The sequence below is a fragment of the Kiritimatiellia bacterium genome, assembly GCA_025054615.1.
GTDB lineage: Bacteria > Verrucomicrobiota > Kiritimatiellia > CAIVKH01 > CAIVKH01 > JANWZO01.
In genome coordinates, this window is the sequence record JANWZO010000005.1 from 1 (window position 1) to 115,343 (window position 115,343).

The following is a 115,343-nucleotide window of genomic DNA, read 5'->3' on the forward strand; positions in this document are numbered from 1 at the left end:
TGCGCGCGCCTCTTTTGGCGCTATGGTCATCAATATCGGGAGGGCCGTCGCCAGCGTGACCAGCCCGATTTTGATCGCGCGACGACGAGTAACCACCCTCTCGCCCTGTTCGGGACGCTCATCTTGGGGAGACTCATCGAACCCTGAATCTTTTCTCAACATTTGCCCCACAAGGAAAAGTACTTCCCCAAAATTCAATTTTTGTCAACACTTTGACGTATTGGATCCCTGAAGGCGTCTTGCAGCCGGACGATTCGACGGGCTCATACCACCTCGTGATCACAATTTGAGCCGCACCATAATCATTCTAGAGGTTGGAGCCGGCGGACGGATTCGAACCGACGACCTGCTGATTACAAATCAGCTGCTCTGCCAGCTGAGCTACGCCGGCGATGCGACCGTATGTAGGGCATTCCCGCGCGAAAGGCAACTGAACTCTTCGGGGTGGGATTGCCGTGTTGCGCCGGATTTGCTGCGGGCGGAAATTCAATCAATCTGTGTTTGGCCGGGTCGCCGGCTCTGTGGGCACTTCGCGCGGGATGGGGATTTGCCACTTTGACCGGACGGAGCGGCGAGCTGGCTTCTCGCTACGGGATCCGTCTTTTTCCGGCGCAGGCTGGACCACCGATTCGGGCTTTGTTTCGGGCTCGCGTTCAGGACTGGCCGGTTGTTCGGGAATGGGCACCACAGTGAGCTCGGCAGCCGGTTCGGGAACCGATGGCATCTCCTGTGCCGGTGGTGAGGTGCCCGTCTTCGGCGTGTCGTCCTGTGCTTCGGCCGGGGGAGGCGAAACCGATGTCGCTGCAGAGGGAGGCTGTTGGGGCTGAGGATCCGGCTGGGTCGCAGGGGGAGATGGCTCCAGCGGCACATGGTTTTCCACAATGGCCGTCATGGCGACTAGGAGTTCGGCATACATTTCTTGTGGCGGGGTCTTGGCTTCGACCCCCAGTTCGGCCACCATGCGCCGCGCCGCAGCCATCAGCTTTTCGAAGCGCGGTGATTTCGGGTTGAAATAATCTTCCCTCGGCGCCTGTTCCGATGCGGCAAGGGCGGTGACCGCTTCCTGCAGCCGGATGATGAGATTGCGCAATTCCTGCAGCCGCGCGGCAAAGGGGTTGTCGCCTTGCAAGGCCCTTTCGAGAGCTTGTGCTATAGGAGTCAGGCTGGTGGCCTCCTGCATGGGGGCGGCGACCCCCTCAACAACGACACGATACTCAGTTCGCTTCCGGATCAGCCCTCGATTCTCGCTCAAAACCGTGGCCGTGAAAATGTATTCATTTCCGGGTTGAAAGTTGCGGAGCACCGGCGCGATGGATCGGTCTGCGTAACAATCGCCGATGATTCGCGTAGTGAATTTGTAGAGTGTTCGGCCGGCGAATTCGACTTCATCCGAAGAGGGAATGGCCAACAGTGTGTCTCGAAAGACCACGCCCCTCGCCCAGTACCGTTGCGGGTTGGCGACGATATCCCGTGGCGGCGTCAGTCTGAATTCCTGCGCCAGTCCTGGCGGGACCGCAACGCAGATGATCAACACGACAAGGCCGGCGATCGCGGCGCGGGACACTTTTCTCATGAAGTTAGGCTAGGCGATTCGCACATTCTGTCAACCGCGCAACATAGCGCTGCCGCACATGCGCGGGTGGAATAAGCTCACGAAGCGGACCGTTCTCGCGCACGTGATCGCGAGGACCGCCTCTGCCCAGATCCATTTTCGCGCCCGCGTCGTCCACTCATGGATTGAACATACGGACACAGGTCGGTAAGCGGGCATTCGTTGCATTTCGGCGCGCGAGCCGTGCAGACATATCGCCCGTGCAGCGTGATGGCGTGCGACCAGTCGGTCCAGTCGTTCTCGGGCAGCAATTTTTGCAGATCATATTCGATTTTTTCGGGGTCCCGATGGGAGGTCAGGCCAAGCCGCTGGTTCACGCGGATTTGATGGGTATCGATAATTAAACCCGGAAGCCCAAACGCGTTGGCCCTAAGCAGATGGGCGGTTTTTCGGCCGATGCCCGGAAGACGGAGCAGGGCGTCCATCTCGGATGGGACGTTTCCTCCGTGCCGCTCCACGAGTGCCGCCCCCAGAGCTTTGATGTTTTTGGCCTTGTTTCTAAAGAACCCCGTGCTGCGGATCAGTTCCTCCAGCTCCCGGAGATCGGCGTTGGCGTAGTCGGATGCGTTGCGATAGCGACGAAACAGCGACGGCGTCACCTGGTTGACACGTTTGTCCGTGCATTGCGCAGCAAGGATGGCGGCAACCGCTAGCTCCAGCGGGGTGTTGAAGTCCAGTTCACAACGGAGCTCAGGGATCGAGCGGCGAAGACGGTCCAAAATTTCCCTGGCGCGCCGCTTTTTTTGCTCAAGGGTCTCGCTCCGCGTCATGCCGTGACGATAGCCTGTCTGTCCGTGCCGCTCAAGGATGGGGCACATTCCGCTTGCGGGATATTAGCGTGAGTCGGAACATGGCCTCCATGAAGCGCGAGATGGAAGTGGCCGCCGTCCCGCTGAAATGGGTGGGGCCGATACGCATCAAAGGAAGTGAGGTGGAAGGCGACACCGAGGTTCCTCTTGCGACCTACGAAAGCCCGCTCTGGCCCTCTGTCGACCGTGGGGCACGGGTAACGCGGGAGATCGGCGGGATCACGGTTGTAGTGCTTGACCAGTGCATGACCCGTTCCGTGGTCGTCGAGGCGGCGGACGCAGCCAGCGCGGCTGGGATCGCGGAGGCGATCCGTTCGCGAATGTCGGAAATGGAGGCGGCTGCCGCCGCGACGAGCCGCTTTGCCCGACTGCGGGGCGTTCATTGTCAGGTGGTGGGGCGGCAGCTTTACGTTCGTTTCTCCTTCGATACGGGGGATGCCGCCGGCCACAACATGGCTACGAAAGCGGCCGAGTCCTTGTTAGACTGGATTCTACGCGAGTACCCCGCGCTCAAGTACGTGTCGATTTCAGGGAACCTCTGCACGGACAAAAAGCCCTCCGCGGTCAACGGGATTCTCGGCAGAGGGGTTTATGTGATCGCCGAAGGCCTCGTGCCCGCGAGGATTTGCGAGACCCGGCTTCGGGTCGCTCCGCAATCGATTGTTGACCTGAATATGAAAAAAAATTGGATGGGCACCGCGCTCGCGGGGGGGCTTCGGGCCGCAAACGCCCATTTTGCCAACATGCTCCTGGCCTTTTACCTCGCGACCGGGCAGGACGCGGCGAATATCGTCGAGGGTTCTCAGGGGTTTGTGACAGCCGAAGTTCAGGCCGATGGTTCCCTGTATTTCGCGTGCACGATTCCGCACATCATTGTCGGAACCGTGGGCAGCGGCAAGGACCTGCCCTTTGTGGAGAGGGCGCTGGAACGACTGGGGTGCCGGGCGAACCGTCCGGCGGGAGAAAACAGGAAACGGCTCGCCGCCATTTGCGGCGCGGTGGTGTGGTGTGGAGAATTGTCGCTACTTGCGGCTCAGGCCAATCCGGGCGAGCTGGTGCGTGCGCACATGGCGCTTGAACGCAAGGCAAGGGCGCACACCGGTTGACGGCAGGACGGCCTACTCCGGCCCGGGCGCATCCGCAGACCGAATGCGCTTATCCGCGGCGGAGGAACTTCAGAAAATCCCCGCAACACAGGCCGAGAGTGAGGCCTGCATGCGAGCCAAACGTCGAAGTGATGCGAATGACGACGTTTGTGTTTGTGCCGCCGCCCCCGCCTCCACCGCCGCCTCCGGGCTGGGTCCCCGGGATGGTCGCCGTGCCGCAGAAAGGGCTGAAACGGTCCGGTTCAATATATGTGCCCGTCATCGTGCCGCGGACGGAAGATACGGCGCCGGTTACTCCGGCATCGCTGCTGGAAAGAATCCCTGAAAAGACGCCTTCCACACCGGTGGACGTCCGACCCCGCAGCTCGAAAGAGGATCGGCCCCCCTGGGGTTCTCCAAGCGAACCTCGCCAGATGTTGCCGTTGTTGTCCACGGCTTCCAGCCGGTCCCCATTCTGGCGCAAGTCGAGCGTACGGATCCGATTGCCGCTGTTGTGCTGGACGATGGCCTTGCTGCCATCGCAGGGCCTGTAAAAGCCGGTATAATTGACGGAGACATCGCGGATAAACGTATCTGCGGAGTCTGTCTCGCAACCGGTGGACAGGGCGAGCGCGCTCGCCGCAAGAGCATAAAGGAGGGCAGACTGGATCGATTTCATACAGTTACCTAATCTAATCCAAAATGCCTGGAAGGGATACTGCGAAATGGAGCAAGGAGCCCAGGTGTGATCGGCGCCAGGGCGCTTATATGGCGGAGGGGGTGGGATTTGAACCCACGGACCACCTTTTGGGCGGTCTCTCGATTTCGAGTCGAGTGCCTTAAGCCGCTCAGCCACCCCTCCGTGAGAGGAGCACACGAAACTTTGTCATGTGGTTCGGCAACAATCAACCCTTATCCTGGATCGATCGGTTGCCGAAAGGCGACCCTCCTTGTAGGATGCAAGCATGCATAGGGCTGTTTGGATGATAGTCGCCGCGGCGATTTCGTCCTCTGCATGGTCGCAGGAGACAACTCGGCCGGTCCTGTTGAATGGCGCTCCGCTGCGCGGCGAGATCGTCCATGTGGGACCGGAGGGAATCGAGGTCCGGGTCGGGGATTCGAATCGTCTTGTGCCGTGGATGGCCTTCGCGCCCGGGACGCGGCTACGGTATGATCCACATTACCGCGCCAATTTGAAAGACGCGCAGAAAGGGGTTGCGCCGAACCGTTGGGCGAAACCTCCGGATGGCGTATACTCGGCGACTCCGGAGCCATTTGCGATCAGTAGCGCTCAGCAGCCCCTGGCCGCAGGGGCGCTTCAGCCGGTTCCGGCAGATTTTCGACCCTTGACATTCCAGCCGTTGCATCACATCGGCGTGCGGCGCCGAGGAGAGCTGGTTCCGCTCGAAGGCGCTTCGGATGTCCGCTCTGTCTCCTGGGCTCTACAATACGGCCCATCCGCATCCGATTGGGTGTTGTTTGTTTTGGAACCCGCCGCGCATGAGGCTCTGCCTGCGGCGATGCATTTGTGGAGCGCCTCGGGCCGAAATGTCGAGCGGTTTCCCGCATCTCGGCAGAAAGAGGGTGAAGACACGCGAGTCGTCTTTCGGGACGTTCGATTGCAGTCCACACGGGAGGGCGCGGCGGTGGACTACGTAATAACGATCTCCGCGGTAAGCCGGTTGCCCGGCACGTTGCTGTTGAGAGCGGAAGTGATACTGCGGCGAGACCCGATCTTGTCCAGCTTTCTCCTGCTCGGCGCACCATCGGGTGTTCTGACGGGCGATGGATCAATATCGCCTCGCGACATCCTTCAGCCGCCGACCCTCACCTTCAGCCTCGATAATGTTGGCGGTAAGTCGGTCTTCGCGGGGAATGTGCGCATGGGGCGGCTTCGCCTTGTTCCGAAGACGGGCATGAGCCGCGAGGTCGAGGTCACCATCTCGGAAGAACGCGGTCCCGCGATTATCGAGGGCACCTGGCCGGCGGGCGGTGAGCAGCCGACCGACAAGAACACGTTTGTCGTGCCTCTGGATAAACTGAAATCAGGCGGCAAATATGCGTTGAAGGCGAAGATAGACCTCGGTCCCTTCATCGGGCCTTTGGACTACACGGAACATTTTGTCATGCCCTGAGCGGGCGAGGGGCCAAATCGGCCATCCATGGCACCGATGCAGGTTCGGACCGCTTGCGAGGGCGCCACGGCAGGCGCGGGCAACGCCGTGATTTACAGCCGATTCGCGCGTGCGGGAATTAAGCCACGGGCACGCCGCTGGCGCACCGCCTCATACAAAAGGAGGGTCGTCGCCGCCGCGACATTGAGGGAATCGATCTGGCCAAACATCGGAATTCGCGCCCGCTCATCCGCCGCGGACATCCATTTCTCGCTCAGCCCGAATTTTTCCGTGCCGACGACGATCGCGATTCCGACCGTCATGTCGACTTCGGTGTATTCGCGCTCGGCGTGCGGTGTGGCGGCAACGATTCGAATTTCCCGCTCACGGAGCCAGCGGAGCGTTTCCTCCGATTCCGCCTCGGCGACTGGCAGGCTGAACAGCGTGCCGATGCTGGACCGGACGACGTTGGGGTTGTGAATATCCGTGCATCGGTCGCAGACGATCACGGCGTGAACGCCGGCGGCGTCGGCAGAGCGCAACAGAGAGCCGAGATTCCCCGGTTTTTCGATGGCCTCCGCAACCAACAGCAGCGGGCGTTCCGGGAGTGACAAGTCCGCAAGGCGCAGGCGAACCTGTCGGGTCAGAGCGATCAACCCTTCCGGCCGGTCGCGATACGCCACTTTCGCGAACGCCTCGCGCGAGCACTCAAAGAGTTCCGCGCCGGCCTCCGCGCAGCGGCGCACAATCTCCGGCTCGTTTGCCCCCTGATAAAATTCCGGTGCAAAAAAGAGGGCGAGCGGTGCGCGCCCGTTGTCGAGCATGCGTTTGACCTCGCGGTAGCCCTCGACCACCACCAGACCGCGTTCATCGCGATACGGTCGTTTCTGCAAGCGGATCAATTCCTTCAACCGAGGATTCTGGAGGCTTGTGATCGAGATCACGCGTCGCGGCGATGCGTTCGCGGACTTGGAATTGGGCCTCATGTGCGATATGGTTGAAACCGGTGACTCGATTTGTCCAGTGGTCTTGCAGATTCGCCTGTGGGCTCGCCGCCGCGCTGGCCTGCTCCGCGGCAGATCAGCCATATCCCTTTGACCGATATCGAGTGATCCTCGAGCGAAAGCCGTTTGGCGACCTGCCAGCGCCGGAAACAGCGGCTCCGCCGCCTAAGCCGCCGGCCGAGTCATTCGCGAAAAGCCTGCGGCTGTCGATGATCGTCGACGTCAATGACGGCGAAAGCATGAAAGTGGGCTTTATTGATACGCGTACCGGGAAAAGTTATCTACTGATGCCTGGCGAATCGCAGGATGGCATCGAGGTAGTTTCCGCGAGCTGGAAGGACGAGGAGGCCGTTTTGCGGCATGGTAGCGAAATGGCGCTAATCAAAATAGCCTCCGGAGAGGTTCGCGCAATCGAGCCGCAGCAGGCTCCGAATCCGCCGCCGCAATCATCGGCCGTCCGCCCCACATGGGAGGAGCGCCGCCGCGCACGTGCGGCCCAGCCCGAACCGCCTCCCGAAATTCCGCAGCCGCGCTTCACGGGCGCTGAACTGGAAAAGCACCTGCAGGAATATCAACTCGAAGTTATTCGGCAGGGCCTGCCGCCGCTTCCCATTCCGCTCACGCCGGAAATGGACGCCCGGTTGGTCGCCGAAGGCATTCTTCCGCCGCGCTGAACGACGCCTCCGACGATCATTCGTTCGGCCAGCCGCGCACCAATTCCTCTTTCGCTGCTCAAACCAGCAGGGCGGACGCGACTTTTTGGGCGAGGTCGGCTCCGCCCAACTGTTTGACGATCTCCAGCGCAAATGCCATGCTGGTCGCCGGACCTTGGCTAGTGATTAGGCGGCCATCGACCACGACGCGATCATCCACTCGCTGGGTTGTTTTGAGTTCCACGCCCGGGTAGCACGTTGCTCTACGGCCTGCCAGCACACCGGCCTTTTCGAGGACAAGCGGACCGGCGCAAATCGCGCAGACCCATCGGCCCGCGCTATGTAATTTGCGGATAGCCTGAAGTGCGCGTTCGTCGGCCATCAAATTTTGAACGCCGCCATAGCCGCCTGGGACGACGATCGCATCGAAGTCCAGCGGATTGACCGCGTCGATCACCGTGTCGGGCGCGAGTTTCACGCCGCGCGAGGCCCGAATCACATCCGGCTTGAGACCGGCGACGGTCACCGAAAATTCCGCCCGCCTCAAAACGTCGATCACAGTTACAGCCTCGATCTCTTCGCAACCTTCCGCCAACAACACCAGAACCTTGCTCATGGGGTACCTCCTGCCAAGTCGTCGATGCGTATTGACAACTTACGACGGCCGCTGTTCGAACCAGGGCCCGTCCTGACGGAAGCATATCTCCAAAGCCCGCCTCGAAACAAGCGGGCATGAACAAGCTCGGCGGCAGGCGCAAACCATTTTGCATCTCCGCTGCCAGGCGTACATGATGCGACGGGTATGAAGATCGTTGCGGACACGCACGTTCACGTTTACCCCTTCTTCAGCCTTGGCGATCAGCTCGATGCGGCCGCGCGGCAGTTGCCTCGTGCGGACGTACGCCTGCTGTGCCTCGCTGAGCGGGAGGGTCAGCACGAATTTGAGTCGCTGCGAAGCGGTTCGCGCGAAGACGGAGGGTGGTTGTTTGAGAACACGTTGGAAGAAGAAGCAGTACGTGCCCGCAAAGGAGCCGATGTGCTGCTGGTGCTGGCCGGGCGTCAGATAGTCACCCGGGAACGCATCGAAGTGCTGGCGCTTGGCGCCGATGTTTCCATCCACGGAGGATTGCCGATTCGGGAGACCATCCGACTCGTGCGAGAATCGGGCGCGATCTGTGTCTTGCCGTGGGGCCTGGGCAAGTGGTGGGGCGCGCGCGGCCGGCTGGTTCGATCGTGCCTCGAGGAGTTTTCACCTGGCGAACTTGCGTTCGCCGATACGGCGTTGCTGCCCCATTCTTTTCCCGAGCCTCCGCTGTTGCGGCACGCCCGCGCGAAAGGATTTGCGATCCTGCATGGCTCGGATCCCCTGCCGCGCCCGGGCGAAGAACGCATCACGGGGCGTTGGGCTACCCAGTGGAACGCGGCCGAGTGGGATGCCGAGCGCCCCGCGGCCGCCTGGCGGCGGCTGGTCCGCCAATGCGCCCCTTGCGCGCCGGCTGGCCGGCGTTGCACGCTGTTTGAAGCCGCTGCGCGAATGCGATAGACTCGCCGCCGTGCGTCCCGATCGGCCGGGCGGTTGAGAATGCTGCCCCGCCGCGGACCGGAGGATCCGATGAGCAAATCGCCGGAAACCGCAAATTTGGCCGTCTTTTGTGATTTTGAGAACATCGCCCTGGGCGTGGAGGAGGCGAAATACGAAAAGTTCGACATCGCCCTCGTGCTGGAAAAACTGCTGCTCAAGGGAAGCATCGTCGTCAAAAAAGCCTACTGCGACTGGGCGCGCTACCGCGACTTCAAGGCAGCCATGCACGAGGCGGCCTTCGAGTTGATTGAGATTCCGCATATTCGGCAGTCCGGAAAGAACTCCGCCGACATCCGCCTCGTCGTCGATGCGCTCGATCTCTGCTACACCAAGCCCCATGTCGATACCTTCGTGATCGTCAGCGGAGACTCGGATTTTTCCCCGCTGGTCAGCAAGTTGCGCGAGAACAACAAAACCGTGATCGGCGTGGGCGTGAAACAATCCACGTCGGACCTACTGATCGCGAACTGCGACGAATTTATTTACTACGACGATCTCGTCCGTGCGCAGCGTCCGGCGCGGCGCTCCCGCGCCCCCAAAAAATCGCCGGAGGCGCCGGGAGATTCCCGGGCCCATCTCCGCCCTTCGGAAAAAATGGGCGATGTGCAAGAGGCGATCGATCTCATCCTCGAGACGATCGAAGCCATCGCGGAGGAGCGCGGGTCGGACGAAAAGATTTGGGGGTCCATGGTCAAGCAGACGCTCAAGCGACGACGCCCAGGTTTCAACGAATCGTACTACGGCTACCGCTCGTTCAATCGCCTCCTCGAGGACATGGCCGCGCGCGGCCTGATCGAGCTGGAGCACGACGAAAAATCCGGCGGCGTGATCATTCGGCGCTTCCGTTGATCGCGCGCGCTTTCGGCGCTTCGCCGCGGCATTCGCGCTTGGCAACCGAAATCGATTTTGTAACGTCGAGCGGATTTAGGAGGCGATTTAGCTCATGAAAGTGGTGCTTGCGTATTCGGGCGGTCTGGACACGTCCGTGATCCTCAAGTGGATTCGCGAAACGTATAGCGCAGAAGTGATCTGCTTTGCAGCGGATATCGGACAGGAGGAGGAGCTCGAGGGGCTCGAGGCAAAAGCGAGGCAGACGGGCGCGTCGAAATGTTACATCGACGACCTTCGCGAAGAGTTTGCCCGTGATTTTGTGTTCCCAATGATTCGCGCGGGCGCCGTCTACGAGAGCGGCTATCTGCTCGGCACGTCCATTGCACGGCCGCTCATCGCGAAGCGCCTTGTCGAGATCGCCATCGCGGAGAACGCCGACGCAATCGCGCACGGCGCGACCGGCAAGGGGAACGACCAGGTGCGCTTTGAACTGACGGCCTACGCGCTGAAGCCGGACATTCGGGTCATCGCCCCGTGGCGCGAAGAGCGGTTTCGCCAGCAGTTCAGCGGGCGACAGGCGATGCTCGAATATTGCGCCCGCCATGGGATCCCCGTCGAAGCCACGTCGAAAAAGCCCTATTCCATGGACCGGAATCTCCTGCACATCAGCTACGAGGGCGGCATTCTCGAGGATCCATGGGCGGAACCGCCGGAAGACATGTTCAAGCTGACGGTCAGCCCGGAAGCCGCGCCGGACCGACCGGAATATGTCGAGGTCGATTTCGAAAACGGCAACGCCGTGGCAGTTAATGGCCAGCGGCTGTCGCCGCTAGGGGTCATGCAGGCGCTTAACCAACTGGGCGGCCGGCACGGGGTTGGACGCGTGGACCTGGTGGAAAACCGGTTTGTTGGCATGAAGAGCCGCGGCGTCTATGAAACGCCGGGCGGCACGATCCTGCACCGCGCCCGCGAGGCTGTCGAACAGATCACGATGGACCGCGAGGTGCTGCACCTTCGCAACAGTTTGATTCCTCGATATGCCGCGCTCGTTTACAACGGGTTCTGGTACTCGCCCGAGCGCGAGATGCTGCAGAAAGCAATGGACGAGGCCGCCGCGTCGGTCACAGGCACCGCGCGGATCAAGCTCTACAAGGGATCCGCCACGGTGGCCGGCCGAAAGGCCGCCCGGTCGTTGTACGACCCGCACATGGCGAGCTTCGAGGGCGCGGGTGGCTATGACCAGGGCGACGCGACCGGCTTCATCAAGCTAAACGCCCTCCGCCTGCGCGTGCGCGCACGCGTTCGCTCATAAGAATTTTTTCCATGCCATGGAATTTCCATGGCATGGAAAACCTCGCGCGCTGGTTTTCCATGCGATGGAAATTTCGCGTCTTTTTGTCTCGGGGATAAGCAGCAGTTGTGTTTTTCGGCAAGATGGATCCGCGCAGTCACAGTGCGGGGCATCTAGGCGAGCTCACCTACTGCACTCTCGGCGCGTGGCGCGGCCGTCAGTATAGCTCGATGGAGCCTGCGTGAACGCGCCGGTCTCGACCGTGGGGCGCATCCGGCTTCACTCGCTTGCCGGTGCGCGGATGATACAAGCCGATCCATGCCTCGTACCGGCCGGGCGGTAGGTCGAGCGGGCCGATCATCTGCGCGAGGAGCGCGCCATCATACCGGGACGGGATTCGTTCCAAGGGGATGTCTTGCGCGTAGACCTGGCGTTTTTCTGAATCGAGGAGATGGATGAAAAACGCCACCTCGTCAAGGTCCTCGAGTCCCTTGGGCGAGGCCTTGAGCCGGGGTTCTATAGCGAAGGACGCGCGAGCCGGCAGACGAGGTGGCAGATAAAGGTTTCCGAGCGTCCAACGACCTTTTGCGAAGGAGAACTGCGGCTGCCACGGGGGCGGGGCAGGCGCGACAGGTTCGAGCGCCTCCAGCGGTCGGATGTTCCAAGCGATTGTAATTGGCGCCGCATTGCTGCCGCAGTCGACTTCTATGCTGGAAAAAAGGGACTGAGGGGTGTTGGTCCACTCGGCGAGCCAGACGCCATTGGTCTGTTCGAACGGGACGCGGATTGCCCGATCCGGATGTTTGACGAGGAGGTTGTTGACGATCAGGGTGGGCGTATTCTCCGTTGGGGCATTCAACTCCACAGCATACCGCCCGGGCGTCAGTGCGGCGAAGCGAAGCAGCCCGAAAGCGCCGCTGCCCACGGTGTTGGTCCCGCTGAAAAAGCGGGCGCGAGCCAATTTTGCAGAAATAATCTGCGATTCCACCAGGGGTTCCGGGGGTGGCCCGAAGCGGACAAGAATCGGTGATCCGCGAACGTCAATCTGCACATCAAAGGCGCGGCCGGCATAAGGACCGCGTTGAAACGGTCGTGCTTTTTCACGGGGGAATGTCCAGGATCGCGATTCGTAGGCCGGCAGGAGGAACGATTGGCGCTCCCCGTCCACACGCAGGTCCACGAACGCTTCGCGGGGGCCAGCGCAAACCAGGACGGACAGATCGCCGGAGAGTTCGCTCTGAACGACCCCTCGCCGGAAGGGTTCGCGGGGCTTGATGACGGCCAGGCGGGTTTCGCGGGGAAACGCCGGCAGGTCGGCAAATATCCAGTGCCGGCTGATGGGCCAGGGCGTGGATGGCAGAAAAGCTTGCGGCGCGTTGGTCCATACGGAGCCGCCCGGCACGCGGACCACGCGAGGCCGGTTCCGGAAGACTGAAAGATTTTCCGACTCGACCGCCAAAAAACCGACGGCAGTGACTCTCTCGGAAGGATCCAGCGAGATTGCCAACTGATCCTCAGCCCGCTCGACGATACTAAGGGTGTCTTCGCGGCTCCAATGGAACCATTCCCATCGCTGGATGCGAGCGTATTCGACGGCGGCGAAGGCGAGTAGGATGGCGCTGCATGCCCGGAAGGGGAACCGAGATGAAGCCGCCGTCGCAGCCGAGGCAGCCATCAGCATCAGCGGCAAGAAACTAAAATGAAACGGTTGGACCTCGGGTTTTCCGATCAACGCAAGGACGATCGCCACCCACGGCGCGGCGATGGCCGACAGATTCCAGGCAGATTCAATCGATCGATTTTGAAGATATTTGCGCGCCGCTGCGATGGCGGCCAGGACGCTCAACGTGACCATCGAGTAGCCGATCGTATGAAGGACGATCGGGACATTGCTGCTGAGGCTTATCCGGAGCCGGGAGCCGAAGGGCAGGGCAAGGAAATCCGACGAGACCCCATAGTTCCTGATGTAATGAAAGTTGAGCCAGATCAGTTCTAGGGTTTTCTCCGTTTTCCAAAGGACATGCGGCGTGAGAAGCACGAAGCCGGCGATCGCGCCGCCGGCCAGCGCGGCGCCCCATGCAAAGCGGCGTTTCCAAGATAGCGGCGCCAAGAGGAGCCAGAAGCCTGGCGCCAGAATGGCCAGCAGGCCGTGATACTTGCACGCGAAGGCGAGGCCGCACATCGCGCCGCACGCAAAAAACAAAAGGGGAGATGGATCCGTATTACGAGCCCTGAGAAAAAGGGCGATCGCCGCGATGGCGAAAAGGTCGGTCCCCACATCGCCGGTGGCGGTATGTGTGACGACCGACAAAATCGGCGAGAGCGCGGCCGCGAGAAGCCAGAGCAGGCGCAACGCGGGAGAAAGGTCTAGTCTTTGGAGAATTCCCCAAAAGACGGCCAGGGCGATTATCCCATACAGAACGCGGAACAGAAGCGCGATGTGATGGATGTGAGACTGTGAAGGACGATTCGGCAGTTCGACCGCTGGCTGGAGAGTTGAAACGAGGTATCGAACGGTCGGCCACGTCGCTCGGATCAGCCACTCATCGACATGGTTGAGTCCGTAGGGGTAGCCGTCATAGGCGAGCGAGCCCACATACCAAACGTAAATACCGCGTAGGTAGTTTTGGACGGCGACCATCTGCTTTGCCACATCTGGATGGAAGCTGGCGCCGGTCTCAAGTCCGCGAAACAGCCCGACCGATCGCACAGCAACCGCAAGGGCGAAGATGGCTATGAAGAGCCAACGGTGGATTGCAGCAGGTCGCATAAAAAGGTTAGGGCTTATGCCGGCGATCAGTGCGGATCCACTTGAAATCCCAGGACGCGAAGCCTTTCCTCCAGCGACGGTGCCGGTGCGGCGAGGCGCACCTTAAACGACGGAAACTCGCGTCGATCCGGGTATTGCGCCCGGAGTCGCTGAAAGTGCGCGCGCCGCTCCTCGGGTTGCAGATCCATGCCGTTGCGCAGGGCAGTATCGTCTGCGCGAATGTTATAGGCTTGGGAAACCACATCGTGGAGGGCCTCCAAGTCGGACCGACCCCGCGGATCAACATAGAGGGTTCGAGTTGCCTCTGAAGTAAAAACGGGCGGCGACCAGCGGGGTTCCACCTCGAGGAATCGGCAGGCCTCCTCGTAACACATGATCGTTCCGCGAACGCGTCCCTCGTAGGAATAGCCTGCGATATGCGGTGTGGCCAGGAATGCGCTGCGGACGACCCGCGGATCGATGGCCGGCTCATTTTCATAAACGTCGAGAACAGTTTCTGCAAGCCATCCCTTTTCCAGGGCAAGCAGGAGGCAATCCTCATCGACAACCTCGCCGCGAGAGGCATTGATGAGTATGGATCCCGGCCGCATATCTTCGAGGAATCGGCAGTTGACCATCTCTCGCGTCGCGTACTCGCCCGTGTCCGTGAGGGGAACATGCAGTGTGATGATATCGGTCCGGGAAAGCAGCGAGCGCAGATCCAACCACTGAGGACCGGGCTCCAAGGCCGCGCGAGGTGGATCATTGAGCAGTGGCGCAAGGCCCAGCGCAGGGGCGAGCGCCGCGACGCGGGATCCGACATTCCCGACCCCGATAATGCCGATGGAGCTGCCTTCGAGCGGTACACCGCGATGCGCATGGAGTTCGAGGAGCGCGGCGACGACCCATTCGGCGACGCTGTGCGCGTTGCAACCGGGCGCGGCGGTCCATGCGATTCCACGGGTGGAAAGGTAGTCGGTGTCAATGTGGTCGAAGCCCGCGGTTGCGGTGGCCACGAACGAAACGCGGCTGCCCTCGAGCAAGGAGGGACCGACACGGACCTTTGAGCGGGTGATCAAGAGGTCAGCGTTCCGGACGATCTCCGGAGAAATCTCCTGTTCCGGCACACAGACCACCTCACCCAGGGTCGAAAACGCTTCGCGGCCCAGCGCCACGCTGGTCGCGCAAACGATTCGCGTCATGCCCAAGACCTTGCAAAAAAGGTCGATGCGGGATCAAGCGACAAAGAGTTCTGTGGCTGAGGCTTCGTTGATCCGAGGGTGAGCGTGATCGGCGAAGAGATTTCCTCTTCGCCGAACCCTGTTATTTGAGTTTTTCCCGGCGAATCCTTTCGGCTTCGTCGCGATTGCCCGCCGATTCGTAGGCGCGCGCTAGAGCGTCCCAGACATCCGGCGAGTCGGAGCCCTTGGTGATGGCCGTCAACAGATTGGAGACCGCCTCGGACGGCCGACTGGCATGGAGAGCGACGAGGCCGCGCGTGGCCCACGTGCGAGCGGCGTCTGGGTTAAACTGGAGGGCCTCATCCAATTTGGAAAGCGCTTCCTCATGTCGGCCGATTTGGTGGAGGGCCCAGCCCCAATCATTGAGCGTGGATACACTGGGCGCGCGCGATGCCGCCATTTCGAAGGCGCGCGCCGCATGCTCCCAGTCATTTTCCCATGCGGCGGACGTCCCCACGGCATACCATCCCAGTGGGTGATGGGGATGGAGTTGTAGCAGCGCCGCGCCATGCTCCTCCAACCCTTGGGCATCGCGTTGAGTGAAATCGAGATGGATGAGGGCTTCCAAAACTTCAGCATTCAAAGGCTCCAGCACCCTGCAGCTTTCGAGATATTGCCGTGCGCGCGACCAATCGCGGTTCGCGGCCGCGTTCTGGGCAAGATAACGAAGGGACGGTGGGTGGTTGCTGGAAAGCCGATCGAGATCCGGCAGAATCTTCCGCCATTCCTCGAGGCGTTCCAAACGGCCCAACGCGGTGGCTTGGCCCAGCGCAGCTTCCGGAAGCGATGGATATTTGAGCAACAGTGCGCGAAAATGCTCCGCGGCCTCCTCTAACCGCCCTTCCGCCAACAGCAGTTCCCCTTCCAACGCCTGAATCTGCCACACCGCGGCGCCTTGTTTTTGAAGGGCCCTGAGGTCCGCGCGGGCTGCATCAAATTTTCTATCGCGCAGATGCCATGCGATGCGCTCCCGAAGCGCCAGTGTATTGGCAGGATCAGCCTCGAGCAAGGCGTCCAGACGCGCCCGGGCTTCTTGATGGCGTCCCTCAGCCAGGAGCCGGGTGTACGCATCAAGGGGGTGATGTTCAGCCGAAGGTTCCAAAGACGAAGGGGGAAATACTGGCGTAATCTGACCCTCCGAAATGGCGACACGGCCGAAGGCAGCTTGAAAAGGCAGCCCGCCGCCATGTCCCGCGAACCGGCCAAGCACCGCTCTCGCCTGCTCCAAAAATTTATCTTCCGGGGGTTTGCCCATACGCTGCAGGAGCAGCAGACGATTGATATGCGCGACCGGGTTATCAGGATCGAACTCGAGGGCGCGGCTGAACGCCCGCAGGGCTTCATCGCTTCGGTGCAGGCGGTTCCATTCCACGCCGACCTCGTTGGCGAGCCGGCCCATATATCGGTTGAACCATCTCGCAAAATTTGCTGCTGCAGGACTTGCGCAGTCCGGCGGAATTTGAATGGGCGCTATTCGGTCAAGCCGGTCGGCTGTCTCCAGCAAAATCGAGACATCGAGATCCTGATCGGAGGGGGCAAGTCGATAGGCGAAGAGATCGGGACGGAACAACTGATGTGGGGGCGCCAGCATATCGAGCGGCGCGACGGCGAGACATGGTATGCCAGCGGCGGATGTCTTTTCGAGCCATTGCGACAGGACCGGTTCCAGTCCGGCGCGTTCCACCCAACCTGGATCAAATGTTGGGTCGATGGATGCCAGATGGCGAAGATAAGGGAGGCGGGTAGCCGCGCGAACGTTTACGAAGCGAATCGGCTTAGCCGCGTGGCTTGCGGCAATTATCAGATGGTCGTCGAGCTCGCCCGTTGTGGCCACGATGGCGTTTTCGGGTGCATGACTAACGATGGTTTCAGCAAGGGCCCGCGCGGCTGACGCGACTTCCGATGCCACGGTGGGCCGATTGGCCGACGCTGCGGCGGCGCAGAGCAGCAGTCCTGCTGCAAGCCAAGCGAGATATAAAGTTCGTTGCCGCTTGGTCAGACCGCTCGATTTACGGCGCAGAGTGAGTCGCATAGCCAGCCATGCGTAATTCTGACCCCAAAGTCGACCTGCCCATAGTGCCGCAACAAAGTAGACGAGCGGGAGCGCCGAATCCGTTTGGGCGATTCGAAGCGGGGCTCCGGAAAAGTTCAGCAGAATCACGCTTGCGATAACGGGCAGAGCGATGAACCGAAAGAGGGCGGGGCCAAAATTCAACGCGTCCGGCCGGGGCGGCGCCACCGGCAGACTCAAAAACGGCAGCGGCACGAAGGCCAGCGCAAAGATGGCCAGCCAGCCAACCTTTGGAATCGATTGCGGACCTCTGGCCATATATTCTTGCCAGAACAGGCGCACGGCCTCCATCCACGAGTCGGCTTCACGCCAGGCTGCCGCTGGTGTCGACAGGAAAATCCGGATAGCGGGCAGCACGACCATGGCGAAGGCGATCCCCGCGGCGAGCGCGAGGAGAGCGCCGTCGCGCCAGAGAGTTTCACGGCGCAACGACGCTCGCGTCGCAGCTGCAAGGATCGCTATCGGAAGAAGCAGTGCAGCGGCTGCATGGTCTGTTGCGCTCAAACCGAATGAGGCTCCGGAGGCCAGCAGGAGAGTACGTCCTCCGCAGAGGAGATAACGTTGGAAGACGAAGACGGCCGCCGCGAGCAGGGCCAAGGCGAGTGTCTCGGCTCTGGGATAGGAAAAGGTTAGAACGAATGAGGGGGATGCGATCCAAAATAACGTTCCAAATATTGACGCCGAGCGACGGGCATGTGCATCCACCGATTCAGAAGCTTTAGTGATTTGCCAATTCCATAGAATGGCATTCAGAAAGGCCGCGGTGGCGCCGGCAAGGATGGCCTGCAGAGTTACAGTGGCGACAAGCGCCGAGGGGAAGAAAAAGGAAAGTAGAGATATCGCTGATCCCCAGATGGGCGTACCCAGAGGGCGAAAGATTTGGTAACCGGCATAGCCCGTTAGCGCGGATGCATCGCGTCCGGGCAGCGGGGAGAAGGGGGATTGGGCAAGGACCCAGACCGCGGCAGCCGAGCCCAGCACAGTTGGATAGATAATCCCCGATGGGAAAGCTACCGCGATTCGTCGAGAATCGCGGTTATCCTTCACGCCATTCGCCATCATAAAGAGAAACCCCGCTGAGGACAGCGGGGTTTCCAAGAGTAGCGAAGTCAGTCAGACAATTATTTGCGAAGCCTCCGGTAAACGAGACCGGCAAGCCCGAGTGCGGCCAGCGCAATGGTGGACGGTTCCGGGACCACCTCAAAGTTGTTGAAGTACGGTTCCCGATAGCTCCCGAAATCCATGGAGCTTGCGTACAGGCGAAACGCATCGATGCCACCAGGGACCGTAATGCTTGTAGTAAATGTACCCGTACCGTCACGGTCATTGGCCTGCACGCTGAGCGTGGTCGGGTCAACCATTGTAAATTCCCAAAGCATGGCGATGGTGCCATAGCCGAATCCAGTATCGTTGCCATTGAAGGTGATCGTTGCCGAATTCCCGATGTTGACATTGACCACCTGTGTGCCACTGATCCCGCCGACGTAGAGGTTGAAGCCTTTGTTGCCTTCGGCGCTGTTCGAGTCCCAGTTGACGCCCCACAAGAAGCGGAATGTTTGCCCCACGCTGAGACCGCCCCCGGTGAGAGAACGGTCCGCGTTCACGAAGGGATTTCCTGCGTGTGGGTTGGCATACAACCCGAAGCTATTCGTAGGCATGCCGGAAATTCCTGCGTTAGATGCCGGGTTTCCGATGAAAACACCCGCAAAATATGAAGGAGGATTGTTATTTACGAAGATGGTCCAAGCGCTAAACCCAAAACCGCCATTATCGCCGCTTTGCCATCCGTCTGAGTAGGCCGATTGAAAGGCGTCGTCATAGGCCAGGTTGGCGGCGCTCGCAGTCAGAGTGGGTATGGCGATCGCGAAACATATGAGACGTGTGATCATATTTCTCATCATGGTCCCTTCATCAGGTTCTTGTATGAAGTGAACATTGCCATGACCTCGTCACTCGGTCAATAATTTTTTACCAGCTAAAAGCTTTTACCGAAGAGGTGATGTTTTCGATTTTCGTCCGTCGGCATACCGGTCTGGCGCGCCATGTACATCAAGAATACCAACTCCTGACTTCAAATCTCAATACGCGGTGGAGCGATGCGACCAATTTCAGCGAAATTTGATCAAGTAGGCGGCTGAGGGCGATTCGACTCGCAAGTGGCCACACATAAAAGCTAGCTCGATAACGCTTTGTGCCCAGGTTTGTATACCAGTAAATATGTCGTTGTCGTTCGGAGTTCCTGGCAATCCCGGTGGAGCTCACATTTGCAATTCGGCAATACCCAACAAACATGACACGCCCTATACGGAGATTCCATGCATGCGTCGCCAATTTAGGATCGGCACACATCAAATCATTTTCGGCAGGGTTGAGGGCTAGTCCTCAACAGCTGGTGAAATTTCGGCTCCAGACGCGTCCCGGCATGCAGATCCTCTTACCCTGACTAGGGTTGCTGATGAGCATCGCTGGCCGGCACATGGCTCATTCCACCGTACGCAGCTCGAAGATGGAGAGGTTGACGCCGAGGAAACCCAAAATTACTCTATCTTGCAGTTGCCGACGCTTTTAGAAAGAGGTTTTTCGGTATGCCCACGTACGAATACGAGTGCAAAAAATGCGGTGTTACGTTTGAAAAATTTCAAAGAATCAGCGAGAAACCGCTTCGACGATGTCCCGAGTGCCGCGGGAGCGTCAGCCGAAAGGTCGGAGCGGGGGCGGGTTTGCTGTTCAAGGGGAGTGGATTCTACATCACAGATTATCGCAGCGAGAATTACAAGAAATCTGCGAAAGCCGATTCCGGGGGATCCGCTGACAGCTCGAAATCGCCGTCATCCCCCGGTGGCAAATCAGACGCGGGGGCGTCCTCGTCCACATCCAAAAAGGTTGAATCCAAGGCGTGAGTGTCGGGATTCAGTGCTCGAGTTGCAGAACCATTAATCCGCGCGGCCGGCTTTTCTGCGTGCAGTGTGGTACGCAACTGGATCCGAAAGATTTGGTTTTCCGGGCGCAACGCTCAATTTCTCTGGCACGAGTTGTTCGGATTTGCGCAGCGGTCCTGCTCGCTGCAGGACTCGCCGCGATGCTGGCCCCCGCCCAGCTTGAGGGATCGCCGGGATCGCTGGCAGATGCCTATTCGCTAAGAGCGAAAATCAACGAGTTGTCACAGTATTCCCGAACCGGCTCTCCGCGAGAAGAAACGCTGACCGAATCGGAAATCAACTCTTATCTTGCGGCTCGCATGTTGTCGGCCGATCACGAGCGCGTCAACGAGGTTGAAATTCGCCGGCAACAGGAGAGCATGCGCGTGCGGCTCAAAGACGACGGGCGAATTTTGATCCAATGGTCTCGGAGGGTCGGGCCTCTCGATCTGGTTTATTCCGTGGACGGCCGTGTGGACGGCGGGGCCGAGCAACGGCGCTTTATCCCTGAAGGAGTTCGGATCGGCCGATTGCGGATTCCGGGTGTTGCGGGGATCCCGCTTGCGCGTCGCGCGTTGAGAAACATGGAGGGATTGGCCGGAGAAATCCGGTTGTTGGCCTCCGCCACGGCGATCGAAATAAAGGATGGCCGGGCGCGTATTGTGTTCGGACCGGCTTCGGTCGCCTCGGGGACGGAACCATGAAAGACAAACAGGAATTTTACGAATTGCTCGGCGAACTGGATGGACGGGATTTCAGCGAGTACAACCGGATTATCGGTGATTACGATTTTTCCAGGTATGTGCTGAAAGTCACCCGGGTTCCGACGGATGCGAGCGAGCCGGGAACGCTGTTTCTCCTCCGCGTTCCGTCTCACGTGGCCGGTTTCCCGGCGCATCTGCATCAAACACCGATTCGGCGGACGGCGCTGGAGGACCTTCTGGTCCGAAAGATGTCTGCGGCGATTGAAGCCAGTTCCGCATACGACGAGGACGGTGTCTCGCGAAAACGGCTGTTTCTGCCAAAACCCGGCCCCCAAATTTTGCCGCGATCCGCGTTGCTGATCACGGAGGATTACGTCGAAGCGCGGGTCCACGTAAATCTGCCGGTTCGGCGGGGTCGCATACATGGCGAAGAGGCGCGCCACATATTTTTCGAAACGCTGCCGGCCGTGGTGAATGCCTCGCTCATTTATTGCAATCTTGACGAGCAGGAGGCCGTGGCCTTTGTGCGCCTCATGGAGGATGCCGATGCGCTGCGGCAGATGCTGCCGACCCGCGGGTGGGTGGCGTTTGTTGGCGAGGGCGCTCTGCTCGCCCGCAGAGGCCCTGACGGCCGGGCTGCCCGAACGGGCGGTCGTCCGCTCGCCATTTCAGCCGAGTTGTGGACGGAAGTGGAATTGCCCAACCAAGGTCGGATTCGCGGATTGGGCATTCCCGCCGGTATCACCGTGGTAGTCGGCGATGAGTATTCCGGCCGCGTGGAATTCCTCAAGGCGATCGCGGCGGGCATTTACAATCATATTCCTGGGGACGGGCGTGAATACGTCATCAGCGCGCCGGATGCCGTCTATATCGCGGCAGACCCGGGACGCTGCATTCGGCGTGTCGACCTCGGAGCCTTTATCCGAGGCGACAATCCCGGTCGAGAAGGGTCGATCTATTCCACGGACGATGCGGACCCGTGCGCATCGCAGATGGCCGCGATGGCGGAGGCGCTGGAGGTTGGCTCTCGCGTGCTTTTGTTCGATGAATCAGACTCCGGCACGGCTTTCCTCGCTTCGGATTCGAGGCTCGATGAGATCGCCGGCGCCGGGAAAAGAGGGATTCTGCCTCTGTGTGCGGCGGCCCGAGAAATGGCCGACCATCGGGGCGTCTCCTTCGTGGTGGGGGGACGGTCCTCCATTGCGGAATGGATTCCAATCGCCGACACGGTGTTGCGAATTGAGAACTTCACCGTGTCGGATGTCACCAAAGAAGCCAAACGGCTCGAGATTCGAAGGACGGACGACAAACCCAACCCCGAAGCGGTGGCTCGACTGTTCGAATGTTCACGGCATGTGGTGCCCAGCAGCCTGGATCCCAGTTCGGGCCGTCACGATGCGATCGTGGGAGCCGAATCGATCTACCACTTGCGATTTGGAAAGTCCGTCGTTGATTTGCAGCGCGTGTGCCAACTCGCCGACATTTCGCAGACCGAAACGATCGGATTGATTCTGTATTACGCGAAATCCCGATATTTGCGCGAAGCGAGATCGATTCGAGAGATTATGGATCTGGTGGACCGCGATTTGAGCACTGAAGGGTTGGATTGCCTGACGCGGGACCTGCGCTGCGATCTGGCGCGGCCCCGGCGTTTTGAAATTGCAGCGGCCTTGAATCGACTCGCGTCGCTGCGAATCGCCAACATGGCGGAATAATCGTTGCGGCGGCCATGAAGCTGGTCTTGCAGCGCGTGAGCCGCGCACGGGTGATGGTCGAGGGGTCGGAGATCGCATCAATCGGGTACGGCTTGCTGATCCTTTGCGGGGTGGGTCGTGGCGATACTCCGGCGGACCGGGCCTGGTTGGCACGGAAGGTGGCGAATTTGAGAATCTTCGATGACAACCACGGGAAAATGAATCTCGGCCCACGAGACGTCGGAGCGGAGATGCTGCTCGTCAGCCAGTTCACCCTGTTTGCGGATTGTTCCCGCGGAAACCGGCCGAGCTATCTGGATGCGGCGCCGCCGGCGGAAGGGAAGACCGGCTTTGAAGCCTTCGCCGAACTGCTTCGGGCCGAGGGGTTCGATGTGCAAACCGGCGTATTCGGCGCGAATATGAAGGTCGAACTGGAAAACGATGGTCCGGTGACCATCGTGCTCGAAAGCTGCGGCCGGTCTTCGATATGAACATCGCAGCCATTCCGCGCCTGGCGGTACTTGGCGCGTGGGTGGTCTGCCTTGGTGTTCCATTGTCCAGTGCCGAGCCTCGCGATCGCGCGGAGACATCGAGGACCCTCCTCAGCGCCTCGCGGCGGTTCGTTGTATCCGGCCTGCCGGCCCCAAGGGCTTTCGAATTGGCCAGATGGGCGGAAGAGGTCGCGGAGCGAATTCAGCGGGTCACTGGCGTGATGACCTTCACCCGCGGTGAGTTTATCCTCATCGATGTCTCCGAGCCGGAAGGACCGCCATTCGTCACCGTCAGCCAGACCTGTGACGGGGGGGATATCTCGCAGAGCCTCCGGTTGGGTGGTCTTCCAGGAATTGATCGTGAAGAGGCGGAATCCGCGCTTGTGTCCCTGCTTCTTAGCCGCCAGATCCATACACTTCAGCCGCGGGCGGAGCGATGCCCGGACCCGGTTCTGATCTCCGACTGGATCTCTGTGGCTGTCGCCCATGCGACGGATCCGGACATTCGGCGCCGAGACCTCGATGCGGCGCTTGTCCGTCATCAGGGCGGCGAGCTCTCGGGATTTCGCGAGATTACGGGTTTCCACGTGATGCCGCGCGGTCGCCACCCCATCAAGGCGGACGCCACGGCGCTTTGGCTCTGGCTGTCCGACACGCCGGACGGCGGAAGCGCCCTATTGAAGGAACTCGTGCGAATTCACGCGGAGGGCCGGCGCCCGGACCCCGAATGGCTGGCTCGCTGGCGCACGGGAGAGTCTGACGTGGCCGCGGCTACTCGGGCTTGGCATGACTGGCTGGAGGCGCGGGCGGCTCGCCTCGTTTTTCCGGCGCGGCACCTATCGGATGAGTGGATGGATTCGCTTCGCGTGGCGCCGTTGACGGAACTGGTCGAAGCCGGAGGGCCGGCCGATTTGGCAGGTCGGCCTCTGATCGACCTTGTCCGTCTGCGCAAGGAACCGTGGTGCAAGAACTTCGCTGTTCGGCGCGCCATTCGGATGAGGCTCGAGGCCGTTGGACAGGAGGACGAGGCGCTTCAAGTGGTCGACGCCTACGCCCGGTTTTTGGAGGGCTTGGCGAAGGGGCTAGCTCGCCGGCGCCTGGACGCATCATGGAAGGAGGCGGAAACGCGGCTCCATCGTTACCAACGCATGCGCGAGGCGCGTCGCCGCTTTTTGGATGAGGTGGAAGAAAGGCTTGGACTGGCACGAAACCGGTCGGAAGATCCCGTAAACCGTTTTCTCCAGCAGGCAGACATGCGCACGGTTACGGGAAACTGACCGGTCGAACCGTTTGGTCGAGCTGCGCCATTCGGGTTCGACGCCATCTAAATCCCAGGGGTCTGCTGTGGGGCGTTACCCGCTATTTCATTTCAAATTGCGCGTTGAATTCGGTCGCGTGCAGCAAGCGCGAGGTCAACAAGGGTTTCGATTGGCCGATCCGGTTCGAATGACGATGCCCAGGCAATGGAATCTTCAGGGCCCACGCGCCCATGCGAGCCTCGGACTTTCGAGGTGTCGAGACTAATCGACAGGGGCGGCCATCCAAAGAACAGTTCACACGGGTCATAGCCGGGTTTGTTGTGAATGTCGATGTGGGTCGCGTAGTCCGGCGCTTCGTGCGGGTCCGTCCACCACGGGTAGGCGAACCAACTGCCGCGCCGTGCGATGAGGGTGAAATCGCCTGCGTTCGGGTGGTCGATGCCGAACTCCCTGCGCGTCGGCCCCTCAAGGAGCTGGTCAAGGTCCGGGAGGCTGGCGAGCGACGAACGCGCGGCTTCGCGGATCTTTTCATCGCGGCAAAACACGTGGGCGACTTCGTGATCGACAACGGCGAAGGCGGGACTGTTGAAGAAATCCGGATAGGCCATGCCCCTGACGCGTCGGGTCCAGAACAGTCCAGCTTCGCGCAGCACGCGGTTGGGAAACATCGCCGGGCGTGAGACGGCGCCGATCGAATAATCGCCGAACACGAGCCAGTCGTATCCGTTCGCCTCGGCCGCGGCGAGGATTTCCTTTATCAGGCGGCTCAACACCTCACGTGCGCGGGCGGCTTCGGGGCTTGTCGGGCCTCGCCGCTGGAGGTCGTAATCCAGATGGGGGAGATAGGCGAGCAGCAGATCGGGCGCGAACGACGGATCGGCCATCACCGCGCATACAGCCTCGGCAATCCATTCGCTGGATTTGCGCGAAGCGAGCGGTCCCCAGTAATGCATCAGGTTGAACGGTCGGCCCAGCATTTTGCATAGCCGCTCATAGAGGTCAGGCGGTTGCGAATAGCAGTCCTGGATCATGCCGCCGTTATGTTTGTGGATGGGCCGCGGCGAGAGCACGAGGTCGACGGATTCGCCTAAGCTTTGTTGCCAGAACATCATGCCCACGCGTTTGCCGCGCGCCCGGAAAGCCTCCCAGATCCGCGCGCCCTTCACCAGCGAGGCCGACTGCTCCCAGAACAGAACTTTCTTCAGATCAGGGAACCAGAGCCCGTTGCCCACCATGCCGTGGCGTGTTGGCAGGCTTGCTGTTCGAAACGTCGCCTGGGCCGTGCAGGTGACCGCTGGAAAAACCGGCCGAGCCTCCCGAAACCGAACCCCGGAAATCTGGATTTGGATGGCTTGTGTCCACCCGAGAGCTGCGCAGTCGAGAATAAGAAGTCTGGGCCGTGCGGCGGTCACGTGTTCTCCGGAAGTTTCCGGTACAGCGTGGCCAGGCTGATTTGGAGCGCTTTCGCGGTCTTTTCCTTATCACCGCCGTGCGTTTTGAGCGCATGCAACAGAAATTCCCGCTCTTTCGCACGGAGATACTGACGCAGCGACTGCCCTGAGATCCCGATCGATTCTTCAGCCGCGGGTCTCGCGGCGGCGGACTCGCGGATCCGGGACGGAAAGTCTTCCAATCGGATGCTTTCGCCGCTGGCGAAGGCCAGGGCATGGCGAACGGAATTCTGCAGCTCTCGCACGTTTCCGGGCCAATGGTACCGCTCGAGCGCGCGTTCTGCCTCCGGATCGATCACGGGCATTTTTTCACGATTGCGAAGTTCCATGCGGATGAAATGGCGTACGAGGGGCAGGATGTCCTCTCGCCTCTCGCGCAGCGGGGGCATTTCGATGGGGATCACGCTCAGCCGATAGTACAAATCCTCCCGAAACGCCTGTTTCTCGATCAGCCGCTCGAGTTTGTCATTGGTTGCGGCAATCACGCGGACGTCCACCGCCACCGATTCATTGCTGCCCACCTTTCGAACTTTTCGATCCTGCAGGACCCTAAGCAGCTTGGCTTGAATGGAGAGGGGCATCGCCCCGATTTCGTCGAGAAAAATGGTTCCCCCGTTCGCCGCCTCGAAAAGCCCCTCCTTGGTCGACGTGGCCCCGGTGAACGCGCCCTTGACGTGCCCGAACATCTCGGACTCCAGAAGTGGTTCGGGCAGAGCCGCGCAATTGATCGGGATAAATTTGTTGCCGCGGCGCGCGCTGTGGGCGTGGATCGCCGTGGCGACGAGCTCCTTGCCGGTCCCGCTTTCACCGGTGATCAACACGGTGGTGTCGGTGCGCGCCACCCGCCCGATGATTTCGCAGATGCGCCGCATCTGCGGGCTTTCCGCGATAATGTTCTCGAACTGATAGCGTGCGCCGAGCTGCTGCCGCAGTTCGTCATTTTCGGTGCGAATGCGCGCATACTCGAGGGCGCGTTGGACCGTCAGCATCAATTCGTCTACCTTGAAGGGTTTAGTCACGTAGTCAAAGGCGCCTTCCTTCATCGCCTGAACGGCCGTTTCAATTGAGCCGTAGGCCGTGAGCATGATCACGGCCATCTGCGGCCGTTCCCGCCGAACGATCCGCAACAATTCAAGGCCGTCGATGGGCGACATCCGAATATCCGTCACCATCAGGTCAAACGGTTCACACAGAAGAATCTCTCGGGCCTTTTCCCCGCCCCGCACCGCCACGGGATCGTGGCCAGCCGACTTCATGAGCGTACTCAAAACGCTCAAGATGCTCGGCTCATCGTCAACGAGCAAAATTCGTGCCATTATCGCCCACCCTCAGATGAGCAATTTAATGTGCGTATCTGTCAGCGTTTGTCAATTTCTCAATTATTCAAATTCGCATTGGACCTCGCGCAGGGCCGGGGTTAGGGCGTCATTTCTGCACGCTCGGGGCGTCAAGGCGGACTTTAGCATGGTTGTCACGCACATCCGCCTTGGTCAACAATTCGGATACCAAATTTTCCAGCCGGGCCGACTGTTCAACGATGGACCGGCACAATAAGGCGAACTCCCGTTCGAGCAGGCGACCGCTTATCAGATCACCATCTTGGACCCGCTCTTGGAGGAGGGAGAGCAACTGGGCCGACCCTGAGATGGCGGTCAACGGATTTCGAATGTCATGGGCCAACTGATTCGCGAGGCTGGAAATTATGCGGTTCTGCGTTTGTCGGAATTCCTCTTCCATTGCGGCAACCACGTCCGAGATATCGGTCAGCAGGACGAGTCGGAAAACCCGATCGCTCGCGTAAAGGGTTTGCAGCTCGAATATTACGCTGATAATCCGACCATCCGGACGGGCAATTTTTCTGAACAGTCGGCACGTCTCCTGATCGCCTTCGCCGTTGGAAGTCAGTAGATTAGATATCGAGGACTCCGGAGAGAGGTTCGCAGACGCATCGGAGAGCCCCAGTAAAGCACGAGCTTTCTCGTTGAGCACGACGACGCGGCCCTTGGCTTCGAGCAATATGGCCGCGCATGGCAGGAATCGGACCGTTTGCTCGAGTTTCAATTCGGCGCTGCGTTTTCGAACGCCCGCCAAAGATCCAATCGCAAGAGTTCCACCCGCCAAGCCGGCGTGGAGCAATGGATTATTCGAGGGGAGATCCATGCAGACCATGCATATGAGGGAGGAGAAAGCTGCGATACCGAAAATAACTGTGGCGAGTTGCGCGACGTTTCTGCGTCTTTTTCGGGACTTCACAGCGTCAGTTATCGCCAACACGGTCAGTCTTCCTAGGCGATCCATCGGGTTTCACTCCCTACGCCGTGGCAAGAGATCCACAAAAATTCGAATCGCCGATAAATTTTAAAGCAGGAATAATGCCAATTCTTTGGCGCCAAAAGGGTTCAGCGGAGCAGTCGCTCATAGCAGGTCGCGAGCCGCCGTTTCTCGCGGCGCGCAAACCGCATGCCGACCTCGATGCGAGCTGTCATAAGGCCGAAATTGAGGCCCGCCGGTGCGCCCTCGTGCGTTTTCTTGCGGATTGCCTCAACGGGATCGACGGCGGCCAGCTCGTGCAGATGCTCTTTGACGTGGTGATACGCGTCACGGAAGGGCATTCCGGACGCCACCAGCTCCAAGGCTCGATCCGTGGCAAAAACCTCAGGGGTAAATCCTCGTAATAACGCCTCGCGATTCGCTCGCAGACCTTCGACCAATCCGCGCAGGATACGCAGACAGTCGAGTGTCTCGGACAACCCTACCAAGAAGGGCTCTTTTGTCTCCTGCAGGTCCCGATTGTAGCCAGAGGGCAATCCGCGCAGGAGATCAAAAACGCTAGATGCATGGGCGCGAACGCGTGCTGCCTTGGCGCGGATCAGTTCGAGGACATCCGGATTCCGCTTTTGCGGCATGATGCTGCTGCCAGTTGTATAACCCTCGGGGAGAGAGAAATACGAAAACTCGGGCATCGTAAACAGAATCAAGTCCGAGGCGAGGCGGGAAAGCACAAGCATGATCTGGCTGGCGCCATCGAGCAGCAGCGATTCAATCCGCCCTCGCGACTGATTGGCATAGAGGACGTTGTGCGCCGGGGCTTCGAATCCGAGCAGGCGCGCGACCAGCGACCGATCGAGCTGCAACGGGACGCCGTATCCGGCTGCAGAACCCAAAGGCGATCGGTTGTTCAAGCGATACAGCGCGAGTAGCAGCTCCAGGCAATCGGAGAGCTCTTCCGACCAGGCCGTGGCCCAGACCGCAACTGACGACGGCATGCCCGGCTGCATGTGCGTACGGCCTACCATCGGCCAATCGACATGGCGCCGGCCGAAGCGAAGCAGAGCCCGGGCCAGTTCGCCGCAGGATTCAAGCAAGAGCAGGAGCTGGTCTCGCCCATAAATTCGCAGGTCAAGCGCCACTTGGTCATTGCGGCTTCGCGCCGTGTGGACCCGTTTGCCCAGATCGCCCAGTCTGCGGGTCAATTCACGTTCCACGGCGAGGTGAACGTCTTGGTCTTCCAGCGTGATCTGGAACGCGCCGTCTCGCGCCGCTTTGATGATTCGGGCCAGTTCGCGCCGCACCTGGGCCGCCTGCTCCGCCGTCAGGATGGGCGGCCGGACCGGCAGGCGGCTCAACATCGTCACATGGGCAGCGGTTCCGAGACAGTCCGCCTCCACAAGGCTTCGATCCAATTCAACATCCTTTCCCGCGGTAAACGCGAGGACTTCGGAGTTGATCGCTCCCACGGTCGTGGACTTCAAGGGCGGCTTATCGGCGCGCGAGGATTTCATGCGGCAAGTCTAGCGGGAGCGGGCAGCGCTGAAAAGGATGCTGCGGCTGTGGGGATCGCTATCAATCATTCTGCAGGCGCTCGATCAGCGGAAGCACTTCATCCGGTCGCTCCACAACGGCCTGGGCTCCGGACGCCCAGAGCTCGTCCGCCGTCCGAAATCCCCACGCGGCGCCAGCGGCGAACATGCCCGCCGCTCGTGCGGTTTGCATGTCCGTGGACGTGTCGCCGAGATAAAAGACTTCCTCGGGAGGGACACTCATCTGAGCGGCGGCTTGCAGCGCCCCTGCAGGATGGGGCTTCCTCGCGATGTCCTCGCGCTGTCCCAACACGCAGGCAAATGGCCAACGCGACAGATATCCCTCAACGCACTTCAGCGTCATCGCATGCGGTTTATTGGACAAAATGCCCAGGCGGAACCCGCGAGCGACCAGCGCATCCAACAGATCGGATACGCCGTCGTACAGGCGTGTGTGGACGTTCCAGTTTTTCTCGTAGATCGCGCGATATTCGTTCAACGCGGCGTGAATTGTATTTGGGTCACGCTGATGTTCGGGGAGAGCCCGCGTGATGAGCATCGCCGCCCCGTCCCCCACGAGGTAGCGGTAGGCTTCGATCGGATGGACGGGCAGTCCTCGCGCCTCCAACATCCGATTCACGGATTCGCCGAGGTCCCGAAGCGTGTCGAGCAAGGTGCCGTCCAAATCGAACAAAACGGCCCGGAACCGTCTCATCGAATCCCCCAGACAAGGACATGGCGGTCGCTCGGAGTTTCAACGTGAAGGCGGGCCAATCCGGCCGCGCGCAGATGTTCGCGGATTTCATTCGGCGTGAAAGCCGCGCAGAGCGAGTGGAAGAAGTCCTCTTTGAGCACGGCCGGCTCGCCTTGTGTGTAGAGGTCGGTCAGCCGTCGTGCCTCTTCTCCCGAATCAGGACGCCGCAGGTCGGCGATGAACACCACCGTACCGGGTTGCGCCCAGCGAGCGATGTAACCCCACAGCATTAGGGGGTCATGAAGGTGATGCAACAGGCTGTTGCTCAGAATGACCCGGTAGGGCGGGTAAGGCGGCCGCCAATCCGGCAGGCGGCCGAGGTGAAGCCGGACGCGTTCTCCGACCTTCGGGAACCGCTCGCGGCAGATTGATGACGCCGCAATCATTGCAGGCGAGCCGTCAACGCCGTCGATGGTCCAGCCGGGATACGCGTCGGCAAATCGAAGCGCTACATCGCCGGGTCCGCACCCAAGGTCGAGCACGCGCGCGAACTCTGGCGCATCCGGAAATCGCTCGCGGAAGAGTTCGACCAGTCGGCTGTGCGGCGCCTCGAAATAGGCTCGGGCATAGGCCTCAGCCTGGTCATGGCGCTCCATCAGTTCCGGTTCGAGGATTCGCTGCATGTGTCGCTCGCTGGCATGAATGGCGTTGCCATGTTATCGTTCGCAGCATTCATCGCAATGACGGACACGATCCTCCAGCGAATCAGCGTGCCGTTCGAATATCCGGTTGTCTTCACTCGATCGGTTTTTTCGCCGTCGAATCCGGTGCTGCAGAAGACGGTTTGCCAAAAGGAGCCCTCGCGTCGACACCGGATACTGGCCGTGGTGGATGCCGGCGTTGCGAGGGCGAGGCCAGGCCTCATAGAGGAAATTCAGGGCTATGCGAGCGCATATTCGGAGCGACTTGAGCTGGTCCATCCGCCTCGCGTCGTGACGGGCGGAGAGGCGGCGAAGAACGATGTCATGGGGTTGGCGGCGCTAATCAACGCGATGGTCGAGCGACGGCTCTGCCGCCAGTCCTTCGTCGTGGTGGTCGGAGGCGGGGCGGTCCTGGATGCTGTCGGTTTCGCCGCCGCGCTCGTGCACCGGGGGCTTCGATTGATTCGCATCCCTACGACCGTCCTTGCCCAGTGCGACAGTGGCGTTGGGGTCAAGAACGCCATCAATCTGAATGGCGTCAAAAACCTGGTGGGCACCTTCGCGCCGCCGTTTGCGGTGGTCAATGATTTCGATTTTTTGCGCACGCTGCCTGAGGGCGCCTGGACCGATGGCATCGCAGAGGCCTTCAAGGTCGCGATCATCAAGGACCGCGTATTTTTTGACTGGTTGACATCCCACGCCTCGGACCTGCGCGCTCGCGACGAGCAAGCAATGGAGTATCTGATTCGACGCTGCGCGGAGCTGCACTTGGAGCACATCCGCTCACACGGAGACCCCTTTGAATTTGGGTCCGCAAAGCCGCTGGATTTCGGTCACTGGTCGGCGCACCGCCTTGAGGCCATGTCGAATTATCGCATCAGCCACGGGCGGGCGGTGGCGATCGGACTCGCGCTGGACGCCGCGTATGCCGTCGCCAAAGGCTGGTTGTCACCCGCCGATTTTGACCGGCTTTACCTCGGCCTCGCGCAGGCCGGCTTTGAGCTCTGGCACGAGCTGCTGGAGAAAAAGAGGGACGGTGAACTCGACCTAATGCGGGGCTTGCAGGAGTTCCAGGAACATCTGGGCGGAGACCTGTCGTTGACCATGCCGGACGGCATCGGCGCCGCGCGCGAGGTCTTCGAAATGGATCCCGCCCTCATTGCCGCCTCCATCGCCGAGCTCAAACGGCGCGCGGGCCGATGAATCGGTACGCGATGCGGCTGACCTACTGCCTGAATGTGCACCCCGGCGAAACGTGGGCCGACCAGTTTGCCGCCGTAGAACGATATGCGCTTCGCGTGCGTGACCGCGTTGCGCCTTGCAGTCCATTCGGACTCGGAATGCGCCTCAGTGCTCGGTCTGCCGTCGAGCTTGCCGAGCCACAGCTCCTCGAGGCGTTCCGTCGCTTTTTGCGCGAGAATGAGCTCGTGGTCGAAACGATCAACGCATTTCCGTATGGCGCATTTCATGGCGTTCGCGTCAAAGAGCAGGTGTATCGGCCGGATTGGCGGACGGAGGAGCGCGCGGAATTTACCCGAAACGCTGCGCGAATACTCGCTTCGCTTTTGCCGCCAGGCGCGCGCGGAAGCATTAGCACCGTGCCCGTCGGTTACGCGCCCGACTTCGCGGGCGAGGAGGACCGCCGGCTGGCGGCCCGCCGGCTTGTTGAACTGGCGCGATTCCTGGCTGACCTCGAGGATCGCAGCAGTGTCCGCGTGGGATTGGCGCTGGAGCCCGAACCTGGCTGTGTGCTGGAGACGTGCGAAGAGGCTATCGAGTTTCACCAGTTCTGCCGCGAGTGTGCTGGCGCGAATGCGGATCTGGTGTCGCGATATCTAGGGGTCTGCCTCGACACCTGCCACGCGGCGCTTGCGTTTGAATCGCCAGCCGATGCCTGGCTCCACTATGTACGGGCTGGCGTGCCGGTCATGAAGGTGCAGGTTAGTGCGGCCCTCGAAGTGGCAGGACCGCCGCCGACGGAGCTGGCGCGGTTCATCGAGCCCGTCTATTTACACCAGGTCCGAATGCTCCTTCGCGACGGGCGCCGAGCAGGCTGGCCGGATTTGCCCGAGGCCCTCGGATCGTGGCCTGAAGACGCCGAAATCGCGCGGATCCATTTCCACGTGCCTCTTCACTGGGGTGGCAGTGGAGCGCTGCGCACCACTCGCGGCACAATGGACGCCCGCTTTTGGAATCGGATCCGAAACTCGCCGGAAATTCAGGTTGAGGTCGAGACCTACACCTTTGAGGTCCTGCCCCCGGAGTTGCGTGAGGGGGGTGTGGTCGATAGCATCGCGCGCGAGCTGGCTTGGGCGCAGCGGTATCTGTCCGAGCGCACGGCGGACCATGAGAATATCTCAATTTAATGCCCTTTCGACGGACGAAGCCGTCCGCGATTTGCTTAAATGTTGTGGTTCCCGAAGGTGGGCCATGCTGATGGCCGCGCGGCGACCGTATCCCTCGCTGGCTTCCGTTCTGGAGTCGGCTGCTGAAATTTTCGCGAGGTTGGATCCCGCGGATCGGCTCGAGGCGTTTCAAAGCCAGCCGGGGATCGTTCAACTCGCTGAGCTGCACCGTGAGGAGGACCTCTCAACCTTCGAGCCGACCGCGGGTCGGACATTGAGTCGAAGGGCGAAGGGGCGGTCGGGCGCGCTGGACGAGCTGGCCCGGGCTGATGAGCAGGCTCGACGTCGATTTGGCTTTCCCCTCGTGATATGCCCTGTGGGACGTAGCGTGGAGACATTGCTGGAGATCGCTCGCGCCCGTGTGAGAAACCGAAAGGAGGAAGAGATCCGAGCCGCCTCAGAAGAGCTGCTGTCCTGGATGAAGATCCGCCTCGGCGCCCTGTTTCGCGAAGAGACCCTCGCAAATCCTTCCTCGAACAACGATTAGGATTCGTCGCCATGGCTTGTCCCATCACCGTGCGCCTGATTGATTCAACAGATGGCCGACCGGCTGCTGGAATCCACGTTGTCCTCCAGTTTTGGGAAGCGAATCGCGATTGGCGCACCGTCACCGAAACGCTAACCGGTGCGGATGGCGGCTCCGGCGCGTGGTTGCCCGATGACGCCGCGTTACCTGCAGGGACCTACCGCTTGATGGTCGATACAAGGGCCTATTTCCAGCGAAGGCGCGCGGTGGTCACGTTTCCCTTGGTTCCGGTGGTGTTCGACCATCGACTTCGGGATCCGCAGACACGGCTGTGCATCTTGCTTTCGCCGCACGGCTACACGGCGTATCGCGAATAATCGTCTCTTGATTCTTCAATCAGCTACTCTATTATTTACGCTGTGCAAGGGGCGATTCAGATCATTCTTGTTGTCTTCCTCGCGCTGCCAACGTCACTGTTTGCTCGCGTCTGTTTGAGTCCCGATTGTGAGACGGCCTGCTGCGTGCAAGAGGCGTCTAGCGCGGATGCTCACAATCCTCATGCCTCTTGTTGCATCGAGGTCCCGATGACAACGGATCGGACGGCGGCGCCCGTGCGAACTCACATCGAGACGGAATGCCCTGCACTGCGGGGAAGTATCCAAGACACGCAAATCCGAGCGTTCGAGCGGCCCCTCCCGCGTCAGACCGAATTTAGATCTTCGGATTCACTCCGTCGCCTCGCGACGCTTCGAATATTCCTCATTTAGACGTCGCCGGATCCTTCTTTCAGCCGGCTATTCGGCCGGATGTTCCGGTTTTTGATGTTCAACTGAGCCTTTTTGGCTTTTTGGCGAAAGGGGTCTCTCAATGGATCACCAGGTGGATTCAAACAAATCCTTTGATCGTTTGCAGGGGTTGCCGGCGGCGGATCGCAAGCGACGCCGAGCCGCCGGCCCGGTTTTGGTGCCTACTTTGCTGGTTATCGGTTTTTGCGCGCTCACGATTGCGGTGTTTGGCGACCGGTTACGGCCGCGGGTACCGGTCGAGACTCACCCCGCACTGTTGATGGCGAATACGGGCGTTGAATCCTTTCCGGAAGGCGAATCAGCGGTGCGTTCCATCGCTCAGGCTTCAGGCTGGATCGAGCCGGATCCCTATCCTGTTCGCGTTCCGGCTTTGATCGATGGGTTTATCGCCAGTGTGGAGGTATTGGAGGGTCAGGCGGTCCGCGCTGGAGACCTGCTTGCTCGATTCGATGAGACCAATTTCCGGTTGGCTGTGACGCGGGCGGAGGCCGAGTGGAAGGCTGCCCGCGCGGAGGCCGAGGCTGCCGAAATCGAGCACGAGCAGATGAAAGCCGAGTGGCTGGCCGCGGAGGCGCGGCGCAAGGCCGCGCAGGATCGTGCCCGTCGTGCGCAGGCCTTGCAGGATTCCTATCTGGCCGAGGCGGAACGCGTCGCGGCGGTCCTCGAAGAAGAGGAAGCCTCCGCCGAGGTTGAGGCGGCAAGGCTCAAGCTCGAATCCCATCAGCGGCTGATCGACCGCCTGCGCGCTCTTGAAGAACGAACCCACGCGGAGCTTGAACAGGCGCGAATCGACCTGGAGCGCACGCGCATCGTCTCGCCCATCGACGGGATCGTGCTGCGGCGCCATGTCAGCCCCGGCATGAAACGGATGGTGGCCTCTGACGAACCGGATGGGTCCACCATTATGACGCTGTACGATCCGAAACGCCTGCAGGTTCGCGCCGATGTTCCCTTGGCGGAGGCGGGAAAGCTCCAGACGGGCATGGCGGCGCGAATCACTTCGGCCGCGTTTCCCGACCGGGTTTTCACGGGTGTGGTCACACGAATCGTTGGCGAGGCCGACCTCTCCCGTAACACGCTGCAGGTGAAGGTCGCACTGTTCGATCCGGATCCACGCATGCGCCCGGAGATGCTCTGCCGAGTCGAATTCGTGGCAACGGAACGGGGTGCCCGCGCGCAGGTGCCGTCCGCTTCCCTCTGGATTCCCAAGGTGGCGCGTCAGACCGATTCGCAGGGCGGCTCCTTTGTCTGGGTGGTCGACGCCTTACGGGGTATTGCTGAGCCGAGGACCATACGTCTCTCCGGCGAGGAGAGGGACGGCTGGGTCCGAGTGATCGAAGGTCTGCGCGCAGGGGAAAAGGTGGTGATCCGAGGCGTCGAGCGGCTTCGCCCGGGGGCTCGGGTGGCGGAGAAACGAGTCGATTCCAAAGGAGGCGTCACGTGAACAGCAAGGATGGTCTGCTCGTCATCTGCCGGGGCGTGACCCGGCGCTTTCGAAAAGGTCCGGTTTGGGTCACGCCGCTGGAGAATCTGGATTTGGAAATTCCTCGTGGCGATTTTCTCGCGCTGATGGGCCCATCTGGGTCGGGCAAGTCGACGCTGCTCAACCTGCTTGCGGGCATCGACCAGCCCACAGCGGGCGAGATCATCATCGACGGCGCAGCGATCCATGCAATGTCCCGCGGCGCGCTCGCCGCATGGCGCGCGCGGACGGTTGGTTACATATTCCAGCTTTATCACCTCGTTCCAACATTGACCGCATTCGAAAATGTGGAGCTGCCGCTGCTGCTCCATCCGATGAGCCGGCGGGAGCGCAGCGAACGCGTGGAAGCGGCCCTTTCACTCGTAGGTCTCTCAGACCGCATGCATCACTTTCCGCGTGAACTCTCGGGCGGCCAGGAGCAGCGGGTCGCCATCGCGAGAGCGATCGTGGCCGACCCTCCCCTCATCGTCGCGGACGAGCCTACGGGCGATTTGGATCGCGAATCGGCCGATGCAGTTCTTGGGCTACTCGGGCGACTGAACCGTGAACGGGGAAAAACGATCGTGATGGTCACCCACGACGCCCGCGCCGCGTCGGCCGCGTCGCGCGTGCTGCATCTGGAGAAAGGCAAATTGCTGGAGGCCTCAGCATGCAACTGAACGGAAAAACGCTCATCAATATGATCCCGCTGGCAGCCAAGCAGGTTGTCCGCAGCCGCATGCGCGCGCTACTGACCGCGGCAGGCATTGCGATGGGAATGTTTGTGTTTGCCGCCGTGGAGACGCTCCGATCCGCCGTCGCGCGCGCGACGACCCTGGGCGCCGAGGATACCACGCTCGTCGTGTACCGGGAGAATCGGTATTGCCCCGCAGCGAGCCGTTTGCCGCTGCATTATGAGGACGAGATTCGGCGTGTGCCCGGCGTTCGGGAGGTAATTCCGATCCAGATCGTCGTGAACAATTGCGGGGCGAGCCTCGATGTCATCACGTTCCGCGGCGTTCCGCCCCGCCAGCTTCTTCGGTACGCGCCGGAAATCCGGATCGTGCGCGGATCACTGGAAGATTGGATGCGCGCCGATGACGGCGCCCTAATTGGAGAACAGTTTGCAAAACGCCGCGGCCTGGCGCCCGGCGATGTCTTTCAAGCGGCGGGTGTCCGCGTTCGAATTTCGGGCATTTTGTCCTCGCCGAACCCGCAGGACAATTCGGTGGCCTATGTGCATCTGCCATTTTTGCAACAGGCGAGCGGCCGCGGGCTTGGCGAGGTGACCCAATTCAACGTGCGCGTGGAGGATCCCTCGGAGCTTCTTGCGGTGGCTGACGCGATCGACGCTCGCTTTCGGTCGGCCCCTGAGCCCACGAAAACTACGCCTGAAAAGGCGTTTTTCGCGCAGGCTGCGAGCGACCTCGTGGAACTGTCCGATTATTCGAAGTGGATCGGTTATGGCGCCGTGGTCGCGGTGCTGGGCCTTATCGGGAATGCCGTCCTGCTCGCGGTTCGCGGTCGGGTGCGAGAGGTGGCTATCGTACAGACGCTCGGCTACTCATCCGGCGCGGTGGCGTGGCTGGTCCTTCTGGAGGGCATTCTGCTAGGGCTGGCGGGCGGCGCGGCGGGCGCGGGCGCGGCCTGGATCTTTTTTGAGGCGGGCCGTTTCACCTTTGGAAACGAGGGACAGATTATCTCGCTCACGGCTGATCCCCGCCTGCTCGCAGACTGCCTGGGTATCGCGCTGGGGCTGGGCGCTGCAGCGGCGGCGGCGCCGGCGTGGATTGCCGCCCGCACACCCATTGTGGCGAGTCTCCGGAGCTGAGCCATGGCGCTTCTCCCCCTGCAGTATGCGGTGCGGAATCTGTATCGGTCCGTTTCGAGGCTAGTTCAACTGATCCTCGGCAGCGCGCTGGTCGTGTTCCTTGCGATGGGCGCGCATGCGCTGAATGAGGGCATGCGGCGGATGCTCGCCGCCAGCGGTAGCGAGAAAAATGTCCTGATCCTTGGCGCGGGTAGCGAGGAAAGCACACAGCGCAGCGAAATCCCCGCGCGCGCGGCGGGGATCGCGGAGGCGAGCATCGCGGGCGCCTATGCTCCGCTCGGCGTCCGGGCCTTTTCGCCGCAGATTGTGCACATGACCGAAGTCGGCGTCGCTGGCATTCGCGCCAAGGCATTTCTGCGCGGTGTGGACGAGCGGGCGTTGCTGGTCCATCCGGAAGTTGTACTGCTCGACGGGCGTTTTCCCGGACCGGGCGAGGCGATGGTCGGGCGCCATGCATGGCGGCGACTTGGTGTCGACGCGGACAGCCTGCGGCCCGGCAACACGCTGCAGGTCGACGACGCCGCTCTCCGGATCACGGGTGTGTTCGCCGCGCCGGGTTCGGTGTTTGAATCGGAGATTTGGATGAATCTCCACGAGTTGCTCGCGCTGGCCCGCCGCGAAACCTACAGCGCGATTGTGGTGCGATTGGATGACGGCGACCCGGTGGATGTGGAACTCTTCACCCGGCAACGGATCGACCTTGAGCTGAGCGCCATTCCCGAGAAGACCTATTATGCCAAGCTGTCCTGGTTTTATGCGCCGATTCGATGGATGACCTGGGCAACGGCGCTCCTGATTGCCACCGCAGCCTTCTTCGGTGGCCTGAACACGATCCATGCGGCTTTTGCAGCGCGAGTTCGCGAGGTCGCCACTCTCCAAGCCATCGGCTTTTCGCGCGCTGCGGTGTTTGTCTCGTTTCTTCAGGAGTCCATGCTGACGTCGGCGGCGGGAACGCTGCTAGGCGCGGCGGCGCTTCTCGCCGTGTTGTCGGGCCGCGTGGTTTATATTGGCGCGGGCGCCTTTGAACCGGACTGCGGCCCGGAGACGCTCGGCGTCGGTCTAGCGGCCGGCGTGCTGCTGGGTGTGCTCGGAACACTCCCACCCGCGTTTCGCTGCCTTAGGCCTCCGCTACCGCAGGCGCTTCGGGACTAACTTAGGAGGAACAGGTATGATCATGAAGAGAATCGCTCAAACACGAGTGGCGCTGATTGCCCTTGTCGCGCTCTCCACGGCCGGGTGTGGCAAAGGGCCGTCACGCGAAGAGTCGCCTTCCGCGGATGCGGGCGAGATCCCGCCTGCTGTGTTGGCGTTATTCCGAAAAATTTCCGGCGAAGGCGGAGCTTTGCCGATCCGGGAAGTTCGCGAGAAAGCCGGAGCCGGGGATCGAGTAGTCATCGAAGCCGCCATCATCGGCAGCGAAAACCCGTTTATCGAAAGACGGGCGGCCTTTGTGATTGGGGATCCTGAGCGGATCGAAACCTGCGACGAGCTACACGCCGATTCCTGTCCGACGCCATGGGATGCGTGTTGCGAGGAGCCCGACACGCTCCGGGAAAATACCGCAATCGTCCAAATCGTCGACTCCGACGGCCGAGTTCTGCCCGTGGGGCTCCGCGGAGTGGGCGGATTGCGCGAACAGGCGCGAGTTCGGGTTGAAGGGCGCGTGGCAAATCGTTCGGGTGAGGGCGCGCTGGTTATCAACGCGGACGCCATCCAAGTGTTCTAACGTCGGTTTATTCCCGCTCGTGAAAACTGCGGAAGGGTCTGCGGGGCTTTTCAGGACGCCCTACCACGACACAGCGTATTCCACGCCGACTACGACGCCCTCGGACTCCGGCTGGTAGACCTCGATTGGCGGGAAAAAGCGGGGTTCCGAGCGCCCGAAGGCGTAGGTTTCGAGGAAGAGGGCGAATTGGTAGTTTTTGTGACGCCAGCCGACCTCGCAGTCCCACGTCCATTGCCGGCCTGGCTTCAGTGAAAAGGTTCGGTCTTCCCGGATACGCAGGCTATAGTGCGCCGTGTTGTAGATTGGCGGTCGCAGGGCGGCCACGGCAAACAGGGCCGATTGCGGCGAGAGGCGCTGTTCCACATACGCGCCGAGCCGGCCGTAGACCATGAGCCAGAGCTCGTCGTAACCGCCGCGTTCGGGCTCGCCGCCGGCGAGTCGGCGCAGCCAGGATTGGACTCCCGCGCCAAGCAGCGGAACGGCGCGGAAGCCGCTTTCGTCGGGCGACAGGCGCCTTCGCGCGTCCGTCTCAACGCGGAGCCCATAGTACTCCGTCGTTTCCGTCAAGGGTTCTCCGCCGATAGTCCGGCCGTCGTAGTCCGCGCGCCCGGCCATCGCCTCGGCTCGCCACAGGACGTGCAGCGACGCCAGGCCGGCTCCGCCGCGGGTTCCGAGGGACAAACGATAGCCCTCTTCCTTCAAGATGCGCGATCCGCCTTCATATTCATCCCAATCGAATCGGGCCAGTCGGATACCGATCAACGGCGCAGTCTCTTCCGCGGCCGCAGTGGAGAGACATGCAACGGCAATGAGCGCCGCAAGGGCGGCTGATTTCCATCGTCTGTAAAAAAATTTTATGGAGCTTCCATGCTCTGGAAAAGCGGCCGGGGTCGCCTTCATGCGCCGGGTCCCGTCCCGGGTTCGGGCAACGTATCGAAATCCGTTTTCTTCCGGAGGGCGAGTTCCCAAAGTTTCGCGTATTTCATGAATACGCCGAAACTGCTGATGACTGCGATGATGAAGCCGTGCCAGCCGTCGAGAAAGCCATGTTTGAGGAAATAGCCCTTGAGGAATCGCAGAGGGGGGCGGAACAGGAGGTCGAGGGGATTGAAGCGAGGATTCTGAACGAACTTTTGCCGAGCGGAGATGGTTGAAAAGCGGTCGAGCGTGTCGAGATGGTCGCGCAGGTCGTCGTAGGTGTAATGCCAGAGAGGGTTTTTGAGGCGTTTGACAGGGCCGTTGACGACCACCTTGTCATGCGGCTCTTCGCCTTCGGACCGGCCGTAATCCTTGTGAAAAAGCCTGAGTTTGACGTCCGGGTACCACTCGCCGTGGCGGATCCACCGGCCGAGGTAGTACACCTGGCGCGGGAATTCGTAGCCGAGGTACCGGGGCCCGTTTTCGAATTCCTCGAGGATCTCCTCGCGGAGGCCGGGGGAGACCTCCTCGTCCGAGTCGATGTTCAGGATCCAGTTGTAGCGCGCGAGCGTTCGCACGAGGTTTCGCTGGCCGACGTAGCCGAGCCACACGTGCTGAAAGACGCGGTCAGTGTACTCGCGGCAGATTTCGACCGTGCGATCCGTGCTAAAGCTGTCGAGGACGACAATTTCGTCGCACCAGGTGACGCTTTCGATGCACCGCCTGATCTTCTTTTCCTCGTTGAAGACGATGATGCAGGCGGAAATGCGCTCTCGCCTGTTTGCGGGCGCGGTCACGGCGCGGCTTCGGCCCGGCGCGCGTCCGCGACGGGGGGCACGGGCGATCCCGCGAGCGAACGCGGCTGGGCGTATTCGTCGAGGAGCTCGCCTCCGCGGTAGAGCCGGACCTGGTAACCGTGGAACGAGCGGGGCGTGCCTTCGGCGGCCTGCTGTTCCCGGACGCCTTTGGGGATCACGCAGGTGGCCGTGACGACGAATTCGCCCGGAGCTCCGCTGTCCGAAGGGCCGATCGGCTCTACCGACACGCGGCCCGGGGAGGGTAGGATTTCTCCCGTCGCGCGGTCCCTTTCAAAGAAGTTCGCTTCAACGCGGAGATTCTCCAACTCCACGCGCTGGTCGGGCGGCGCAGACAGTGTGATGTTGAGGACGCGCATCTCGTCCATGTCCTCGCTGCCGGGGAACCGGGTTTGTACAACGGACTGGATCTTCACGGCCACTTCCTCAGGGGGTGGCGCCGGCTGGATGGCCTGGCTCAGGCGGATCCGTTCGGCGACCGCGCGTTGGTACAGGGGGGATTGCGCGCTGCGCCGCAGAATTTCCGACCACTGGGCGGCCGCCTCGGCAAGGCGGCCCTGTTTTTCGAGGACTCTCGCGCGCTCTTCGTAAGCGGGGAGAAAATCCGGCGCGATAAACTGGATGTGCGCGAGAAGACGGTCGGCCTCGACCAGATGGCCGGCGGCGATCGCTTCGCGGGCGGGGCCGATCAGTTCGGCGGCTTCTTCCAGCGGCGATTTGGGCGCGGCGGGAGGGTTGAGCGTGGGCAGGGCGGTGGGCGGGGGTGGTGTGGGGGCATTCAGGTTGCGGACGGTTTCCTGAATGGCTCGGAGGTCTTCCCTCAACAGACGCAGGTCTTCCGTCAGGGCGGGCGGCACGACGGGCGTGGTGCGCGCGACGATGGCGGGATTGGTCGGAGGCGGCTGGAGTCCTGACGTCTCGACCGGCGCGTTGGGCCCGCGGGGCACATAGCGGGCCGATAACGCGGCGGCTAGCCCGAGTAGAAGCAGCGCAGCGATGGCCCAAGCAGCCTGGCGGCGTCGGCGGCGCTCGCGTTGCCCGCTGACCTCGGCCTGGACAAGCGCCTGGACCAGAAAACGGGTCCGGCCGAGTTCAAACTCGTCCCCGTGTTTCAGGCGCGCTTCCGAGACTTCGCGCTTGTTCACGAGGATTTTGTTCATCGATCCGAGGTCGCGGATGAACAATTCATCGCCGCGCTGCACAAGTTCGGCATGGCGCAATGCCGCTTCGGCGTCGGGCACATGGATGGCGCAAGCCGGGTCGCGACCGATGCACATGGGCTGCTCGCTCACGGTGATGCGCTCGCCCGTGCGTGTTCCGTTGAGAAAGATGACGCGATAAATCATCCGGAACGAAGCATACCCAACTGGCCACCGCTCGCCAACGCGAAATCCTGGACCCTGGCGCGAAAAAACTGTCCTCCAGGGCCGGTTCGGCCCAGACTGGCTGACATGGCTAATGCCGATGAGGGTCGACGGCCCGGTGAACCCCGGTATGTGTTCGACAACGGCGTCCGATTCGAGTGCGTGCGGTGCGGCCGCTGTTGCACCGGGGCGCCGGGGATCATTTTCGTCAACCGCCAGGATGCGGAACGGATTGCCGGTCATCTCGGCCTGGCGCTTGATACCTTTCTGGCGACCCATACCCGGCCGTGGAAAGACGGCCACACACTGGTTGAAAAAGCGAACGGCGAATGCGTTTTTTATGAAGAGGGCCGCTGCCGGATTTATGAGGTGCGGCCGACCCGTTGCCGAACCTATCCGTTCTGGCCGGAAACCCTGCGTTCGGAGGAAGCGTGGCGCGAAACCTGCGCGGAGTGCCCCGGCATTGGGCGCGGGCGGATCCATTTGAGGGATGAAATTTTGCGATTGATCCACGCGTCGTGGGAGGCGGGCCCCCAATCAAAGGCCCATCAACCGCCGAGCGATTGAGCCGCCCGAAAGACCTCCTCGACTGAGATCGAGTCGAGCCGGCTGTCTGGTGCCCGTAACACGCGAACCCGCGCGCCACGGGGCGCCCACAGCGCCGGATCCGTCGGTCCGAACAGGGCGAGGGTTGGCGCCCCGACTGCCGCAGCCAGGTGGGTAATCCCGCTGTCATTCCCAATGTAGCCGGAAGCCACCGAGAGGATTTGGGCGACCTCGCGGATGGATAAACCCGCAAGCAAGGAGATGTCCGCGGCGTTTCGTTCGATTCCTTCCCGTGCGGCTGCATCCGCCTCGCCCACGAGGAACAACGGCTGCCGGCCCGTTTCTCGCAAGCGACGCGCGAGCTCGATAAATCGACCGGCCGGCCAGTTTTTGGAAGGACTGCCGCTTCCGGGGTGAAGGATCCAGGCCGGCTGGCGCGGCCCGAGCCGCGCGCGGCCGGCCGCTCGCTCGATCTCCGGTAGGTCGATCCGCGGGGATGCGCCCGCCGCATAGATCGCAAGGGATTCGAGGGGTTTGAGGAGATGGTCAACGGCATGGGTCTCGCGGACGATCGGTGAACCGCTGATCACCTGACGGGCGCCGGCTCTCATCAGATTTGTTTCCACGGTGCCGTCCGGATCGTGGAAATAGTTGAATACGAGATCGAAGGACTGGATGAACGCGCGCTGGTCTTCGGGGATTGTTGGATTCAATGCGAAAAATCGGGCGATTTGTGCCGCGTGCAGTGAGCCGATGGAGTCGACCAACCCGGCGACCCGGGCAATTTCTGCAATGTGGGGGTAGCCGATGAGTTCAATCTGGGCCGTCGGCCATCGTTCTCGCAGCGCAGCAAAAACGGGAAGCGTGACGATGAAATCGCCGATCGCCCCGCCGCGCAGCACGAGGAATCGGGGCCGCTTGTTCACCGTGAACAGTATAGTTCTAGGGGCTTTGCTGACTCCAGAAAAACTGAGGCGACGAAGAGGGGGTGTGGACGCGCAATCCCTGCCGAAATGGGTCGACAAATACAACCCAACTGGACAAAAACAGCCGAACGGGGAAAATTTTGCTTGAGAGAACCTTTCCGCGAATGGGATAAGAAGGGCTTCGCGCGGGGGCGTAGCTCAATTGGTTAGAGCGCTGCCCTGTCACGGCAGAGGTCGCGGGTTCGAGCCCCGTCGCCCCCGCCACTTTATCCTATGCACCTTTCAAGTCGCTGGCTGCTCGCCATGGCCGCTTTATTCGTCGGATCAACACACGCGGAACCGCCGGATGGGGGCGCCGTTTCCGCGCAGGAAGCTGCGGCTGCGGTTTCCACAGTGGTCGGCGATTTGAGAATCCATGACGGAATAGGCAGCGGGCGGATTGCGCCGCGACGCGTCTCCGTTTGGCTGCCGCCGGGTTACGAAGACAACGCCGATCGTCGCTATCCCGTCCTCTACATGCACGATGGCCAGAATTGCTTCGATGTTGCGCGTTCGGCATTCGGGATGGAATGGCGCATGGACGAAGAGGCGACGCGCCTGATTGCCGAGGGACGGATCGAACCCATTATCATCGTGGGCATTGACAACAACGGCGAGTTGCGACGCGACGAATATGGGGAGACAGAGCTAGGCGCGGAATACAGGAGATTTGTCGTCGAGACGGTAAAGCCGCTGGTGGACCGAACCTACCGCACGAAACCCGAAGCTTCACACACGGCCACGATGGGCGCATCGATGGGCGGAACCGTCTCCTTTTTGCTGGCGTGGGAAAGGCCCGATGTGTTTTTTGGCGCGGCCTGCCTTTCGCCGGCCTTCATGGATCCCATCCAAAATCGGGTTCGCCGGCATCGCGGCAAGCGACCCCCGATTCGGCTGTACATCGATAATGGGGAGCTTGGAATCGACCAGAAGCTGCAACCGGGCATCACGATGATGCTGGTGCGCCTTCAGCAAAAGGGGTTCGAGATCGACGAGGACCTGGTCTTTTTCCTCGACGAGAAGGCCGAACACAACGAAAAAGCCTGGTCCGCGCGCGTCTGGCGCCCTCTCGAGTTTTTGTTCGGCACGTCGCGCAACTAGGGGCGGTCGCATGCCTCGACAGAAAATCATCCTGCCGGAGACGTGGCTATACGAAACGGTCGTCCCGATACGGATCACGGACCTGAATTACGGCCGGCACGTGGGTAACGACACGATTCTCGGATTACTTCAAGAGGCGCGGGTGCGATGGTTGCGGTCGCTCGGCTATGACTCGGAACTGCTTGAGGGTTCGCTGGGGCTGATTCTCGTCGATCTCGCTGTGAGATTCCGGTCGGAACTCACCTACGGCGACGATCTTCTCGTCCGACTGACGGTTTCCGAATGGTCGCACACCGGCTTTGAGCTGGCATACCTTGGACTGAAGGCGTCCGATCGCTCGGAGGCGGTGCGAGCGCTGACTGGCCTGGTTTTCTTTGATTACGCCTCGAAGCGAATCGCGGCTGCGCCGCCGGATTTTCGCAGCCGGGTTGAACATTCGGGTCCGCCGCGCTAGACACTTGAATTATTTCGATTTCTGCCGTGTCAAAATATTGGGGCCGCAAGAAAACCCTTGCAATCACGCCCAAATGCGCGATGGTCCGTATCTAACGGATTTCTAACACATGAAAGTGGCGAGAGGATTTTGGTCGCATGTGCTCGTGGTGCTGGCGGTAGCCGTTGTGTTGTCGGCGATTGCCCGTCACGCCGGGTACTCTGTCGCTGCATGGGCATTGCTCGCGAGTGGCGGGTTGGCCATCGCGTTTTTGGCATATTTCTTCCGAGACCCCGATCGGCCGGTTGTCGAGGATTCCCGCGCCGTGGTGTCCGGCGCGGATGGATGGGTGCGATCGGTGGAGCGGTTTCGGGAGGACAAGTACCTCAAGACCGACTGCGTGCGGATCAGCACTTTCCTCACGCCGTTTGACGTCCATGTGAACCGAGCGCCGATTGCGGGTTCCATCGCGGCGCTGGATTACACGCCGGGCAAGCACCTGTTCACGATACAGGAGGCGGCCTCCGACGTGAACGAACACAGTTCGATTGTAATCGTCGGCCGCCGCACGCGATGTTTAGTCAAACAAATTGTGGGTCCGATCGTCCGCCGCGTTGTATATTGGCTTACGGTGGGCCAATCGGTCGAGGCGGGCGAGCGCATCGGCATGATGAAATTCGGGTCGAGATTAGATGTTTATCTCCCGGAGGAGGATGTGGAAGTGCTGGTGAAGCCTGGAGACCGCGTCCTCGCCGGAATTACCGCGATTGCTCGCATTCGAAAGGGGGATTCTACATGATGTGGCGAAAACTTTTGCCGAATTTGCTGACGCTCGCCGCTCTTGGCTGCGCGATGCTGAGCATTCTAAAGGCCGTCGAGGGCGAATTTGTTGCCGCCGCGCAATTCATCATGCTGTGCCTGGTTTTCGACGGGCTTGATGGCAACATCGCCCGTTGGTGCCGGGGCGCGACAAAGTTCGGCGCGGAACTCGATACCTTCGTGGACATTATCGGTTATGGCGTGGCGCCCGCACTACTTGCCCACCAGTTGGTAATGAAGGACCACGGCGTATGGGGTCTTCTTTACGTATGTTTTGCGCCAATGTCCGGGGCGTTGCGGCTGGCGCGATTCCGCGTGGTGGATCCGCACCGTGGGCAGAAGGGCTATCTGGGCTTGCCGATCACGGTCAACGCAGGATGGGTTGCGATGATGGTTTTTGCCACGCAGACGGGTTTGCTCAGGGAGGATCTCTTCACGCTGGCGGGCGGGCCCTTCGCCGCGATGGTCTGGACCGTGTCGACAGCCATGCTGTTTCTGCAGGTCTCGACCTTGCGTTACAGCAAGCCGACCAAGGCTCCTCTGTTTTTCTTCGCCGGCATCGCGATGGTTCTGATGCTTTTCCTCAAGGAAGAGATCGCTTTGGTCTCGGCGCTTTCCATGTGCGCGTATGGTGTGTTTTACGCCTTCATCAGCCCGTTTTTGCCGCGGCATGCCGAGTTGGTGGACCGGGCTGCGGAATCCGGCGAGTTGGAGTCGGCCGAAGATCCCGTCCGCTATCGTTCCTCATAAGCGCGTCGAATTCGGAACTCGGCTGCTATTTGTAATCCGACGATACACATTCGTCGGGCTTATCAAAGTTCCGCGCTGATGTTTTCGAGAATTCGGTCCGAAAGGAAGGCCTGGGCAGGTTGGCGATTGACCACTGTTACGGAACCGCGAATCACCACATTCTTCCCGAAACGGATGTCTCCCACTACCTTTAGCGATTCGCAGGCGACCAGCGAGGGAGCCCCGTCAGGAAAGCGAGCGGCGAAATCGCTCCAATTCTTGTAGTGCGCTGTGTCGAGCTTTATCGCGGGAGGGATTCCGTTCCGCGCAGGCACCAGTTCCAAGCGATGGTCGAGGCTCAGGGCGTAGGCATCGGACCACAGACCGAGGAGGTCATCCGTGGTTTTCACGGGGCTAAATCGGGACCGGGGCACCTCAATCGCGATGGCGCCAGGAAGGGCGCCAATGGCGGCGCCCATCGCTGTTTCCAACTGCAAAACGGCAGGGGTGGAAGGATCTTTGGGATCCACGGTCTTTCGATTCACCATGACAGGGAGGTCCGGCGGACCGCCGTGCCGTTCGATGAAATGGGAGAGGGCAAGCAGGTCGAGCCAGAGGTTGTTCGTATTGAAGAAACGGTGGCGCGTGATGTCCTGGAAGAAGTGTGCTTCCTCCGACGGGCATTGCGCCGATTCGCGGAGGATGTATCCGCCTCCCTTTTTTCGGGCCAGGTGGCCCCCCTTGCGGTCGGCGGCGGTTCGGGCGGTCACTTCCATCATGAACGGCGCACCGGAATCCGCGAAATAACCTAGCAGGCCGACGTCCAGGCCGGCGCCGAGATTGTCCGCGTTGGAGACGAAGGCGTAGCGGATTCCGGCTGCCAGTAATCGTGCCGCGATTCCGGACCCGAAAAGCGCCGCGTACAGGTCGCCATGGCCTGGCGGACACCATTCCTTAGAAGGGTCCGCGGGCCATTCCACCGGCAGGAGAGTATCCGCGAGAAGCCGGGGTATACGGTTTTGCCGGAAGGAGAGCGGCGCCGCCTGTTCCGAAAGCGCGGGGTATGCCGCCAGCGCACGGAGCGTGTCCGCTTCCGTGTTGTAGCTGTTCATCAGGAGGAGCGGAAGCGGCGCACCGCAGAACTGTCGGAGATGAAGAATTTGACGCGCGATGATGTCGAGGAACGTCAGACCGTCCTTGACGGGCAGAAGGGATTTCGCCCGGTCGAGGCCCATGCTTGTACCCAGCCCGCCATTGAGCTTGATGACGGCGGTCTGCGCGAGGGCCCGCTCGCCCGAAGCGGTGTGGTGCGCAGCATCGGCCGCGGTTGGCAGCGATCCGACCGGTTCGATCTCGGATTCGGCGATCAAGCCGGATTCCCCGGAGGCGACGCGCAGGAAGGCTCGTTCGAATCCGGCGAGAAGAGCCGATGTGGCGCCATCCGCCTGCAATTTTTTCAGTGCGGCTCCAAGCCCGGGGTGCATGGCAGATATTTATTCGTTCGCGTTGAGCGTTGCCACTCGAATATTGTCTGAAAGGTTTACCGGCTGTCTTCGATAAAAACGCTGTGCGTACGAAAGAGCAGATCGCCGACGAGCTGACCCGCCTCGAGGAAGCAAACTATTACAGCGAGGATTTCGAATGGCTGTCCTCGGTGCGGGCGTATCGCGATTCTCTTTGCCCGGAAGAACAGAACCTTCTCGCCGAAATTGTGGCCAGCCGTTTGTTGCGGGAAGGATCTATGACGGATGTTCTCATGTGCTCCATCATCCATGTGCCTTCAGCCGGGTCCGTCCTGGCTGCCAAACTGGACCGGGAGGTTGTGCCTTCACAGTTGACACGAGCTCTCATTACTGCGCTGCAGCACTACCGGGGCGACGATGTATTCCGGGCCGTGGCTCGTTTTGTGGATTCAGATCAGGAGAACGAGGCCTTGCGCGCGCTGGCCAAAATTGATTTTCACCGGGCGCTGCCGTATATAGCTCGCGCGGCGCGGGTGGAACACCAGCGCGACCTGGTCCTACATATCCTTCATGACCGATTCAAGGAGCGCGGGCGTCTGCAGGAACTAGCGTTGGAGCTTCGCGCCTTTGCAGCGGGATGGCAGGATCCCGACTTTCTCGGGTCGATTGTTCGGTTGCTCCGCTGCAAGCCCGAGCTGTACAACCCCTTTCGCGAAGAGGAGATTTGTTTTCTTGAGTCGGAACTTTTGTCATCTTAATTGTTCGGAATAAAAATTTCGGCGCCCTCTGCGCCGCAACTTCAATCAAAGGAGAAAGAGTCGATGAAAAAACTGAGTGCTGTTTTTGCATTAATCGCCATAGGCTTCTCCGGCGCCCTGCGCGCCGCGACGTATGAGGTCGATCCATCGCACTCCCACATCGGGTTCGCCGTCCGGCACATGGTGGTCGCAACGGTCCGAGGGACCTTTGACGAATATGTGGGATCGTTCAATTATGATCCGGAAAACCCGGCGAATTTTTCGGCATCGGCGACCATCAAGACGGCAAGTATCAACACCCGTAATGCGAAGCGGGACGATCATCTTCGCAGCCCTGATTTTTTTGATGCCGAGCAATTTCCCGAAATCAAATTCGAGACGACGGGCGCCGAACTGGCCGGCGATCAACTCGTGGTGCGCGGAAATCTGACCATGCGAGGAGTGACGAAGGAAATTATCCTGCCTCTCACCTTCAGTGGAATCGTCAAGGATCCCTGGGGCAACACGCGAGTAGGCTTTGAGGGATCGACGACAATCAATCGTCAGGATTGGGGCATTTCGTGGAGTAAAACGCTGGATACCGGTGGCCTGGTCGTTTCCGATGACGTGAAGATCGAGCTCAGCGTTGAGGGCATTCAAAAGTCGGAGTGACAGATCGATCGGCGATCGATAAAAGCCCCGCCCAACCTGGGCGGGGCTTTTTTTCTGGATCCCTGCGAGAATGGCGGGCCGGTCAGGGCAGGAACTGGCCCTTTTTGATTTTTTCGGGCAGGTAGTGTTCGAGGACGAAGTTGAGGCCGTGCTTGGCAAATGCCTGCTGTTCGATGCGGACGCCCATGTCGATCATTTGCTGGAGCGCCTGCTGCCACTCCTTGTAGTGTTTTACGAACGGATCGTTTTTCAACGCGTCTTTTGCGCGCTTGATGTCCGCCTCCTCAAGCGGATGCGTCGCGTCTTCCAGGTCGTAGTCAATGATGTCCTGCGGCGTCACGCCAAGGAATCGGCAGGTCGGGACGCAAAAATATCGGTTGATGTGGGCGGCCTGGCCGGAGCCGACCTTGAGGGTGCGATAGATGTTGCAGTAGCCGTACGGATCGCCGTCGGTGAAGGCGAGGACAGGAATTTTTTGCTCATCCGCAAGCCGGCGGATGAAGCGGCGGCACGCGCGCGTCGGTACGCCGCTCATAGAGACAAGGATGCAGTTGGCCTTCGCATAATAACGGTGGTGGACGAGCCGTTGAAACAGCGAGGCGGTTTCGACGGCGAGCACAAACTTCGCGCGGGTTTCGAATTTCAGGTGTTCGACGCGGGAGGGGATGCTCCACGCCCCCGTGCCGAGCTTGGTGCAGTCGATCCGGATGGGTTTGCCCGATTCGGGGTCCTGGTCGATCACGATCAGCGGTCCGCAAACCTCGCCGCCGCGTTCCTCCGGGATATACCCGAGCTGCTCCCGGTTCACTCCGAGCATCGCCTCGATGTCATCAAGCAGCGTGTCGGATTCCGGCTGCTCGTCGAATCGGCATTCGCCCCAGCTTTTGGAGTTGTAATAAATTTCCCGCTTGCCGGCGATATCGTTCTTGTCGAGCAAGTCATTCTTCGTCGTTGCGAGCAGCCGCATGGACTGCGCGAAGGTTTTGACGGTGTTGTAAGAGAGGGTCCGCGTCGCCATTCGGTTCAAAATCTCGAAATGGCCCGTTCGCGGGTCGTACTTGACATTGGCCAGCGAGCGGATCGGAAATCGGAGGGCGGGTTTTTTCCTCCGCTGGACGATGTCCTGATAAACGTTTTTGGCGACGTCGATGATTTTTTTCGACGCAGCCTGTTTGCTGATGGTTTCGGGAGTATCTTGGCTCATGGGGTCCGACGAATCTCCTAGGTCCAAACCAGCAAGCCGAGGATGAGCGCGCCGTACAGCGCAAGGTTCAGTAGGAGCGGCGGATCGGTCAGCAAAATGTGCTCCGGTCGGTCACCGAGCTCTCGGCGATACACGAGGTCCAGGTAGCGGAACAATCCATAGATGACGAACGGGATGGTCCAGCCGAGCTTGTGAGAGCCGAACTTTTCGACCGTATCGGGCCAGAACGTGTACAGACAATACGCGAGGAGCGTGGCGGACGCGATCATCGGGATCAGCACGTCGAGCAACTGGCGGTCGTAGGAGCGCAAACTGGGGCGTGTGGCGCCCTCTCGCTCCCCGAGGGCGACGAGCTCATGGCGGCGCTTGCACAACGCGAGAAAGAGGGCGAGGAGCAAGGCGCACAGAAGCAGCCATGGGGAAATCGCGACGCCGGCCGCGAAACCACCCGCGAGCGCCCGGAGCACAAATCCGATCGAGATGACCATCACGTCGACGAGCGCCAACTCCTTGAGGCCGAACGAATAGGCGGCCTGCAGCGCGAGGTAGCCCGCGATGGTGGCGAAAAAAGGCGCGCCAAGAAGCGGTGCAAGCGCCAGCGACATCGCGATCAGCAGGACGGCCAGTCGGATTCCGAATCGACGGGAAAGCGCGCCGGAGGCAAAGGGCCGGTTTCGCTTGGCGGGATGAAGGCGGTCAAGCTGCGCATCACGCAGGTCGTTGACCACGTAAACGCCGCTGGCGGCAACGCAAAAAACGAGGACTCCGGCAAAGGCGCGCGCGATGGCGGGCAGGCCAACACCTTGCGAAGGGTCCCCGAGCGCAAAGAGAACCGGGGCTAGAACCGCGACGTTTTTGGTCCATTGTTTCGGTCGCAGCGCTTCCAGCGTGCTGAGGAACACGGAACTCATGCCGGGACGGCCCGCGACGCGACGCTTCTCGGATGATACTCGCGGGGTGGGGAACGGCGGAATTTCGAGCGAAAGAGAAGTTTCCAAACGAGCCAGAGCGCCTCGCGGACGATCGCAGAACTCATTTTCGAGGCGCCGGACCTGCGTTCTTCGAAAACGATGGGAACCTCAACGATTCGAAAGCCTTGCATCCACGCATGGTGCGTCATTTCAATTTGAAAGGAGTAGCCGTTGGATTTGATCTGGTCGAGGTTGACCGTCTCCAACACGGCGCGTCGGAAACACTTGAACCCCCCTGTGGGGTCCGTGAAGGGCATTCCCGAGATGATCTGGACGTAATACGCAGCGCACTTGCTTAGAATCAATCGGCCAAGCGGCCAGTTGATCACACGGATTCCGCCTTTGTATCGGGTGCCGAGAACCAGGTCTGCTTGCTGGGCCGCCTCGCGAAACTTTGGAAGATCGGCCGGATTGTGCGAGAAGTCGCAGTCCATTTCGCCGATGAATTCATAATGACGTTCGAGGGCCCATTTGAAACCGGCAATATACGCGCGGCCGAGCCCCTGTTTTTTTTCACGATGCAGAACCCGGATGCGGGGATCTTCCGCGGCCATCCGGTCGAGCAATTGGCCCGTGCCGTCTGGCGAGTTGTCGTCGACAAACAAGATATCCGCCCAAGGAGCATGACGGTGAATCGCGGCGGCCATTTCCCGGACGTTCTCTATCTCGTTGTAGGTCGGGATAATGACGAGGTAGTCATTCATTCGACTGCACTGTAGGTTTTGACACTTGGTGGGGCAAGCGTTCGATGATTGTACCCCGATTGGACCGCCGATATAGTGAGCGCGTGAAACTTGAACTTCGATACTACGGCGACCCGATTTTACGCAAACAAGCCGAGCCCGTGCGCGCCTTTGGCATGGAATTGCGAAAGCTGATCGACGACATGCTCGAAACGATGCGCGCCGCCCAGGGCATCGGCCTCGCAGCGCCCCAAGTGGGGTGGTCCCAGGCGGTCGCAGTCATTGAAATGCCGATCGATTACGATCTCGACGAGAACGGGCAGCGTCTGAACCCGGATGCCGAGATGCCCCTGGTGCTCGTTAACCCGGCCATTCGCAACTCATCGAAGAAAATGGATTTATATGAGGAAGGTTGCCTGAGTTTTCCGGGAATCCGGGCTGAAATCGAGCGACCGTACGAAATCGAAATTGCATTTCAACTGCCCGACGGCACGTCCAAGATTCAGACCTTTCGTGATTTTCTCGCCCGGGTGATCCAGCACGAGGTCGACCACCTGAATGGCGTGTTGTTCATCGACCGGATGTCCTCCGCCAAGCGCTTCGCTCTCGCAGGGAAGTTGAAGCGTTTGAAACGCGAGACCGAGGAGCGTCTCGGGGTTTCCCCGGCATAAGCAGCCTCCCTGCGCAAATGTGGGGTCCCCTCTATTCGGCGCACCACCGCGTGCATTAATCAAATGCTAAGGGGCCAACCGCGTTGTGTATCGGAAAAAACTGCCCACCGAATGGGGAACCTGGATCCAGATGATGGATCCGTTGCCCGGCAGATCCTGAGCATGGGGAACAGCGAGCCATTCCCCATTGTCGGTCAGCGCTTCGGTGGCAAAGAGTGAATAGACGCGGCCCGTGACGGTCGGAATTCCAATCCAAAGAGGCATCTCCGGATCCATTTGCGTCCGGGGATAAGAGGCGCCGTCAATCGGAATGGAGCCGGCGATGTACTCGTCCAGATTGTTTAATCCGTCCCCGTCGTTATCGTCAGTGGGTACCGCGATTACGGGGTTGCCGAAGTAGGCACTCTCAAAGTCATCCGGCAGGCCGTCGATATCGGTGTCCCACGCCTCATCTTCTTCGATACGGACCCGTAGCTCGGCGGTCAGCCCGATGTAGTTTGGATCACCCTCGATAGCCACATGGGCAACCACGGCGGTCTGAAACGGGGGACCAGGCAGTCGATTGTCCACCACTTGTGCGGAGACGGTTGCACCGACAACCCAGTTATAGGGGGTGAAGGTCACTGTTGCCGTAAGATTTGTGAGGAACGATCTTTCGCTAATACGGACCACCACCTGGGTCGAAGGTCGGCTTCGCAGTCGCAGGGTGTACGCGAGCGTTCGACCCTCGAGAACATGCATGTCTGTGGATTCTAGAGCGATTCCCGGCGGGCCGGAAAGACCGAAGTCCAATGACTCCCTCGAGGGGCCGATCGCAACCGGATTATCGAACGCCGGTTCGAACTTTGCGCCGGCGCATTGAGTGCGGACGGTATAAATCCCTGCTTGCAGGTTGAGGAGTTGAAATGATCCGTCGCTGAGCGTACGCGTCCATACGGCAGGCGATATAGAGACGCGGGCGCCTTCCATCGGGGATCCATTCGCGAGCACGCGTCCGGCGAGCCGAAAGCGATTGACGTTGCCGACCCGCACGGCGATCGCTGCGGAAGCCCGGCCACCTTTCCTGTCGCTCGCGGTACATCGTACCAGGTATTCACCGGCCTCGGTCCAGCGATGGGTGACTGTAGACTGGTTCAGGGTCTGGGTAAAAATCTGGGAGTGAAGACCAAAGTCCCATGCGTACGCGAGGGAGTCGCCGTCCGGATCCGATGCGGTTGCCGTAAACACAAATTCTGCATTCACTGCTCCATTGGTTGCGGATGCCGTCAACAGAAGCTGAGGGGGGCGATTTGTTTCACCGCTATCCAAGTGAACATAAACCTCGATCCATTCGGAGGGCGTCGCGCCTCCCCTGGCGACAGGGGTGATGTGGATTCCGGCCGCCTCATCGCTGAACGTTCGGCCGAGCAGGAGGGCGGCATCCCATTTGTCTAGATTGTCGGCAAGAAATGCGGGAAAGCCCTGGCTGTCATTGGAATAGGGCGTCATGTCAAGGAGGATGACACCATCCTGTCCGTAATTCGGTTTTTGCCAGTCGATTTGGACACCGTGCCGCAGCCATTCGTTGGTCGTGTAGGCCATGCGATAGGTGAGCCAGTACTGCCGCTGGTTGCCCGTGTAGTCGCTGGAAGGACGTTGAATACACGCCGCAAAGGGGCCTTGTGTCGCAGACCGATGATCATGGCGATAAATGCGGATGATTCCGCTGTTGGTCACCCATGCGATCTGGTTCGTCCCGATCCAAGAGAGCCGATGTTTTTCGCCCGCGGCGAAATGCGCTGTGCGATCGTTCATATCCGGGCTGATTTGCGAACTCATGAGGGAAAATCGGTGAGCGTATTCCGTCCATTCCGCGTTGACCTCATCGCCAACGTAACCGCCTGGCGCCGAATCCCGCCCAATCGGCGTGTCGCAATCGGTCCGCCAGTAATTTGCATGAAACAGTCCCAGGTTGTGCGCGAATTCATGGCCGGTCGTGCGAAGGGTGTAGTGAGGGTGGACAACGTGGAATCCTGGCATGCCGATCCATGCGATGCCGGCATAGGGGAAATCGATCCGGTTGTTGGAGGTCGAATGTTCGGCCGATAATACGCCATAAAAGTCATAGTTATTTGCGTCGTAGCCTGCCTGTCTTGCCGCTCGCCGGGCATCATCGAGCAGTTCGATAAATCGATTTGTGTAGTACTGTCCGTTTTGGGGCAGCCGGACGATCTCGGGCACCACGGTGATGGTCAGCATCAATCGGCCAAAGGACGCATCTTTCATGTACTCGGCGACATTCACCATCGCATTGGAGACCGCGGAGATGGAGTCGGGAAACCCGGTGGCATTGGGATAATCGCAGACGATGAAGAGCATCGTCTTCGAGCCCGTGGTATAGGACGAAGCGCCAGGCTGGCCGCTGCCGGATCCACCTCCGCCTCCACTCGGGTCGGGCTGAGCGGCCGGGTCAATGTCATCTTCAGCCGCGCGGAGGGCGGCAGCCCATTTTTCCACGGCGCCGGCGTTTTCAAACGCGAGGACCTCACCCATCGATTCAACCCAGACTTTGCCAGGCTCCAGCCCGCGTATGACGGCCTCATCCGCGGGAATCACGCGTACAGGCTCGTCCGACAAAGCGAGTTGGTCGTCGACGGCGATACCAATTGCTGAAAGCTTGAATTTGCTGGTGACGTCCAGCCGTCTGCCATAGGTGTGGACGGCAAACCTTCGATTTCCATCATCAAAAAATCTCGAAAGGCCTCCGTTCGAACGCTCAGGCAAACCGCACATGACCATGACTTCGTATCGCCCAGCCGCATGCACAGGCTCTTCGAGAAGCGACTCCACTTCTGCTGGGAGAAGCCGGCGAACGCGATATGAAATCGCCCGACGAAGCGCCTCTTTGGGATTTTGCCGGATCAACTCCTTGAGAGCGGTGCGGCGAGCGGCTGCGAGCGCGATCCCTTTATCAAGCATGGCGGCCTGGCGGCTGCTGCCGGACGCGACCCAATCGTACATCCAATTCTCAAAAGCCTCGAACGGTTCGTCAGACGGCCCTGCGGACTGAGGCGGGTGCGTTATATCGGAATAGGGTGACTCCGCAGACGTCACCGGTTCACAGCAGGAGCAAGGAGACGACAAATTTGAGGAGGGATCTTCCCCCCTACAAGCCTCAGACGGACCAATCCGGCTGAGCGGGTCTGCGTCTCGGAGCGCCAAGAGACCCGCTGCAAGACACAGGCATGGAAGGGTCCGCAACACTGGCATACCACAACTGATTTCTGAGCAGAATTCGTGCCTTGCTTTGCGGATTCATGCCTCTTGGGAAGCAAATCATCGCCACTCATGCTTGGGATATTTTCGTTGCAACTCCTGCTTGATTCGCGGGTAATGATCCTTCCAAAAACGCCCCAGATCCTGGGTGATTTGAACGGGCCTTTGGTTTGGCGCGAGGATCTGAACCGCTAAAGTCACTCGGTCCATCGCAACCTTAGGCAGGCGGACCATTCCATACAGATCTTGAATCGTCGCCGAAAAGTACGGAGGCTTGTCATTTGAGTAAGAAACTTTCGCCGTTCGACCGGTGGGCAGTCGGATTCGTTCCGGCGCGTGCGTGTCCAACAGCCGGCGTTGCTCCGCTGTCAGCCAGTTCATCAAAATCGGTTTTATCTCGCGATCTTTGATTTCTTTATAGCTATTTGCATCTTTGCAAATTTGAGAAAGAATTTCTTTTCGGTCGGCGGCTGTCAGGATAGGCAGACCTAGTTCGGGGCACCAAGCGGCGAGGCAGTTGGCGCGGGTAATCCACTCTTCGACCGACTCATCCCAGCGTTTGAGCTTCAACTCGCCATTCGCCACGCGCTCCGCCAGTATCCTCGCTGCTTGCTCCAGTGGAGGGCGGTCCGAGCGGGTCGCTTGAAGGATCAGATCTCGAAAAAGTGTTCTGTTTTCAGCGAATACCCGCTTGGATTCGGAATCCCAGACGGCAACCGTCTCTGATCGCACGGCTCCGGGAAAGATTTCGCCAAGCCACTCCGGCTCAATGGCCGTAGCGAGGGCAAGCTGAACCTCCACCTCGCGGCCCTCGACCTCTGTCACATCCGCGGCGACGAACAGGGGGTGCTTTTGCACCACACTCGACCTCGACAAGGTGCCGGACCGATTGTGAACCATTCGGCAGCGCAGGGTCCCGGAATCGACTCGCCTAGCCACGTGGTCTGCAAAGCCACACAAGATGCATTTGCGGACGGCGACATCATCAGCGGGAGGGGCCTCCACGTTCAGTCCCTGAGCTGTGGACAATTTCAGGAACATTTCAAAAAGCGGAAGGACCTGGCGAGCGGCCTGGGCATGGATGCCGACCCGACGGCAGGCGTCCGTGGAAAAGTTGTGCTGCAGCGCATAATTCCAGGCCCGCATGAGCGGGAAAAAATCGGACGTGTCTCTGTCGCCAAAAAGATCTTCTCGGCGCTCGGCGGTCTCGCGATCGACATTTCGCACAAACAAGTCCCGGCCCTGTGTGAGCGCTGCGATCAGCGCAACCTGTCGAGCGCCGCCGTATTCGGAGGCCGCAACCATCATCCGCGCCCACCTCGGGTGCACTGGAAAAGCGAGCATGCGACGGCCGAGCTCGGTCAGTTGTCCGGTCGATTCGTCCGCCGCGCCGAGGTCGCGCAGGAGGGTTTCGGCGCGGTCGAGGCTGCGCGGGTCCGGCGGCTCAAGCCACGGAAAACTCCGAAGGTCGGCGAAACCGGCGGCCTTCAACACGAGGGCTGCCTCCGCCAAGTCGAGTCGCCGCACCTCCGGCGCTTCCTGAGCGGGTCGGCAGCGATGCTCGGCTTCGCTCCACAGGCGGATGCACAGCCCGGGCGCTGTTCGGCCGGCGCGCCCGGCGCGCTGATCCGCAGAAGCTTGGCTGATTTTTTCCACCAGGAGCGTGTTGATGCCGCGGTGAGGGTCATATCGCGGGATGCGGGCGAGACCCGAATCGATGACGAGGCGGATGCCGTCAATTGTAATGGACGTCTCCGCCACGTTCGTCGCGACCACGACCTTGGGGCGCGCATGCCGAGAAACGGCGAGATCCTGTTGGTCGGGGGGCAGCTCTCCGTGAAGCGGCAACAGCAGGCGGCCAGATGATTCGCGTGTTTCGCGAAGCGCGGCGATGGTGCGCTGAATTTCATACGCGCCGGGCATGAAGATCAGCGCGTCTCCCTCGAAGCCCGCCCGAGCGATTTCTGCAAACGCGGCAGCCGCCTGGTCCCATACCGGGTCTTCGTCTTTGCGATGGCCGGAGGACGTCCTGCCTCGGTACCGAATCTCTACGGGAAAGGTGCGCCCTTCGGATTCAAGGATTTCACATGGCGCCAAATATTCCGCAACCGGTCCGGGGTCGAGTGTGGCGGACATCACAATCAGGGCGAGATCCGGCCGTGTTGTTCGTTGAAGCTCTCGCGCTCGCGCCAGCGTGATGTCCCCATACAGGTGGCGCTCATGGAATTCGTCGAAAATGACACAGGATACGCCGTGAAGGGAAGGGTCGGCGACCATCTGGCGCAGCAGAATCCCCTCCGTTACATAACGAATCCGCGTGGCTGACGAGCACACGGATTCGAAGCGCACCTGATAGCCCACTTCACGGCCCGGCGGGACCCCGAGTTCGTCCGCCACGCGGGCCGCGAGCAGCCGCGCCGCGATGCGGCGCGGCTGCAGCACGACAACCTGGCCATTGCCGAGACACCCGTTTTTGAGCAGCATCTGAGGAACCTGGGTGGATTTACCGGACCCGGTCGGCGCGCGGATGAGCAGGCGACGAGAACGGCGGTACGCGTCGGCAAGTGTCGCTTCGATGTCGTAAATGGGCAGTTTCGAATTCATCGCAAACGGCCCCTATCCGGGGAACGTCTAGCGCTCATGGCTTGAGCGATAGACAACGACAATGGGCGCACCTTCCAGTCCAAGCGCCTCGCGCATTGCCCCGATCAAATACGCCTGGTAGGAAGGCACAGACAATTCCGGCTGATTCACGAAAAAACAAAAGCGCAGCGGGCGCGTGCCGGTCTGCACCGCATAATAAAATTTGAGTCGTTTCCCGCCCACGCGCGGCGGGGCGACCCGAGCGACTGCGTCATGCAGGATCTTATTCAGGGTGCTGGTCGGGATCGTCGTCGAAATGTGCGCTGCGACCGCATCGATCGTCTCAATCGCCCTTCTCACATGATAGCCTGTGGTGGAGGACACGAAGACGACGGGCGCAAAGGACAGAAAATAGAGTTCGCGGCGCAACGCCTCCTCGTACTCACGCTGGGAAACTTTCGATTCTCCAGCGGCAAGATCCCATTTATTGACGAGCACAACACAGCCCTTTCGAGCGTCAAGGATCTTGCCGGCAATTTTCTTGTCCTGTTCCGTAGGCCCTTGGGCGGCGTCGATCATTAGGCCCACAACGTCCGCGCTCTCAATGCTCTGCTCCGCGCGGAGGATGCTCCACCGCTCGATGGGATCCTCGGCTCGCCGCAGCCGGCGGAGGCCGGCGGTATCGATAAGCCGGTAGTGCCGCACCTGGGGCCCTTTTCCGATGGTGAAGGGAATTTCGATGCTGTCGCGAGTGGTGCCCGGAACGGGAGATACAATCACGCGGTCGCTCTGCAGAACCCGATTAATGAACGAAGATTTGCCCGCGTTCGGCTTTCCGACGATGGCTACCCGGAGAGGTTCGGCCGCGCTTGGCGACGCGCCGGGCGGAAGGCGCTCAAGCACCGCGTTCAGCAGGCGGTCCACACCGCGATTGTGGAGCGCGGATACGGGAAAGGTGGGAAAACCCAGTTCGTCAAATTCGGGCGTCTGCGCGTCGAGGCGTTCGTTGTCGGCCTTGTTGGCGGCGAGCACGACGGGGCGCCCAGACTTTCTCAGGAGGTCGGCAACCTCCCGATCCAGCGGGGTAATGCCCGCCGTCGCATCGGTGACAAAAACGATGACTGCCGCGTCGGCGATAGCGATCTCCGCCTGTGCGCGCGCCGCCGCGGCGATTTCGTCGCTCGGAGCCGCGCCGTCAATCGCACCCAGTCCGCCAGTGTCGATCACTTCGAACCGCTGGTTCCGATGCTCCGCCTCCGCCACGATTCGGTCGCGCGTTACCCCGGGTTGATCGTGTACGATCGCAATGCGCCGGCCAACAATCCGGTTGAACAGCGCCGACTTGCCAACATTCGGTCGGCCCACGATGGCAATAGTTCGGTTCATCAGCGTGGGGTTTATGCCCTCGTTTGTCCTCACTTCACAAGCTCCCGCTGTCAAAACTCTTTCTGAATGTCCTCTGTTTTGACTCGTTAGAAATGTCCGCTTTCCGGATAGGCGGGCGGGCGGAGGCGATGCCGACGAGGCGATGCCGACCCCGTAGCCCGCGCGCCCATCCGCGACGCCAGCACTATCTCCGCAGACCTCGCCCCACGGCCTACGCTGAGTTCACAATCCTCACGTTCACGCTCAACGTCGTCCGTAGGGCGTGAGCACGCCTTCGCCCTGACGCTCTTCCTCCTCACTTGGAAGGACGCCTTCCTCGGCGTCCGAAAATATGATCCGGGACGGCGCCGGTGGAACGGCGCCCTCCGTTGCGACCCCTCGGGATGAGCCGTTCCTCTCTGCCGGTCATTTGGGGAGGGCAAGCGATGCAGGCCGCCCCCACATGGGCGGCGCCTCCCGCAAAAAATTCGTCAGCCGCAAAGGGCTGGCCTTCGAATTTGCAATCGCGATCTGATCTCAGAAAACCAGTATCGGGGTCGGACGGAAATGATGCTGTAGCCGGTGCCGTTGGCTCCGGAAATTTCCGTCGCTCAACCAGCCCAGCTACACATCATGAGGATAACGCTGTTGCCGGCGCTGTCGGCCCAACCCTCGAATAGCGTTCTGCGCATGCCTCGTACGCCCGCTCCCGACCCATCGCCTTCAGCCCGTTCGCTCCATCTGACCCATTCGAAGTTCTCCCATGGCAGCGCCCCTCCAGCCGCCGCCCTTGGGTTATTTCTATCGAATTTGCGAGGGGACATTCTCAAAGAGTCATGACAGTTTCACGAGCTCCCGCTCGACAAGTCAGCACACCAAGTGTAACTATTTTGAAATTAGCCGTTTGTTTTGATCTTATGCCAAAAGTTTTTGTTGGAAACATTCCTTTCACTGCTGACGAATCGCTAATGCGGGACTTGTTCGCGTCTTTCGGTCCAGTGGCAATCTCGAAGATCATCCGCGAACGCGATAGCGGCCGTTCTCTGGGATTCGGCTGGGTGGAACTGATGGATGACGAAGCGGCGGTGTCCGCCGCGGCTGCGCTCCACGGTCGGGACTGGATGGGCCGAAAAATCCGTACCGCTCTGATGCGGCCGAGCGACAATCGGCCGCGCATCGCATGAGGTCCACGATGCGCGCACTATTCAGATGGATCCGGCAAGGCCGCTATTTTCGCGAGCGCGCGACCCCGTCCGAAAGCTTTGAATCTTCAGTCCAGAATGGTTTCGGTTCTCGGGAGGCGTACACGTCACGCCCAAATCCGGCGTCCCTCCAGTGTGTCGGCGGAATGACGGCGTATATTTACGCGACCGCGCGCTCCGACCGCATCCCGCCCCGAAAACGCCCTTCACAGACCGCCTGGGTCGCCGACTAGGAAACTTCGCGGCGAATCACTCGACAGTCTCCATCAGGATGGTGTCGATCAACTTGCCGCCGACGTCCACCTCCGTCACGGCAACAACGCGGCTGCCGGAGCGAACGAGTCCGTGGTCCCTCAGGGCTTGAACTGCCTTGGCGAAGTTGCTTTCAGGGTTTTCCCCGAATTCCATATAGAAGGGGGTGAGCCCCCAGTGGAGCGTGAGCTGGTTCAACAGAATCTTGCTGTCCGTGAAAGCATATAGCGGAGAATGCAGGGGGCGGAGCCATGAGGCATTCCTCGCCATCGATCCGCGCCGCGTGAAGACAATCAGCGCTTCCGCATTGACTTCCTTAGAAAGCACGAAAGCCGATTTGACCATCTTGGCGCCCAAGCTGTCCATTCGGGCAGCCTCCGCATAGTTGGCGCCGCCGCTCCGTTCAACGCGGCGCGCGATACGATCCATCACCTCAATGCATTTGACCGGATAGCGCCCCACTGAGGTTTCGCCGGACAGCATGATGGCGTCCGCCTGCTCGTAGACCGCGTTGGAGACATCGGTAATCTCTGCCCGCGTCGGCGAGGGATTTTCAATCATGGACTCCAGCATGTGCGTGGCGACGATGACGGGTTTGCCGCGGATGATGCATTGTTTGACCACGCGCCGCTGGATGATCGGCAGCTCTTCATAGGGGCACTCCATGCCCAGATCGCCGCGCGCCACCATCACGCCATCTGCAGCGTCGATGATCGCGTTGACGTTGCGTACGCCCTCTTGGTCCTCGAGCTTGGCGATCACGCGCTGCGGGGCTTTTCGATAATCGAGAATCGCCTTGAGCCGCATGACGTCCGCCGCCTCTCGACAGAACGACATCGCGATGAAGTCCACACCAAGCTCGATGCCCAACTCGACATCGCGAATGTCTTTGTCCGTCAGGGCGGGCAGATTCACTCGTACACCAGGCAGGTTGATGTGCCGGCGGCTGCCCAGGACGCCTTCGGTCAGCACCTCGCAGGTAAGCTGATTCCTACGCTTCTCCAGCACCTTGAGCTGGATCATGCCGTTGTCGACGACAACGATGTCTCCCACGCGGATGTCGTCAACCAATTGATCGTAATTGACGTCCACGGAATACTGCTCTTCTGACTTTTCGCCGCGCACCGTTAGGGCGATCCGCTCTCCAGGCTTCAGGTTGAGCTGGGTGGGCAGGTCGCCCGTCCGGATGGCCGGTCCCTGCAGGTCCATCAGAATACCGACCAATTTGCCCCTTTCGACAGCGGCCTCCCGAATCCGGCTGACCAGGGCGCGGGTGCTCTCCGGCGTGGCGTGGCTCATGTTGATCCGCGCCACGTTCATGCCCGCGTCGATCAATCGGCGGATCATTTCGGGCGATTCCGTCGCCGGTCCGAGCGTAGCGATGATTTTAGTTCGGCGAATTGCGTTTACCGACCGCGGAGGACATTCCGGAACGATTTCTGAATTTTCGCTCAACGACATGATGGTTCCTTTCGACCTAACACGATACGGACGGCGCTCCGCCGGCGCAATCGCCACACCATAAAGTTTTTGTTACGCAGTCGGGGCCTCTCGACCGTCTTGACACCCTGCCCGCATCCGATACTGTCATCTTTTGCCGGGCGTATAGCTCAGTTGGCTAGAGCACTTCCTTGACATGGAAGGGGTCACAGGTTCAAGTCCTGTTACGCCCACCATTTTAACCGGATATTCTTCGGTCAACAGGCGGGGCGACTGGCTGACTCGGATTGTAGTTGATTTTCAGCGCGATCAGACGATTCTTGCCTTTGTATTGGTGACCGTAGCTCAGTTGGCAGAGCGTCAGGTTGTGGCCCTGAATGTCGCGGGTTCGAATCCCGTCGGTCACCCCACGTCGAGGTCATTTCATCCCTTCTGGAGCTATTTCAAGCAAGTTTACGTAGAATGACGTCGAAGGATGACTCCGGCCGATAAGGTTCAATCGCCGGGGTGTCGCCCTCATGCGGGTTAGAGAAAACCCTCCGCGTGGAGCTGGTCGAGAAAATCCTTGGGTTCCTGATGGGCCGGCGGCGGTTCGGGTAGTTCCGGTGCTACTTTCTCCAGCTTGCGCCGCTTGATCCAGAAATATGGGTGGCTTTCGACTAACGCGATCATCTTGGCGTGTCGGACAATCCGGTCGAATTCCGCGATGTATTCGCTCAAAAACATGCCCGCGATCGGCGCCCATTCGTGGTTGATGATTTTTTCGTTGAGGAGCGCCTTCGCGGAGAGGCTGCGCTCGGCGTAGCTGTCTCGGGCGATCAGAATCTGGTGGGCCATGCCTTGGAAGTCCTTCTGGTCCGGATCAAGGGACCGGATCACGAGAAGCAGGATGTGATCCGCCTGTTCAAACAGTTCAAACAAAGCCTGCTGAGCTTCTCTTGGAAATGCCGCTCCGCGCGTCTTCAGACGCTGTTCGGTTAGATCCGCGATATTCTCATTATGGTCGCCTATCCTCTCGATGTCGACCATGCACCGGTTCAGATGCTGGATCATGATGGCCTGACGTCTTGAAAGGTAGCGAGTGGTGAGGCGCCTCAGGTAGTCTTTTAGGGCGGTCTGAATTTCATCGACCGCCTCTTCATTGCGTCGAATCGTTCGAAGCGTTCGGGGATTGAGTCGAAACATGATCTCAGCATTGAGCCTGAAGGTGTGCTCGCAGAGCGCCGCAACGCGTTGCAGTTCACGGATCGCCAGGTAGATGGCTTGCTCCGGCTTTGCGATCGCCTCATCTTCCAAATAACTCCCGGCCTGAGGCGGCGAGCGCGACGGCATCAGCTTGCAAACCAGCCAAACAAACGGCCGGCGCATCGGGAGCACCGCGACGGCGGTCATCACCATCACCGCGGTGTGCAAATTGGCCGTTTGTCGGACCAGATCCGACGAACTGGCGCAGATGAGGGGAATCAGCAGTGGCTCTGCGACGAGGGCTAACGCGGATCCGACGAGGTTGAAAAGAAGGTGCGCCACGGCTCCCCGTTTTGCTTCGACCGACGTGCCGATCGATCCGAGGAGCGCGGTCGAGCAGGTCCCGATGTGCGCCCCCAGCACCAGCGGAAACACGGTCTCGAGCGATGAGAACACCCCAGCATCGATCAGGGCGAAAATCATTCCGATCATCGCGCCGCTGCTCTGGATCACCGCGGTCGCTGAAGCAGCAGCCGCCAGAGCGGCCAACTGGCCGAAAAACCCAGATCCTTGTGGCGCCGCCACCAGCGGGCGAATCGCCTCCCGATGGGGGGATACGGCCTCGCTCATGAGATTCATGGACAGAAAGAGTAGGCCAAACGCCGCAATCGCCTGACCCAACGCATTCCACGGGGGTCGCCGTAAGCCGAAGTGAATTATGGCTCCGAAAAGGATGGGGATGAAAAAATAGTGCCCCACCTTGAACGAGATCAGTTGCATCGAGAGCGTCGTTCCGATGTTCGCGCCCACAATCGGGCCGATCGCCTGGGACAAGGTGAGCAGGCCGGCGTTAAGGAAACCAACCACCATCACCGTTGTCGCGCTGCTATGCAGAAGAAAACCAAGCACGATCCCGAGCGCGGCGCCGACCCATCGTCCTCTCGTGGCCCGTCGAACCAGATTGCGCAAGGTGCGGCTGGCGGACTTTTGCAAGCCCTCGGTCATCCACTGGATTGAAAATAAGAACAGGGCAAGTCCGCCGCCCACGCGCAACAGAGTCAGCGCGAGGGAATCAGCGTCCATGGTCCCCCCGGGAACCGTTCGGTGTTCCAGCCTCGAGCTCGTAGCCCAGCATCGAATCGCCGTCGAACAAAAAGCGGCCTTTGAAAGGGCGGCCCTCGATCATCAGTGGGAGCCAGATGCGATCGTCCGCCCACATCTCATGGTACGGTATCGCATCGAGGGGGGTCCACAAGGGGTCCGCCTCGTCCGTCGACTGCGCCTCGCCGAGGACGTCGGCGGCTGTGAAGACGTACCCGTGAATCGAATGCCCGTCGGCGAATTGGAACAGCAGCTCTCCGGCCGGCCGGACGTGGACGGGGGTGACTCGTAATTCCTCTTGAACTTCTCGGATGGCGCACTCCAGTGGCGATTCCCCGGGGTCGATCCGGCCGCCAGGTCCATTGACTTTGCCCGCGCCGAGTCCGCGCTTCTTGCGAATGAACAGGATGTTGCCACCGCGAATAACAAACAGGAGCGTCGCCCGCTCGGCGGGCGCCCAGGTATCCCAATCGATTTCGCTGAACTCTCGGATCGGTTTCCGGACCATAGGCGATTATCTTGGAATTCATCCGAAGGGAACGCGATGATTTTTTCAGCCGGGTGCTCCCATCAGCAGCCGCCGCGCTCTTGACCTCACAGAGTCACGCGCGTACGGTTCCGAATGTGAGTACATTCGCGGCATATCTGGTTGCCATCGTTGTGATCCTGGGTCTGTGCGCTCTGGGATTATCGATCGGTATTCTACTTCGCGGTCGAGGTTTCCAGACCTGCGGGCGGGCGCAGACAACAACGGCTGACGGAGAGGAGATTGTCTGCCCCGCATGTGGACAGGGCGAATGCCGCCAGAAGAGTGACGCTCGCCGGACTTTCTCCTCTTCATCGTAGTTCGGGCCGTCGACTGGGATTGGCTACAATTTCCCGGTCTCCCCGCTATGATTGACCCTGCCTATATCGACAAGTTGACGTCGAGGCTTGCCGTCCTGGAAGCCGAGCTGGCAGATCCCGCCACTGTCGCCAATCAAGCCAGGTACCGGACGCTGCTCGCTGAGCACCAAAACCTTCAGCGAGTGCGCGAAACGGCGGACACTTATTTTCGGCTCCTTCGCGAGCGGGACGAAGCGGTCGCCCTTTCAAATTCCGATGAACCCGAATTGCGGGATATGGCGCGGTCCGAGGTCGTGCGTATCGAGTCGGAACTGCCAGCCGCGGAACATGCGCTGAAACTGGCCCTGCTTCCTCCAGACCCGGATGACAGCCGCAACACCATTATGGAAATTCGCGCCGGCACGGGTGGCGAAGAGGCGGCCCTTTTTGCCGCGGATCTTTTCCGCATGTATTCAAAGTTTGCAGCATCGCGCGGTTGGCGGGTCGCCGTCATCGACGCCAGCCCGTCTGATCTCGGCGGCTTCAAGGAAATCATCTTCAGCGTCGAAGGAGAAAACGTGTACCGGTTGCTGCGCTACGAAAGCGGGTGCCATCGGGTCCAGCGCGTCCCCGAAACCGAGGCTCAAGGACGCATTCACACTTCGGCGGCAACGGTCGCCGTGCTGCCCGAAGCGCAGGAGACGGACGAGGTCGTCATCCGGCCGGAAGACATACGCATCGACCTTTTCCGCGCCTCGGGCGCAGGCGGGCAGAAGGTCAACAAAACGGAGTCCGCGGTGCGGATCACGCATCTACCGACCGGACTGGTGGTGCAATGCCAGGATGAGCGGTCCCAACACAAAAACCGGGAGCGCGCGCTGAAGGTGCTTGCGGCGCGGCTCCTGGACCGAATCCGGTCGGAAGAACAGGCCCGGCTGGCCGGCGAGCGCCGGGCGCAGGTTGGTTCCGGGGACCGGAGTGAGCGGATCCGCACCTACAATTTCCCGCAAAATCGCGTGACAGACCACCGGATCAATTTGACTCTTTATAGCCTCGACCGAGTGATGGAGGGGGAGCTCGATCCGTTGGTTCAGGCCCTGTACGAGCGGGATTTGGAGCTGAAACTGCAGCAACACTTGGGACATGCAGCCGTGCGCTAATCTGCCGGTCCGTTTGGCGAGCTAACGACAAGACATGCTGACCAAGGGCTAACCCTGGTCTGCTGTTGCCGGGACGGGGATCTTGAGCTTGGACTTCAATCGGAATCGCTATTGATCCCCAGGATGGCGATTCTTAGCCTAATGCCGCGGATGCTACATGCTTCGGGCGTTCCATGGGATCCGAATCAACACCGCTACAGCCGACCGCGATGCCCCCGTGCAGGCGGATTTCCTTCTTTTTATTGGCCGCCGCCGTAATGTTCGCTCCGATGGGCTTGGTGCTCGCTCGCGATGAACGGGCGCCAGAGCAGGAGGTTTCCATTCTCGGGACGCGGGAAGATGCAGGGACCTCCGTCAGCGCCGGCGAGATTCTTGACGCGACACAGACCAATAGTCTGAAGCCGGAAGTCGGCCAGCGATACCGCGTTCGGCTCCTCGGCGAATCTCCCGATGGCGCGTGGATGCTCGCGCGGATTGGGGAAACCTTGACCTACGTACGCGGCGGTACATCGGGCGAGGTGGTTGAGGTTGAGGTGACCCGCGTATATCGGACCACCGCAGATGCGAAAATTCTAAGCCTCGAGACCTCCATACCTCCTGATACGGCGATCTCACCAGCGAGGAAGCCGTCGTCAGTCGAGCCGACAGTTTCCATAACCGAACCGCAAGAAGTCTACACGGGTGTGGTCGAGCGGCTCGGGAGCAAGGGAGACGGACTGGTCTACGTCGAAGGGACCCCGGTTTACATTTCAGGGGCCCAGCCCGGCGAGCGTGTTGTCTTCGAAATCACGTCAAAACGGGAGCGCTATTGGACGGGGAAGCTGCTGAGAAGAATATGGGCTGAAGAGCCTGGACGCACACGTCCGTCCGAGGCGCGGCCGTGGCGGGCGCCGCGGGTTGTCGAAGGGGCAGAATTCGAAGTTGTGGTGAGCGAACGCGAAATCCGCAACCCGGACAAAAATGGGGTAGCGCGAATCGATGGATTGGCGGTCATCGTGCCCGACTCCCGCCCCGGCGACAGGGTGAGGATTCGAATCGTCGAGCGGCGGCCCACACTGGCGCGGTCGGAAATCATCGAACGCCTACCTCAAGAGGCCAAGTAAGTGGCGCCTTTCTAGTGCGCGAGACGTTGCTGATCCGCCGCACCTTCGGTCTACGCTGCCTAAGCGGCATCATAAGATATCTTGGTCCGATCGAATTGGCCGTCGGGCAGTGTTGTGCCGAAATAGCCGGGTTTTTCCATGGTCTGTAAATTCCATGGAATGGAAATGGTCGCCGATTGATTTTCCATACGATGGAAAATTTTGCGCGGCGAGTTTAGGCCTGGGGGAGGCTGAGGGTTAGTACCGGGGCGCGGACGTTGGGTTTTTTGACAAACGTGTGTCAATCTCCTATAGATTACGGGTCTGGTCCGGGCCGGTAGCTCAGTTGGTAGAGCACGAGACTTTTAATCTTGTGGTCGAGGGTTCGATTCCCTCCCGGCTCACCACTACGACATGACCCGCCTTCGAACGATCCGCGCCGCTCCGGAGGTCTGGCTTGCGCGGGCCGCCATATGGATAGTTCCACGGATGTCGCGCCGCGCCCTGATTCGGACGGCCCGGGCGCTGGGATCGCTGGCCTACTACGTGGGCAGAGGGCGTACGCGCCGCATCGCCGAGGCCAATCTGGCGATTGTGTTTCCGGAACGTTCGCCGCGGGAGCGCCGCCGCATCTTGAAGCGATCGTTGCAGACGTTTGCGCAGTCGATGTTGGAGGTCTTCTGGCTCGGTCGCGACGCCGGGAAGCGGCTCGCATCACTTGTGGAGCTAGATTCCTCCTATGACGCGCTGTTGCGGCCGGGCCCCGCGATTTGCGTGACGGCGCACCTTGGCAACTGGGAAGCGCTTGGGATGGCGTTGAGTCTGCGGACGGGCGAGCCGCTGGTGAGCGTGGCCGCGGCGATCAAAAACCGGCGCGTGGATGAATTATTTGTAAACCTTCGGCGGGTGACTGGGCAGGAAATCGTTCCGCGCAAAGGCGCCGTGAGGTCGCTGCTTCGGGCGTTGCGCAGTGGCCGCAAAATCGCGCTGGTGCTGGACCAGAACACAAAGCCGGTGGAGGGCGGAATTTTTGTCGACTTTCTTGGCTTGCCCGCGCCCGTATCCACGGCGCCCGCGCTGTTGGCGCTGCGGACCGGCGCGCCGATTTACGTGGGGGCGGCCATTCCCGTGGAAGGCGGCCGCTATCGGGCGACGCCAGTCGTTCATGTGCCGTTGGAAACCAGCGGGGGTACAGATGAGGAGGTCGTCCGCGCGACCACGGCGCGGATTGCGGCTGAACTGTCCGCCTTGATCCGGGCATACCCGGAGGCGTGGGTGTGGAGTTACAAGCGGTGGAAAATTCGGCCTCCGGGGGCGCTTGAAGCGGCGTACCCCTTTTATTCGCGGCCACTTCATGAAACAGATTTGCCGCGGAATCGGCCGCTGCCCGAGGGGCTGTGATGCGGGCCAACTCCACGGTTGGCAACGCTTCGACGAGCCGATACGTTGCTGACCTATGAGCGAGCCGATCGAACCGACGCCGGGTGGAACGGCCCTCTCCGCGATGCGTCGGCTTGCGGTGTTCCTCGCTGTGGCAGTCGCGGGGATCGCCGCGAGCCACTACACGCACATCGGCGAATATTTCAATACCTCCTCGATGCAGGAACTGGCGGATCGGATGGGCCCCCACGGGGTGGCAATCATCATGGCACTTGGGATCGTGACACCGCTGATGTTTTTGCCGCGCTGGCCGATTGCCTTTCTTGCGGGCCTCCTCTATGGAGTGGGCTGGGGCACTTTGTTGTCGACGGCGGCGTCGACGATCGGCGCGTGGCTCCATTTCATGTTGTCCAGGACGCTGCTGGCGCCGGCGTCTGAGCGGGTGAAGCGCCGGCTCGGGCTGGAGCATGTTCAGATCCCGCGGGACCGCCAGTTCCTGGTCCTGTTTCTGCTGCGCGCGTTTCCCCTTTCGAGCTTTGTGGCGACCAATGTGCTGGCGGGTGCGCTCCGGTTGAGCCGGGGCCGTTTCTTTATGGCGACGTTTCTGGGTATGTTGCCCTCTTCATGGATGTATGCATCCTGGGGCAAGCTAATGAAAAAACCGGATCCGCATTTTTACGGTCTGGCGGCGGTTTCGGTTGTGCTGATTGTCGCAGGAGCGGTGGCGGCGCAGAAGGTTCTTTCGCCCTATTTCCGGCCACGGCCGGAAGATGCCGGAGCGGAATAAAGCGCCTCGTGCCGCTCGGCGGGAGGATTGACGCATGCAGAGTCGATACTGGTTCTGGATTGCCGCGGCGATGTGCGCGGGTCGGATTGCGGTGGCTGCTACGGTCGACGTCACCGGCCCGCGCCAGGTTTCATTGCACCTGTACGATACGGGTCGCGCGCTAGCGTTTGAGCTGCGGCAGGTCACCGCGCCTGCCGGAACCGTACTTTTGCGCGTGCGCGACCTGCCGGCGAGGATAGACCCCACCACCGTGAGCGTAACGCCCGCTGCCGGTGGCGCTGGCATCGACATTCTGGAACAGCGTTTCGAGCATGATCTGGCCGAGTCATCCCGAATGTTGCGGCGCTATCTGAACCGGACGGTTACTGTCGGGCAGGGCGCCGCTGCGGTGGAGGGCCGAATCATCGGCCTGCCCGATTGGAAAGAGCCGCCTCGCCCGTCGGTCCCCCTCGTATTGTCGAAAACGGACGGCTCCGTGGCTGCGTTTTTTTCTCCCGCGGAAGCCGCGCGCATCCACTTCCCCGACGGCGGGGCCGCGCTGGTTGCCGCGCCAACGCTGCTCTGGCGCGCAAGGCTCGCCGCGGATGGCCAGCAAAACTTTCGGCTGTCGTACCAGTTCGACGGACTTACTTGGCGGGCCTTCTACGACGCGGTGGTCCGGCCGGATGGCGGGTCCGCGAGGATCATGGGGCGGATCCTAATCGAAAACCGGTCCGGCGGTCATTTTTCTGACGCTGCGGTGACGCTCCTGGAGACAGAGCGCGGCCGGTCGGCGGGGGCTCCGCAATCGGATGAACCGGCGCCGCAGCGATACTCCTACAGGATTCCGCAGCCGCGCGAGGAGCGGATGATCGCGACGCTATCGCCTGTGCAGTCGCATGCACTCGAACAAAAGGTGAGCCTTCGGGACGGCGAATGGGTCTTGTTGCCGTTGGCGGCGTCCGATTCGGTTCCCATTCGGCGCTTTTACGTCTACGACGGCGTGAGATTTGATCGGTTCCAGCGAAACCGGAGGAACGACTGGAATTATGGGACGGAGTACCACACCACCGTCGACGAGCATATTGAATTCGAGAACATGGGCGCCGTCGGGTTGGGCGTCAACTTCCCGCAGGGACTGATCCGGCTATATCAGCAAAGGTCCGATGGATCCGTGGATTTGGTGGGCGAAGAGGTCATGGCGCCCGTGCTGTCCGGAGGACGGGGTTCCGTCCGCGTTGGCCCCGCCGTCGGGCTCCGCGGCGAGCGCGAACGTACGGGCTATGTGGAAATCCGGCCACTCCACGAGTATGAGGAATCTTTTGAAATCCGACTGGCGAACGAATCGGACCAGCCCGCCGAGATTCGCGTGGTCGAGCATCTATATCGCTGGCCGGACTATGAAATCGTCAAAGCCGACGCGGAATATCAGCAGACTGGCCCGCAGACCATTGAGTTTCGGGCCGAGTTGAAGCCCGGCGGGCGCCGGGCGATTCACTACACCGTGCGCTACCGTTGGTGACCCCTCCGATGAAGCGAGGGCTCATGCTGTGGCGGAGAGCACTCTCCAGGTTTTTCCGGTCGACAGCGGTTGCGGCCGCAGCATGGATGCGCTTCTCTGCCGTGTATGCTGCCGCGCTACCGTCCGCGCCGATGGATGTATCGATGGTGGTTGGAGAAGACCGGGCGGTTGTCGTTGAGCATCACCAGCGTGAACTTTCCGCTGGGCAGTCGGTCGCCCTATTTCGCCTTCCCGGCGAAATCGATGTTTCAACGATTTCGCTAAGCGACCCGGATGGGGTGGCCCGCCTGCTCGACCTGCGCGTTCGCCCGTTTGAGTCGGTCGCAAAAGATCGCCCAAATGCTGTCTGGCCGCTGCAGACTACGGCACCTGTTCGCCCTCAGGCTTGGCTGGTGGAAGCTCGCATTCGAGGGCCTGGCGGCGTGAGGCGTCTGGACGTGATGTATTCGACTGACCGGCTGGCATGGCGCGCGAATTACGATGTTGTGGTCCGGGGCGACATTTCAAATTTGATGGAGCCGTTGTCGGTCGATTTGGAGGGACGGTGCATCATATCGAACGGATTGGCGGTTCCGTTTGAATCGACGCGGATCCGGTTCAAAGGGGCGGCGCCCGGCATTCGAAGGCCTGCGACGGAGAATCGACCTGACGGATTTCTCTGGCTCGATCCGGACAGTCCGTTGGCCGAACTATGGCGGCCACGCCGCCCGGAGCCGGAGCCGCCAGTGTTGTATGTCCTGCCGGAGCGCGTGGCGCTTCCTGCGGGTGGGGAGGCTGCCATTCGCTTTGCCCAGTTGCGCCGGGCGCCGGCGGAACGGGTCTTTTTGATGGAAAGCGAACGGGTGCCGCAGACCGGGTCATGGTATCCTCTGCATCAGGTGCTTGCTTTCGCGAACGACAGGCGGGCTGGCTTGGGGGTTCCGTTGCCGCCAGGACATGTGCGCGTTGCCTCAGGCGCCGGGCGGCTGGCGCTATTGGCGGAGGGCCGGCTGCCCCACACGCCGTCCGGATCGCCGTTACGGATCGAGATCGGACCCATGCCCGGCGTGGTCGGCGCGCGCCGGTCGCTGGGCCGGAGCCGCTCGGCCGCTGGATTTGCCGAAGAGACCATTGAGCTCCGCCTCATGAATCAACTGGCTTCCGATGTGCGCGTGGAGATCGTTGAGCGGCCCCCGGCCCCTTTGGGGTGGGATGTCACACGCTCGACCCTGCCCTACCGGACGGAATTCGGTCGATTGCGTATGGAAATTCGTGTGCCGGCGCAGAGGGAGGAACGCGCGACCTACACGGTTCGTCTGAAGGAGCCCGAGGGCTGAAGACCTGCCAACCGCCGGCTACGGCTGGACGGACAGTAACGCCCGGGGATCCGGGATCGACGCCCGTTCGTTCTGAGCCCGTAACCAGCGCGCCTGAAATTGGTAGAGCAGGCTGAACAGCAGAACCAAAACTATGACGAAAGCGGCAAATTTCAGGTTGTCTTTCAGCGGGCGGTTCCGGCTTGGGAAGTCGAGTCGGAAACGGCCATAGTTGATGATGGGCGGCGGTGTTCGCGGGTGGTGCTTCATCCCACCTATTATCATACCATGGAACCTGCAGAGGGAAAACCTAATTGCGCTGAAAGGCTTGATTGGTAATCCGCTGCGCCTACCATCGCGCCAACGAACCGTTAAGCGAAGGGAATCTTATGCCGCCTCTCAATCGATTGTCGTCTTTTTCAGGGCCCCGCGGTCCCGTGGTGCTGGCGATCATGGATGGCGTTGGCATCGGCAAATACCGCGAAGGGGATTTTGTCGCGTCGGCCTTTAAACCGAACTGGGATTGGCTTCGGCAGAACGCGGTGTACACGGAGCTTAAGGCGCACGGTACGGCCGTCGGGATGCCGTCCGATGAGGACATGGGTAATTCGGAGGTTGGCCACAATGCGATCGGGGCGGGCCGCGTCTTTGCTCAGGGGGCCAGCCTCGTCGAGCGGGCGATCGAGAGCCGGTCGATCTTCGAGGGGGAGACATGGAAGGAACTGATCGCCAACGTGCTGAAGCACAATTCACAACTTCATTTGCTCGGCCTGTTGTCGGATGGCAACGTGCACAGCCATATTCGACACTGGTTCGCGCTGATTCGCGAGGCTCGGGCGGCCGGTGTTCGGCGGCTGCGATGCCACATTCTCCTCGACGGTCGCGATGTGCCGCCTCAGTCGGCGCTGACCTATGTTGACCAGCTCGAGGCGCTGCTCCGTGAGCTGAGCGGCGGAGAGTACGATTATGCGATCGCCTCGGGCGGCGGACGCCAGGTGATCACGATGGACCGCTACGAAGCGGACTGGAACATGGTCAAGCGCGGCTGGGACATCCATTGGCGCGGCATCGGACCTCAGTTCTCAAGTGCGCGCGAGGCCATTGAAAAATATCGAGCCGACAATCCGGGGATAATCGATCAAGACCTTCCGCCATTCGTCATTGTGCGGAACGGGAAGCCGGTTGGCACGCTTCACGAGCACGACAGCGTAATCATGGTCAACTTCCGGGGGGACCGCGCGATTGAGACCTGCCGTGCATTCGAGGAGGAGCCGTTCACGAAGTTTGATCGCGGCCCGCGGCCGCGCGTGAAATTTGCCGGCATGATGGAATATGACGGCGACACGCATACTCCGAAAAAATTCCTCGTCCCACCTCCGGCGATTGACCGGACGATGGGCGAGTATTTGGTCCATTCCGACGTCTCGATTCTTGCCGTCAGCGAGACGCAGAAATACGGGCATGTCACCTATTTTTTCAACGGAAACCGCTCGGGAAAGTTCGACGAACGACTCGAAGAGTACGTAGAAATCAAATCCGACCGCGTCCCCTTTGAACAGCGCCCCTGGATGAAGGCTGCCGAGATCACGGACGTTGCCCTTGAGTCCATTCGGGCGAACAAGCACCGATTCATCCGGATCAATTATCCGAACGGGGACATGGTCGGGCACACGGGCGTTCCCCAGGCGGTGCAAATTGCGGTCGAAGCGACTGATCTGTCGGTGGGCCGTCTGATGGAGGCGATTCGCGAGGCGCAGGGAATTCTGGTACTTTCTGCCGACCACGGCAACGCGGATGACATGTTTGAGCGCAACAAGAAGGGCGAAATTGTCCTCGATCCGCGGACGGGCCGACCGAAGGCCAAGACGAGCCATTCGCTGAATCCCGTGCCGTGTTTCATCTGGGACCCCGCGGGGGTGTCCAAAGCGAGACTCTCCGAGGCGGGCCGGAGGGGCGGCCTCGGGATCACGAGTCTGGCGGCCACATGCCTCAGGCTGCTGGGGTTTGAGCCTCCGGAGGACTACGATCCGGCTATTGTCGATGTCGGCTGATTTACCGACATCAAATTCGGGTATTCTTTCAAGCTGGATGTAGAATCCGCGGAGGCGCCTTCGCCCCTATCGGCAGCGATTGCGTTCAAGGCGGAGGGAGATGGATTCCGCTTGAAATTCCGAATAGCTGAACAGGTTGCGCCAACCGAAAGGGCGGAAGGTATGGGACAAGAGAGCACCCGTGTGCCGTTCGTCGCGATTGGCGGTATATGGTTTGCCTTAGTCGTGGCGGTCGTCGCCGCTCCGTCGAATCCGCCGAAATTGGCCAAAGTCGCACGATTAGACGTGTATGCCGAGCCCGAAGTGGGCGCCATTCACTACGGAGCGTCCACCGATGGAGGCGGCTCGATCCGGCGGGCTTCTTGGGTTTCGGCAGGCGAACGACCACGGATTTATGTGGCGACCTGGCCCATCCGCCATTTTGAATGGACCTCCATCGGCCTGTCCTTCGTGCCATCGAACAGTGGAACGGTTGTCCTTGACCTGCTGGGACAATGGGAGATGTCGCCATCTGGAACGATTTACCGGCAGGAGGTCTTGTGGGACGCCGTGACCGCCATCGGCGCATCGGTTTCGAACGGGAGTTTCGAGGTGATGTCGGGCGGTTCGCCCGTGGGCTGGTTCAATCCCTGGGGCGGACCGGTGACTCTTGTAACTAATCCGGCGCCGGTTGACGGCGCGCGCGCCGTATCCGTCTGGCATGACCGCCGGTTGCGGACCATCATCAGTGTTACCGCAGGCGTTCCCGTGGAAATTCGAGCCTGGGCGCGCGCTGCCATTCCGGAGGGGTATATCGACTCGCAGAGAATTGAGGCCACGAATACCCCTGCCCATGAAGCCAGCCGGCGCTTCATGCGCGGCGTGAATCTAGCCAACTGGTTTGAAGCGCCACCAGGCGCCGATTGGGGCGGAGGGCCCATCGGCCCGGCCGACCTCGATGCGATTGCTGCCGAGGGATTTGACCACGTGAGGGTGCCGGTTCGGTGGAGCGCGCATACCGGTCCGGCGCCGGACTACGTGATTTCCAACACTTTTTTCCAGCAGGTGAACGCCGTGGTCACCGGCGCGATCGCCCGGGGCCTGGGCGTGATTGTGAACGTTCACCACTTCGACGAGTTCTTTTCAAATCCGCCGGCTTGGACGAACAAGCTTTATGCAATATGGGACCAGCTTTCGGCCCTGTACGCCGGAGCGCCCTCGAATCTCGCGTTCGAAATTCTCAATGAGCCGCACGGCGGGGCGACGACCGAATTCATGAACGGGGTCTACGCGTATCTGATCCCGCGCATTCGAAATCTTCATCCGGAGCGGCTGATTTTTGTGGGACCGGGCGCTTTCAACCATGTGGAAGAACTGAGCAACCTGCGGTTGCCGATCCAAGACTCGAATTTAGTCGTGACGATTCACTCCTACGAGCCCTTTCTGTTCGCAAATCAGGGCGCCACATGGGTTGGTTACCAGGCGCTGACCACAAATCTCGTCTATCCGGGTCCCCCGCCGGCGCCAATGTCTCCGCATCCGACCTCGGCAACCGACCCGGCCGTGGTTGAATGGTTCGAGCAGTACAATTCGCTTCCGAGCGAACGAAACCCTTGCAGCAGCAACGCCTTCGTGTACCTGCTGCGGCATGCAGCGGCTTGGTCGCGGTATTACGGGCGTCCGGTCCACGTCGGTGAATTTGGCTGCATCGCCAAGGCCGATGCCTCATCCCGCGCGCGGCATCTTCGGGAATTTCGAGAAGAGATGGATCGTCTGGGGCTCGGGTGGGCGCTCTGGGATTGGAAAGCCCTGTATTTTTATTGGGATCGCAGCGCCAATTCGCCTGCGGCGGGTCTTCGCGAGGCCTTGTTTCCTCCGATCCGATTGGCATGGGGGCTGGAGCCGATGCGAATCGACTCTCTGCTGGCACGCGGCAAACGAATTGTTGTGGAGCAGGCGGAGGTCGACATCACGGCATGGTCGCCAATTCTGACTCAAATCCTCGACGATGCCCGATTCGTGTTCCCCGTCACGGGATCAAGCCCAGTTGCCGCATTTCGATTGCGCTGGATCAGTCCCTAATCGAAATTCAAAATTTATGATTAGTCCGATAGAAAAGACCATGCGAATGCGCGCGAGGAGGCTTGCGTTGATACTGGCCTCTGCTTTGTTCGCGTCTGGGTGCGCGACTGTTCCTTATCGTTACGGCGTTGACCGGACGGGGATGGGCCCTGCAGTCGACAAAATTCCGCCAGGGGAAGAGCAGATTGAACGGGGCAGGCCCAATCTCCTGATCGATGGAATCGGCTGGGTAGTGGGGATCCCATCAAAGATCCTGTTGCTGAACCTGAAAGTCGACAATCATAACATCGGCAATGAAACCGAAGCCGCGATTCGCGAATATCTCGCGGTCAACGGACTGACTGAAGTCAAAGTACGCCTCAACCAGTACGCGCCGATCGACGAGTGGCGGCGCCTCCGGCGGAACCGCGAGGTTGGGTGGGGTTGGCGTTATACGCTCGGCACACTCTCCTGGCTTTACTATACCCTCGTGCCCGGCCGAATCTTTGGTGGAGACAACTACAATCCCTACACGGACACGATTTCGCTCTATTCCGATGTGCCGGCGATCGCACTACACGAGGGGGGACACGCGAAGGATTTTGCGAAACGCAGAAGGAAGGGACTCTACGCCGCCGTCTATCTGATCCCCGGAGTCTCCCTTTACCACGAGGCGCAGGCCACCGGAGATGCGCTCGGATATTTGCGCGAGAATGCAGACGCCCGGGCCGAAAAAGAGGGCTATCACATTCTCTATCCGGCGTATGCCACCTATATCGGGGGCGGTTTGGTTAAAGTGGTTCCGTTCTCCTGGATTACGTGGGGCGCAGTTGGGGTGGGTCACGTCGCCGGGCGCGTGCAGGGAGCCCGGGTCGACGAAATGCGGCAGCAGGCACGAGATGGAATCGATTCAGCCGACGTCCCGGGGCAAGATCGCGAGGGCGGCCTTTAGCGCGTCAATCCGAGTGGGACAGTCCTGTACAGGAGAACCTTCTCCCAGCAACTGGAGGCGCTGAAGCCGGTCGCGCGCCTTGCCCTTGGCCCCCGCGACGATGACATGGGCGCCGCCGGCCAGCGCATCGCGGATCACGTTTTCGATCGAAAGGCCGGCTGTAGTGCCGAGAATGGTCACATCGCTCAAGTCCAGAATGAGGACGCTGGCATCCTTCATCGCAGCGTGTTGTCGCGAAATCGCATCCGCGACGCCGAAAATCATCGGGCCGCTCATGTGGAACAGAACCACCCTGCCGTGGGCGAGTTCGAACAACGTGCGCTCTTCATCGGTCAACGCCACGCCCTCGTGGGATGAGGGATCAATGGTTTTGATCATCGACTGTTGGTATTTCGACAGGTTGTCGATGGTCAGAATGTTGGCGATGAACATCCCCACTCCGACCGCGACGATAACGTCCACGAACACGGTCAGGAGCAGGACGCCATACATCAGACAGGTAGAGGTCATCGAGACCCGGTGGGCTCTGCGCATGAAGCTCCAATCGAGAATGCTGACGCCCGCCTTTGCTGTAATTGCGCCTAGGACCGCGAGCGGCACGTTGGAGAGGAGGGGACCGGCCGCTGCGGCGATCGCAAGTAGAATCAATGCGCGGAAGACCCCAGAACGCGGTGTGCTGGCGCCACTCTGAATATTGACGACCGTACCCATGGTGGCGCCGGCACCCGGCAGGCCACCAAACAGCCCCGATACGAGGTTGCCAATCCCCTGGCCGATCAATTCGCGGTTGGAATCGTGTTGAGTCCGCGTCAGACTGTCGGCGATTTTGGCGGTCAGCAGGGCATCGACGCATCCCAGTAGCCCGAGAATCATGCCGTCCAACACGACCACGAAGAGAAGATCTGGATCTACGATAGGCAGTTGGAATTTGGGCAGACCGGTCGGGATTGTGCCGAGTCGGCGGAGATCCACACCTCCCAACCAGAGTGTGGACAGCGCAGTACCCATTATCAGGACAATCAGGTTCGGCGGGATCCATTGGCGCCAAGAAGACGGGACCAGGAATAGAAAGGCAAAGGCCCCCACAGCCAGAGCAAATTCAGGCCATTTGATGTCAACAGCTAGCCCGGGTAATTGCCTCACGATGCCGACGGCGCCGCCGCCAGGGGCTGGGTGCCCGAGAAAGGCGGGTATCTGCAGCAGGATCAGCAGGATGCCGATACCCGACATGAAGCCCGATACCACGGCATAGGGCATCAGGGTGATGAAGCGGCCCAGTTTAAGCCTTCCGACCGCGATTTGGGTCAGTCCAGCAATCATGACCGTAGTAAATCCGAGGGGAAGCGCGTGGTCTGGATACTTGGCGGACAGGTTGGTCAGGACGGCGGTGAACATCAGGGTCATTGGCCCCGTGGGTTCGGAAATGAGCGTCCGCGTGCCGCCAAACAGCGCGGCGAACAGACCCACCAAAACGGCCCCGTATAGGCCAGCTTGTGCGCCGGCGCCGGATGCGACGCCAAAAGCCAGCGCCAGCGGCAGAGAAACAATCGCTGTGGTCAAACCGCCGAAGAGATCCCCCTTGAGACCCTCGCGGGAAAGCAGAAACCTCCATCGTTCGTTCATAACCAAAGGCTAACGAGATCCCAAACCGTCGGCAATGTCGAGAACATGTATCCGCTGGAGAGGCCATCTCTATTGAAGTAAGCTCTTGAGCTTCTGACCGAAAGCCCTGTCGTGGCTCCGATAGTCCAGATTCGGGATCTCACAAAAGTCTATCAGCAGGGTGAGATCGATATTGTGGCGCTTCGCGGCGTTTCGCTGGATATCGAGTCCGGTGAATTCGTCGCCCTGATGGGGCCAAGCGGTTCGGGAAAAAGCACGTTGCTGCACCTGATCGCGGGCATCGACCGCCCCACGTCCGGTTCCTGCAGGGTCGAGGGCGTGGATGTCTCCTCGTTGACAGAGACCGAGTTGGCGGAATGGCGCAACAGCCATATCGGATTCGTCTTTCAGACCTTCAATCTCATCCCCGTGCTCACCGCGCTCGAAAACGTCGAGCTTCCCCTGCTCCTGACCGGTCTTTCGGCGGACGAACGCCGCGCGCATGCGGAGGCGGCCCTTGAACTGGTAGGGTTGAAAGACCGCCTGCACCACCTGCCGAGGCAGTTGTCCGGCGGCCAGGAACAGCGCGTCGCGATCGCAAGGGCGATTGTCACAGATCCAGTGTTGATTGTAGCCGATGAGCCCACGGGCAATCTCGACGCCAAATCCGCCGCGGAGGTCCTCGCGCTGTTGGAATTTCTTAATCAGCGGGCGGGCAAAACGATCATCATGGTCACGCACGATCCAAAGGCGGCGGCCCACGCGCGTCGTGTGTTGCACCTGGAGAAGGGCGAATTGCTGCGAGACGAGGAGGTGCGCCGATGACCGCAGCCGGATTTGTCGTTCGAAATGCGATCCGCAACAAGCGGCGCGCGTTGCTTACGGTGCTAAGCGTCGCGGTCAGCCTGTTTCTGTTCACCACCCTGCAAACCGCGCTGCGGGAGATGACCAACCCTGCGGAAAGCGATCAGTCCGCCCTCCGCGTGATCACCCGTCACCGCGTCTCCCTCGCTAATGTGCTGCCGGAGCGCTACCTCCACCGCATTCGGCAGATCGACGGGGTTGAAGCGGTGACCAAGTTCACATGGTTCGGAGGCATCTATCAGGACGAGCGGAACTTCTTTCCACAATTCGCCGTGGACCCGGAATCCATCTTCAAGGTCTTCACCGAGGCAAAGGTCGACCCCCTTCAGCTCGATGCTTTTTTGCGCGAGCGCAACGCGGCGGTCGTCGGCATCAAGACGATGGAGCGCTTCGGATGGAAGCTGGGAGATCGCATCACGCTCCGAGGGACCATTTGGGATTGCAATCCCGAGCTGGTTATTCGCGCGGTGTACAGGGGCGGTATCGACGAAACCAACCTAATGTTCCACCACGACTATTTTGACGAACTCATGGGTCGGCTTGGCATTACCGGTACGTTCTGGATTCGCGTGCGAAGCCCCGATGTCGTGCAGTCAGTGATCGATGCGATCGATCAGTCATTCCGCAACAGCGAGGCGGAAACGAAGACGGAAACTGAGCGCGCCTTTCAGTTGGGCTTCATTTCAATGTTCGGGAACATTCGCATGCTGATCGGTTCGATCTCAACGGTCATTGTGTTCACCATCATTTTGGTCACGGCCAGCACGATGAGCATGGCCATCCGCGAGCGGATCCGCGAAATCGCGGTGCTCAAGGCGCTGGGGTTTAATGGCCGCCACCTGTTTGGCTTTATTCTCGCGGAGTCGTTCGGTCTGGCGATGGCAGGGGGACTTCTCGGATGCGTCGGCGCGTGGGCGCTTTATTCGAACATCGACATCTACACAATCACGCGCGGCTTTTTCATCAAATTTGAAGTCACGCCGCATATTCTCGTCTCCGGCCTGTTGATCGCAGGGGCGCTCGGGGTGATCAGTTGCGTCGCGCCGGCGCGCGCCGCCATCCGCACTTCCGTGGTCGCCGGTCTCAAGGAGCTCGATTGATGCGCTTCGGGAATTGCCTTTCATGACCGCCATTCCTCTTAGCTACAATTTGCGGAATCTCCGCGTGCGATGGCGAACAACCGTCGCCACGATTCTCGGAGTGGCCTTGGTTGTGGCGGTGTTCATCATGGTCATGGCGCTCGCGCGCGGGCTGAAATCGACATACATCCAGACTGGCCACCCGATGAATCTTTTGGTGCTGCGGCGGGGATCGACGGCCGAGTCCAGCAGCCAGATCATGCGCGAGGACATCATCCGCATGAAATACCTCGACGGAATTGCGCGCGACGCGAAGGGCCGCCCCCTGTTCTCGCCGGAGATTATCGTCCTCATTTACCTCAATCGTTTGGGCGCCGAGGTCGGAGGCAATGTCGTCATGCGCGGCATGAATGAGATGGGTCTGGCGCTCCGAACGAACGTGGTGCTCACCGAGGGTCGAATGTTCCAATCGGGCCGTTTTGAATGCATCGTGAGCCGGCGGCTCGTGGACCGGTTCGCAAACTGTCGGATCGGCGAGCGCTTCCGCGCGGGCAAGGCGGAATGGACCGTGGTTGGCATCTTCGAGGCCGGCAAAAGCGCATACGAATCCGAAATATGGGCCGGTGCGGATGAGGTCCGTGATGCGTTCAACCGCAATTTTTACGGGTCGGCGTTGATCCGACCCACAGATCTGAAAGCTGCGGAGCGCCTCATACGGCGGATCGAGTCCGATCGAACCCTCAACACCCGAGTCCTTTGGGAGACAGACTACTACCGGGAGCAGACCAAGACCGCGGGTCCCATCCAGTTCATGGGCGGGTTCCTTGCGGTGATCATGAGCATCGGCGCCGCTTTTTCGGCGATGAACACGATGTATGCCGCGGTGGGGGCGCGCGCGAGAGAAATTGGCACACTGCGCGTACTCGGCTTTCGGCGGCGGGCCATTTATGCGTCGTTCCTTCTCGAATCGATCGTGCTGGCGTCCATCGGCGGCCTGCTCGGATGCCTGCTCTCCATGCCGCTCAACGGCGTCGCGACGGGGGCGTTCAGTTGGACGACGTTTTCCGAGGTCGCCTTCGAATTCCGCATCACTCCCGATCTGCTTGGGCAGGGGATGGCGTTCGCCGCGGTGATGGGCGTGCTGGGCGGCCTGCTACCTGCCCGGGTCGCGGCCCGGAAACCGGTGCTCGAAGCGTTGAAATCATGACGGTGAGGAGACCATGAATTCGGATACACTTTCCAAACTGGCCATACCCCCGGAAAAGAAACGGGCGGCGCGCCGCGGTCCGCGCGTCCTGCTGATTGCGATCGTGCTTTTTTTCGCTGTCGGCGTGGCGGTTTGGTGGGCCACTCGTCAAACCGCAAGTCCGAAGCCCACCCCTGCAGCCGTGCGCGCGATCGAATCGGCCCCTGCAAACGAGGAGGAGAGAGATGTGGTCCTCACCGTCAGCGGCTACGTCATTCCCCGCGAGCGAATTGAAATTAGCCCGCGGTTCCAGGGAACCGTCGCATGGATCGGTGTCAAGAAAGGCGACGTGGTCCGCAAGGGCGACGTCCTTGTGAAACTGGAGGAGGAGGAGTACCGCCTGCGGGTTGAAGAGGCCGAGGCGCGCGCAGCGCGCGCCGAGGCAGAACTGGAATTCGCGCGCGCCCAGTTGCGTCGTGCCGAGCAGCTCCGCAGCGGAGATGCCTCGAGCGAGGAGGAGCTGGATGCCGCCCGCCGCGCCAGCCGGCTCGCCGAAGCAGAGCTTCGTTCGGCAAGGGCGTCACTAGAACTAGCGCGCCTATATTTGTCGTGGTGCACAATCCGTGCCCCCATTGACGGCGTGATCCTGGAGAAACTGGTGAGTCCGAATGAGCTCGTCACACCGGTGAATTTCGGCGGAAGCCGAGGTCCCAGCACCGCGTTCCTCGCAATGGCCGACCTCAACGACCTGCAGGTGGAAATTGACCTCAATGAGGTCGATACGCCCAAGGTTTACCTCAACCAGCGATGCCGGATCAGTCCCGAGGCCTATCCCGAAAAGGTGTACGACGGCTTCGTTGCCGAGATCGCGCCCGAGGCGAACCGGTCCAAGGGCACCTTGCAGATCAAGGTCCAGATCCAAAATCCCGACCGATTCCTTACGCCGGAACTCAGCGCGAAAGTCGAATTTCTCAGGTAGGCGAAATCGCCGGAATCGAACCTGCCCAACCTTGCGAGGGGGAATGCGGGGTCCGGTTCATGCCGGTTGCGCAGTGCCGAGGCGCGAGAGAACGAGCATGATGTGAGGCAGGAGCTGCTTCTTGCGGCTCACGACGCCGTCCAGTTGAAAGAGGCCGTCAGAAAGCTCCGGATAATCGATAGCGTCCTTGACCCGCGGATCCCCGGCCACCAGCAGGAGGCTGTTCTGGTGCGTGATGTCCGTCACCATCAGCGCCGCAAAGTGAAGGTTGCGGTCGGTGGCCATTTTCGCTAGTGCGGCCTGCAAGCCCCGACGATGCTCGGCAAAATGGGCGAGGTCGAGTTCCTCGATCTGCGCGACGGCGAAACGCCAGCCCATCTCGGCATATTCCTTGCAATCCATCGCGACGGCTTCGTCGGGGGTTTTGAGTTCGAGCACGGACCCGGCCGCAAACAGTTTTTCCGCAAACGCCCGCGGGTCGAAGGCTGCGGCCTCGGCGAGCCAGTCGAGCACGGTGCGGTCGGCATGGGTCGACGTCGGCGATCGCAGCAGGAGGGTGTCGGATATGATGCCCGCGGCGAGGCAGAGAGCCATTGGACGCGGGGGCGGAGCGTTGCGATGCATCAAAAATTTGCCGATGATCGTGCAGGTGGAGCCGACCGGTTCGTTGATGAATCGGATTGGCTCGCGGGACGTCAACCCTCCGCCGAGCCGGTGGTGATCGATCACCTCGAGAATCTCCGCCTGGTCCGCTCCGGTCACCGCCTGACTTAGTTCGTTGTGGTCCACAAGAATCAAGCGGGCCCTCGGCGGGTTCACGAGGTCCGACTTCGAGAAGACGCCGACAAGCCGGCCCTCGTCGTCCATGACCGGAAACAGGTCCTGCGCGGCCGCCGACACCTCGCGGGCGACGCTGTCGACGCGCGCATTCGCCGGAATGCGCGCGAATTCCGTCTCGATGGCGGGCCGTATGGATTTCGCGCTGCGGATCAACAAGGTCGTGGTGGCGGTGTCGTGCGGGCTGTAGACGACGCTGACCCCCCGCTCGCGCGCGTTCTCCAGCAGTTCGTCCGCCATGGAATAGCCGCCTGTGACGACAATCGCCCGGACGCCGTATTCGATGGCATGCGTCTGGATGGTCGGTCGGTCGCCGGTCACGATCAGGCATCGGCCGGGCGGGAATTTTTTCATCCGCTCCGTGAAGCCGCGAGCGCTCATCGCGGCGACCATCATCAGAAATGTCTGCGGCGCATCGGCATCGATGCCAAGGATGAGGGAGCCGCCGAGCACCTCAGTGAGCCTGCGCAGGCTTGTCTCGACCTCTCGGGAGTCGGCATCGGGGCGGTCTTCCGGAAGCACCAGCTCCATGAGCCGCGGGAACGAGATCAGGCCGCGAAGGTTTTTTTCGGCATCCAGCACGGGCATCACACGGATGCGCCTCTGCAGCATCCGCCGATACACGGTGTACAGCGGTTCGTCGGTTTGCGCCGAGATGACGTCCTTTTGCGCGATATCGGCGATTGTAGGGCGCACGTCCATCACCAGGCGCGGCGGCGGAAGACCCGCCTCCTGCAGGGCGCATTGCGTCCGAGCATTGATCTCGCCGCAACAGGCCGCCTCCGCAGCGAGCCGGTTGTGCTCCGCGAGAAACCATGCATATCCGATGGCTGCGCAGATGGCATCCGTGTCCGGATTTTTGTGGCCAATCACGAGCAGGGGGGCACTCATCAGCTTTAGCCTACCAAAAATCCGGCCCGCGATTCATCCTCAAATCTTGCGAAGGAAATGGCGCGCTCCATTACCATTTGCCCGTCCGAGCGGGAATTGGAAAACGCTTGTGGCGCAGCCCTAAAACGGCTGTATGATCACGGCGCACTGATCCATCCATGGACTTCGGTTCTGCATCCTTTCGAAGGCGCTATCACTATGACGGCGCAGACCTTGGCGCAATTTGGTCCAAGTCCCGCACGCGATTTCGGCTTTGGGCGCCACTGGCGGATGAGATTCACCTTGTTTTGTACCGCGAAGGGCTGGGCGGACCGGTTGTCGGCATGTGGCCGATGCGGCGGGCCGAAAAGGGAACATGGGTGCGGGAGGTGGAGGGGGATTGGGCCGGAGTTTATTATACCTATCGCGTGCGCCACGGCGCCGAGACTCGCGAAGCCGTCGACCCCTATGCCAGGGCGGTCGGGGCGAATGGGCAGCGAGGCATGATTGTGAACCTCGCGGCGACCCACCCGCCGGGCTGGGCGCGCGACCGCAAGCCACCGTTCCGCCGTCCGACGGATGCAATCATCTACGAGCTGCACGTCCGGGATGCGACAATCCACCCTTCAGCCGGCGCCAGATGGGCGGGAAAATTTCTCGGCCTGACGGAGCGCGGGTTGCCGTTTAGCGCCGGACTTGACCATCTTCGACAGATGGGTGTGACCCATGTCCATTTGCTGCCTGTCTTTGACTTTGCGAGTGTCGATGAGACCCGCACGGGCAAGCGGCAGTACAATTGGGGTTATGACCCTCTAAACTACAACGTGCCGGAGGGATCGTATTCCACGAACCCATTCGACGGGGCGGTCCGAATTCGTGAGTTCAAGCAGCTCGTGCTCGCTTTCCACCGCGCCGGATTGCGCGTGGTGATGGATGTGGTTTACAACCACACGTTCTTTGGCGGGGAATCGCATTTTCACAAGATTGTGCCCGGCTACTACCACCGCCAAACGGCAGACGGCGGTTTTTCGAATGGATCGGGTTGCGGAAACGAAATCGCGTCAGACCGTTCGATGGTGCGGAAGATGATCATCGACTCACTCTGTTATTGGGCCGCCGAATACCACGTCGATGGCTTCCGATTCGACCTCATGGGGCTTCACGATCTGGACACGATGAGAGCCGCTCGGCGCGCGTTGGATGCGATCGACCCCTCCATCCTGCTTTACGGCGAGGGCTGGACCGGTGGCGATACGCCACTCCCTTGGGAAAAGCGGGCCATGAAGACCAACATTCGCAAGTTGGATCGGATCGCGGCCTTCAATGACAACATCCGCGACGCGATTAAGGGCCCGGTGATGGATCTTACCAGGAAAGGATTCGTGCAGGGTGAATCGGGACTGGAGGAAGCCATCAAGGCCGGAGTGATCGCGCAGGTCCGACACCCGCAGGTTGAATATCCGCCGGGCGATGATTGGCGCGGCCCCTGGGCCGGGGAACCGTGGCGGTGTGTGACTTATGATTCCTGCCACGACAATCATACGTTGTGGGACCGGCTTAGCTTGTCGGAGAAGCGTGCCCCCGTCTCGCTCCGGCTCCGCATGAACAAGCTGGCGGCGGCGATTGTCCTGACCTCACAGGGCATCGCGTTCCTACACGCCGGTGAAGAGTTCGCGCGCTCCAAACGCGGGGTGGAGAACAGCTACAACAAGCCGGATTCCATCAACGCGCTGGACTGGCGCCGCAAGGAAAAATTCTCGGATCTGGTCGCCTATTACCGCGGACTGATCGCTTTGCGCAGGGCGACGCCGGAATTCCGCCTCGACTCTGCCGAAGAGATTCGTCGGCGGTTGACGTTTCTGCCAGGGGCGCCGGCAGGGACGGTCGCGTTCTTGATCGTGGGTGACCACCGCCATGTCGTGGTGGTTTATAACGCGAATCGCGAACCTGTTGGGGTCAACCTCCCTCTGGCGCGATGGTCCGTCGTTGTGGATGGAGAGCGCGCGGGCACGCGGCCACTTCGGAGATGCAGCGGCGGCCGGATTGAGGTCGCGCCGGTCAGCGCGTTTGTTGCATTCGGCTCGCCCGAGATTGCCTGATACGCAGCGCCAACGCCGTCGCGCGTTTTATCGGCTCGCCAGTTCTTCGCTTCCTGTCGCGAATACGGCGACCTCCCCGGGTTGGAGCCTCACCACAAGTCCATTTTCGCGCAGTGTCCACTCGCGTCCTTCCAAGACCGGCCGCCAGGGACCTGGGACGGGGAGCCGAATCAGCGCCGACTGCGGAGCACGGCTGAAATTGCCGACAGCCAGCACGGAACCGCCGGCTCCCGTGCGATCCACAGCGGCGATGCCCTCGGGAAGGCCTTCGTGGATCGAGACCCACTCGCCCCGCAGCGCAGGATGGGTGGTCCGCAGCCGGGTCAGCTCGCGAACTGCGCGAAAGAGCTGGCGATTTTCACCCGCAAAGATCCCTCGGGTGCGGTCCCAACGGATGGGATTCGGGCCGACGATTTTGGGCGTGTCTTCTCCATGCTCCTGTCCGGCATAGGCCATCATCGGTCCGGGCGCCAACACCATCATTGCATAGGCGAGTTCCGCGCGGCGACGCGCCTCGGATCTGGAATAGCCTCGGGCGAGCAACCCTCGCATGATGCGTTCCTCATCGTGACTCTCCACATACGCGATGCGCTGCAACGCGCTCGTGAAGCCGATCCGCATGGGCACCATCAGGTCGGCGAAGGCTGCGCGGTCGAGCGTGGCGTCCAACACCATCCTCCTTAGGTTCCACATAAAGTAATCCCCCCACGTCGTATCCATCTCCGTCTGGTTGACCAGCGCAGGGTCGGAGGGCATATGCTCGGCGATCATCCACGCGTCGGGATCCGTTTTTCGTCCGACATACGCGAACCAACCAGCTCCCCAGTCGTTGTAGCCCTCCCACTCGACGAAGCGTGTTGCGTCGAAGCGAATCCCATCGATGCGGTACTCACGCAGCCAGAACGCGATCGCATCCTGCATATAGCGGCGAACGGCGCGCGAGCGCTGGTCGATGTCGGGAAAGCCCCAATTCTCCCCTCGATATTCCCGGAAATAGGGACTTGCGGCGTAGTCATGGCCGTAGAGTTGGAACAGGGGGCTACTCCGGTCCATGTGGTTGTATACGGCGTCCTGGATCACCGCGATTCCCCGTCGGTGCGCCTCATCGATCAGCCGTTTGAGGTCGCGCGGTGATCCGTAGGTCGGCTCAACCGCGAAGTGAAAGGCAGGATTGTAGCCCCAACTGTCGGTGCCCGGCACAGCCGTCCATGGCATGATTTTTAGCGCATTGAACCCGAGGTCTCGGATGTAATCCAGCCGCGAGATCAAGCCGGTAAATCCGCCGCCGGGCTGCATATCCATGAGGTGAAGTTCGTAGATCGCCAACTGGTCCAACGGCGGTCGGATACGGTTCGTGACGGTCCAGACAAAGGCTTCGTCGCCGACTCTCAACACGGCGCGGGCGTTCCACGGTTGATAACATTTTTGTCCCGCTGCGTTCGTCCACACGATTTCCCGCGCATAGGGGTCGGCGAGCAGGCGGCGGCCCTCGATCGCATATTGATAGCGCCATACGCCATTTGAAATCGGCCGGCGCACCCACCACGTGCCGTCGGGCGAGTAGTTCATCATGTCGGCAAAAAGATCCCACCCGTTGAAGTCGCCCACGAGAGAGACGAACCTCTTGCCCGGCGCATGCAGGGCGAAGGTCGCCGTTCCATCCCCGTGGATGGTTGCTCCCCACGGCGTTCCGGGAGGAATCGGTTCGATCCGGTGAGGGGGCAGCTTCCAAAATGCGATCTCGTGGAGCGACACCCGTCCCGCGCGCTCCGCGGAGGCCGTCAGCAGGTGCCGCCCGAACTCGAGCGTTTCGAATGGGATCTTCAGCTCGAGCGGCGTTCGGGTGGAAGAGGCGATGACATTCCCATTTAGACGTAGCTCGACCCGGTCGGCGCGCTTCGCGCGCAGCGCCACCTCCGGCGCTTCCACTACCACCTGGTCCGGTTCCGGCGCGATGATTTTCACCTCGGGGTCATCCGCTCCAACTTCAAACGAAATCGCGATGTTGTAGTTGCGGCCCGCATCGGTGTCCCATTCGTCGCCCCAGTGGGCGGCCATGTGCAGGGTGTGGATGACCTGTTCCGGCCGGTTGAATGGGCCGAGCACGGCGATCGAAACGCCGTTGGAATCCGGACGGCTCAGAGGGGTGTCGAGTGCGAGGCCGTCACGGGTCGGAAAGGAGCCGGACGGCCAGTAGGCGCGAATCGGCGGCTGCCACATGTCGTTTTCCGCGTTGACGCCCCATCGAAGGAATCCCCCCGGCTTGCTGCGGAAGACTTTCACGATGATCCGGTCATTGATTGTCGGCTCCAAAGGATCAACGGCGATTCGACCGAACGACACCGGGATGTTGAAATTTTTCTCGTCTTTATTGGACCAGGATCCATCGTCCCAGTGAATGGCAAAATTGAGTGCGCGGACCAGTTGGCCGGTGTTATTGAACGGCCCCAGTACGGCTCGCAGGACGCCCTTTTCATCCGGTCCGGACATTCGGGTCCTGGTGGCCACGCCGTGCTGCTCGGACCCTGGCGGACGATGGGCCGGGATCGCCTCTTCCCAGAGGGTACCAACGGCATTCACTCCCCAGTGGAGGATCGCCCCTTGCTTAGCACCATGAATTTCGATCGTGATGGGGTCATGGATGGAGGGATTGGGCGGAGAATGAACGATGCGAACGGAGTCGGCCATCACTTCGCCAACCCATGCGATCGCCCCCATCAGCACGAATAAGTATACGAACATAGCACCTCGAGCTTAATCGATACAGAACGATGTTGCCAGAAAGAAGATGTCGAGCTCGATAAAGCTATTCATTTACGATCGATTATTAGATTGGATGGGGGCGAAAAGATGGCGCGACAACAGGGAAGGGGTGGGAGGAGCGTTAGGTCGGTGGCTCTTTCGGTCTTGACGGAGCGAATCGGCGTCCCTCACTATCCGTGAAATGGTTGCGTCAAACCCAGCCTCTCATGCTGAATAGCCTCCTCGGACTCTTTTCGAACGATATCGGGATCGATTTAGGCACTGCCAACACCTTGGTGTACGTCAAGGATCGCGGAATCGTGCTGCGGGAGCCGTCTGTTGTCGCGATTCAGGCGGGTACGCGGCGGGTGTTGGCGGTGGGCGAAGAAGCAAAGCGGATGCTGGGCCGGACCCCCGGCAGCATCGTGGCCATCCGGCCACTCAAGGCCGGCGTGATTGCCGACTTTGAGATTACGGAGGCCATGTTGCGGTACTTCATCCGCAAAGTGCACAATCGCCGCAAATTGGTGCGGCCTCGGGTGATCGTGGCCGTGCCGAGCGGCATCACAGAGGTGGAGAAGCGCGCGGTCAAAGATTCGGCAATGCATGCCGGCGCGCGCGAAGTTTTTTTGATCGAAGAGCCGATGGCGGCGGCGATCGGCGTGGGCCTGCCCGTGCAAGAGCCAGCCGGCAACATGATTGTCGACATCGGGGGGGGTACCACGGAAGTGGCGCTGATTTCCCTCGCGGGGATCGTGTTCAGCCGAAGCGTCCGCGTCGGCGGCGACGAGATGGATGAGGCGATCATCCAGTACATCAAGCGCGTATACAACCTGCTCATTGGCGAGCGAACAGCCGAGGAAATCAAAATCGCGATCGGCTCGGCCTATCCATTGGAAGAAGAAATGTCGATGGAAGTTAAAGGTCGCGATTTGGTCGCCGGGCTGCCAAAAACGCTTACGCTGACTTCGGAGGAAGTCCGAGAGGCGCTTCAGGAGCCGGTCTCCGCGATCGTCGAGGCGGTTCGTTTTACGCTGGAGCGGTGCCCGCCGGAACTGTCCGCCGATCTGGTGGACCGGGGCATGGTGCTTGCTGGAGGCGGCTCGCTCCTGCGGGGGCTGGACAAATTGATCGCCGAACAAACCGGGTTGCCCGTCCATGTGGCGGATGACCCGCTGAGCGCTGTAGCCGAAGGAACGGGCATTGTCCTCAATGAATTGAATTTCCTCCGGAAGGTCGCCCGTTCCGATAAGGTGTATTAGCGCCTAATCTGTCTCGTCGCCGGGCGGTGGTGTAACGGGTCCGGCGATGCATGAGCGGCAAGAACTCGATCGAATCGGAGTCGGTTGCCCATGAGGCAATCGCGCGTCATGGTCTGGGCGGCCCTAGCCGTCCTACTCGCGGCGCTCCTCAATCTCCCGCCAGCCGTCGGTAGTGGGGTGAAAAACGCGGTGCGATCCGCTATGGCGCCCTTGCAGGAATCGGTGGCCGAAACGATTCGCCGGTTGCGGGCCGGCTGGGACACGGTTCGCGGCCTGGGCGGATTGGCGGCCGAGAACCAGCGCATGGCCACCGAAATTGCGAGGCTTCTGGGCGAGGTGCGCAACCTCCGATCCCTCGAGCGGGAAAACGAACAACTCCGAGCGGTACTCGGATTCACCAGCCGGGCGCAAGGTGATCTCATTCCTGCGGAGGTGATCGCCCGCGGCCGGGACGGTTGGTGGCAGACCTTCCGCATCAACAAGGGCCGGTCGCAGGGTGTCGAGACGAACATGGCCGTCATTTCCGTGGACGGGCTGGTCGGGCGCGTGGTTTCAGTCGCGGAACGCTCGGCCGAGGTTCTCCTGATTTCTGACCCAACCTGTCGGGTGGCGGGCCAGGTTTTGAGGACCGGTTCGTTTGGCATCGTGTCGGGGCGGGGGCCTCAATGGGACGGCTCCGTGGTGTGTCGAATGGAATTCATCAACAAAAATATCCCAATCCGGCCCGGCGACGAGGTGATTACTTCCGGGTTGGGTGGTGTTTTCCCGAGAGGGTTGTTGATCGGGTATGTCGATCGGGTCGCCGTGGACCGATCGGGGCTTTATCAATACGCCGACGTTATCTCGAAGGCAGATATCGGAACACTCGAATATGTCTTTGTTGTCAGGATGGTTTCGCCGGGAGCGCCCTACATTCGGGCCGATGAGGGAGTGGCGCGATGAATCAGGTGGCTATCCTGTTTTCGCTCGTAGTGGCCGCATTGTTGCAGGCCGCGCTGCCGACGTCCGTGTGGACGGGATGGGCGCCCGCCCCGCTGCTGGCCGGCGTGGTCGTTTATTTTTCGCTGGTCCGCTCGCGCGTCCATTTGATGGAGGTCGCCCTGCTGGCGGGTTTGGTGGAGGACAGTCTGAGCCAGGTCCCGCTGGGCACGACCAGCTTCGCTTACGCCGTCTCGAGTCTGGCCATTGAGCGTTGGCGGGCGAGCTTGGCGGTCCGGCATTGGACCACGCATGCGGCTGTTGCCGCTGCGGTGAATGCCGCCACGACGGCATTTGCGTTTTTGATGCTGTTGAAGGATGGGTTGATCGAGCCGCAGCCCTACGCGGTTGTGCTCCGGCTCGTCGGATCGGTGGTTTTGGGCGGGGTCTTCGGCCCGCTGGTTTTCCAGGCGATGGAGGGCCTGGATGACACGTTGGGCCTTGCGGAATCCGAGTCGGACTGATGGCGCGCGAGAATCCATGGAATGACGAGGTGCTGCGCTTGCGCGCGCTGTTCGCCGTAATGATCGCCCTTTTTCTCGTGCTGGCGGGTCGCTTCTGGCAGATCCAGATCCATCGCGGCCCGATGTATGAACAGGATCAGTTCCGACAGAGCATCCGGCGCGTGCGCCTGCCCGGGGTTCGCGGTCGGCTGTTTGACCGGCACGGCCGGGCGGTGGCGGATAATCGGCCTAGCTACACGCTTTCCATCTATCTCGAAGAGCTGCGGAAACCTGGTTCATGGGACCGCACCATCGATGCGGTGGAAGAGTTGCTGCGGACTCTTTCGCCGATTGTTGGTTCCCCGCCCCGACTATCGCGGACCGAGATTCGGAACCACATCCGCAAGCAACTGCCCTTACCGCTGCATGCCTGGCGCGACCTCGATGAGGCCGCGATGGCTCGATTTGCCGAGCTGGCAGGCCGCATTCCGGGCGTTGACATCCAGGCGGACAGCACCCGCGTCTATCCCTTCGGCTCGAGGGCCGCGCATGTGCTCGGCTATGTCGGCCGCGCGGATGCCTCCTCAGATGACGGCGAGGAGCCTTTCCACTATTACCTGCCGGAGGTAGCCGGCCGGAGCGGTCTGGAAAAAACGTTGGATCCCCTGCTGCGCGGCGAAGCAGGCGGGCGGCTGGTCCGCGTCGATGTCACCGGCTATCGCCGCTACGACTTTGGGCAGCGGGATCCGCGGCCGGGTCGCGACGTGATGTTGACGTTGGACATGCGCGTGCAGGGACTTGCCGAGCAGGCGCTTGGCGAGGATCCAGGCGCGGTTGTCGTGCTGGATCCCCGGAACGGAGACATCCTCGCTATGGCCAGCCGTCCCGCGTTCGATCCGAACGAATTTGTGCCGTCCATTCCTCCGACGCGATGGCGGCAGCTCAACCAGGACCCCAAAACGCCTCTGCTGAACCGCGCGGTGGCCGGCGGCTACGCGCCGGGCAGCACGTTCAAGCTGGTCACCGCGCTGGCGGCTCTGGAAAGCGGGCGCAGCCATCTCGGCGACATCCACACCTGCTCGGGGTCGTTCCAGTTGGGCCGGACCACATTCCGCTGCTGGTTCCATCCGGGCCACGGGGTGCTGAACCTCCGACAGGCGATCGAGCAGTCGTGCAATGTCTATTTCTTCGAGATGGGTTTGGCGGCAGGAATCGCGCGCATTCACGAGATGGCGTCCCGGATGGGCCTTGGATCGCGGACCGGAGTCGAACTCGATTTCGAAGTGGCGGGACTGGTTCCCAACGACGAATGGAAACGGCGCACGCAGAGGGACGCCTGGCGCGATGGGGATACTTGCAACGTGGCGATTGGCCAGGGCGCCATCGTGGTCACGCCGCTGCAGATGGCGCAAGTCACCATGCTTATCGCAAACGGCGGCCGGCTCTATCGCCCGAGGCTCGTCCGAGGCATTCGCGACTTCGGCGCCGATTCTTTCGCGATGAACTCGCCCGTGCTGGTCCGCGAGATGAACTGGCACGCTGCCGTGCTCGAAGCGGTGAGGCTGGGCATGCGGGATGTGGTGCATGGCGAACGCGGCACCGCACGGCGCGTCGCGATCTCGGGCGTGACGGTCGCTGGGAAGACTGGGACAGCGGAATTCGGCCGCAAGGAAGATCGACGGCGTCATGCGTGGATGGTGGCGTATGCGCCGTTCGATGCGCCGCGGTACGCGATATCGATCGTTGTCGACGAGGGGATTTCTGGCGGGGAAACGGCGGCTCCGCGGATGAGGCTCCTTCTTGAGGGATTGCTGGCGGCAAATGACTCGGAGGGTCAAGGCTGACGTGAACTTGTATCCGCTCATTCTCGCCTGGAAACGCATGGAGTGGCTGGCGCTCGCCGCTGCAGCGGCCTTGGCGGTCATCGGCATTTTGTTCATCTACAGTGCCTCGTACCGCCAGGACGACATGCAGGTCACTGCCATGACGCTGCGTCAACTGGTCTGGGTGGTGCTTGGTATGGGCGTGATGCTCGCGCTGGCCGCTGCCGACTATCGGCGCGTCGCTGCGGTGGCGCCGGTTTTGTATGGCGCATCGCTGCTCCTGCTGGCGCTCGTCCTCGGCTTCGGGCGCACCATGTACGGCGCGACGCGCTGGCTCAACGTCTTCGGCATCTATTTGCAGCCTTCCGAATTCGCCAAAATAGCCTCGATTCTCCTCCTTGCGCGGTATTTGGCCGAGCCTGGCCGGAATTTCGCTAGGCCTCAGGTGATTGCGCTGGCTGCATTAATCGTCGCCGTGCCGATGGCGCTGGTTATGCGTCAGCCGGATCTGGGGACCGCCCTGACGTTCGCCCCGATGTTTCTGGCCATGCTGTTTGTCGGCGGAATGCCGATCCGTTATGCCATCGTGCTTGTCTTTCTTGGCGCGGTCACCGCGGTGCCCGGCTGGTTTTTGTTGTCCGATTACCAGCGGGAGCGAATCCTTGTTTTTCTCGACCCGAGCCGAGACCCTCTCGGCTCCGGCTGGAACAGCATCCAGTCGAGCATCGCCGTCGGCTCTGGTGGATTGTTCGGCAAGGGATATTTGATGGGGACGCAAAACGTGCTGGGCTTCCTGCCCCGCACTGTCGCTCCGACCGATTTCATTTTCTCCGTGATTGCGGAGGAAACCGGGTTTGTCGGCAGCGTGACGCTGCTGACCCTGTATGCGATCCTCCTCGGTGGGGTTGTCCGCGCGGGCATCGCCTCCCGCGACAAGCTGGGGCGGCTGATTGCGACGGGAGTCGCCACACTGTTGTTCTGCCACATCTTTGTCAACCTGGCGATGACTGTTGGCCTCATGCCCATTACGGGCCTGCCGCTACCGCTCGTGAGCTACGGGGGATCGTTCATGATTACCGCGACGGCCGGCCTCGGCCTCGCGCAAAGCATCTATGTGCGCCGCGTCCGGCGCTGAAAGGAGACGTGTACATGTTCTTATGGGGATTCCTCAAACGCCTGTTCCGGCGGAAGATCAAAAAGGAGATCATCATCAATGCGGAGAGCCTGGAGACTCGGGTCGCGGTCCTCATTGAGGGCAAGCTCGAAGATTTTTTCATCGAGCGCACGGGCCAGGATCGCATCGTGGGCAGCATCTTCAAGGGGCGCATTCAGAACCTCGAGGACGGTCTCCAGGCCGCCTTTGTGGATATCGGACTCAAGAAAAACGCCTTCATCCACTACTGGGACATGTTTCCGGACGACGCCTCGCGACTTGAGGCAGAGGAGGGCGTGGACAGCAAGCGGCCCGCCAAACGGAAGAAGTATGCGCCAGGCGAGATGGCGAAACTGTTCCCCATCGGTTCGGAAATCGTTGTGCAGGTCACCAAGGGCGCCATCGGCACAAAGGGCCCCCGCGTGACGGCAAATCTCAGCATTCCGGGCCGTTATCTCGTGATGATGCCGGGCACCTCTCTGAAGGGGGTTTCCCGGAAGATTGAGGACGAGAAGGAACGGGAGCGGCTGAAGCGGATTCTCGCGCGGCTCCCTGCGCCCGGTGGCAATGGCCTCATCGTCCGCACCGCGGGCGAGGGCGCGCGGGCCGTCTCCTTCGTCCGCGATGTTCGCGCACTGTCCGAAATCTGGCGGGATATTGAAGACGGCATCAAGAACAAGCCAGCGCCGTGCAGGCTTTATCAGGAGCCGGACCTCATCGAGCGGACCGTCCGCGACTCTCTCACGGAAGATGTCGATCGCATCGTCATCGATTCGCGCGAGGAATACGACCGTGTCCGGGCCGTACTCGCAAAATACGGACGTCGCGCCCGCACGCGGGTTCAACTTTACGAGGGCGAAGCTCCGATCTTTGAGCATTTCGATGTGGAACGGCAGCTCGAAAACGCCTTTAGCCGGAAGGTCTGGCTCAAGAGCGGCGGCTACCTCATCATCGACGAGACCGAGGCGTTGGTCGCCATCGATGTCAACACGGGCCGTCACAAGGGCGCCCAAAACCAGGATGACGCGATTTTCGAGGTCAACCAGGAGGCCGCCGAGGAGGTCGCCCGACAGCTCCGCCTCCGCAACATCGGCGGGCTTGTCGTGATTGACTTCATCGACATGAAATCGCGCAAGCATCAGAACCAGATCTATCGGATGGTCAAGGACGCCCTAAAAAACGACAAGGCGCGGACCAATGTCCTTCCGCTTTCACAGCTCGGGCTAATGGAAATGACCCGCCAGCGACAGGAGGAGAGCGTCCGCGCGACGACCTATATGAACTGTCCCTACTGCGAGGGCCGTGGGAAGGTGAAATCCGCCCTGACCATGAGCGTCGAAATTCAGCGACGGATTGCCGAAGTGATGCGCCGGCACAAACCCAGCGCCGAAAATCCCCTCAACCTGAAGATCACGATCCACCCGCTGGTGCTCGAGCGACTGCGGAGCGAGGATGAGGAACTGCTGGTCGCGCTCGAGGAGCGTTATCATGGCCGTCTCACGTTCGTGTCCAGCCCGGCTATGCACGTGGAGGAATTCACGATTGTCAACGCGCAGACCAATGAGGAGCTGTTTAGCAACGCGAGCGCGCATCGCGCCGGCTAGGGGGAGGGAGCCCTGATGTCCCGCAATCAGCGGATCGGCCTTTTCGGCGGCTCGTTCAATCCCGTCCATCTCGGCCACCTCATCGCTGCTCAGGATGCCATGGACCAGATGGGCCTCGACCGGGTGATCTTCTTGCCCGCGGCCCATCCTCCTCACAAGCACGCGGAGATCCTCGCACCGGCCGCCGACCGACTGGCCATGTTGCGCCTGGCGATCGGCAGCGACGAGCGCTTCGAGGTCTCCTCCGAAGAGATCGACCGCGGCGGCGTCTCCTTCACCGTCGAGACCCTTCGCCGCTTCCGCGAGCGACTGCCAGACACCGATTTGTATTTCATTATCGGGGCGGATACCCTGTTTGAGCTCCACACGTGGCGAGAAATCGGTGCGGTACTCCAGTTGGCAGAAATCGTCACGGTCGGGCGCCCGGGCCTGACCGTCGGCGAATTGAACAGCCAATCCCTGCGGCTGCCCGAGCCGTGGCCCGCGAGGCTCGCAGCGAATATTGTCGCGGGGCACCACATTGAAATCTCATCGACCGACATCCGCAACCGGGTGTCCCGCCGTCGGTCGATCCGATTTCTTGTGCCGGACGCCGTCGAACGGTATATTCGCGAACACGGTCTATACCGCGGCTAGGAGACGTGTCCATCGATACGCGATCGCAGGTGCTCGTGGCGCAGGAGGCGCTACGTTCGAAAAAGGGCGAGCAGATCAAAGTGCTCGACGTCTCGGGAATCTCCCCTGTGACGGATTATTACATCATCGTCACCGGAAACAGCACGCCCCATCTCAAGGCCCTGGCCGAAGAGGTGGAGAAGGAGCTGGACCGCGCAGGGATCCGTTGCTATCGGCGCGCTGGGACTCCGGAAAGCGGCTGGATCGTCGAGGACTACCTCGATTTCGTGGTCCACATCTTCTCGCCGGACATGCGGGAATACTATCAGCTCGAGCGGCTCTGGAGCGACGGGAAGGTCATCCTCTAACGCTAGGATCCTCTGATGCGGCGCCGGCTGGCCAAAGTCGTTTTATTTCTTCTAAGTCTCGGTGTCGGACTATCTATCGTTGACACCCTGCTTGCTCGACTGGATCCCAGCCTCGAGCCCCCTCCGAGGGTCGAGCGCGTCATCCGGCTTCGGGAGCACGCGCCGAACCAAAATCGTTGGGTTCGGCCGACTCGCGAATATATGCAGGGTGTCGATTCGCTTGAACGGAAATTCTATCGGTTGGCCACGGATGAAAATGGTTTTATCATGCCCTCGGCCATTCATGAAACGCCCGATATTGAGCTCGTCTTTTTGGGTGGATCGACAACCGAGTGCCTATATGTAGATGAAACCAATCGATTCCCGTATCTCGCCGGCCGTTTGCTCGAGTCGCGGACGGGATTGCGCATCAATTCCTACAATGGCGGCCATAGCGGGAACCATTCGATGCATTCCCTCAACGTGCTGATTAATAAAGTTTTGCCCATGCAGCCCGACGCCGTCATCCTCTGCCACAATATCAATGATTTTGCGACGCTGCTCTACGAAGGCACATAATGGAATGCGAATCCCACGCGAAGCCTTATTGCGACAGTCGGAACACGTCGTGGCTGGATGCGAATCGTGGGCTGGCCTCTGCGAATGTTTCCCCATCTGCACACCTGGCTTGGTGCTCAGGTGTTTCGTTTTGTCTCCCGTGGTCGGGATGACGAATTCCACAATGCGCGCGGGAGGTCCAAGAATTTCGATCTCGACCGAATGACGGGACAATTTGAAACCTCTTTGGAGCAATTTATTGGCGTCGCAAAACGAGCGGGACTCAATGTGGTGTTGATGACACAACAGAATCGGATGGAGGCAGAACCTAGGGATGCGCTGCAGCGGAGGTCCGCAGAACATTTTGAGAAACAGGGTATACCGTGGGAACACGTCTTTGCAGGCTACGCTGCCTTCAACGAAACAATACGCAAAACCGCTATCCGTCACCAACTCCCCCTTGTGGATCTTGACGCGCGGATCGCCAAAACATCGGAATTTATGTATGACATGGTTCACGCGAACGATCGCGGCTCAATCGCGATTGCTGAAGCGATCGCCGAGGAACTCGAACCGCTGTTGCCGAAATGGGCGGCCCATCGCTAGATTTGTTTCTTATATAGCTGGAGGAGCGCCATGCACGAAATCGAGTCGCATCTGAAAGAACAGCGCACGTTTCATCCGCCGCCCGAGTTTGCGCGCCGCGCCCGCATCTCGTCCCTGGCCGAATATGAGCGGCTTTACCGGGAATCCGTGGAGAATCCCGGCGAATTCTGGCTGCGGATGACCCGGGAAAACATCGAATGGGCCGTGCCGCCCACCCGCGGGTTTTCTCAGCGATTTGACATCATCGGCGAGAAGGCGGAGCCCTATGTGGAATATTTTGCAGACGGCCGGCTGAATGTTTGCGCGAACTGCCTAGACCGGCATATCCGCGCCGGCCGAGCGAACCGCACCGCGCTGATCTGGCAGGGCGAGCGCGAGGACGAACACCGCACGATCACCTACGGCGAACTGCACCGCATGGTTTGCCGGATGGCAAACGTCTTGAAAAAGCATGGCGTCAAAAAAGGCACGACCGTCACCATTTTCATGCCGATGATCCCCGAACTGCCGGCCGCCGTCCTGGCGTGCGCGCGGCTCGGCGCCATCCATTCGGTCGTGTTTTCCGCATTCAGCCCCGATTCACTGAAAAGTCGAATTCAGGACTGCCAGTCGTACATGGTCCTCACGAGCGACGTCGGATTCCACGCAGGCAAGGTTATCGATCTAAAGAACAAAACCGACCAGGCGTTGGCCGATTGCCCGAGCGTTAAAAAGGTGCTCGTCTATAATCGCGGAAACACGCCGGTGTCCATGCAGCCGGGGCGGGACTACTGGTGGCATGAAGAGTTGGCGTCCCCCGACATTTCCGATGACTGTCCAGCGGAAGCGTTTGATGCCGAAACCCCGCTCTTCATCCTCTACACCAGCGGCAGCACGGGCAAACCCAAGGGAGTCCTGCACACCAGTGGGGGTTACCTGACCTATGCCCATGTAACCTTCAAATATGTGTTTGACTACCGTGAGGAGGACATCTTTTGGTGCACCGCAGACGTAGGCTGGATCACCGGGCATTCGTATCTCGTCTACGGCCCGCTCTCCAACGGGGCGACCTGCGTGATGTTCGAGGGCGTGCCGACATGGCCCCAGCCTAATCGGTATTGGAAAATCATTCAGGACCGCAAGGTCACCATTTTTTACACCGCGCCCACGGCAATCCGCGCCCTGATGCGGCTCGGCGAGGAATGGCCGAACCAATTTGATTTGTCCTCTCTGCGCCTCCTAGGCACCGTCGGCGAGCCGATCAACCCTGAGGCGTGGATGTGGTATCACCGCGTCATCGGGCGGGAACGATGCCCGATCGTGGACACGTGGTGGCAGACAGAAACGGGCGGAATCATGATCGTCACGCTGCCCGGAGCAATGCCGACCAAACCTGGTTCCGCCGGCCGGCCCTTCTTCGGCGTACAGCCGGTCATCCTCAAGGAAGACGGCACCGAGGCCGGCGTCGATGAAGGAGGAGCGCTCTTCATCCGGCACTCCTGGCCAGGCATGTTGCGCGGCGTCTATGGCGATCCCCGCAGCGAACTGATCAAAAAAGTTTATTTCTCCCGCGTGCCGGGCCTTTACTTCACGGGCGATGGCTGCCGTCGCGACGCGGATGGCTACTACTGGCTCCTCGGGCGCATTGATGACGTCTTGAATGTCTCCGCCCATCGGATATCGACCGCCGAACTCGAAAGTGCCCTCGTATCGCATCCCGCCGTCGCGGAGGCGGCCGTGGTGGGATACCCCCACGAAACGAAGGGGCAGGGGATTTACTGCTACGTCACGCTGAAAAAAGGATTCGAGCCGTCGGAAGAGTTGCGGAAGGCGCTCATTCAGACCGTGCGGACCCAGATCGGCCCGATCGCAACGCCGGACAAGATCCACTTTGCCGACGCGCTCCCCAAGACCCGCTCGGGCAAGATCATGCGCCGTATCCTTCGAAAGATCGCAGAGGGCCAGCTCGACCAGATCGGCGACACAAGCACCCTGGCAGATCCCACCGTTGTGGAAACTCTGGTCCGCGGGCGCCTCTAGCCCACGGCCGCGTGGGATCTTTCCGCGCAGAAAACGTTGGATTTCTGACCCGCGAATCCGTATCACCGCCGCTTCGGTGGTCGGATGAGTCGGATCGGCGAGTTTGAAATTGTCGCCCGCGACCCGCACTCCGCCGCTAGGCGCGGGCGCTTGTACACCGCGCACGGCGTGGTGGACACCCCCGTGTTCATGCCGGTCGGGACGCAGGGAACCGTCAAAGCCATGTCCCCGGCCGAGCTCGAGGAAATGGATTGCCAGATTCTCCTCGGCAACACCTATCACCTGAACGACCGCCCAGGCATGGAAGTAATCGCCAACGCTGGCGGGCTGCACCGGTTCATGGGGTGGAACCGGGCGATCCTGACCGACAGCGGCGGCTTTCAGGTCTTCAGCCTCACTCGGCTGCGAAAGGTGACCGATGAGGGCGTCGAGTTCCGTTCCCACAATGATGGGGCGCGGCACTTTCTCGGTCCGGTCGAGGCGATGGCCATTCAGCGCACGCTCGGTTCCGATATCGCGATGACCTTCGACGAGTGTCCGCCCTATCCCTGCGAGCGGGATTACGCTTGCAAGGCCGTGGAGCGAACCCTAACGTGGGCGGCTTTGTGCGCGAAGCAGCCGCGCGCCGAAGGCCAACTGGTCTTCGGCATCGTGCAGGGCGGGGTCTACCCCGATCTGCGGGAGCGGTGCGCTCGCGAATTAGTGTCGATCGGATTCGATGGATACGCGATCGGCGGCGTGAGCGTTGGCGAGCCGGAAGAACTGATCATCCCTGGCGTTGAGATGGGCGTCGTTGCCCTGCCGGAGGACCGACCACGCTATCTGATGGGCGTGGGCGGACTCGGGCAGATGGTTGAGGCCGTCGCCCGTGGGGTGGATATGTTCGACTGTGTCCTGCCGACGCGCGTGGCGCGAAACGGCACAGCAGTCACGCGCCGAGGCCGTTACTCGCTCCGCAATGCGGAGCACAAGTTCGCGCTCGAGCCGATCGAGGAGGGTTGCCGATGCTACGCGTGCCGGAATTTCACGCGCTCGTACATCCGGCATCTATTAAATGTGGATGAAATTTTGGGCATTCGGTTGCTGACAATTCACAATCTGTATTGCCATTTTTCACTGATGAAGGACATTCGCGAAGCGATCGAGACCGGCACGTTTTCGGCGCTGCGTGAGGAATTTCGAGCGACCGCCGCATGCCGGTCTGGCCGCGGACCCTGAGAAGAAGGAGTCGAAGATGAGATTCTGCATGCTTGCCATGGCGCCGCCACCCGGCGCGGAGTCCGAACAGTCGCCCTTGTTCATGTTTGGGTGGCTGGCGATCATGCTTCTGCTGTTCTATGTGATGTTGATACGTCCCCAGCGCCGACGCGAGAAAGAGCGGCAGGAAATGCTCTCGAAAATCAAGACAGGTGACCGCGTGCTGTTCGCGGGCGGAATCATTGGCATCGTTTCGAACGTGAAGGAAAAAAGCGTCGTCATCCGAGTTGCCGAGAAGACGAAGCTCGAGGTCGTGAAGGGCGCGATCAATCAGGTACTGGCGAGCGGCGAGTTGCCCGCCGACGTGGACCAGGAGCATACGCCCGTCTCCAAGTAAGTTCCGAAGGAGCCCGATATGGATAAGCAGTCGGTCTGGAAATGGCTTTTGCTAATCGCGCTTACGGCATGGTCGATCGCAGTCGTCTATCCTCCTTCCGAAAAAATTCGGCTCGGGCTCGACCTGCAGGGCGGCACGCGCTTCGTGCTCCAGGTCGAAACCGCCGAGCTCGACGAGAACGCCGCGCGCGATGCGCAGGCCCGCGCCATCGAAGTCATTCGAAACCGTGTCGATGCGATGGGCGTCGCCGAACCCGTCATCTACGCCGAGCCCGGCAACCGGATCGTCGTGGAAATTCCCGGTCTGAAGACCGAAGACCGCGCGCGCGCGATCAAGAACATCCAGAGCGCCGCCTATCTCGAATTCCGACTGGTCCACCCGGAAAATGACCGGCTCGTCGAAGACTTCCTGAACAAGGGGGTTGCTCCAGAGGGATATCGAATTGTGACTGTTCCCACGCCCGGCGGCCGCGAGGAAAAATTGTTGCGGCGCGACAAATCGCGGGATCCCGTCGGCACAACGGAAGAAGAGGTCCGCCGGCGCGTCGCCGCCTTCAATGCGCCGCCGGGTTACGAGCTGTTGCTCGAGCGCGTGCGGAGGAATGAGCAAGACCTCTTCCGACCCGCCTACGTGCACAAGCGCGCGGAGCTGAAGGGGGACAGTATTGCTAATGCGGGAATCGACTACGACATGGTTCAGCGCCCGGTTGTCACCCTCAGCTTTGACCGCCGCGGAGCCAAGCGTTTCGAAAACCTCACTCGGGATTACGCGCCCGGCGGAGCGAAGAATCCCGGAAACCAGATGCGACAGCTCGCAATCGTCCTGGACGGCACACTCTATTCCGCGCCCACGATTCGCGAGCCAATCTACGGCGGCAACGCTCAGATCACGGGCAGCTTCACCCTGCGCGAGGCGCAGGACCTCGCCCTCGTGCTCCGAGCCGGCGCCCTTCCTGCCCCCGTTCGTTTGCTTGAGGAGCGCACGGTAGACCCAACACTCGGGCAGGATTCCATAGCCTCCGGGCGAACCGCCACGCTGATCGGCGCGGCGGCAACCGTCCTCTTCATGGTCGTTTATTACCAACTCGCGGGCGTCGTGGCGAACGGCGCGCTGCTGATGAACCTCGTCTTGTTTCCTGTCGCGCTCATCATCACCGGCGGCTTTCTCAGCGTGTTTGCGAACACCGGCGAGGCAGGAAGCGCGGTCCAACTGCCGACACTCACCCTGCCCGGCATCGCCGGCATCGCCCTCACGATCGGTATGGCGGTCGATGCGAATGTCCTGATCTTTGAGCGCATGCGTGAAGAGCAAAAGCTGGGCAAACGCTTCAAATTCGTCATCGAGGCGGGCTACCAGAAGGCGTGGAGCGCCATTTTCGACGCCAACATTACGACCTTAATCACCGCCATCATCCTCTTCTGGCAGGGCACAGGGCCTGTGCGCGGCTACGCCGTCACCCTGTCCGCCGGCGTCATCGTCAGCATGTACACGGCGCTCGTCATCACGCGCATGCTTTTCGACCTGCTGAGCCGCGGGTCGATTCAGTCGCTCCGCATGCTGGAGCTCATCCGCGAAACACGGTTCGACTTTCTCCGCCATGCCAAGCTATTCATAGGCCTTTCGGTTGCAGTGATCGTGGCAACATGGGGGGTATTCATTTCAAAGGGACCGGCCAATTTCGGAGTCGATTTTCTCGGGGGCGACGCGGTCACTCTTCAATTTTCGGAAAAGGCCCCCGTAGATCAGATCCGCGCGACGTTGGAAGCGGCCGGAATTCGAGACGCGACCATCCAATACCAGCGGGCCGCTGTCGTCGAGGGCTCGGAATCTATCCACGAATATCTGGAAATCAAATCGCCGTTCGGCACGGGCAAGCAGGCCGCCGAGGCCATCACAGGAGCCTTCGCGGCACAGGGATTCCGAGTGATCAAGGAGGACAGCATCGGCCCGCAAATCGGGCGAGAACTTCAGCGTAAGGCCATCATCGCCACGCTCGCTGCGATGGCGGCGCTTATTATCTATGTGTCGATCCGGTTTGAATTTCCCTTTGCCGTGGGCGCAGTGGTTGCCGTCTTCCATGACGTTCTCATCGCCGTCGGCGTGTTCTGCCTGCTCGGCGGAACGTTGGACCTCACGATGATTGCCGCCGTGCTTACGATCATCGGCTACTCGGTGAACGACACGATCGTGATCTTCGACCGGATTCGCGAGAATCTGAAACTGAACCCGGGCAAGCCGTTTGCCGAGCTTGCGAATCTCAGCATCAACCAAACGCTGTCTCGGACGATTCTCACGACGTTGACAACCCTGTTTGTTGTCGTTGCGCTGCTCCTCTTCGGCGGAGGCGCGATCTACGAGCTGTCGATGTTGCTCTTCATCGGCATGATCGCGGGCATTTATTCCACCATCTACATCGCGACGCCCGTCGCGATGCTCTGGCATCGGAAGGACAAAGCGCCGACCGGTGTCGTCTGATCGGCTCAAACAACTCCCGGCTTTTCGGGAAAAACGGTGGCGCGACAACGCGGCTGCCGCGATTCCGGAGCCCGAGTGGGCGCGCGAGCTGAAGCTGCCGCCGCCGATCGCAAGGTTGTTGGCGGCCCGCGGCATCCTCAGCGCAGACCAGGCGCAGAGCTTCTTGAGCCCTCGCCTGAGTTCCCTGGGAGATCCTTTCGCGCTGCCCAACATGCGCGCCGCCGTCGACCGGATTTGGCAGGCCCTGCTCAGGAATGAGACGATCGCAGTGTTTGGCGATTACGACGTTGACGGCATTACCAGTACGGCCCTGATGACGCGTGTGCTTCGCGCGATGGGTGGCCGAGTCCATCCCTTTCTGCCGCACCGGCTCGAAGAGGGATATGGCCTGGGGCTGGACGCCTTCCGCCGATGTGTCGAAACAGTCCGTCCATCTCTCCTCGTCACGGTCGACTGCGGGACGGGATCTGTCGACGCTGTTCAGGAGGCCGCCCGCCTCGGGATCGATGTCGTCATCACGGACCACCATGAGCCCGGTTCGCGGACGGCTCCGGCATTGGCCGTAGTGAACCCGAAGCTGCATGCCGATTCCTCCCTGCATTCGCTTGCCGGTGTCGGTGTCGCGTTCAAACTCTGCCACGCCCTTGTCAAACAGGGCCGTCTGGACGGTCACCCCGCCGCATCAGCGCTGGACCTCCGCCTGTTTCTCGACCTCGTGGCGATGGGCACCATTGCCGATGTCGTCCCGTTGGTCGGCGAGAACCGAACCTTTGTCCGTCACGGGCTGTCGGCGATCAACCGAAACGCGCAGCCAGGGCTTCGCGCCCTCATCGACGTCGTAGGCATCGAGCGGCAGGTGGACGTCTGGGAAGTCAGTTACCTGCTCGCCCCTCGACTCAATGCGGCAGGCCGTCTCGGCGATGCTCAGTGCGCGCTCGAGTTGTTATTGGCGGATGAGGGGCCGGATCTCGTCCATAGGGCGCGGGCGCTTGACGAGTCGAATCGAAAGCGCCGCGAGCTGGAAGACCAAACGCTTCGCGAAGCCATCGCCGATCTCGACTCGCGCTTTGACCCGGCGCGCGACTTTGGCCTCGTCGTCGCAGGCGAAGGATGGCATCCCGGCGTCATTGGGATTGTCGCCTCGCGCCTCCTTCAGCGCTTCGGCCGGCCGACAGTCGTCATCTCCATAAACGGAGAAGAAGCCCGAGGCTCTTGTCGGGGCATCGAGGGCTTCCATGTTGTAAAGGCTCTTGAACGGTGCGCGGAGCTTTTGGACCGCTACGGCGGACATGCGGCCGCCGCCGGGCTTCAATTGGAGCCCTCGCGTATTCCGAAATTCGCCGACGCATTCAACAAGGCGGCCGCTGACCTGATGGACCGGCGCCCACCGCAGCCCAGCATCGTCATCGATGGCTGGGTAGGCCTCCACTCGATCGACGAGGATTTTCTCGAAGCCCTCGACCGACTTCGACCCTTCGGCATCGGAAATCCTGCGCCCACCTGGGCCGTCCGCGGTGTCAGCCTGGCCCAGCCTCCGCGCGTGGTCGGGTCTGGACACCTCAAGCTGCTGCTCGCCGAAGGCGGTCGGCTTTATGACGCGATCGGCTGGGGGATGGGACCTCGCGAGGTTCCGGAAGGTCCCCTCGATGTTGCGTTTCAGCCGCGCCGGGAATGGTTCAACGACGTTCAACGCATTTCGCTCCACATTCAGGATTTTCGGCCCGCGACACCTCCGTGAGCGACACCAGCCGCGCTGGAAAAGCCCAGGCCTCGCGCGTACAGTTCGGCAACATGCAGAACGGCACGCCGAGGACAGAGCCATCCCGCCATGAAGTGTGGCGTATGTTTGACCGCATCGCGCCGCGCTATGATCTTCTCAATCGCGTTCTGTCCGGCGGCATCGATGTGCGCTGGCGCGCGCGCATTGCAAAACTCCTCCCGCCCGGCGAACGCCTCCGGCTGCTAGACGTCGCAACCGGTACGGCCGACCAAATCCTTTTGCTCATGGAGCGGGCGCCGTCCATTGTCGAGGCAGTCGGCATTGACTTGGCCGAAAACATGCTTGAGCTTGGACGTGAAAAAGTGTCGCGCCAACTGCCGGGCCGCGCCGTCACGCTCAAGCGAGGTGACGCGCTCGCGATACCGGAGCCGGATGCCTCGTTCGACGTTTGTACCATCTCGTTCGGCATCCGGAATGTCACCGACGTCGTTGCCGCGCTTCGCGAGATGCGCCGCGTGCTGCGGCCCGGCGGCCGCGCTTTCGTCCTCGAATTTTCGCAGCCCGAGGCCCGTTGGTTTCGCGCGCTCTATTACTTTTATCTCCGCCATCTCCTGCCCGCCGTGGGCGGCTGGCTCTCTGGAGACCGCAGCGCGTATCGATACCTGAACGTGACCATCGAATCGTTCCCCAGCGGAGAGGCATTCTGCGAACTCATGCGCCGGGCGGGATTTTCGAATGTTCACGCAGTTCCCCTTACGATGGGAATCGCGACGATCTACCACGGCGACGCCTCCCCATGAGCACGGCCGCGCAGGCCTGGATGGACGCGCGTGATCGGCTCCTCGCTCGAGCTGCCTCCGCGCGAGGCCCGTGCCGACTTCGCGAGACGGTGGGCGAGCCGGTCGACCTGCTCGACTGGTTGTCCGCTCAGCAACATCGGATTCGAGGATATTGGCTAGATCGAGATGGCGATCTTGAGGTGGCCGCGATCGGGGAAGCCTTGGAAATCAAGGGCACCGTGCCCGGCGCTTTTGGACCGTGCGTCGAATCAGCGCGCGCCGCGCTCGCTGACGCCGACCCGGATATGCGTTTTTACGGGGGCTTCCGGTTTGGCCCTTGGCATCCGAGCGATCCGGCGTGGCGACCCTTTCAAGCCTATCGATTTATCGTGCCCCAGGTGGAGCTGGTTCGCCGCGGTGATGGGGCGCCCGAACTGGTCTGCAATGTGATCGGGTCAGGTCACGGTACGGACGAAGCCGTAAGCATCTTGCGGTCGCTGGCCCCGCTCCCGAGCGCGGGTGTAGCGTCTTCGCGACCCAGTGTGGCGACGCGCCATGACTCACCGGACCGAGCCGGCTGGATCGAAATGGTCGGCCGAGCGCTGAAGGAAATTCGAGCCGGCGCCCTGCAGAAGATCGTGCTCGCTCGTCGCGCGTGCTTTACGCTCGACCGGCCGGCCGACCCGTTTTTTTTGATCCGGCGCATACGAGACGAAAGCGGGAAGTGCTTCCTTTATGCCGGAGTGCATGGGGCGGGGTTCGCGTTCATCGGCGCTTCGCCCGAGCGATTGTTTTCGCGAAGCGGACGTCAGATTTTGAGCGAGGCGCTGGCGGGAACCCGCCCGCGTGGCACGTCGCCCGCCGAAGACGCGGCAGCCGCTCGCGCGCTACTCGGCGATCCCAAAGAACGGCGGGAACACCGGCTTGTAGTGGACGGCATCCTCGAATCTTTGAAGTCTTTGACCACGGACCTGCGCGCCGCCGAAGAGCCAGAAATCTTGAAGCTTGCCCGGGTTCTCCATCTACTGACGCCGATTGAAGGGCGGTTGGCGGACGGTGTCGACGACGGCCAATTGCTTCACGCTCTTCATCCCACTCCCGCGCTCGGCGGCCAACCCCGCGTCGCGGCCCTAGATCGAATCGCCCAGCTCGAAGCCTTCGACCGCGGGTGGTACGGCGGGCCTATCGGTTGGATCTCGCGCGACGCTGCCGAATTTGCGGTTGCGATCCGATGCGGGCTGGTGTCGAGTTCGATGCTTTGTTTGTTCGCAGGAGCGGGAATCGTTGAGGGCTCTGACCCCGAGAGAGAATGGGCCGAAACCGAGTCGAAGCTCTCCGGCTTCCTCGCGATGCTGGGTTGCTGATACCGGGCCTCACGGTCGTTCTGGCCTTTCGGATTCCAAAAATAAGGCACGCGCCCTCTCCAAGCCAGTTGCCGTCGGTTGCATCGGCGTTCGGGCTTCCTAAGTTGAGCTTCGCCGCGGAGGTCCGAGCTGCAGCCCTCGAGAAAGTTGATATCGCAATCGCTTCGCGACGAGGACGTTAGAAAATTCGCACAAAAATCATCCGAATCCTGTTGACTTTTGGTGGGTCAAAGTGGGACAAAGTGGGGCAGAAAGTAGCACGATGCCCACCAAATCCCAGATATCGGCCTCGAGCAGCGTTCCGCTTTCCACCGGCGTTTTTGTCGGGCAATTCCGCCATTTGCTGGACCCGAAGAAACGACTGACGATCCCTTCCCAGTGGCGGGACCAAGTGGGCGAACCCCAGCAGCTTTTCGTCATGCCGGGTGTGGATCAACGGTGCCTGACGGTGTTTCCGGCACGCGAACTTGCCAATCGAATCGAGCGGATCAAATCGATGTCAGTCGGCGACGGGAAGGGTCGCGATTTCATGCGGCTGCTCGGTTCGCGTTCGGAACTTCTGTCATGGGATGCGCAGGGGCGCATCCGCGTGAAGGACGAGCTGCTGGACTACGCCGGCCTGCAGTCGGACGTGGTTCTGGTGGGTGCGCTGGAATGCTTCGAACTATGGAGTCCGGACCTATGGCAAAAACATCAAGAATCCTCCGATACCTCCAGGAATTTGGGCGAGGCGGCGCGGTACGCCGGCTTCTAGAGCGGGTGGTTCCCGACCCGGCTCCCGCGCAGGGCCCCGCCTCGGTCCGATGGGCGGACCTTTTCTGGGAACACTCTCCAGGCAGTGCCGTGGCGCGGCTTGAGAGCAGCAGCGTTGCGCAGGCCGATCTGTTCGGTTGGCTGGAACCGGACGCGGCCGGGGCGCGGTCCCGAATCGCCGAGACGCCGCCTGCCAAGGGGGAGGCATCGGTGGTGCGCTCACGAGTTGAGGAATTGGCCCGGCCTGCGCCCGCATCGGGTGTGCGCAAGCTTCGATTAGTCTCGCCGGTTCGGTACGCGGACCGCCGTGGCTCTGTGAACCGCGAGGAGATCGCGCGGCTCCTCGAGGTGACTCGCGGCGTCGACGGCGTTCGCCGCCTGCCGCAGGTGGAGCTGCCTCGTGGACCGTTTTTTGCGCGGGTGGAATTGTGGAAGGGGCGCCCTGTCGGCACGCCCTTTGTGATGGAAAGGAGGGCGCGCTGATCCCGGCGCGGATTCGAGGCTGCCGGAGGTGCATGCACCGGTACTGCTGAAGGAGGCGATCGAGAACCTCGCGGTAAAGGCCGGCGGGATTTACATCGACGGAACCGTAGGGGGAGGCGGTCATGCGGAGGCGATCATGGAGCGGGTCGGAGGCGCAGGGCGGCTGCTCGGGATTGATCGCGATCCCGTGGCGCTCGAGCAAGCGCGTGCGCGGCTTGCGCGATTTTCGAACGCTGTTCTGGTTCAGGGGGTGTTTTCTTCCATGATCGAGCTTGCGCGAGGCGCCGGAATCGAGGCGGCGGATGGCGTTCTGCTGGATCTTGGCGTTTCGTCGATGCAACTGGACGCGCCGGAGCGGGGATTCAGTTTTCGAAGCGATGGTCCCCTCGATATGCGCATGGATCCCAATCTTCCGCGAACCGCCGCGGACCTGGTCAATACCCTGCCCGAAACGGCGCTGGCTGACCTGCTCTGGCGGTATGGCGAAGAGCGGTCTTCGCGGAGGATTGCCCGTTGGATCGTCGCGGCGCGAGCGCGGGCGCCGATCCGGACGACCGGCGAATTGGCGGACCTCGTCTGTCGCGCGGTGGGTCGGGCAGGGGGGCGTATCCACCCGGCGACGCGGACCTTTCAGGCGTTGCGTATCGCGGTGAATGACGAGCTGGGCGAGCTGGAGCGCGGGTTGGAAGCGGCCCTCGGGCTGCTGAAACCCGGCGGGCGGCTCGTGGTGATCTCTTTCCACAGCTTGGAAGATCGGATCGTCAAACAGACGCTGGGAGAACACGTCGGGCGGCGAGAATCTCTGCCCGGCGGCGGCGAGCGGATTGTGGTGAAGTCGCCGCAGGTCGCGTGGGTGACGCGGGGAGTCATCACGCCAGGCCCCGAGGAAATCCGCGCGAACCCGCGGGCTCGATCAGCCCGCCTGCGGGCGGTGGAACGACTCGCTGGAAAGGCGGCGTAAACAGGAAACATGAGAAAAAGGCGCAATTTTCGAAAACGGGCAAGAGGGGCGAGGGCTCCGCGGCTGCTCCTCACGGCAGTGTTCCTTGCCATCGGCCTCGGCTTCCTCTGGCTTTGGATCCATACCCAGTGCGAGCGGCTTTCCCAGCAAATCCGGGCGTTGGAGCAGGAAAAAACGGCGCTTCGCCGACGCATCGTCAACGAGGAGTTCAGGTGGTCGAGCCTCACGACGTACGAAAACATGATGAAACTGCTGAAGGAACACGGAATCGAAATGAACTGGCCGACCGAGCGGCAGATCGTGCGGGTGCGGCGTGCTGCGTCCTCCGAGGATGGCTCGGCCCTCGCCCGGAATTGAGGTCGCCATGTCGGATTCGAGCCAACGCTGGAGGATCACCGCGATCGTACTCGCGATGTCCGCCGTCTGGATCGGGCTCGGCATCCGCCTCTCCCATCTGCACCTCGGCGACCATCCCCATCTTCTCGAGAAGATCGAACGGACCCGCCAGGTCTCCCAGCGTATCCTTGTGGGGCGGGGGCGCGTTCTGGACCGAAACGGCAACGTCCTGGCAGCGGACATCGCCACTCGCGATGTAGCGATTGACCCCGAATTTATACGAGATCACGGATATCCGCTGTTCACCGCGCAGCAGCTAGCCCGACTACTGATGATGGATCCGGCCGTTGTGTTCGCGCGGCTCGAAAAGCCAAGCCGATACGAGCTGCTCAAACGCCAGGTGCCGGATGACGTCATTCGGGAAATTCAAGCTATGGCGATGCCCGGCGTTCGCTGCGACGAGGCGATGACGCGACTCTATCCCCACACCTCCCTGATGTGCCATGTGATCGGGTTCGCCAACGCCGAAGGCGTCGGCAGCGCCGGCGTGGAGCAGCGATATGACCGTTACCTTCGTGGTGTGCCCGGCTACCGGGAGACCGAGGTGGACGGACGACGCCGGGAAGTGCGTAGCCGCCGCCGGCTCGAAATTCTGCCGCAGCCGGGGGGCGACGTTTACCTGACCCTCGACCAGAACCTGCAGTACTTCGTGGAGCGCGCCCTCGACGATGCGCTGGCGACCAACGGCGCGATCGGCGCCTGGGCAATTGTCCAGCGGGTCCGCACCGGCGAAATCCTTGCCATGGCATCGCGCCCGGCATTTGACCTCAACGAGTTCAACCGCGCCCCGGAGATGGATCGGCTCAACCGGGCGATCGGTTATGTGTATGAGCCGGGGTCCATCTTCAAGATCATCGTCTACGCCGCGGCGCTGAACGAGGGTTTGCTGCGTCCCGATGAGATCATCGATTGCGAAAACGGGATATGGTTCCATGCGGGGCGCCCCCTTCGTGACTTCCATCCGTACGGCCGGCTGACAGCGACGGACGCGCTTAAAAAGTCGAGCAACATTGCCGCTGCCAAAATTGCCATTCGCTTAGGCGAGGATCGCCTCTATCGCTATCTACAGGCCTTTGGCATCGGCCGGCTCACGGGGATCGAGCTACCCGGCGAGGAAAGCGGCATCCTTCACCCGCGCCACCGATGGAGCAAGCTGAGCATCTCGCGGATTCCCATGGGTCATGAAGTGGCCGTTACAGGTCTGCAGATCCTGAACGCCCTTTCGGCCATTGCCAACGGCGGAGAGCTTATGCGTCCGCGTGTAGTTGACCGGGTGACCACCTCTAGGGGCCATTTGATCCTCAAGACCGAGCCGGAGGTCATCGGCCGGCCCATCCGCCCGGAAACGGCCCGAACGCTCACCGACATGCTGGTCCGCGTGACCGAAGAGGGCACCGGCAAACGTGCGCGGCTAGACGGATACACCGTGGCCGGAAAGACCGGCACGGCGGAGAAGCCGGGTGTGGGCGGGTACGACCGAGGGCGCAACCTCGCTTCGTTCATCGGCTTCCTGCCCGCGGAGCGACCGGAAATCAGCATCCTCGTCACGTTTGATGAGCCCCAGCACCTTACGCAGGGCGGGCAGGTCGCCGCGCCGGTGTTTCGCGCGATTGCCGAAAAGGCCGTTCGCTATCTCGACATTCCACCCGTCGAGGAGGCGCAAATCGTCGAACTTGAACCGGAGGCCGAGCCGTTGTGAGGAGGAACTCTTGCCATGATTCTCGGTAAATTGTGCTTGGAGACCATGAGACTCGAATCCATCACCCGCATTGTGCAGCCGATCCAGGTCCGGGGCCCTCTGCATTTCGATATCGAGGGCATCGCCTACGATTCGCGGCAGGTGAAAGAGAATTATCTGTTCGTCGCGATCAAGGGCCGCAACGCGGACGGCGCAGCCTACATTGATGACGCAATCCGGCGCGGCGCCGTCGCGATTGTCTCCGAGGAGGACCGCTGGCCCCGCCGAAACATCGCGCACATTCTGGTGGAAGACGCGCGCCGCGCCCTCGCCGAGATCGCCTGCGCGTTCTACGACAACCCGTCTCATCGGCTGCCCCTCGTCGGCATCACCGGGACCAACGGGAAAACCACAACCTCTTTCATGATTCGCGACATCCTAGCGGCCGAGGGACGGAGCCCCGGTCTGATCGGAACA

At 60.9% G+C, this 115,343-nt stretch carries 99 protein-coding genes and 6 tRNA genes (1 of these 105 running past the window's edge); 70 read left to right on the top strand and 35 right to left on the bottom strand.

The window, feature by feature from the left end; all coding sequences use genetic code 11:
• Window positions 1-315: 315 nt before the first annotated feature.
• The 3 genes from NZ740_03305 to nth all read right to left on the bottom strand — a co-directional run bounded on the left by NZ740_03305 (window position 316) and on the right by nth (window position 2,382).
• Window positions 316-391 (bottom strand) — tRNA-Thr (locus NZ740_03305).
• Between the two features lie 99 nt (window positions 392-490).
• Window positions 491-1,573 (bottom strand): hypothetical protein, encoded by a 1,083-nt coding sequence (locus NZ740_03310; GenBank protein ID MCS6771037.1) that lies wholly within the window; start codon window positions 1,571-1,573, stop codon window positions 491-493.
• A 77-nt stretch (window positions 1,574-1,650) separates the two neighbouring features.
• Entirely contained in the window at window positions 1,651-2,382 is a 732-nt protein-coding gene (nth, locus tag NZ740_03315) for an endonuclease III (protein ID MCS6771038.1), read from the bottom strand.
• Between the two features lie 89 nt (window positions 2,383-2,471).
• On the opposite strand from nth, the gene NZ740_03320 reads away from it, so the two are divergent.
• On the top strand, window positions 2,472-3,527 hold the full coding sequence (locus tag NZ740_03320) for a hydroxymethylglutaryl-CoA reductase (GenBank protein ID MCS6771039.1): 1,056 nt from the start codon (window positions 2,472-2,474) through the stop codon (window positions 3,525-3,527).
• 49 nt (window positions 3,528-3,576) lie between these two features.
• Here NZ740_03320 and NZ740_03325 read toward each other — a convergent pair whose 3' ends face one another.
• Both NZ740_03325 and NZ740_03330 read right to left on the bottom strand, forming a co-directional pair.
• A complete protein-coding gene (locus NZ740_03325; GenBank protein ID MCS6771040.1) occupies window positions 3,577-4,185 on the bottom strand; it encodes a hypothetical protein in 609 nt (202 codons plus the stop codon).
• A 90-nt stretch (window positions 4,186-4,275) separates the two neighbouring features.
• A tRNA-Ser gene (locus NZ740_03330) sits at window positions 4,276-4,368 on the bottom strand.
• Between the two features lie 103 nt (window positions 4,369-4,471).
• Here NZ740_03330 and NZ740_03335 point away from each other — a divergent pair.
• Entirely contained in the window at window positions 4,472-5,641 is a 1,170-nt protein-coding gene (locus tag NZ740_03335) for a hypothetical protein (GenBank protein MCS6771041.1), read from the top strand.
• A 92-nt stretch (window positions 5,642-5,733) separates the two neighbouring features.
• Here NZ740_03335 and NZ740_03340 read toward each other — a convergent pair whose 3' ends face one another.
• A complete protein-coding gene (locus NZ740_03340) occupies window positions 5,734-6,564 on the bottom strand; it encodes an RNA methyltransferase (GenBank protein ID MCS6771042.1) in 831 nt (276 codons plus the stop codon).
• Window positions 6,565-6,626: 62 nt separating this feature from the next.
• Between NZ740_03340 and NZ740_03345 the strand changes: the two genes are divergently transcribed.
• Window positions 6,627-7,298 carry a hypothetical protein gene (locus NZ740_03345; protein MCS6771043.1) on the top strand — a complete coding sequence of 224 codons (672 nt, stop codon included), beginning with the start codon at window positions 6,627-6,629 and terminating at the stop codon, window positions 7,296-7,298.
• A gap of 58 nt (window positions 7,299-7,356) precedes the next feature.
• On the opposite strand, the gene NZ740_03350 is transcribed toward NZ740_03345, so the two are convergent.
• Window positions 7,357-7,893, bottom strand: coding sequence for a DJ-1/PfpI family protein (locus tag NZ740_03350; GenBank protein MCS6771044.1), 537 nt, complete (start codon window positions 7,891-7,893; stop codon window positions 7,357-7,359).
• 186 nt (window positions 7,894-8,079) lie between these two features.
• Here NZ740_03350 and NZ740_03355 point away from each other — a divergent pair, with 186 nt between their 5' ends.
• From NZ740_03355 to NZ740_03365, 3 genes are all read left to right on the top strand, one after another.
• Entirely contained in the window at window positions 8,080-8,820 is a 741-nt protein-coding gene (locus tag NZ740_03355; GenBank protein ID MCS6771045.1) for a hypothetical protein, read from the top strand.
• 69 nt (window positions 8,821-8,889) lie between these two features.
• A complete protein-coding gene (locus NZ740_03360) occupies window positions 8,890-9,708 on the top strand; it encodes an NYN domain-containing protein (GenBank protein MCS6771046.1) in 819 nt (272 codons plus the stop codon).
• A gap of 94 nt (window positions 9,709-9,802) precedes the next feature.
• Complete coding sequence (locus NZ740_03365) at window positions 9,803-11,002, top strand: argininosuccinate synthase (protein ID MCS6771047.1); 1,200 nt, start codon at window positions 9,803-9,805, stop codon at window positions 11,000-11,002.
• A gap of 196 nt (window positions 11,003-11,198) precedes the next feature.
• Here the strand turns inward: NZ740_03365 and NZ740_03370 are convergent, their stop codons facing one another.
• The 4 genes from NZ740_03370 to NZ740_03385 form a co-directional block, all read right to left on the bottom strand.
• On the bottom strand, window positions 11,199-13,751 hold the full coding sequence (locus NZ740_03370) for a glycosyltransferase family 39 protein (protein MCS6771048.1): 2,553 nt from the start codon (window positions 13,749-13,751) through the stop codon (window positions 11,199-11,201).
• 26 nt (window positions 13,752-13,777) lie between these two features.
• The gene (locus NZ740_03375; GenBank protein ID MCS6771049.1) at window positions 13,778-14,932 is read right to left on the bottom strand and encodes a 4-phosphoerythronate dehydrogenase; all 1,155 of its coding nucleotides are present in this window, start codon (window positions 14,930-14,932) and stop codon (window positions 13,778-13,780) included.
• Window positions 14,933-15,053: 121 nt separating this feature from the next.
• Window positions 15,054-18,089: a hypothetical protein gene (locus tag NZ740_03380; protein MCS6771050.1), complete on the bottom strand. Its 3,036-nt coding sequence runs from the start codon at window positions 18,087-18,089 to the stop codon at window positions 15,054-15,056.
• Between the two features lie 74 nt (window positions 18,090-18,163).
• On the bottom strand, window positions 18,164-18,931 hold the full coding sequence (locus tag NZ740_03385; GenBank protein ID MCS6771051.1) for a PEP-CTERM sorting domain-containing protein: 768 nt from the start codon (window positions 18,929-18,931) through the stop codon (window positions 18,164-18,166).
• 696 nt (window positions 18,932-19,627) lie between these two features.
• Here NZ740_03385 and NZ740_03390 point away from each other — a divergent pair.
• From NZ740_03390 to NZ740_03410, 5 genes are read left to right on the top strand one after another with little or no spacing between them, the layout of a single operon-like run.
• Window positions 19,628-19,942: a zinc ribbon domain-containing protein gene (locus tag NZ740_03390; protein ID MCS6771052.1), complete on the top strand. Its 315-nt coding sequence runs from the start codon at window positions 19,628-19,630 to the stop codon at window positions 19,940-19,942.
• Between the two features lie 59 nt (window positions 19,943-20,001).
• Entirely contained in the window at window positions 20,002-20,664 is a 663-nt protein-coding gene (locus tag NZ740_03395; GenBank protein ID MCS6771053.1) for a hypothetical protein, read from the top strand.
• On the top strand, window positions 20,661-22,379 hold the full coding sequence (locus NZ740_03400; protein ID MCS6771054.1) for an ABC-ATPase domain-containing protein: 1,719 nt from the start codon (window positions 20,661-20,663) through the stop codon (window positions 22,377-22,379). The genes NZ740_03395 and NZ740_03400 overlap by 4 nt, the downstream gene beginning before the upstream one ends.
• Window positions 22,380-22,393: 14 nt before the next feature.
• On the top strand, window positions 22,394-22,849 hold the full coding sequence (dtd, locus tag NZ740_03405; GenBank protein MCS6771055.1) for a D-aminoacyl-tRNA deacylase: 456 nt from the start codon (window positions 22,394-22,396) through the stop codon (window positions 22,847-22,849).
• Window positions 22,846-24,126, top strand: coding sequence for a hypothetical protein (locus NZ740_03410; GenBank protein MCS6771056.1), 1,281 nt, complete (start codon window positions 22,846-22,848; stop codon window positions 24,124-24,126). The genes dtd and NZ740_03410 overlap by 4 nt, the downstream gene beginning before the upstream one ends.
• A 92-nt stretch (window positions 24,127-24,218) precedes the next feature.
• Here NZ740_03410 and NZ740_03415 read toward each other — a convergent pair whose 3' ends face one another.
• The 6 genes from NZ740_03415 to NZ740_03440 all read right to left on the bottom strand — a co-directional run bounded on the left by NZ740_03415 (window position 24,219) and on the right by NZ740_03440 (window position 30,736).
• Window positions 24,219-25,520 (bottom strand): alkaline phosphatase family protein, encoded by a 1,302-nt coding sequence (locus NZ740_03415; GenBank protein MCS6771057.1) that lies wholly within the window; start codon window positions 25,518-25,520, stop codon window positions 24,219-24,221.
• Window positions 25,517-26,875, bottom strand: coding sequence for a sigma-54 dependent transcriptional regulator (locus NZ740_03420; protein ID MCS6771058.1), 1,359 nt, complete (start codon window positions 26,873-26,875; stop codon window positions 25,517-25,519). The genes NZ740_03415 and NZ740_03420 overlap by 4 nt, the downstream gene beginning before the upstream one ends.
• A 109-nt stretch (window positions 26,876-26,984) precedes the next feature.
• A complete protein-coding gene (locus NZ740_03425) occupies window positions 26,985-27,812 on the bottom strand; it encodes a hypothetical protein (protein ID MCS6771059.1) in 828 nt (275 codons plus the stop codon).
• Window positions 27,813-27,958: 146 nt separating this feature from the next.
• On the bottom strand, window positions 27,959-29,341 hold the full coding sequence (argH, locus tag NZ740_03430) for an argininosuccinate lyase (protein MCS6771060.1): 1,383 nt from the start codon (window positions 29,339-29,341) through the stop codon (window positions 27,959-27,961).
• Between the two features lie 61 nt (window positions 29,342-29,402).
• Window positions 29,403-30,074: an HAD-IA family hydrolase gene (locus NZ740_03435; GenBank protein ID MCS6771061.1), complete on the bottom strand. Its 672-nt coding sequence runs from the start codon at window positions 30,072-30,074 to the stop codon at window positions 29,403-29,405.
• Entirely contained in the window at window positions 30,071-30,736 is a 666-nt protein-coding gene (locus NZ740_03440) for a class I SAM-dependent methyltransferase (GenBank protein MCS6771062.1), read from the bottom strand. The genes NZ740_03435 and NZ740_03440 overlap by 4 nt, the downstream gene beginning before the upstream one ends.
• A 30-nt stretch (window positions 30,737-30,766) precedes the next feature.
• On the opposite strand from NZ740_03440, the gene NZ740_03445 reads away from it, so the two are divergent.
• The 9 genes from NZ740_03445 (at window position 30,767) to NZ740_03485 (ending at window position 39,450) form a co-directional block, all read left to right on the top strand.
• Window positions 30,767-31,957, top strand: coding sequence for a 3-dehydroquinate synthase (locus NZ740_03445; GenBank protein MCS6771063.1), 1,191 nt, complete (start codon window positions 30,767-30,769; stop codon window positions 31,955-31,957).
• Entirely contained in the window at window positions 31,954-33,120 is a 1,167-nt protein-coding gene (gene eboE / locus NZ740_03450; GenBank protein ID MCS6771064.1) for a metabolite traffic protein EboE, read from the top strand. Before NZ740_03445 ends, eboE begins: the two co-directional genes overlap by 4 nt.
• On the top strand, window positions 33,101-33,646 hold the full coding sequence (locus NZ740_03455; protein MCS6771065.1) for a hypothetical protein: 546 nt from the start codon (window positions 33,101-33,103) through the stop codon (window positions 33,644-33,646). Before eboE ends, NZ740_03455 begins: the two co-directional genes overlap by 20 nt.
• A gap of 11 nt (window positions 33,647-33,657) precedes the next feature.
• Window positions 33,658-34,002: a hydroxyisourate hydrolase gene (locus NZ740_03460; GenBank protein ID MCS6771066.1), complete on the top strand. Its 345-nt coding sequence runs from the start codon at window positions 33,658-33,660 to the stop codon at window positions 34,000-34,002.
• Between the two features lie 490 nt (window positions 34,003-34,492).
• A complete protein-coding gene (locus tag NZ740_03465) occupies window positions 34,493-35,875 on the top strand; it encodes an efflux RND transporter periplasmic adaptor subunit (protein ID MCS6771067.1) in 1,383 nt (460 codons plus the stop codon).
• Window positions 35,872-36,573: an ABC transporter ATP-binding protein gene (locus tag NZ740_03470; GenBank protein ID MCS6771068.1), complete on the top strand. Its 702-nt coding sequence runs from the start codon at window positions 35,872-35,874 to the stop codon at window positions 36,571-36,573. The genes NZ740_03465 and NZ740_03470 overlap by 4 nt, the downstream gene beginning before the upstream one ends.
• Window positions 36,564-37,724: an ABC transporter permease gene (locus NZ740_03475; protein MCS6771069.1), complete on the top strand. Its 1,161-nt coding sequence runs from the start codon at window positions 36,564-36,566 to the stop codon at window positions 37,722-37,724. The genes NZ740_03470 and NZ740_03475 overlap by 10 nt, the downstream gene beginning before the upstream one ends.
• Window positions 37,725-37,727: 3 nt before the next feature.
• Window positions 37,728-38,876: an ABC transporter permease gene (locus tag NZ740_03480; protein MCS6771070.1), complete on the top strand. Its 1,149-nt coding sequence runs from the start codon at window positions 37,728-37,730 to the stop codon at window positions 38,874-38,876.
• Window positions 38,877-38,898: 22 nt separating this feature from the next.
• Window positions 38,899-39,450, top strand: coding sequence for a hypothetical protein (locus NZ740_03485; GenBank protein MCS6771071.1), 552 nt, complete (start codon window positions 38,899-38,901; stop codon window positions 39,448-39,450).
• A gap of 60 nt (window positions 39,451-39,510) precedes the next feature.
• Here NZ740_03485 and NZ740_03490 read toward each other — a convergent pair whose 3' ends face one another.
• The 3 genes from NZ740_03490 to NZ740_03500 are packed head-to-tail and all read right to left on the bottom strand — an operon-like array spanning window position 39,511 to window position 42,529.
• A complete protein-coding gene (locus tag NZ740_03490) occupies window positions 39,511-40,350 on the bottom strand; it encodes a hypothetical protein (GenBank protein MCS6771072.1) in 840 nt (279 codons plus the stop codon).
• Entirely contained in the window at window positions 40,347-41,165 is an 819-nt protein-coding gene (locus NZ740_03495) for a glycosyltransferase family 2 protein (protein ID MCS6771073.1), read from the bottom strand. The genes NZ740_03490 and NZ740_03495 overlap by 4 nt, the downstream gene beginning before the upstream one ends.
• On the bottom strand, window positions 41,162-42,529 hold the full coding sequence (locus NZ740_03500; GenBank protein ID MCS6771074.1) for an FHA domain-containing protein: 1,368 nt from the start codon (window positions 42,527-42,529) through the stop codon (window positions 41,162-41,164). The genes NZ740_03495 and NZ740_03500 overlap by 4 nt, the downstream gene beginning before the upstream one ends.
• Before the next feature lie 105 nt (window positions 42,530-42,634).
• Here NZ740_03500 and NZ740_03505 point away from each other — a divergent pair, with 105 nt between their 5' ends.
• On the top strand, window positions 42,635-43,114 hold the full coding sequence (locus NZ740_03505; protein MCS6771075.1) for a YkgJ family cysteine cluster protein: 480 nt from the start codon (window positions 42,635-42,637) through the stop codon (window positions 43,112-43,114).
• On the opposite strand, the gene NZ740_03510 is transcribed toward NZ740_03505, so the two are convergent.
• Window positions 43,096-44,019: a glycosyltransferase family 9 protein gene (locus tag NZ740_03510; protein ID MCS6771076.1), complete on the bottom strand. Its 924-nt coding sequence runs from the start codon at window positions 44,017-44,019 to the stop codon at window positions 43,096-43,098. The genes NZ740_03505 and NZ740_03510 overlap by 19 nt on opposite strands.
• 187 nt (window positions 44,020-44,206) lie before the next feature.
• On the opposite strand from NZ740_03510, the gene NZ740_03515 reads away from it, so the two are divergent.
• From NZ740_03515 to NZ740_03535, 5 genes are all read left to right on the top strand, one after another.
• Window positions 44,207-44,283: transfer RNA gene (locus tag NZ740_03515), tRNA-Asp, on the top strand.
• Window positions 44,284-44,292: 9 nt separating this feature from the next.
• Window positions 44,293-45,159, top strand: a complete 867-nt coding sequence (locus NZ740_03520) for an alpha/beta hydrolase-fold protein (protein ID MCS6771077.1) — start codon at window positions 44,293-44,295, stop codon at window positions 45,157-45,159.
• 10 nt (window positions 45,160-45,169) lie between these two features.
• On the top strand, window positions 45,170-45,613 hold the full coding sequence (locus tag NZ740_03525) for a thioesterase family protein (GenBank protein MCS6771078.1): 444 nt from the start codon (window positions 45,170-45,172) through the stop codon (window positions 45,611-45,613).
• 109 nt (window positions 45,614-45,722) lie between these two features.
• Window positions 45,723-46,391: a phosphatidylserine decarboxylase gene (locus NZ740_03530; GenBank protein ID MCS6771079.1), complete on the top strand. Its 669-nt coding sequence runs from the start codon at window positions 45,723-45,725 to the stop codon at window positions 46,389-46,391.
• Complete coding sequence (locus NZ740_03535) at window positions 46,388-47,161, top strand: CDP-alcohol phosphatidyltransferase family protein (protein MCS6771080.1); 774 nt, start codon at window positions 46,388-46,390, stop codon at window positions 47,159-47,161. The genes NZ740_03530 and NZ740_03535 overlap by 4 nt, the downstream gene beginning before the upstream one ends.
• A 62-nt stretch (window positions 47,162-47,223) precedes the next feature.
• Here the strand turns inward: NZ740_03535 and NZ740_03540 are convergent, their stop codons facing one another.
• Entirely contained in the window at window positions 47,224-48,624 is a 1,401-nt protein-coding gene (locus NZ740_03540) for a UTP--glucose-1-phosphate uridylyltransferase (GenBank protein ID MCS6771081.1), read from the bottom strand.
• 83 nt (window positions 48,625-48,707) lie between these two features.
• Between NZ740_03540 and NZ740_03545 the strand changes: the two genes are divergently transcribed.
• Window positions 48,708-49,361 carry a hypothetical protein gene (locus NZ740_03545; GenBank protein MCS6771082.1) on the top strand — a complete coding sequence of 218 codons (654 nt, stop codon included), beginning with the start codon at window positions 48,708-48,710 and terminating at the stop codon, window positions 49,359-49,361.
• Window positions 49,362-49,424: 63 nt separating this feature from the next.
• A complete protein-coding gene (locus NZ740_03550; protein MCS6771083.1) occupies window positions 49,425-50,012 on the top strand; it encodes a YceI family protein in 588 nt (195 codons plus the stop codon).
• Window positions 50,013-50,094: 82 nt separating this feature from the next.
• Here NZ740_03550 and NZ740_03555 read toward each other — a convergent pair whose 3' ends face one another.
• Genes NZ740_03555 through NZ740_03565 form a run of 3 tightly spaced genes read right to left on the bottom strand, consistent with a single transcriptional unit; the run spans window position 50,095 to window position 52,891 of the window.
• Entirely contained in the window at window positions 50,095-51,216 is a 1,122-nt protein-coding gene (locus NZ740_03555; protein MCS6771084.1) for a DNA topoisomerase IV subunit A, read from the bottom strand.
• A gap of 17 nt (window positions 51,217-51,233) precedes the next feature.
• Window positions 51,234-52,127 (bottom strand): decaprenyl-phosphate phosphoribosyltransferase, encoded by an 894-nt coding sequence (locus NZ740_03560; GenBank protein MCS6771085.1) that lies wholly within the window; start codon window positions 52,125-52,127, stop codon window positions 51,234-51,236.
• Window positions 52,124-52,891, bottom strand: coding sequence for a polyprenol monophosphomannose synthase (locus NZ740_03565; protein ID MCS6771086.1), 768 nt, complete (start codon window positions 52,889-52,891; stop codon window positions 52,124-52,126). Before NZ740_03565 ends, NZ740_03560 begins: the two co-directional genes overlap by 4 nt.
• Before the next feature lie 83 nt (window positions 52,892-52,974).
• On the opposite strand from NZ740_03565, the gene def reads away from it, so the two are divergent.
• The gene (gene def, locus NZ740_03570; GenBank protein ID MCS6771087.1) at window positions 52,975-53,541 is read left to right on the top strand and encodes a peptide deformylase; all 567 of its coding nucleotides are present in this window, start codon (window positions 52,975-52,977) and stop codon (window positions 53,539-53,541) included.
• 66 nt (window positions 53,542-53,607) lie between these two features.
• Here the strand turns inward: def and NZ740_03575 are convergent, their stop codons facing one another.
• The 3 genes from NZ740_03575 to der form a co-directional block, all read right to left on the bottom strand.
• A complete protein-coding gene (locus NZ740_03575; GenBank protein ID MCS6771088.1) occupies window positions 53,608-56,541 on the bottom strand; it encodes a PKD domain-containing protein in 2,934 nt (977 codons plus the stop codon).
• A 315-nt stretch (window positions 56,542-56,856) separates the two neighbouring features.
• Window positions 56,857-59,400 (bottom strand): ATP-dependent helicase HrpB, encoded by a 2,544-nt coding sequence (gene hrpB / locus NZ740_03580; protein ID MCS6771089.1) that lies wholly within the window; start codon window positions 59,398-59,400, stop codon window positions 56,857-56,859.
• A 27-nt stretch (window positions 59,401-59,427) separates the two neighbouring features.
• Window positions 59,428-60,765 carry a ribosome biogenesis GTPase Der gene (gene der, locus NZ740_03585; protein MCS6771090.1) on the bottom strand — a complete coding sequence of 446 codons (1,338 nt, stop codon included), beginning with the start codon at window positions 60,763-60,765 and terminating at the stop codon, window positions 59,428-59,430.
• 896 nt (window positions 60,766-61,661) lie between these two features.
• On the opposite strand from der, the gene NZ740_03590 reads away from it, so the two are divergent.
• Entirely contained in the window at window positions 61,662-61,928 is a 267-nt protein-coding gene (locus tag NZ740_03590) for an RNA-binding protein (GenBank protein MCS6771091.1), read from the top strand.
• Between the two features lie 267 nt (window positions 61,929-62,195).
• Here the strand turns inward: NZ740_03590 and pyk are convergent, their stop codons facing one another.
• Window positions 62,196-63,659, bottom strand: a complete 1,464-nt coding sequence (pyk, locus tag NZ740_03595; GenBank protein MCS6771092.1) for a pyruvate kinase — start codon at window positions 63,657-63,659, stop codon at window positions 62,196-62,198.
• Window positions 63,660-63,797: 138 nt separating this feature from the next.
• Here pyk and NZ740_03600 point away from each other — a divergent pair.
• Together NZ740_03600 and NZ740_03605 are read left to right on the top strand one after the other, a co-directional pair.
• A tRNA-Val gene (locus NZ740_03600) sits at window positions 63,798-63,874 on the top strand.
• A 98-nt stretch (window positions 63,875-63,972) separates the two neighbouring features.
• Window positions 63,973-64,048: transfer RNA gene (locus NZ740_03605), tRNA-His, on the top strand.
• 115 nt (window positions 64,049-64,163) lie between these two features.
• On the opposite strand, the gene NZ740_03610 is transcribed toward NZ740_03605, so the two are convergent.
• Both NZ740_03610 and NZ740_03615 read right to left on the bottom strand, forming a co-directional pair.
• Window positions 64,164-65,906, bottom strand: coding sequence for a Na/Pi cotransporter family protein (locus NZ740_03610; protein ID MCS6771093.1), 1,743 nt, complete (start codon window positions 65,904-65,906; stop codon window positions 64,164-64,166).
• On the bottom strand, window positions 65,896-66,432 hold the full coding sequence (locus NZ740_03615) for an 8-oxo-dGTP diphosphatase (GenBank protein MCS6771094.1): 537 nt from the start codon (window positions 66,430-66,432) through the stop codon (window positions 65,896-65,898). The genes NZ740_03610 and NZ740_03615 overlap by 11 nt, the downstream gene beginning before the upstream one ends.
• A 385-nt stretch (window positions 66,433-66,817) precedes the next feature.
• Between NZ740_03615 and prfA the strand changes: the two genes are divergently transcribed.
• The 7 genes from prfA (at window position 66,818) to NZ740_03650 (ending at window position 73,975) form a co-directional block, all read left to right on the top strand.
• A complete protein-coding gene (gene prfA, locus NZ740_03620) occupies window positions 66,818-67,909 on the top strand; it encodes a peptide chain release factor 1 (protein MCS6771095.1) in 1,092 nt (363 codons plus the stop codon).
• Between the two features lie 173 nt (window positions 67,910-68,082).
• Complete coding sequence (locus NZ740_03625; protein MCS6771096.1) at window positions 68,083-69,012, top strand: TRAM domain-containing protein; 930 nt, start codon at window positions 68,083-68,085, stop codon at window positions 69,010-69,012.
• 310 nt (window positions 69,013-69,322) lie between these two features.
• Window positions 69,323-69,398, top strand: a tRNA-Lys gene (locus NZ740_03630).
• 7 nt (window positions 69,399-69,405) lie between these two features.
• The gene (locus NZ740_03635) at window positions 69,406-70,392 is read left to right on the top strand and encodes a hypothetical protein (GenBank protein ID MCS6771097.1); all 987 of its coding nucleotides are present in this window, start codon (window positions 69,406-69,408) and stop codon (window positions 70,390-70,392) included.
• Window positions 70,393-70,447: 55 nt separating this feature from the next.
• Window positions 70,448-71,158, top strand: coding sequence for a VTT domain-containing protein (locus tag NZ740_03640; protein MCS6771098.1), 711 nt, complete (start codon window positions 70,448-70,450; stop codon window positions 71,156-71,158).
• A gap of 34 nt (window positions 71,159-71,192) precedes the next feature.
• Entirely contained in the window at window positions 71,193-72,659 is a 1,467-nt protein-coding gene (locus NZ740_03645) for a hypothetical protein (GenBank protein MCS6771099.1), read from the top strand.
• A gap of 86 nt (window positions 72,660-72,745) precedes the next feature.
• Window positions 72,746-73,975, top strand: a complete 1,230-nt coding sequence (locus tag NZ740_03650; GenBank protein MCS6771100.1) for a hypothetical protein — start codon at window positions 72,746-72,748, stop codon at window positions 73,973-73,975.
• 18 nt (window positions 73,976-73,993) lie between these two features.
• Here NZ740_03650 and NZ740_03655 read toward each other — a convergent pair whose 3' ends face one another.
• The gene (locus NZ740_03655) at window positions 73,994-74,224 is read right to left on the bottom strand and encodes a hypothetical protein (protein ID MCS6771101.1); all 231 of its coding nucleotides are present in this window, start codon (window positions 74,222-74,224) and stop codon (window positions 73,994-73,996) included.
• A gap of 119 nt (window positions 74,225-74,343) precedes the next feature.
• Between NZ740_03655 and gpmI the strand changes: the two genes are divergently transcribed.
• From gpmI to NZ740_03670, 3 genes are all read left to right on the top strand, one after another.
• The gene (gpmI, locus tag NZ740_03660; protein MCS6771102.1) at window positions 74,344-76,005 is read left to right on the top strand and encodes a 2,3-bisphosphoglycerate-independent phosphoglycerate mutase; all 1,662 of its coding nucleotides are present in this window, start codon (window positions 74,344-74,346) and stop codon (window positions 76,003-76,005) included.
• A 162-nt stretch (window positions 76,006-76,167) separates the two neighbouring features.
• Window positions 76,168-78,066, top strand: coding sequence for a cellulase family glycosylhydrolase (locus NZ740_03665; GenBank protein MCS6771103.1), 1,899 nt, complete (start codon window positions 76,168-76,170; stop codon window positions 78,064-78,066).
• 142 nt (window positions 78,067-78,208) lie between these two features.
• A complete protein-coding gene (locus tag NZ740_03670; protein ID MCS6771104.1) occupies window positions 78,209-78,997 on the top strand; it encodes a hypothetical protein in 789 nt (262 codons plus the stop codon).
• Here the strand turns inward: NZ740_03670 and NZ740_03675 are convergent.
• Window positions 78,956-80,620: a SulP family inorganic anion transporter gene (locus NZ740_03675; GenBank protein MCS6771105.1), complete on the bottom strand. Its 1,665-nt coding sequence runs from the start codon at window positions 80,618-80,620 to the stop codon at window positions 78,956-78,958. The two genes, NZ740_03670 and NZ740_03675, sit on opposite strands and share 42 nt — an antisense overlap.
• A 111-nt stretch (window positions 80,621-80,731) precedes the next feature.
• Between NZ740_03675 and NZ740_03680 the strand changes: the two genes are divergently transcribed.
• From NZ740_03680 to NZ740_03695, 4 genes are all read left to right on the top strand, one after another.
• On the top strand, window positions 80,732-81,424 hold the full coding sequence (locus tag NZ740_03680) for an ABC transporter ATP-binding protein (GenBank protein ID MCS6771106.1): 693 nt from the start codon (window positions 80,732-80,734) through the stop codon (window positions 81,422-81,424).
• Window positions 81,421-82,563 carry an FtsX-like permease family protein gene (locus NZ740_03685; GenBank protein MCS6771107.1) on the top strand — a complete coding sequence of 381 codons (1,143 nt, stop codon included), beginning with the start codon at window positions 81,421-81,423 and terminating at the stop codon, window positions 82,561-82,563. Before NZ740_03680 ends, NZ740_03685 begins: the two co-directional genes overlap by 4 nt.
• Window positions 82,564-82,627: 64 nt before the next feature.
• Entirely contained in the window at window positions 82,628-83,749 is a 1,122-nt protein-coding gene (locus NZ740_03690; protein MCS6771108.1) for an ABC transporter permease, read from the top strand.
• A 13-nt stretch (window positions 83,750-83,762) separates the two neighbouring features.
• Window positions 83,763-84,707 (top strand): efflux RND transporter periplasmic adaptor subunit, encoded by a 945-nt coding sequence (locus tag NZ740_03695; protein ID MCS6771109.1) that lies wholly within the window; start codon window positions 83,763-83,765, stop codon window positions 84,705-84,707.
• 57 nt (window positions 84,708-84,764) lie between these two features.
• Here NZ740_03695 and NZ740_03700 read toward each other — a convergent pair whose 3' ends face one another.
• Window positions 84,765-86,435 carry a putative manganese-dependent inorganic diphosphatase gene (locus tag NZ740_03700; GenBank protein MCS6771110.1) on the bottom strand — a complete coding sequence of 557 codons (1,671 nt, stop codon included), beginning with the start codon at window positions 86,433-86,435 and terminating at the stop codon, window positions 84,765-84,767.
• A 158-nt stretch (window positions 86,436-86,593) separates the two neighbouring features.
• Between NZ740_03700 and pulA the strand changes: the two genes are divergently transcribed.
• Entirely contained in the window at window positions 86,594-88,513 is a 1,920-nt protein-coding gene (pulA, locus tag NZ740_03705; GenBank protein MCS6771111.1) for a type I pullulanase, read from the top strand.
• A 27-nt stretch (window positions 88,514-88,540) separates the two neighbouring features.
• Here the strand turns inward: pulA and NZ740_03710 are convergent, their stop codons facing one another.
• Window positions 88,541-91,255, bottom strand: a complete 2,715-nt coding sequence (locus NZ740_03710; protein ID MCS6771112.1) for an alpha-amylase family glycosyl hydrolase — start codon at window positions 91,253-91,255, stop codon at window positions 88,541-88,543.
• A gap of 227 nt (window positions 91,256-91,482) precedes the next feature.
• Between NZ740_03710 and NZ740_03715 the strand changes: the two genes are divergently transcribed.
• The 23 genes from NZ740_03715 to NZ740_03825 all read left to right on the top strand — a co-directional run.
• A complete protein-coding gene (locus NZ740_03715; protein MCS6771113.1) occupies window positions 91,483-92,517 on the top strand; it encodes a rod shape-determining protein in 1,035 nt (344 codons plus the stop codon).
• A 90-nt stretch (window positions 92,518-92,607) separates the two neighbouring features.
• Complete coding sequence (gene mreC / locus NZ740_03720; GenBank protein MCS6771114.1) at window positions 92,608-93,459, top strand: rod shape-determining protein MreC; 852 nt, start codon at window positions 92,608-92,610, stop codon at window positions 93,457-93,459.
• A complete protein-coding gene (gene mreD, locus NZ740_03725; protein ID MCS6771115.1) occupies window positions 93,456-93,959 on the top strand; it encodes a rod shape-determining protein MreD in 504 nt (167 codons plus the stop codon). The genes mreC and mreD overlap by 4 nt, the downstream gene beginning before the upstream one ends.
• Window positions 93,959-95,782 (top strand): penicillin-binding protein 2, encoded by a 1,824-nt coding sequence (gene mrdA / locus NZ740_03730; protein ID MCS6771116.1) that lies wholly within the window; start codon window positions 93,959-93,961, stop codon window positions 95,780-95,782. The genes mreD and mrdA overlap by 1 nt, the downstream gene beginning before the upstream one ends.
• A 1-nt stretch (window position 95,783) precedes the next feature.
• Window positions 95,784-96,896, top strand: a complete 1,113-nt coding sequence (gene rodA, locus NZ740_03735) for a rod shape-determining protein RodA (GenBank protein ID MCS6771117.1) — start codon at window positions 95,784-95,786, stop codon at window positions 96,894-96,896.
• 14 nt (window positions 96,897-96,910) lie between these two features.
• Window positions 96,911-98,518, top strand: a complete 1,608-nt coding sequence (locus tag NZ740_03740; GenBank protein ID MCS6771118.1) for an Rne/Rng family ribonuclease — start codon at window positions 96,911-96,913, stop codon at window positions 98,516-98,518.
• Window positions 98,519-98,533: 15 nt separating this feature from the next.
• Window positions 98,534-99,154, top strand: a complete 621-nt coding sequence (nadD, locus tag NZ740_03745) for a nicotinate-nucleotide adenylyltransferase (GenBank protein ID MCS6771119.1) — start codon at window positions 98,534-98,536, stop codon at window positions 99,152-99,154.
• Window positions 99,155-99,159: 5 nt separating this feature from the next.
• Window positions 99,160-99,501 carry a ribosome silencing factor gene (gene rsfS / locus NZ740_03750; protein ID MCS6771120.1) on the top strand — a complete coding sequence of 114 codons (342 nt, stop codon included), beginning with the start codon at window positions 99,160-99,162 and terminating at the stop codon, window positions 99,499-99,501.
• Between the two features lie 15 nt (window positions 99,502-99,516).
• The gene (locus tag NZ740_03755) at window positions 99,517-100,059 is read left to right on the top strand and encodes an SGNH/GDSL hydrolase family protein (protein ID MCS6771121.1); all 543 of its coding nucleotides are present in this window, start codon (window positions 99,517-99,519) and stop codon (window positions 100,057-100,059) included.
• Between the two features lie 57 nt (window positions 100,060-100,116).
• Window positions 100,117-100,644 (top strand): hypothetical protein, encoded by a 528-nt coding sequence (locus NZ740_03760; GenBank protein MCS6771122.1) that lies wholly within the window; start codon window positions 100,117-100,119, stop codon window positions 100,642-100,644.
• Between the two features lie 30 nt (window positions 100,645-100,674).
• Window positions 100,675-102,663 carry an acetate--CoA ligase gene (gene acs / locus NZ740_03765; GenBank protein MCS6771123.1) on the top strand — a complete coding sequence of 663 codons (1,989 nt, stop codon included), beginning with the start codon at window positions 100,675-100,677 and terminating at the stop codon, window positions 102,661-102,663.
• A gap of 84 nt (window positions 102,664-102,747) precedes the next feature.
• Entirely contained in the window at window positions 102,748-103,881 is a 1,134-nt protein-coding gene (gene tgt / locus NZ740_03770) for a tRNA guanosine(34) transglycosylase Tgt (protein MCS6771124.1), read from the top strand.
• 16 nt (window positions 103,882-103,897) lie between these two features.
• Window positions 103,898-104,257, top strand: a complete 360-nt coding sequence (yajC, locus tag NZ740_03775) for a preprotein translocase subunit YajC (GenBank protein MCS6771125.1) — start codon at window positions 103,898-103,900, stop codon at window positions 104,255-104,257.
• Between the two features lie 18 nt (window positions 104,258-104,275).
• Window positions 104,276-106,732 (top strand): protein translocase subunit SecD, encoded by a 2,457-nt coding sequence (gene secD / locus NZ740_03780; protein ID MCS6771126.1) that lies wholly within the window; start codon window positions 104,276-104,278, stop codon window positions 106,730-106,732.
• Window positions 106,722-108,470: a single-stranded-DNA-specific exonuclease RecJ gene (recJ, locus tag NZ740_03785; GenBank protein MCS6771127.1), complete on the top strand. Its 1,749-nt coding sequence runs from the start codon at window positions 106,722-106,724 to the stop codon at window positions 108,468-108,470. Before secD ends, recJ begins: the two co-directional genes overlap by 11 nt.
• 53 nt (window positions 108,471-108,523) lie before the next feature.
• Complete coding sequence (gene ubiE, locus NZ740_03790; GenBank protein ID MCS6771128.1) at window positions 108,524-109,252, top strand: bifunctional demethylmenaquinone methyltransferase/2-methoxy-6-polyprenyl-1,4-benzoquinol methylase UbiE; 729 nt, start codon at window positions 108,524-108,526, stop codon at window positions 109,250-109,252.
• Window positions 109,249-110,595 (top strand): isochorismate synthase, encoded by a 1,347-nt coding sequence (locus NZ740_03795; GenBank protein MCS6771129.1) that lies wholly within the window; start codon window positions 109,249-109,251, stop codon window positions 110,593-110,595. The genes ubiE and NZ740_03795 overlap by 4 nt, the downstream gene beginning before the upstream one ends.
• Before the next feature lie 262 nt (window positions 110,596-110,857).
• Window positions 110,858-111,349 carry a hypothetical protein gene (locus NZ740_03800; GenBank protein ID MCS6771130.1) on the top strand — a complete coding sequence of 164 codons (492 nt, stop codon included), beginning with the start codon at window positions 110,858-110,860 and terminating at the stop codon, window positions 111,347-111,349.
• Window positions 111,277-111,831, top strand: a complete 555-nt coding sequence (locus NZ740_03805; GenBank protein ID MCS6771131.1) for a hypothetical protein — start codon at window positions 111,277-111,279, stop codon at window positions 111,829-111,831. The genes NZ740_03800 and NZ740_03805 overlap by 73 nt, the downstream gene beginning before the upstream one ends.
• Window positions 111,832-111,859: 28 nt before the next feature.
• Entirely contained in the window at window positions 111,860-112,792 is a 933-nt protein-coding gene (gene rsmH / locus NZ740_03810; GenBank protein MCS6771132.1) for a 16S rRNA (cytosine(1402)-N(4))-methyltransferase RsmH, read from the top strand.
• Between the two features lie 9 nt (window positions 112,793-112,801).
• Window positions 112,802-113,149, top strand: coding sequence for a hypothetical protein (locus NZ740_03815; protein MCS6771133.1), 348 nt, complete (start codon window positions 112,802-112,804; stop codon window positions 113,147-113,149).
• Between the two features lie 7 nt (window positions 113,150-113,156).
• Window positions 113,157-114,887: a penicillin-binding protein 2 gene (locus NZ740_03820; GenBank protein MCS6771134.1), complete on the top strand. Its 1,731-nt coding sequence runs from the start codon at window positions 113,157-113,159 to the stop codon at window positions 114,885-114,887.
• Window positions 114,888-114,932: 45 nt separating this feature from the next.
• Window positions 114,933-115,343, top strand: the start of a protein-coding gene (locus NZ740_03825) for a UDP-N-acetylmuramoyl-L-alanyl-D-glutamate--2,6-diaminopimelate ligase (protein ID MCS6771135.1). The gene runs 1,050 nt beyond the window's last position; 411 of the gene's 1,461 nt are visible here — the first part of the coding sequence; the start codon lies at window positions 114,933-114,935; the stop codon falls past the right edge of the window.

What these genes read in the sequence shown, in the direction of transcription:
- NZ740_03310 (MCS6771037.1), bottom strand. Translation starts at nt 1,573, where the DNA reads ATGAGAAAAGTGTCCCGCGCCGCGATCGCCGGCCTTGTCGTGTTGATC.
- nth (MCS6771038.1), bottom strand. Translation starts at nt 2,382, where the DNA reads ATGACGCGGAGCGAGACCCTTGAGCAAAAAAAGCGGCGCGCCAGGGAA.
- NZ740_03320 (MCS6771039.1), top strand. Translation starts at nt 2,472, where the DNA reads ATGAAGCGCGAGATGGAAGTGGCCGCCGTCCCGCTGAAATGGGTGGGG.
- NZ740_03325 (MCS6771040.1), bottom strand. Translation starts at nt 4,185, where the DNA reads ATGAAATCGATCCAGTCTGCCCTCCTTTATGCTCTTGCGGCGAGCGCG.
- NZ740_03335 (MCS6771041.1), top strand. Translation starts at nt 4,472, where the DNA reads ATGCATAGGGCTGTTTGGATGATAGTCGCCGCGGCGATTTCGTCCTCT.
- NZ740_03350 (MCS6771044.1), bottom strand. Translation starts at nt 7,893, where the DNA reads ATGAGCAAGGTTCTGGTGTTGTTGGCGGAAGGTTGCGAAGAGATCGAG.
- NZ740_03355 (MCS6771045.1), top strand. Translation starts at nt 8,080, where the DNA reads ATGAAGATCGTTGCGGACACGCACGTTCACGTTTACCCCTTCTTCAGC.
- NZ740_03360 (MCS6771046.1), top strand. Translation starts at nt 8,890, where the DNA reads ATGAGCAAATCGCCGGAAACCGCAAATTTGGCCGTCTTTTGTGATTTT.
- NZ740_03365 (MCS6771047.1), top strand. Translation starts at nt 9,803, where the DNA reads ATGAAAGTGGTGCTTGCGTATTCGGGCGGTCTGGACACGTCCGTGATC.
- NZ740_03370 (MCS6771048.1), bottom strand. Translation starts at nt 13,751, where the DNA reads ATGCGACCTGCTGCAATCCACCGTTGGCTCTTCATAGCCATCTTCGCC.
- NZ740_03375 (MCS6771049.1), bottom strand. Translation starts at nt 14,932, where the DNA reads ATGACGCGAATCGTTTGCGCGACCAGCGTGGCGCTGGGCCGCGAAGCG.
- NZ740_03385 (MCS6771051.1), bottom strand. Translation starts at nt 18,931, where the DNA reads ATGATCACACGTCTCATATGTTTCGCGATCGCCATACCCACTCTGACT.
- NZ740_03390 (MCS6771052.1), top strand. Translation starts at nt 19,628, where the DNA reads ATGCCCACGTACGAATACGAGTGCAAAAAATGCGGTGTTACGTTTGAA.
- NZ740_03400 (MCS6771054.1), top strand. Translation starts at nt 20,661, where the DNA reads ATGAAAGACAAACAGGAATTTTACGAATTGCTCGGCGAACTGGATGGA.
- dtd (MCS6771055.1), top strand. Translation starts at nt 22,394, where the DNA reads ATGAAGCTGGTCTTGCAGCGCGTGAGCCGCGCACGGGTGATGGTCGAG.
- NZ740_03410 (MCS6771056.1), top strand. Translation starts at nt 22,846, where the DNA reads ATGAACATCGCAGCCATTCCGCGCCTGGCGGTACTTGGCGCGTGGGTG.
- NZ740_03420 (MCS6771058.1), bottom strand. Translation starts at nt 26,875, where the DNA reads ATGGCACGAATTTTGCTCGTTGACGATGAGCCGAGCATCTTGAGCGTT.
- argH (MCS6771060.1), bottom strand. Translation starts at nt 29,341, where the DNA reads ATGAAATCCTCGCGCGCCGATAAGCCGCCCTTGAAGTCCACGACCGTG.
- NZ740_03435 (MCS6771061.1), bottom strand. Translation starts at nt 30,074, where the DNA reads ATGAGACGGTTCCGGGCCGTTTTGTTCGATTTGGACGGCACCTTGCTC.
- NZ740_03440 (MCS6771062.1), bottom strand. Translation starts at nt 30,736, where the DNA reads ATGCAGCGAATCCTCGAACCGGAACTGATGGAGCGCCATGACCAGGCT.
- NZ740_03445 (MCS6771063.1), top strand. Translation starts at nt 30,767, where the DNA reads ATGTTATCGTTCGCAGCATTCATCGCAATGACGGACACGATCCTCCAG.
- eboE (MCS6771064.1), top strand. Translation starts at nt 31,954, where the DNA reads ATGAATCGGTACGCGATGCGGCTGACCTACTGCCTGAATGTGCACCCC.
- NZ740_03455 (MCS6771065.1), top strand. Translation starts at nt 33,101, where the DNA reads ATGAGAATATCTCAATTTAATGCCCTTTCGACGGACGAAGCCGTCCGC.
- NZ740_03460 (MCS6771066.1), top strand. Translation starts at nt 33,658, where the DNA reads ATGGCTTGTCCCATCACCGTGCGCCTGATTGATTCAACAGATGGCCGA.
- NZ740_03465 (MCS6771067.1), top strand. Translation starts at nt 34,493, where the DNA reads ATGGATCACCAGGTGGATTCAAACAAATCCTTTGATCGTTTGCAGGGG.
- NZ740_03475 (MCS6771069.1), top strand. Translation starts at nt 36,564, where the DNA reads ATGCAACTGAACGGAAAAACGCTCATCAATATGATCCCGCTGGCAGCC.
- NZ740_03480 (MCS6771070.1), top strand. Translation starts at nt 37,728, where the DNA reads ATGGCGCTTCTCCCCCTGCAGTATGCGGTGCGGAATCTGTATCGGTCC.
- NZ740_03485 (MCS6771071.1), top strand. Translation starts at nt 38,899, where the DNA reads ATGAAGAGAATCGCTCAAACACGAGTGGCGCTGATTGCCCTTGTCGCG.
- NZ740_03490 (MCS6771072.1), bottom strand. Translation starts at nt 40,350, where the DNA reads ATGAAGGCGACCCCGGCCGCTTTTCCAGAGCATGGAAGCTCCATAAAA.
- NZ740_03500 (MCS6771074.1), bottom strand. Translation starts at nt 42,529, where the DNA reads ATGATTTATCGCGTCATCTTTCTCAACGGAACACGCACGGGCGAGCGC.
- NZ740_03505 (MCS6771075.1), top strand. Translation starts at nt 42,635, where the DNA reads ATGGCTAATGCCGATGAGGGTCGACGGCCCGGTGAACCCCGGTATGTG.
- NZ740_03520 (MCS6771077.1), top strand. Translation starts at nt 44,293, where the DNA reads ATGCACCTTTCAAGTCGCTGGCTGCTCGCCATGGCCGCTTTATTCGTC.
- NZ740_03525 (MCS6771078.1), top strand. Translation starts at nt 45,170, where the DNA reads ATGCCTCGACAGAAAATCATCCTGCCGGAGACGTGGCTATACGAAACG.
- NZ740_03530 (MCS6771079.1), top strand. Translation starts at nt 45,723, where the DNA reads ATGAAAGTGGCGAGAGGATTTTGGTCGCATGTGCTCGTGGTGCTGGCG.
- NZ740_03535 (MCS6771080.1), top strand. Translation starts at nt 46,388, where the DNA reads ATGATGTGGCGAAAACTTTTGCCGAATTTGCTGACGCTCGCCGCTCTT.
- NZ740_03540 (MCS6771081.1), bottom strand. Translation starts at nt 48,624, where the DNA reads ATGCACCCCGGGCTTGGAGCCGCACTGAAAAAATTGCAGGCGGATGGC.
- NZ740_03550 (MCS6771083.1), top strand. Translation starts at nt 49,425, where the DNA reads ATGAAAAAACTGAGTGCTGTTTTTGCATTAATCGCCATAGGCTTCTCC.
- NZ740_03555 (MCS6771084.1), bottom strand. Translation starts at nt 51,216, where the DNA reads ATGAGCCAAGATACTCCCGAAACCATCAGCAAACAGGCTGCGTCGAAA.
- NZ740_03560 (MCS6771085.1), bottom strand. Translation starts at nt 52,127, where the DNA reads ATGAGTTCCGTGTTCCTCAGCACGCTGGAAGCGCTGCGACCGAAACAA.
- NZ740_03565 (MCS6771086.1), bottom strand. Translation starts at nt 52,891, where the DNA reads ATGAATGACTACCTCGTCATTATCCCGACCTACAACGAGATAGAGAAC.
- NZ740_03575 (MCS6771088.1), bottom strand. Translation starts at nt 56,541, where the DNA reads ATGTACGATTGGGTCGCGTCCGGCAGCAGCCGCCAGGCCGCCATGCTT.
- hrpB (MCS6771089.1), bottom strand. Translation starts at nt 59,400, where the DNA reads ATGAATTCGAAACTGCCCATTTACGACATCGAAGCGACACTTGCCGAC.
- der (MCS6771090.1), bottom strand. Translation starts at nt 60,765, where the DNA reads ATGAACCGAACTATTGCCATCGTGGGCCGACCGAATGTTGGCAAGTCG.
- NZ740_03590 (MCS6771091.1), top strand. Translation starts at nt 61,662, where the DNA reads ATGCCAAAAGTTTTTGTTGGAAACATTCCTTTCACTGCTGACGAATCG.
- pyk (MCS6771092.1), bottom strand. Translation starts at nt 63,659, where the DNA reads ATGTCGTTGAGCGAAAATTCAGAAATCGTTCCGGAATGTCCTCCGCGG.
- NZ740_03610 (MCS6771093.1), bottom strand. Translation starts at nt 65,906, where the DNA reads ATGGACGCTGATTCCCTCGCGCTGACTCTGTTGCGCGTGGGCGGCGGA.
- NZ740_03615 (MCS6771094.1), bottom strand. Translation starts at nt 66,432, where the DNA reads ATGGTCCGGAAACCGATCCGAGAGTTCAGCGAAATCGATTGGGATACC.
- prfA (MCS6771095.1), top strand. Translation starts at nt 66,818, where the DNA reads ATGATTGACCCTGCCTATATCGACAAGTTGACGTCGAGGCTTGCCGTC.
- NZ740_03625 (MCS6771096.1), top strand. Translation starts at nt 68,083, where the DNA reads ATGGGATCCGAATCAACACCGCTACAGCCGACCGCGATGCCCCCGTGC.
- NZ740_03635 (MCS6771097.1), top strand. Translation starts at nt 69,406, where the DNA reads ATGACCCGCCTTCGAACGATCCGCGCCGCTCCGGAGGTCTGGCTTGCG.
- NZ740_03640 (MCS6771098.1), top strand. Translation starts at nt 70,448, where the DNA reads ATGAGCGAGCCGATCGAACCGACGCCGGGTGGAACGGCCCTCTCCGCG.
- NZ740_03645 (MCS6771099.1), top strand. Translation starts at nt 71,193, where the DNA reads ATGCAGAGTCGATACTGGTTCTGGATTGCCGCGGCGATGTGCGCGGGT.
- NZ740_03650 (MCS6771100.1), top strand. Translation starts at nt 72,746, where the DNA reads ATGCGCTTCTCTGCCGTGTATGCTGCCGCGCTACCGTCCGCGCCGATG.
- NZ740_03655 (MCS6771101.1), bottom strand. Translation starts at nt 74,224, where the DNA reads ATGAAGCACCACCCGCGAACACCGCCGCCCATCATCAACTATGGCCGT.
- gpmI (MCS6771102.1), top strand. Translation starts at nt 74,344, where the DNA reads ATGCCGCCTCTCAATCGATTGTCGTCTTTTTCAGGGCCCCGCGGTCCC.
- NZ740_03665 (MCS6771103.1), top strand. Translation starts at nt 76,168, where the DNA reads ATGGGACAAGAGAGCACCCGTGTGCCGTTCGTCGCGATTGGCGGTATA.
- NZ740_03670 (MCS6771104.1), top strand. Translation starts at nt 78,209, where the DNA reads ATGGGCCCTGCAGTCGACAAAATTCCGCCAGGGGAAGAGCAGATTGAA.
- NZ740_03675 (MCS6771105.1), bottom strand. Translation starts at nt 80,620, where the DNA reads ATGAACGAACGATGGAGGTTTCTGCTTTCCCGCGAGGGTCTCAAGGGG.
- NZ740_03685 (MCS6771107.1), top strand. Translation starts at nt 81,421, where the DNA reads ATGACCGCAGCCGGATTTGTCGTTCGAAATGCGATCCGCAACAAGCGG.
- NZ740_03695 (MCS6771109.1), top strand. Translation starts at nt 83,763, where the DNA reads ATGAATTCGGATACACTTTCCAAACTGGCCATACCCCCGGAAAAGAAA.
- NZ740_03700 (MCS6771110.1), bottom strand. Translation starts at nt 86,435, where the DNA reads ATGAGTGCCCCCCTGCTCGTGATTGGCCACAAAAATCCGGACACGGAT.
- pulA (MCS6771111.1), top strand. Translation starts at nt 86,594, where the DNA reads ATGGACTTCGGTTCTGCATCCTTTCGAAGGCGCTATCACTATGACGGC.
- NZ740_03710 (MCS6771112.1), bottom strand. Translation starts at nt 91,255, where the DNA reads ATGTTCGTATACTTATTCGTGCTGATGGGGGCGATCGCATGGGTTGGC.
- NZ740_03715 (MCS6771113.1), top strand. Translation starts at nt 91,483, where the DNA reads ATGCTGAATAGCCTCCTCGGACTCTTTTCGAACGATATCGGGATCGAT.
- mreC (MCS6771114.1), top strand. Translation starts at nt 92,608, where the DNA reads ATGAGGCAATCGCGCGTCATGGTCTGGGCGGCCCTAGCCGTCCTACTC.
- mreD (MCS6771115.1), top strand. Translation starts at nt 93,456, where the DNA reads ATGAATCAGGTGGCTATCCTGTTTTCGCTCGTAGTGGCCGCATTGTTG.
- mrdA (MCS6771116.1), top strand. Translation starts at nt 93,959, where the DNA reads ATGGCGCGCGAGAATCCATGGAATGACGAGGTGCTGCGCTTGCGCGCG.
- NZ740_03740 (MCS6771118.1), top strand. Translation starts at nt 96,911, where the DNA reads ATGTTCTTATGGGGATTCCTCAAACGCCTGTTCCGGCGGAAGATCAAA.
- nadD (MCS6771119.1), top strand. Translation starts at nt 98,534, where the DNA reads ATGTCCCGCAATCAGCGGATCGGCCTTTTCGGCGGCTCGTTCAATCCC.
- NZ740_03755 (MCS6771121.1), top strand. Translation starts at nt 99,517, where the DNA reads ATGCGGCGCCGGCTGGCCAAAGTCGTTTTATTTCTTCTAAGTCTCGGT.
- NZ740_03760 (MCS6771122.1), top strand. Translation starts at nt 100,117, where the DNA reads ATGCGAATCGTGGGCTGGCCTCTGCGAATGTTTCCCCATCTGCACACC.
- acs (MCS6771123.1), top strand. Translation starts at nt 100,675, where the DNA reads ATGCACGAAATCGAGTCGCATCTGAAAGAACAGCGCACGTTTCATCCG.
- tgt (MCS6771124.1), top strand. Translation starts at nt 102,748, where the DNA reads ATGAGTCGGATCGGCGAGTTTGAAATTGTCGCCCGCGACCCGCACTCC.
- yajC (MCS6771125.1), top strand. Translation starts at nt 103,898, where the DNA reads ATGAGATTCTGCATGCTTGCCATGGCGCCGCCACCCGGCGCGGAGTCC.
- secD (MCS6771126.1), top strand. Translation starts at nt 104,276, where the DNA reads ATGGATAAGCAGTCGGTCTGGAAATGGCTTTTGCTAATCGCGCTTACG.
- ubiE (MCS6771128.1), top strand. Translation starts at nt 108,524, where the DNA reads ATGCAGAACGGCACGCCGAGGACAGAGCCATCCCGCCATGAAGTGTGG.
- NZ740_03795 (MCS6771129.1), top strand. Translation starts at nt 109,249, where the DNA reads ATGAGCACGGCCGCGCAGGCCTGGATGGACGCGCGTGATCGGCTCCTC.
- NZ740_03800 (MCS6771130.1), top strand. Translation starts at nt 110,858, where the DNA reads ATGCCCACCAAATCCCAGATATCGGCCTCGAGCAGCGTTCCGCTTTCC.
- NZ740_03805 (MCS6771131.1), top strand. Translation starts at nt 111,277, where the DNA reads ATGGCAAAAACATCAAGAATCCTCCGATACCTCCAGGAATTTGGGCGA.
- NZ740_03815 (MCS6771133.1), top strand. Translation starts at nt 112,802, where the DNA reads ATGAGAAAAAGGCGCAATTTTCGAAAACGGGCAAGAGGGGCGAGGGCT.
- NZ740_03820 (MCS6771134.1), top strand. Translation starts at nt 113,157, where the DNA reads ATGTCGGATTCGAGCCAACGCTGGAGGATCACCGCGATCGTACTCGCG.